Consider the following 112,934-nt stretch of genomic DNA (forward strand, 5'->3'; position numbering starts at 1 on the left):
CCTCACACCACCCGCAACACCACCGCCCCGATCGCCCCCACCCACAGCGCAATGGCTGCGATGCCCTGGATCAGGAAGCCCGGGCCGCGCTTTGCGGCGGCCTTCGAATAGCCGATGAAATAGACGATGCGGCCGGCGATCCAGAGCGCGCCGATCCCGGCTGCGACGGCGTCGCTGATGTAGATCGCGAACAGCCAGAGCGAGGGCAGGACAATCGGCATCCATTCCAGCGTGTTCATCTGGATACGGAAGGCGCGCTCGAAATCCGGATGGCCCGACATCGCCGGCACCTTGACGCCGGTCTTGGTGCGCGAGCGTGACACGTTGATGCAGGTGAAGAGGTAAAATGCAATCGCCAGCAGCGTGACGAGGGCGGTGAGGTGATACATCGCTCGCTTCCTTGAAGAGGTCGCGCTTCAATACCCGGTCAGCTCGAGATAGCCAACACCGTCATGCGTGCCGGCAAAGCTGATCGGCCCTTCCCAATAGGAGAAGCCGGTCCCCATCCAGGCCCCCGGATTGAGCGGCTTGCAGGAAATCGAGAACGAGCGCGAGGGGATCGCGATCTGCCATTCCACCGGCAGCTTGCGTCCCGCGACCTCGGCGGTTGCCTTCGGCGTCATCTGGATGTCGCTACCCGCGATCATCTGCGTGCTGCCGGTGGCGGTGATCCAGTTGCCGAACGGATAGTCCTTGCCGTCCTTCTGCCGCAGCCGGTACAGCATCAGCTTGTCGCCGGATGCAAGATGCAGCGACAGCCAGTCCCAGCCGGTCTGGTCGGCGTCGAGCGGCTGGCTGCTCCACTCGCGGTCCATCCAGGCCTGCCCCGACACATCGACCGGCTTGTCGTCGATGGCGAGCGTGCCGCGCGCGCGGTAGAACGGCTGGCTGTAATAGTAGGAGGCCTGGCCGCGCTCGGATTTGCGGCTGAAGCCGCCATCGCCCTGCAATGCGACCGCACGATCGGCTTCCAACGTGAGCGCATAGCTGAAGTCGGGGCCGGAGGCCTTCACCGTCAGCGGCGCCAGTGTGCGATCGTCGGTGCGATCAAGACCCTTCATCTCCCAATCGTCGATCCACGCAGCGAACGGCTGTGCCGTGACGCCGGCCTGCCCGATCCCGCCGCGCGAAAACAGCTCGCTGAAGCGATGGGTGTCGGCGCGCGTCACCGCGGCATGCGCCATCCAGATTTGCTGATTGGCCCAGCCTTCCCCTTGCGGTCCCGGCTGTGCCGCCTGGCGGAACAGCGTCCATTGCAGGCCGCAAGGTGCGCCTCGGCTGTCGACGAGGTTCGCCGTGAGATACCACCACTCGATGCGAAACTCCGGATGCGGCCCGTGATCGGCGGGAAACGTGAACGTCTTCCCCGGCGTGACCTTCGCAAAGCCGTCGGCGGTCTCGCCGAGCCCGGCATAGCCTTGCGCGCCGGCGTGGCGCGCAAGAGCGAGCGAGGCAATGCCGCCGGCAAACGCGCGCCGCGAGATCTTGTCAGCGCTCATTGGCAAACACCTTGACGAGGTCTGCCGGCTGCATCCGCGCCAGCCGCGCGACCGGCAGCGCTGCGGCAAGCAGAGAGGCGACCAGCGCGACCGCGACCAGCTCGACGAGTTGCAGCGGAAACACATGGAACGGCAGCCGCCAGCCGAACGCCTTCACATTGACGATCGCGATCAGGCACCACGCCACGAGCAGTCCGAGCGGCACGGCCAGCAGCGAGGTGAACAGCGCCACCGACAGCGTCTTGGTCAGCTCGATTGCGGCGAGGCGTGGCCGCGTGATGCCGACCGCCCACAGCGGCGCAAGCTGCGGCAGGCGGGAGTTGGCCAGCGTCAAAAGGCTGGTCAGCAGCGCGATGCCGGCCACACCGAGCGTGAAGGCATTCAGCGCCGACGTCACCGCAAAGGTGCGGTTGAAGATCCGGATCGACTCCGCCTTCACCGTCGCCTGGTCGGCAACGCTACGGTCGTCGAGCGCAAACTGCTTCTGCAAGGCCGCGATCAGGCCCGAAATCTTGTCTCGTGGGACAATGAGCCCGATCCGCGTCTGCGGCGTCTGCGGAAATTGCCGGATCAGCGCCGCGACGTTCACGGCGAGCTGTCCCTTGGGATTGCCGTAATCGGCATAGATGCCGACGATGTCGAGCTCCCAGGTCCCGCCCGGCGCCGGCACCTCGACGACGTCGCCGACCCGAACGTTCAGCCGCCGGCTCAACTGCTCGCTGATGAAGGCGGCATTGCCCGGCACGAGCCGGGTCCAGGCGCGCGTCGCAGTCTCCAGCAGCGGCCAGCGCTCGCGATAGAGTGCGTGATCGGGCAGGCCGAACAGCTCCACCGGCTGGCCCTGAACTTGCGTCTCGGCGCGGCCGCCCGAGAGAATGGCTTGAACCTCGCTGCGCTCCTTCAGCCAGTTCCGGATCGCGACAGCTTGCGCATTGTCGGAGGCGCTGATGTAGACGTCGGCCGCGAGCCGTCCGTTGAGCCAGCCGACAAAAGTGCGGCTGAACGTTTCCACCATGGTGGAGACGCCGACATTGACGGCGAGCGCGAGCAGCAGCGCCATCAGCGCCAGCGACAGCCCGGAGAGCTGCTGCCGGCTGTCGGCCCAGAACCACAGCGCGAGCGGTCCTCGCGCTGCGCGCTGGCCCACGCGCAGGATGATGTCGAGGAAAGCCGGCAGGATCAGTGCCGCGCCCAGCATCAGCGCCGCCAGCACGCCAAAGCCTGCGATCAGCGACTCGCCATAGCGAAGCAGCAGCAGCGCGACCGCGAACACCATGCATGCCGCAATGCTTTGCAGGATCAGCCAGCGGCGCTGCCTCTGCTGCCAGGCGTATGGCTGCGCCGTGGCCAGCACCGGCATCCGGATTGCCTTGATCAGGCTGGTCGCCGCCGCAACAAGCGCGCCGGCAACGCTGATGCCGATGCCCGCGAGCCACCATTCGGGCCGCAGCGTGAGTTGCCCCGGGATCTGCGCGCCATAGAGCCCGCGCAGCGACGCCGCGACGTCGGGCAACAGCGCAGCCGCGATGAAATAGCCGCAGACGAGCCCGATCAGTCCGGCGACCAGCGCCAGCGCCACCAGCTCGATCACCAGCACCGTGTTGACCAGCCGCGCCGAGGCGCCGCAGGCCCGCAACGTGCGCAGCATCGGCAGCCGCTGCTCGAAGGCGAGCCCGACGGCCGAGTTGACAATGAAGAGGCCGACGAAGAACGACAACAGGCCGAAGGCGGTGAGGTTGAGATGAAAACTGTCGGTGAGGCGCTCCAGCTCCGTCTCCGCATTCGGCTCGATCCGTTGCAGCCGGTCACCGACGACGCTCGCCAGCGGCGCGGGCTTGCCCTTCGGCTTGCCGATCAGGAGGCGAGACACCTGGTCCGGCTTGTTCAGCAGCTTCTGCGCCACGCCGATATCGACCACCAGCACGCCGGGCACGAGCTGTGGCTGCACGTGCAGTGGCGGCAGCTTTGCGCCGCTGCTGATCGGCGGCGCCGCGCCTTCCTGCTCCTGCAAATCGCTCAGCGTCTCCTTCGCCACCAGCGTCCGGCCGGGCGGCGCGACGAAGCTGCTCAAATCCGAAGCACCAAGGCGCGGCGCGTTGCCGACATCCACCGGCAGCGTGACCGGCTCGATGCCGAGCAGCCGCACCGAGCGCCCGTTGATCTGGACGCGGCCTTCCAGCACCGGCGAGACCGGCCAGCCCGCGCGGCGAAGCTTGACGAACAGGTCTTGCGAAAAGGTCGCCGCATCTGGCGCGACCAGCATCGCCGTGCGCGCGCCGCCGAACGTCGCCGCGGCGCGGTCATAGGCATTGCGGGCCTGCTGGTTGATCGCCTGCACGCCGCTCCACAGCGCGGTTGCGGCGATCAGCCCGATCAGAAGCGTCGCGAACTGCATCCTGTGCCGCCGCCAATGGCTCAGGAGCACCGCGAGGACCCACAGCGCGCGCTTCATGTGATCCGCCCCGCATGCAGGGTGAGGTGGCGGTCGAGCGTAGCGGCCAGATGCAGGCTGTGCGTCACCATCAGGAAGCCGCAGCCGGTGCGCGTGACGAGGTCGCGCGTCAGCGCCAGCACGTCCTCGGCGGTCGCTTCGTCCAGATTGCCGGTCGGCTCGTCCGCGAGCAGCAGCGAGGGTTTTGTCGCCAGCGCCCGGCCGATCGCGACGCGCTGCTGCTGGCCGCCGGACAATTGCTCGGGATAGCGCGTCAAGAGGGTGCCGAGCCCGAGCCGTTCGACCAGCTCCCTGGACCAGGCCGCGTCATGCCGGCCGGCGATCCGCGCCTGGAAAGCCAGATTGTCCGCGACCGACAGGCTCGGGATCAGGTTGTACTGCTGGAATACGAGGCCGATCCGGTCGCGCCGCAGGCTCGCGCGTCCCGCGTCCGACAGCTTGGTGACCTCGGTGTCCTCGAGCCGGATCGAGCCGCCGTCGGCGGCGTCGAGCCCTGCGATCAGGTGCAGCAGCGTGCTCTTGCCGCTACCGGATTCGCCGGTCAGCGCGACGCGTTCGCCGGCCTTGAGGTCAAGGTCGACGCCGCGCAGCACGTGGACCGGTTCGGCGGCCGCGGAGAACGTCTTGGAGAGATTTCGGATGCTCAGCACGATGAATGGCGCCGGACGGAATTAACGGAAATGCTGCGTAGCACACCTGCACCGGAAATGCCGGGGTTGCGTTGCCGTCGAAGCCGTTGTTAGCTCCAACAACGGCCAAATCAAAAAACTGCCAAAAAGACACGGGGAGAACGATGAGCGCTCAGGGAACGCCCATGGTGGCGGGCAAGACGACGACATCCGGGGAAACACCGAAGGGCGCCTGGACGGTCACCTTTCTGCTGTTTCTCTTCATGCTGGTGAACTTCGCCGACAAGATCGTGGTCGGCCTCGCCGGCGTGCCGATCATGACGGACCTCAAGCTCACTCCGGAGCAGTTCGGCCTGCTCGGCTCCTCGTTCTTCTTCCTGTTCTCGATCTCGGCCATCGTGGTCGGCTTCATCGTCAACAAGGTGCCGACGCGCTGGGTGCTGCTGTCGCTCGCGGTGGTCTGGGCGCTGGCACAGTTTCCGATGGTCGGCACCGTCTCCTTCACCACGCTGCTGATCTGCCGCATCGTGCTGGGCGCCGGCGAAGGCCCGGCCTTCTCGGTCGCCGCGCACGCCATCTACAAATGGTTCCCCGACGAGAAGCGCACGCTGCCGACTGCGATCCTGTCGCAGGGCTCGGCCTTCGGCGTCATCCTGGCGGTGCCGGCGCTGAACTGGGTCATCGTCAATCACTCCTGGCACTACGCATTCGGCGCGCTCGGCGTCGTCGGCCTGATCTGGGTCTGTGCCTGGCTCGCGCTCGGCAAGGAAGGTCCGCTGGAGGACACGCAGGCCCTTGCCGTCACCGAGACGAAGATTCCCTATCTTCAGCTTCTCACCTCGCGCACCTTCGTCGGCTGCGTCGCGGCGACCTTCGGGGCTTATTGGGCGCTGTCGCTCGGGCTGACCTGGTTCACGCCGTTCATCATCAAGGGCCTCGGCTTCTCGCAGAGCCAGGCCGGCTGGATTTCGACCCTGCCTTGGGTGTTCGGCGCCACCATCGTGATCCTGACGGGCTGGATCTCGCAATTGATGATGGCCCGCGGCTCGACCACGCGCGTCGCCCGCGGCGTGCTCGGCTCCGTGCCGCTGGTCATCGGCGGCCTGATCCTGGCCACGATGCCGCACGTCCAGGGCGCCGCCCTTCAGCTCACCTTGCTCGTGATCGGAACGGGCTTGTGCGGCGCGATCTACGTCGTCTGCCCGCCCATGCTCGGCGAATTCACGCCATCGTCGCAACGCGGCGCGATCCTGGCGATCTACGGCGCGCTCTACACGCTCTCGGGCATCATCGCGCCCGCCGTGATGGGCACCGTGATCCAGCGCGCCGGCAGCATGCTCGACGGCTACATGACCGGCTTCACCATCAACGCCGTGATCATGGTCGGCTCCGGCCTGCTCGGCCTGCTCCTGCTCTGGCCGAACAGTGAAAAGGCCAGGCTGACGCGCGGTGCCGCCCCGAAGGCAGCGGCGCTGAAGGGTGTGGTGTCGCCGACGTAAGGGGCTCCAAAAGCCCGCCACAAACACAATCGTCGTCCCGGCCTAGTGCGCAATTGCGCACGGGGGCCGGGACCCATACCCCCAGGGAGAAGTTTGGCGAAGACTCGGAGTGGGTAGCTCCGCGTATAGCTAACAGTTGTGGTTATGGGTCCCGGCCTTCGCCGGGACGACAGCGAGAGTGAAGCGCGGCTTTCGCGCCTCAGGCGCAGTCCTCGCTAGTTCACCACCCCCTGCGCGCCCCGAATCAGCTTCCCCGGCCGACGCCCTGACGCCTCGCCGTGCCGCCGCGTCACCACGCCCGACACGATGGTCGCCTCATAGCCGTCGACGTCCTGCAACAGCCGCCGTCCGCCGACCGGCAGATCGTAATGCACCTTCGGCGGATGCAGATGCAGGCGGTCATAGTCGATCACGTTGACGTCGGCCTTGTAGCCGGGCGCGATCAATCCGCGATCGGTGAGGCCGACCGAGAGCGCGGTCTTGCGTGACTGCGCCGCGACCACGAACGGGATGGTGAGCTTCTCGCCGCGCTTGCGGTCGCGCGTCCAGTGCGTCAGCAGATAGGTCGGGAAGCTCGCATCGCAGATGATGCCGCAATGCGCGCCGCCGTCGGACAGGCCCGGCACCGATTGCGGATCGATCAGCATCTCGCGCGTCGCATCGAGATTGCCGTCGGCATAGTTGAGGAACGGCACGTAGAGCATGCCGCGGCCTTCGTCCGACAGCATCGCGTCGTAGGCGAGCTCCTCGGGCCGCCGTCCCTGCTTGCGCGCCTGCGGGCCGAGCGCGTTCTCCGGCGGCTGCTCGTAATCGGGGGGATCGCCGAGCAGGAACATCTTGTCGTAGTTGGGCCGGAAGAACAGCGGATCGTCGGTCGCGGTCGCCGTCTCGCTCAGGATCGCCTGGCGGACCTCGCTCTGATGCAGCCACGCCAGTCGCTCTCTCAGCGGCAGATGCGCGATTCGCGCGTAGCTCGGATGGGTCTGGAACGGATTGCGCGACAGCTCGAGGCCGAGCAGCAGGCCGACCGGGCGCGCCGCGATCTGCGCGGTGATGGAGAGGCCGCGCCTGGCCGCGGCATTGATCTCGTCCAGCGTCTGGCGCCAGCGCTGCGGCGCCTTGTCGTTCTGCGTGATCGAGAACGAGATCGGGCACTTCGTGGCATCAGCCACCCGCAGCATCATCGGCAGGTCTTCGTGAATGGTGGAGAGATCGAGCACGAATTGCAGCACGCTGCGGCCTTCGCGGTGCATCGCGCCGGCAATCGCGGTGAGCTCGTCCTCGCCGGCCTTCAAGGTCGGCGTGAAGTCGCCGGTCGAGGTACGGTGATTGAGCGTGCGCGAGGTCGAGAAGCCGAGCGCGCCGGAGCGCACCGCCTCGCCCGCGAGCTTTGCCATCGCCGCATTGTCTTCCGCCGTGGACGGATCGCGGCGCGCGCCGCGCTCGCCCATCACATAGACCCGTAGCGCCGCATGCGGCAATTGCGCGCCGACATCGATGTCGAAATCGCGCCTGGACAGCCAGTTCATGTAGTCCGGAAAACTCTCCCAGGCCCAGGGAATGCCGGCGCTCAGCACCGGCTCGGGAATGTCCTCGACGCCTTCCATCAGCTGGATCAGGCGGGTGTGGTCGGCAGGCTTGCATGGCGCAAAGCCCACGCCGCAATTGCCCATGATCGCCGTGGTGACGCCGTTCTGCGACGACGGCGTCATGTCCTGGCTCCAGGTGACCTGCCCGTCATAATGGGTGTGGACGTCGACGAAGCCCGGCGTCACCAGCTTGCCGCGCGCGTCGATTTCCTCTTGTCCCTTCGCGGAGATCTTCCCGACCTCGGTGATCCTGCCGGCGGTGATGGCGACATCGGCCTCGAACAATTCGCCGCCGCTTCCATCCGCGACGGTGCCGCCGCGGATCACGAGATCAGGATTGGTCATGAGGTTTCTTCCCGTTTTGTTTTGTTTCTTTTCGTCGTCCCGGACAAGCGCGCGCCGATCCGGGACCCATAACCACAGGGAGATGTTTGGCGAAGACTCGGAGTGACTAGTCTCGCGCTACAACTTCTCCCTGTGGTTATGGGTCCCGGCCTTCGCCGGGACGACGATAAAATTCGTAGCTACGCCTTGGCAGGCTTCCGCTCCGTGAACGGCGACAGCACCACGGTCGCCACCATGAAGATCACGGAGGCGCCGAACACCCAGTGCGGCGCGCTTTGGTCCATGATCCAGCCGAACAGCAGCGGGCTGACGATGCCGCCGAGATTGAAGCCGGTGGAGACGATGCCGAAGGCGCGGCCGGCCGCGCCGGCAGGAGCCGCATTGCGCACCAGCATGTCCCGCGAGGGCGCGATCACGCCGGAGAGGAAGCCCGCCGCCGTCATCGTCGCGGTCAAAGCCCAGCCGGGCATCGTCACCAGTGCGATCAAGAGCACGATCGCCGCATTCGCGGCAAAGCAGGCGGCGGCGACATAGCCGTGACGCTCGGTGTGGTCGGCGAGGAAGCCGCCCGCGAGCACGCCCGCGGCGCTGGCGGCGAGGAACGCGGTCAGTGCGACGTTGGCGATCGAATAGGAAGCGCCGTAGCCGCTCATCAGCGCCACCACGCCGAAATTGTTGATGCCGGCCACCGACAGGCTGAGCAGCATGAACAGCGCGGTCAGGGTGATCAGCGCCGGCGTGATCACGGCCTGCTTCGGCGCGGTTTCGTTGCCCGGCTTTTTCTTGTGTGCGCCGGCCTCGGGGATGCCCATGGCCACCAGCAGCAGTGCCACCAGAATCGCGATCGCGCCCGATGCGATCAGCGCACCGACACCGCCGGATACGGTGACCAGCGCGGCGACGATCGCCGGCGTCACGGCACCGCCGAGATAGCCGGCAAAGGTGTGGATCGAGAAGGCGCGGCCCATCCGCGCCTCGTCCATGTGCTCGGCGAGGATCGCGTAATCGGCGGGGTGATAGACGCTATTGGCGAGTCCGAGCAGCACGGCGCAGGCGATCAGCGAGGCGTAGCTCAAATGCAGGCCGAGCAGGATCAGCGCGAGGCCACCGAGCGTGAGCCCGACCAGCAAGATCCTGCGCGCGCCAAAATGGTCGACGAGATAGCCGGTCGGCGCCTGCGTCAGGCCCGATACGACCGCAAGCGTGGTCAGCGCGAAGCCGAGCTCGACATAGCCGACGCCGAGCCGCTCCTTCAGGAACGGGAACAGCATCGGCAGGACCAGCAGATGGAAATGGCTGACCCAATGCGCGATCGAGATTCCCGTCAGCGTGCGCAGCGCGCTGTCCGCCTTGCCTTGCTGCGGTGCGGCGAGAACGTCGACCATTGCGGTAGTTTCACTCCCTGGGGGAGCGCAAACTATCGGGGACAGCGGTTATTTGTCCATGAACGCAGGCGCATGGCAGGTAGCGCGGGCGGGGCGCTATACGTCGTTCCGGCGGAGGATTGTGCGTGAGCGTGCAGCCAAACGCACACCGAACGCCCCTCACAACGGCTCGTCATCGGGACCGTACCGGTCACGCTTCGGTGTTGCGATGTCGCCGTCTTCGTAATCGTCGTCGTCGAGGTCGCGCGGCAGCGGCTTCTTCGCCTTGTTGTCCGCCAGCTTCTCGCTGGCAGTCTTGGGCGGCTCGCTCGGCTTGGCGGTCTTGTTGGCGATCTTGGCCATGGCTGTTCCCGGATGGTGATGCTGCATCCGATCCTAGTCGCAATATGTGGGCAGCGCCCGACTTATCTCAAGAATGGCGCGCCGGGCCGTCAGTGCACCACCGGCCCGCCCGCCTTCTTCCAGGCATCGATGCCGCCGGCGATATGGGCGGTATTGGCGAGGCCCGCTTCCTTCGCCGCCGCGACAGCCATCGCCGAGCGTTCGCCGAAGGCGCAGAAGAACACGACGCGGCGGCCGGTGGCGGCCGCGACCTCGCGCAGCATGCCGCCGGGCTTCAGGCTCTCCTCGACGGACGGATAGGGCGTGTGCAGCGCGCCTTCGAGCATGCCGTGCTTGGCGCGCTCGTTGGTCTCGCGCAGATCGACCAGCAGGATGTCAGGCCGGCCGAGGATGCGGATCGCCTCGCCAGCGCTCAGCGCGCGGCCCTCCTTCTCCAGCTCCTCCTGATGCAGGCCGACGCGCATGTTGGCGGGCACCGCCACGTCCATCATCTTCGGATTGGGCAGCTTCAGGTTCGCCATCAGCTCGATATATTCGTCGACCGAGCGCACCTGGAGCCGCGGATTGTAGCGCTTCTCCTCGCCGATGGTGGAGACGGTGTCGCCCTTGTAGTCATGCGCCGGGAACACCATCGTCTCGTCCGGCAGCTTGAGCAGGCGGTTGAAGATCGAATCGTACTGTGCGCGCGAGGAGCCGTTCTGGAAATCGGTGCGGCCGGTGCCGCGGATCAGCAGCGTGTCGCCGGTGAAGACGCGGTCGCCCATCAGGTAGGAATAGGAATCGTCGGTGTGGCCGGGCGTGTACATCACGTCGAGCGACAGCCCCTCGATCGTCACCTTGTCGCCGTCGGCGACCCGCATCGCCACCACGTCGGCCTTGGTCTGGTCGCCCATCACGGTCATGCAATGGGTGCGGTCGCGCAGCTCGCCGAGCCCGGTGACGTGGTCGGCATGAAGGTGGGTGTCGACCGCCTTGACCAGCTTGAGGTCGAGCTCGCGCAGCAATTGGCAATAGCGGTCGACCTTCTCCAGCACGGGATCGAGGATCAGCGCCTCGCCGCCAGGGCGGCTGGCAAGGACGTAGCTGTAGGTGCCCGAAACACTGTCGAAGAGCTGGCGGAAGATCATGGCAAGACCCCGGCGTGGAGCTGATTTCGAGATTCTACTACGCCGCGGGCCAAAAAGAGAAGTAATGCACTGCAAAAATAAGAAAAATTGGAAGATTTTCATTCCGCGTGATGAGGCTCGGGGTGGGGTTTGGGGGCTGGCACGTCACACTCGCTGTCATCGCCCGCTACCGGGTCTCGCCTTCGGCGAGCCCCGGTAGCGGGGAATGACAGCGGTGGGTGAGGCGGCGCCATAGCGCCCATGACGGCTCTCGAGCGTCGTCCCGCACGTCGCCCCCGGACGCGGCACTCCTACGGTCGCACCACCGTGTACCCGTTCTCCGCCAGGAACAGGATCTGCCCGACCCCGACCTGCACCGGGGTGGCGGCTGAGATGAACTCGGGCCGCTTGCCCGTCTCCCGCTCGATCGTGTCGACGGTGTTGAGGCAGATGTCGAAGCGCACGCCTTGCGCGATCAGGCTCTCGACCTGCTTGCGGCGCTCGCTGCCCGGCAGCAGCAGGTCGATGCCGGGGCCGAACGCCACCACCTCGATCGCGACCTTGTCGGGGTCGTAGGCCTTCAGCAGATTGTTGGCGACGCTCAGCACCAGCGCCTGCTTCCGGGCATCGCCGTCGGAGAGCTGGAGCACGATCCTGTGCTCGGCGAACGGCTTGTCCTGAGGCGGCACCTGCTGCGCAAGAGCCGGCGGCGTCGCGGCTAAGGCGAGCAGCGCCAGCATCAGCGCGCGAAACATTTGCAAGCGCCTCATCCCTGTCCTGCAATCCCGGGATTGTCCTCGACGCCCTTCAGCGTGACGCCGGAGCCGAGCCGCTCCTGAAGCATCCGGCCCGAGCGCAAATATCTGGCCACCACGTCCCACACCGGCGCGCCCTGCTGGCCGTTGACCGAGGCCCAGCCCGCGACCTTGTAGCGGTGGTTGGCGCTGATCGCCTTGCCGTCATTGAGCTTCAGCTCCGAGATGCGGCCGCCGATCGCGCCCGCCGGCGTGCAGGTGTAGCTGAGGCCGCCGGCGCGCACCATGTCGCCGCCCTGCTGGTAGTAGGGATCGGCGTTGAAGAGATTGTCGCAGATGTCCTCCAGCACGTCCTTGATCTGCGCGCCGGTCATCTCCTGCACATAGGTCTCGGGATAGCTGATCGCGGTTTCCGCGAGCACATCCTCCATGGTCAGCGCCTGGCCGGATAGTGCGGTAACGCCCCAGCGGAAGCCCGGCGACAATGCGATCTGGGCATCGAGCTCGGTGCGCAGCGCCGAGCAGATCAGCTCGTCGACCGGGCCGGTGAAATTGCCGCGGCGATAGAGCAGCCGGTCGGGCGTTGCGATCTTCTCCGACCAGTCGGCCACGTGCGGCGCACGAACCCGGCCGATCAGCTCGGCCATCGCAGGATCAGGCTTCAGCAGCTCGGAATAGACCGGCAGCAGATGATATTTGACGTCGCTGACCTTGCCCTTGTCGAGCGCGAGATCGAGCACGCCCAGGAATTTCCCGTTGGAGCCGGCATTGGTGACGAGCGTGGTCCCGCTGGCGTTCTTCACGGGAATCGGCTGCGGCACGGCGTCATGGGTGTGACCGCCGAGGATGACGTCGATGCCGGTGACGCGGCTTGCGAGCTTGAGGTCGACGTCCATGCCGTTGTGCGAAAGCAGGATGACGGCATCGACCTTCTCGGCGTTGCGCAAGTTATCGACATGCTTCTGAAGCTCTTCCTCGCGGATGCCGAAGGTCCAGTCCGGCGTGAACCGTTTTGGATGCGCGATCGGCACGTAAGGGAAGGCCTGGCCGACGATCGCGACGCGGTGACCGCCGAGCTCCTTGATGACGGAGGGCTTGAAGACGCGCCCCGTGGCCTTGTCGAAGGCGGCGGCGTCGTTGAACGCGGCTTCCTCGGTCAGGAATACGTTCTGCGCCAGGAACTCGCCCTTGAAGCGCTCGAGATTGTCGCGCAGCGCCTGCTCGCCATAGGTGAATTCCCAATGCCCGGTCATCGCTTCGATGCCGAGCAGATTGGCGACCTCGACCATGTCGCGGCCCTGCATGACGTTGGCGAGTCCCGTGCCCTGCCAGAGGTCGCCGCCATCGACGAGCAGCGAGTGGTTTTCGCCGACGTCGCCGCGCAAGCGGTCGATCAGCGTCTTCAGATGAGCAAAGCCGCCGAGCTTGCCGAAGCGGACCGCGGATTTCTCGAACTCGAAGCAGGTGAAGGCATAGGCATCGGCGCTGTCGGGCCGGATGTTGAAGCGCTCCAGGAAGGCGCGTCCGACCAGATGCGGTGGTCGCCCTGCCATGTCGCCGATGCCGATATTCACGCTCGGCTCGCGGAAATACACCGGATTGAGCTGCGCATGCGTATCGGTGATGTGCAGGATCCGCGCACGGCCGAAACGCTCGATGTCGTAGATGCTCGCCGCTTCAGTGCCGCGCGCGAGCCGCGGCAGGCTGAGCGATGCCGCGGCAACGCCTGCACTCTTCAGGAAATCACGGCGGCGGATCGCCATCCAGAATCCTCCGCGCCTCATCGGCAGTTCAGTTGAGGTCCAGTCTAGCGGATTTCCATCGCCTTCCAGGCGTCTTTTTCGGACGTGGCCTGGAAGATCGACGCCTTCGCCAGCGCCTCGGCCTCCTGGGCGGCGGCCACGGCGCGGTCGAAATCACCGCCGTCGGCCGCCTTCTTCGCCGCCGCCAGCGTCGAGACGGTCACGGTCCACTGATTGCGCATGCCGGCTGCCTCCTTGGAGGCGGCTTCGGCGGCGGCATAGGCCGCCTTGTAATCCGCCTCATTTGCCGCGCGCGCCGCTGGCGCGAGGCTGAGGGCGAGCAGCATGGCGAGAGGAAGTGACCGCTTCATGGCCGCGCTCCCGGCCCTGATATCGGCAGGCCATTGGCGACGTAGGAGAGGAAATATTCGACGTCGCGATATTCATCCGCCTGCGGCTCCAGCGGAACCGCCCGGGTCTGGCTGTTGCAGGTGACGAAGCGGCGGCTGGTCGTGCCCATGCCGCTCCATTCGGAGCGGTAGATCGGCATCGCGTTCAGAATGCCGAGCGCCGGCGCCAAAATCTCGGCGCGGATGCGCTCGCCCGGGCTCTGCACATGGCAGCTCGCGCAGGAGAAATTCATCTGGCCGCGCCTTGTGTAGAAATAGCGCTTGCCGTTCTCGAACGCGGCGAGCGCGCGGGGATCGTCGGGGATCTTGATGTCCATCGGCTTGCCGCGCGAGGTGAAGGCCATATAGGCGGTCAGCGAGGCCATCTCGTCCTTGACGTAGGAATAGGGCGCTTCGCCATTGGCCTCGCGGCAGCGGTTGAGCGCGAGCTCCAGCGTGACGACCTTGCCTTCCTTCGTGTCGAAGTAAGGATAGTTCTGGCGGATGCCGATGCCGCCATTCGGAAAGCAGTCGGCATAGGTCTTGCCGTTCTTGAACGGGGTGGCGAACATTTCCTTGCCGGCGTCGAGCGCGAATTCGTAAGGCGGGAATTCTTCCTTCTCCTGCCACTGCCGCTTCATGTCCTCGTTCATGGAATAAGGACCGTTGACGAAATCCTCGTGCTTCACATCGGGAAATTTCTGGAAGTAGAAATTCTGGAACGCCTTTGCGTCGGCAACGGGATCGACCTTGTCGGCAGCGATCACACGTGGAGAGGTGAGGGCGAACGCGACAAGCGTGGCGCTCAACGAGCCAAGCAGGAGGGCAGACCGGGCCTTCATCACGCGATCTTCGCGGTCGTCGTGTCCGACCCGCCCTTGTTGTCGGTCCAGGAGATCTTGAGGTCGTCGCCCTTCTTGGCGCCCTTGAAGCTGAACTTGACGTAGGGATCCTTGGAGACCGCGGTGCCCCAATCGGCGACGAAGACGTCCTTGCCGTTACATTCGAACTTCAGCTGCTGGATGAAATGCGCTGGGATCACCTCGCCCTTGGAATCCTTGACCAGGCCGGTGTCCATGGGGTGCTGGATCAGCGCCTGCACCTCGGTGATGTCGCCGTTGGATGTTGAGCGGACGCGAATGCTGGATGCCATGTCGATCTCCTTAGCCGCCGCAGCCGCCGACGGTGACTTTGACTTCCTTGGTCGCGCTGTAGAGCTTGCCGTCGGCTTCCACGATCGCGGTCACGTTGGTAGTCTTGGCCATCTTCAGCCGGTTGGCGACAGCAGGCAGCGTGCCATCGGGAATCCTGTAGGACGCCGCGAGCGCGTTCGGGTTCTCGGCCACGAAGAACGAGATCGAGGTCACCTTGTCGAGCGTCGTCGTCACCGAGATCGGCACCACGCCGCCATTCTCGGCGATCTCCGGCGCATCCAGCTTGACCTTGTCGGAGGGCTCGACGGTTTTGCCGTAGAGCGCCTTGATGGCGTCCGCCTCGTTCTTCAGCTTGAACGCCTCTTCCGGATATTTGTCGTTGGCCGCGGCGCGCGCGGGAGCCGCGCCGAACGGCAGATTGCCGAGGCCGAGCAGCGCGACGCCGGCCGCGCCCTGAAGGATCAGGCGCCGCGTCGGATGAGGGCCGGTGGTCGTGGTCATCTGAGCTCTCCTGGCGTGCCTGAAGTCACAGGGTTTGCAGGAAATCAACGATCGCGCTGATCTCCTGGTCGGTCAAAATCCGGTTCCGGCCGAACGGCGGCATCATGGTCTGCGGATTGCGCTTGGTCTCGTCGAAGATGATCGCGACCAGCTCGTTGCGATCGGGGTATTTTGCCTTGAGGTCCTTCAGCTCCGGGCCGATCGTTCCCGGCAGGTCGCCGCCCTTGATGACGTGGCAGGTCAGGCAATTGCCCTTGCCGCGGTCGAAGGCGAGCTTCCGGCCCTCGGCCACGGCGGATTGCGCCCGCGCCGGGCTGGCGAGGCCGGTGGCGAAGGCCAGCAGGAGGAGCAGGGCAGGCGTCCGGGAAAAGGCGGTCAAGGCGTCATTCCGAGGCGTTATGGCGATGGTCTCGATCGCGGAAATAGCAGCGTTCCAAAGCACAAAGGGCATCGCCTGACAATCAAGACTATGCACGCGGCAAAATGGAGTTAATATCTTCCGCATTGCAACTAAAGAGATTATTTGTTCGGCGGATTGGCTCGTGGGTGCGGGCCGGCTGTTTCGAGGGCGTTTGGGCGCCCATCCCGTTTTCATCGTGTTCTCGTTTTTTCAAGGGGACCTCATTTGGCTGAATATGTCGTCGAATTTGGCAAGGACGGCGGACGGGTTGAGTCCGATGGGCGGCTCGATGCGCCGGCATTCCATCGCAATCACGAGCCGCTCTGGGCGGCGCTGGAGAAGCATCTGGCAGGCAGCACCGGCAACGTGGTCGAGGTCGGCAGCGGAACCGGCCAGCACGTGGTCCATTTCGCCCGCCATACGCCCGATCTGGTCTGGTGGCCGAGCGACCTCAACCAGCGGCACGTGAAGAGCATCGAGGCCTGGCGCGTCCATTCGGGCCTGCCAAACATCCGCTCGCCGTTGCGGATCGATCTCTCCGATCCCGGCTGGTGTCCGGAGATGCGAAGCGGGCAGGGGCCGACCAACCTCGCCGCCGTGTTCTGCGCCAACGTCATCCATATCGCGCCGTGGACCGTGGCCGAGGGCCTGTTCGCCGGCGCCGGCCGCTATCTGCGCGCCGACGGCAAGCTGTTCCTCTACGGCCCGTTCAAGCGCGACGGCAAGCACACCGCGCTCAGCAACGCCGTGTTCGACACCTCCTTGCGCGAAGGCAATCCCGACTGGGGCGTGCGCGACATCGGCGATGTCGAGACGCTGGCGCGAGGCACAGGCCTTGGCCTGATCGATACGATCGAGATGCCTGCGAACAATCTGACGCTGGTGTTTTCGCGCTGAGTTGAGCGCGATGAGATCCGGACAATAGCCAGGAAAATGGTGCGCTCCCTCCCCCCCTTGCGGGGGAGGGCGGGGGAGAGGGGTGGCCCAGGAAGCGGTCTATCCTTCAGCAACTGTACTGGGCGCGCAAATCGAGAGAGTCCCCGTGGGAAACCCCTCTCCCTGCCCCTCCCCCGCAAGGGGGGAGGGAATGAGAGAGCGGGGCCCGCCTCACGTGGTGATGCTGAGTTCGAAGAGGCAGCGCAATCACGCCTCGCCGTCCCGCCACCCGATCTTCTCCTTCAAGAACCGGAAGCCCAGCACTTCGAAGCCGGCGCGCTCCTTGTTGTCCTTGCCGTAGCCGTGGCCGCCTGCCGCCGGCTCGTAGAACCAGGCCTCGTAGCCCATCGCCTGGAGTTTTGCCGCCATCTTGCGGGCGTGGCCGGGATGGACGCGGTCGTCGCGCCGCGTGGTGGCGATCAGGATCGGCGGATAGGGCTGGCCGGGCTTTGCGGTGTGATAGGCGGAGTAGGCCTTCAGCCACTCCCACTCCTCGGGCTTGTCGGGGTCGCCATATTCCGCGATCCAGCTCGCGCCCGCGAGCAGCTTGGTGTAGCGGCGCATGTCGATCAGCGGGATGGTGCAGAACAGCGCGCCGAAGCGCTCGGGGTATCGCACCAGCATGTTGGTGATGAGGATGCCGCCGTTCGAGCCGCCTTGCGCCGCGATGCGCTTCGCGCTCGTCACGCCGCGGCGGACGAGATCGGCGGCAACGGCGGCAAAATCGTCATGCGACAGCTTCTTGCCGGCGAGCCGGCCGGCATCGTGCCAGCGCGTGCCGAATTCGCCGCCGCCGCGCAAATTCGCCTGCACCGTCGTGCCGCCGCGCTCCAGCCACAGCTTGCCGAGCGAGGCGTTGTAATACGGCTTCACCGCGACGGCGAAGCCGCCATAGGCGCTCATATAGACCGGCGCATCGCCGGTCTCTTTGGCCGGACCGGTCTGCACATAGGGAATGCGCTCGCCGTCGATCGAGATCGCCTCGTGCTGGGTGACCACGAGGCCGTCGGCGGTGAACGTCTTCGGCGCCTGCTTCAGCACCGTCGGGCTTGCGACGCCGCGTTCGATGAGCAGCAGCGAGGGCGGGGTGAGCGGATCCTGCACGTTGGCGAGCAGGTCGCCATTGCTCTCGGACGGATGACGGTCGAGCGGCCAGATGTCGACGACGCCGATCTGCGGAAGGCCGCCGAGTGTGGCGGAGCTCCAGCCCGCGGCGGACGGCGTGCAGATCTCGAATTGCGGCTTGAGCTCGTCGAGGATCGACAGCACCAGCTTGCCGCCCGCCCAGAACAGGCCCTGCAATGCGCGCCGCGGGCCGGGCTCGAACAGGACCACGAAATCGCGGCTGCCGGCGATGAACGCCGAGAGCGAGATGCCGAGCACGGTGTCCGTGGCAAAGCTTCGGCCTCCGGCCGACCAGTCCTTGCGCAGCTTCATCGCGAACCAGTCGCCATGCGCCTGCATCCAGACGCCGGTCGGCAGGTCGAGCTTCGTCGTCGTGCCGGCCGCATCGCGCAGCCAGATCGCGCGATTGAAAAAGTCGATCTGGTCCACGATCCAGACCCGCGGCGCTGATCCGGTGTCGTCGGCCATGCCTGACATCGCCATGTGATCGGCGGTGGTCTCGATGATGATTTGCGCCTGATCGACGGGCTGGCCGCGCCGCCACAGGCGAACGGTCCGCGAATATCCGGAAGCAGTCGCCATGCCCTCGCCATGGGCGCTCGACAGCAGCAGCGTGTCCTGATCGAGCCAGTCAACGCCGCCCTTGGCTTCCGGCAGCGTAAAGCCGTCCGCCACGAAGCGCTTCGTCGCGACGTCGAATTCCCGCAAGGTGACGGCGTCGCTGCCGCCGCGCGACAGGCTCAGAATCGCCCGCGAGTGTCCCGGCATCGTGGCGATCCCGCTCAGCAGCCAGTCCTCGCTTTCGCTCGCCGCGAGCTGGTCGATATCAAGCATGGTTTCCCATGCCGGGCTCGCTTTTCGAAACTCCGCCAGATTGGTTCGCCGCCACAGGCCGCGCGGGTTGGTGGCGTCCTTCCAGAGATTGTGCAGGTCGTCGCCGCGCCGGCTGACATAGGGGATGTTGTCCTTCCGGTCGTAGATCGCCGCGAGGATATCGCGATCGCGCGCGAAGGCCGCTCCGCCGAACGCGGCGAGCGTCAGGCTGTTCTGCCGCTCCACGAAATCGAGCGCCTGCTTGCCTTCGATCTCCTCCAGCCACAGCCAGGGATCGTCGTCGGGAGCGCTGGGCGTGGGCCTGTCGTCGACGGTCATGAACGAAACTCCCGAAAATCGCGGCGGATAGGATTTGATCGAGCGCAAGCCGTCAAGAGCGCAGCCCGCTATCATCTGCCCGATTGCGTCAGAGGCATGGCCTGCGCCCGTTTGCGCCGGTTGCCCGCCCTCCCGCGCCCCTCCATAGTGCCGGGAATCAACAAGGCTCCTCGAAAGCCCCTTGGGGCGGAAATGCCGATGCTAGACGTGACTTCAGCCAATGAGATCGCTGCCGACGCTCGCGTGCGTGCCAATGTGGTGCGCCTTGCAGCCGCGCAGGCGCTGACCGGCGCCAACTCGGCGGTCATCTTCGCCACCGGTGCGATCGTCGGCGCCACGCTCGCGCCCGACATGTCGTTCGCGACCGTGCCGATCTCGATGTATGTGGTGGGCCTTGCCGCCGGCACGTTGCCGACCGGTGCGATCTCGCGCCGCTTCGGCCGCCGCGCCGCCTTCGTCATCGGCACCGGTCTGGGCGCGCTCACCGGCCTGCTCGGCTCGTTCGCCATCCTGCGCGGCTCGTTCGCGCTGTTTTGTGTTGCGACCTTCCTCGGCGGTCTCTACGGCGCGGTGGCGCAGTCCTATCGCTTCGCCGCCGCCGACGGTGCCAGCGCGGCCTACCGGCCGAAAGCGGTGTCCTGGGTGATGGCGGGCGGCGTGTTCGCCGGCGTGCTCGGTCCGCAGCTCGTGCAGTGGACCATGGATGTCTGGCAGCCTTATCTGTTCGCCTTCAGCTTCCTGGTGCAGGCGGCGGTGGCGCTGGTCGCCATGGGCATCGTCGCCGGCGTCGACATGCCGAAGCCGGCGCCGGCCGATCTGCATGGCGGCCGGCCGCTGATGACGATCGTGACCCAGCCGCGCTTCATCGCGGCGGCGCTGTGCGGCGTCATCGCCTATCCCATGATGAACCTGGTGATGACCTCGGCGCCGCTCGCCATGAAGCTCTGCGGCCTCAGCGTCAGCGATTCCAATTTCGGCATTCAATGGCACATCGTCGCCATGTATGGCCCGAGCTTCTTCACGGGCGCGCTGATCGCGCGTTTCGGCGCGCCGAAGATCGTCGCCGCCGGCCTGCTGCTCGAGGCCGGCGCGGCCACCATCGGTCTCTCCGGCATCACCGCGATGCACTTCTGGGCCACGCTGATCGTGCTCGGTGTCGGCTGGAATTTCTCCTTCATCGGCGCGTCCGCTCTGGTGCTGGAGACGCACCGGCCGCAGGAGCGCAACAAGGTGCAGGCCTTCAACGATTTCCTGGTGTTCGGCATGATGGCGATCGGCTCGTTCTCGTCAGGGCAATTGCTCGCCAATTACGGCTGGTCCGCGGTGAACATGGTGGTGTTTCCGCCGGTCGTGCTGGGGCTTGCCGTGCTCTCGCTGGTCTCCTGGGCGCGCCGCCGCAAGGCGCAGCTGGAAGCGGCCATGGGCGAGTTCCCGGACGCGGTCTGATGGCGGGAGGCTGTCAGCAGCGTTGATAGTTCGATCGCGGTCGAAGTGATTTTCGGGAGCCGCGTTGTTACATGATGCTCGTCATGAACAGGCGAGCGTGAAACCAGGCGCTTGCGGGGGATGCGAAGGAGAAGCGCGAATGCTCGACAACCCTCGACATCTCACCGTTGACGAATCCTCGCTTCGCTACGAAGGCTGGCGCATCGTCGCGGTGTGCTTTCTGCTCGCGACCTTCGGCTGGGGGTTAGGCTTCTACGGCCAGAGCGTCTATGTTGCCGAGCTCCAGCGTGCGCGGGGCTGGCCGGCCTCGCTGATCTCCTCAGGCACGACGTTCTTCTATCTGTTCGGCGCACTGCTCGTCGTCTTCGTCGGCGAGGCCGTCAGAAAATACGGCCCGCGCCTCTGCCTGATCGCGGGCACGCTGGCGATGGCCGCCGCGGCAGTCGCGATCGGCGCGGTGCGCGAGCCCTGGCAGCTTTATCTCGCCAACGCCGTGCTCGCCTTCGGCTGGGCCGGCACCAGTCTCGCCATGATCACCAACACGATCAGCCTGTGGTTCGACCACAGGCGCGGCATGGCGATCAGCCTCGCGCTGAACGGCGCCAGCTTCGGCGGCATCGTCGGCGTGCCGCTGCTGGTGACCATGATCAGCCATGTCGGATTCGCGACCGCGATGTACGCCACATCAGGCGCCATGCTGGTGCTGCTCGTGCCGGTGATCCTGCTTGTCGTCGGACGGCCGCCCGATCTTCACGGCTGGCATGCGGCGGCGAAGGCGAAGCCGCAATCGTCAACGCAGATCCGCGCACGGGCGCTGCGGGACGTCGGCTTCCTCACGGTGACCATTGCCTTTGCTTTGGTGCTGTTCGCGCAAGTCGGCTTCATCGTGCACCTGATCTCGTTCCTCGACCCCGTGATCGGCCGCGAGCGCGCGGCCGTGGCGGTTGCGGTGCTGACGGCGATGGCGGTGGTCGGCCGCGTGCTGTTCTCGATGGTGATCGACCGCCTCAACCAGCGTCTCGCCTCGGCGCTGTCGTTCCTGAGCCAGGCCGCGGCGCTCCTCGTCGTCATCAACCTGCACAACGACTATGTGCTGATCGCGGCCTGCGCGGTGTTCGGCTTCTCGGTCGGCAACCTCATCACGCTGCCGTCGTTGATCGTGCAGCAGGAGTTCGATTCCGCCTCGTTCGGCGTGCTGATCAGCCTCAACACCGCGATCAACCAGGTGACCTACGCGTTCGGCCCCGGCGTCGTCGGCTTCCTGCGCGATTTCTCCGGCGGGTACGCGATGCCGTTCTATCTCTGCATCGCGCTGGAGGTGGTGGCTGCTGCGCTGATCATGGTGCGGGGGCGCAGCGCGAAGACGTCATAGAGGCGCGACGGCGCTTCAGCATACTCCGTCATTGCGAGGAGCCCTTGCGACGAAGCAATCCAGACTGTTTCCGCGGAAAGACCCTGGATTGCTTCGCAACGCTCGCAATGACGAGAGGAGAGAGCGGAGCTCACGCCTCGCGCTGCCGTAACAACGCCTCGACATCCAGCCGCTTCGTAATCATTGCCAGCTTGCCGTCCGGCCCGAACGGCCATTGCTCCCTGGGCCGATCCCAGTACAGCTCGACGCCGTTCTGATCGGGATCGCGCAGGTAAAGCGCCTCGCTGACGCCGTGGTCGCTGGCGCCGTCGAGCGCGATGCCGGCGGAGAGCACCCGGTGCAGCGCATCCGCCAGCGCCGGCCGTGTCGGATAGAGGATCGCGGTGTGAAAGAGCCCGGTCGTGCCCGGCGGAGGCGGCGAGCCGCCCTTGCTCTCCCAGGTGTTGAGCCCGATGTGGTGATGATAGCCGCCGGCCGAGATGAAGGCCGCGCCCGAGCCCATGCGCTGCATCAGCTCGAAGCCGAGCACGCCGCAATAGAAGCCGAGCGCGCGATCGAGGTCGGCGACCTTGAGATGGACGTGGCCGATCCGGGTGCCGGCATGGACGGCTGGGTTCTGCGACATGGCAATGCTCCGTTGATCAACCCCAGATAGGTCGGGCCCCGGGACAGTGCTACGGGCCCATCCCGAAACCCATCGTTTCCGAATAGGAAACTAAGCCAGCTCCGGTACCTCGCCCTCGGGCAGCCCGAACTCGAACGTGTTCAGCGTCATCGACACCAGCGTGTAGTAGCCGCACAGCCCGATCACCTCGACCACACCGCGCTCGCCGAGCAGCTTCACTGCCTCGTCATAGAGGCCCTTCTCGACGCCGTGGCCTTCATGCAGCGACTTCGCGACGTCGTAGATCATCTTGGCCTTGGGATCGTCGAAGTCAGGCGTGCGACGGTCGCGGATCGCGTCGATGATTTTTGGATCCATGCCGCCCTGGAGCGCCAGGCGCTTGTGCGCGTACCATTCGTAACGCGCGGTCCAGTGCCGCGCCGTCACCAGGATCGCGATCTCCGAGAGCTTGGCGGGGAATATCGTGTCGAAGCGCAGGACCTCGCCGAGCCGCGTGGCGTGGCGGGCCATCTCCGGGCTGTTGAGCCAGGCCATCATCGGCGCCGGCGGCTTGCCGCGCTTGCCGGCAATCGACTCGTCATAGGTCTGCCGCTGGCTCTCGTTCATTTCGCCAGGCGAAAGAAGTGTCAGGCGCATTCTCTTTTCCTCTTTGTTTTCAAGCACCGCCGTGGCGGCGACTATAGCCGAACGCGCCTGCGGAAGTGGTTGAATTCCACGAGGCGATGGCCCAGAGTCCGTGACAACAAGTCGATTTTGATTGATGGAAACGACCCATGAGCGATTCTGAAACCGCCGATCTCGAAACATTCCGCGCTGAGACGCGTGCCTGGCTGGAAGCCAATTGTCCGCCGGAAATGCGCAAGCCCGCAACCTCGGACGCCGACGTGTTCTGGGGCGGGCGCAACGCAAAATTCTCGTCCGAGCCGCAGCGCATCTGGTTCGAGCGCATGCGCGACAAGGGCTGGACTGTGCCGGATTGGCCGAAGGAATATGGCGGCGGCGGATTGAGCGCCGCCGAGCACAAGGTGCTGCGCGCGGAGATGGGAAGAATCGGCGCGCGGCCGCCGCTGTCGAGCTTCGGCATCTGGATGCTTGGCCCGGCGCTGCTCAAATACGGCAACGAGGCGCAGAAGAAGGAGCATCTGCCAAATATCGCAGCTGGCTTGATCCGCTGGTGCCAGGGCTATTCCGAGCCGAACGCCGGCTCGGACCTTGCCTCGCTCCAGACCCGCGCGGAGAGCGACGGCGATGATTTCGTCATCACCGGCTCGAAGATCTGGACGTCCTACGCCAACTATGCCGACTGGATATTCTGCCTCGTCCGTACCGATCCCGCGGCGAAGAAGCACGACGGCATCAGCTTCATCCTGTTCGACATGACCTCGAAGGGCGTGACGACCAAGCCGATCCTTTTGATTTCCGGCTATTCGCCGTTCTGCGAGACCTTCTTCGACGGCGTCCGTGTGCCGAAATCGCATGTGGTCGGCACTGTCAACCGCGGCTGGGACGTCGCGAAATATCTGCTCCAGCACGAACGCGCGATGATCTCGGGCATGGGCGAGCGCGGCGTCGGCCGTCCGCTCGGTCAGATCGCAGCCGATTCCGTCGGCACCGATGCGCAAGGCAAGCTCGATGACTCCATGCTGCGCGGGAAGATCGCGAGCTTCGATGTCGATGAAGCCGCCCTCGCCGCCTGCGCCGAGCGCGCCGTCGATCTCGCCAAGGCGGGGCAGGCGCATCCGGCGTTCTCGTCCGCGATGAAATATTACGGCACCGAGCTCAACAAGCGCCGCTACGAGATCCTGATGTCGGCCGGCGGCGTCGATGCGCTGGAATGGGAGAGCGAGCGCTCGAAGCAGGGCGCCCGCCCGCGCGCCTGGCTGCGCACCAAGGCCAACTCGATCGAAGGCGGCACGACGGAGGTGATGCTGGGCATCGTCGCCAAGCGCATCCTCGATCTGCCGGGGGCCTAGCAAAAGTCCTCATCCTGAGGAGCGGCCGTAAGGCCGCGTCTCGAAGGATGGCCTCGTGGTTCGAGACGGCGCTACGCGCCTCCTCACCACGAGGGTCAACACCGAATCCAGTCGAACAGAACTTTGTTGGAACCCACCATGGCCCTCGTCCTCACCGAAGAACAATCGATGCTCCGCGACTCTGCGCGCGGGCTGATCAGCGACAAGGCGCCGGTGTCGCATCTGCGCCACTTGCGCGATAGCAAGGATCCCACCGGCTTCTCCAAGGAGTTCTGGCATTCCTTCGCCGAGATGGGTTTTGCCGGCCTGCTGGTGCCGGAAGAGTTCGGCGGCTCAGGTCTCGGCTTCGTCGAGGCCGGGATCGTGATGGAGGAGATCGGCCGCACCTTGATGCCCTCGCCCTTCCTCGCCACCAGCGTGGTCGCGGCCTCGGCGCTGAACCGCGGCGGCAATGCCGCGCAGAAGTCGGAGTTCCTGCCGAAGATCTCGAACGGCTCGCTGCTGGCGACGCTCGCGATCGACGAGGGCGCCAAGCATCGTCCGCTCCAGACCAGCCTCCAGGCCGTGCGCGCCGGCAACGGCTTCAAGCTCTCCGGTGCCAAGGCCCTGGTCGTCGACGGCCACGTCGCCGATCTCCTCATCGTTGCCGCGCGCACCGCGGGCTCGGCCGGCGAGCGTGACGGCTTGACGCTGTTCCTGGTCAACCCCAAAGCCAAGGGCGTCGCGGTCGAGCGCACCATCATGGTCGATGCGCACAACGCGGCGCGGATCGAGCTTGCCAATGTCGAGGTCAACGCCGACAGCGTGCTCGGCGAGGTCGATCAGGCCGCCGGCCTGCTCGACGGCGTGCTCGATATCGGCCGCGGCGCGGTCGCCGCCGAGATGGTCGGCCTGAGCGACGAGGTGTTCGGCCGCACCGTCGAGTATCTGAAGAGCCGCAAGCAGTTCGGCAAGCTGATCGGCGAATTCCAGGCGCTCCAGCACCGTGCCGCCGAGCTCTATGTCGACATCGAGATCACCCGCGCCGCGGTGATGAAGGCGCTGCAGGCGTTGGATGCGGACGTTGCCAAGGCCGCATCAAGCGTCGCCGTGGCCAAGGCCCGCGCCGGCACCACCGCCACACGCGCGGTGCAGGAGGGCGTGCAGATGCATGGCGGCATGGGCATGACCGACCAGTTCGACATCGGCTTCTTCATGAAGCGCGCGCGGGTGTGCGAGGAACTGTTCGGGGATGCGAACTACCACACCGAGCAGCTGGCGCGGGCGCGGGGGTATTGAGCCCTAACCCCTCATGGTGAGGAGCCGCGCGCTTGCGCGGCGTCTCGAACCATGAAGGCCCCCGCTGCTGCATCTCGGCCTTTCATCCTTCGAGACGCGCGCAGGGCGCGCTCCTCGGGATGAGGGGAGAGGGCGGTTTGTCAGCAACAAAGACGGTGTCGTCGCCCGGCTTGACCGGGCGACCCAGTACGCCGCGGCCTCGCGGTCGATCACAACCGTCTCGGAATACTGGATCGCCCGCTTTCGCGGGCGATGACAGTTGAGATTGTTGAGAGCGCCTGCCCCAATCTCCTCATTGCGAGCGCAGCGAAGCAATCCAGACCGTCACCGCGGAGGGACTCTGGATTGCTTCGTCGCTTTGCTCCTCGCAATGACGGCAGTGAGACCGCCGTTACCGCATCGGCGGCGCGTACTGCACGCCACCCGCGTTCCACAGCTGGTTCATGCCGCGCGGGATCTTCAGCTTCGACTTCTCGCCGATATTGCGCTCGTACATCTCGCCGTAATTGCCGACGTTGCGGATGATGCGGACGACCCAGTCCTTGGTGAGGCCGAGCTGCTCGCCGTAATTGCCTTCGGTGCCGACCAGCCGCATCACTTCCGGCTTCTTCGACTTCAGGGCCTCGTCGATGTTCTCCGAGGAGACGCCGAGCTCTTCGGCGTTGATCATCGCGTAGAGCGTCCACTTCACGATCATCATCCAGTCGTCGTCGCGCTGGCGCACGACGGGCGCGAGCGGCTCCTTGGAGATCATGTCCGGCAGGATCATGTGGTCGCCGGGCTTGCCGAGGTTCAGCCTGAGCGCATAGAGCTGGGAGACGTCGGCGGAGAGCGTGTCGCACTTGCCGGTGTCGTAGGCCTTCACCACGTCGTCCAGCTTGTCGAACTTCACCTCTTCATACTTCATGTTGTTGGCGCGGAAGTAATCGGCGACGTTGAGCGCCGTCGTGGTCCCGGACTGCACGCAGACCTTGCTGCCGGTCAGGTCCAGTGACGTCTCCTTGTTCCGCGCACGCGGCAGCATGAAGCCCGCGCCGTCGTAATAGGCGACGGCGGGGAAATAGAGGTCGTAGTCGAGCTCACGCGCCATGCTCCAGGTCGAGTTGCGCGAGAGGATGTCGACCTTCCGGCTCTGCAATTCCTTGAAGCGCTCGCTGGCGTCGAGCGCGACGAACTTCGCCTTGGCCGGATCGTTGAAGATCGCCGCCGCCACCGCGCGGCAGAAATCCACGTCGAAGCCGGTCCAGTTGCCCTTGTCGTCGGGGATCGAGAAGCCCGGCAGGCCCTTGTTGACGCCGCACAGCACCTCGCCGCGGCGAACCGTGCGCTTCAGGGTGCGGGTGTCGTAGAACTCGTAGATGACGGCGAGCACGCCGACCAGCACGGCGACCGCGAGCCCGATCAGCAGGCCGCCTCGAAATGTGCGCATGATGTCTCTCTCTCGAAATAATCGGGGAAAGGAATTTAGGCGAGGAAGGAGAGCATGATCCGGACCCGGAGGGCCGCGTTAGCGCAAAGTGCGAAGCGGTTTTCCGGAAAGATCATGCCCAAACGATAAGCTTAGAGTTCGGGCTTCTGCCGGATGACCACCTTGGTGCCGACGGGGACGCGATCGTAGAGATCGGCGACGTCGTTGTTGACGAGACGGAAGCAGCCCGAGGACACCTTGGTGCCGATCGTGTCGGGACGGTTGGTGCCATGGATGCGGTAGACGGTGGTGCCGAGATACATGGCGCGCGCCCCGAGCGGATTGCCGGGGCCGCCGGCCATGAAGCGCGGCAGATAGGGCTGGCGCTGGATCATCTCCGGCGGCGGCGTCCAGTCCGGCCACTCCTTCTTGTTGGTGATGTTCACCAGCCCCTGCCACTGGAAGCCGTCGCGGCCGACGCCAATGCCGTAGCGGATCGCGCGCCCGCCCGGCTGCACCAGGTAAAGGTGACGCTCGGCGGTCGAGATGATGATGGTGCCCGGCGATTCGGTGGTGCGGAAATAGACCACCTGCTTCTGCCATTCCTGATCGAGCTGGTAGCCGTCGTCGGCGATCAGGCCCGGCTCGTCGCCGCGGTCGGGCTGCTGGGCGAAGGCCTGGGGCATCGACAGGGCGAGGCCGATCGCAGCCGCAAATATCCCGGTCAGGCGACGAAAATCCGTCATTTCAAGCTCTCCCCGCTGCCACAGCGCAAATCATTCAAAGCCATCAAATCTCAGGGGCATGTTCATGGCAAGTTGATGGCGCACCCGGCTGGTATGTCACGAGAATGCTTTGCTTTTTTGACGGGCCCACGGCAATGCCACAAACAGGGGATGGCGCGAAAAGCCTAGATGACGGCCGCGAGGTCGGTCCGCTCCCTCTCCCGCTCAGGATGAGGCTAAGACGCATCGGTGCCGGTCAAATTGCTGCCGCGTGCCCTGTCCCTCATCCTGAGGGCCCGCCGCAGGCGGGCGTCTCGAAGGATGGCTGCAGGCGACTTGTCAGCCCCCTTTTCGTATGCGATCGCGCCGTCGCGCGCGGGGAGAGCTAAATCCGGTTGCTCTCCGGCGCGATCCCGAGCCGCCGCACGATCTCGGCTGCCACGGCGCGGGCCTCGAGCCGCGAGCCGATGCGGGGGCTGCGAAACCTCCGTCCGGAGTGCAGCCGGATCACCACGATGCAGTGCTCGTCCTCGGACCGGCCGCGGCGCTCGACGGTGATCGCCTTCACCTCGCGCCCCTCGATGTGGTCGGCGCGCAAGCTGCCGTCGCCCCACAGGCGCTCGACGCGGATATCCGCTTGCCGGACGACCCAGAAGGCGCCGGTCACGAGGTTGGCGTATCGGTAGACGGCGAACGCGGCGATCGCGCCGATCGGCAGCAGCAGGATATCGACGTGGCTGGGCGACAGCCCGCGCCAGAGCTTGTAGGCGTAGGGAACGGCAGACAGTGCAACGGCGATCAGTGCAACGATCCGGATGTCCCGTGCGGCAAACGGCTCGAGGGGCTCGCCGAGACGCATCTCGGGATTGCTGGCATCGAGCGGATTGCTTGGCGCCTCGACGTCGGGAACGTTGAATTGCGCGGCGATCCGGGCCACGGTGTCGCGAACATGCGTGACATCGGAGATCGGTGGGGACGTCAGGCGTTCCCCCGAGGCCAGCGCGAACGCGAGCTGGAAGCGGGCCTTGGCCGCCTTGTTGCCCAGAACCTGCAATCCCGTGATGTCGTCTTTCGCGACGATCCGCGTGCGGAGTTTGCCGAACGGGCGCTGTTGCCCGATCAGGATCTCGTCGGGCGTGATGATCCACACCACCGCCGGCGCCAGCATGACGCCGCCGATGAACGCCGCTCCCAGCAGCAGCGCGATCACGGAGATGATCACTTCCAGGGTGTCGTGCGTGAACAGGCCGGGCGTGAAGCAGAGCGCAACGGCCGCCGCAGAGCCGGCCACGACCAGCCGCTGCGCGATCGAGGAGCCTTCACGAAGGCGAATGTCGTTGCTGGTGGTCGCGTCGTCCATTGCGGGCGGCTGATTGCGTCGGTTGCGAACCTCCACGGACGGGTCCGTGGAGTCAAGCAACAAGGCCGTCAGGCGTAACCAGCCGCGCGATGTCCGTGCCGCATCAGCTGCTGGCGTTGAGCAATCGGCCGACGGTGCGGTCGATCTCGTCGTAGCGGCCTTCGCCTGCGTGCTGGAACACGATCTTGCCGGTCTGGTCGATGATGTATTGCGCCGGCCAATACTGGTTGCTGTAGGCATTCCAGGTCTTCGAATCGTTATCCTGCGCCACCGGATAGGTGATGCCGTGACGCTTCAGGGCGGCCTGCACATTGGAGGCCGAGCGCTCGAACGGGAATTCCGGCGTGTGCACGCCGACCACCACCAGGCCCTTGTCCTTGTATTTTGCGTAGAGGTCGGTGACGTGCGGCAGCGTGTTGACGCAGTTGACGCAGCCATAGGTCCAGAAGTCGACCAGCACGACCTTGCCGCGGAGATCGGCGATGCTGAGCGGCTTCGAGTTGAACCAAGTGCTGATCCCGGTGAAGTCGGGCGCGGTCTGCTGGCTGGCGGCGGCGGTGACGACAGGTGTGGCGCGCGCGGCCTCGTCGCAGATGCCGGGGATGACGGCGCCTGTCACGGCCATGCCGATCAGGGCGGCGGATACGGCGAGCAGTTTCAAGGTCATGGAAGCGTCCTCCGTTGCGATGCGAAGCGATCACAGGCCGATCTGGCCGGTGGGATAGAATCCGGTGAGCCACGCCACGATCAGCGTGTCGTATTGGAAATAAGCGGCGAGCGCGAAGCCGATCACGACGACGCCAAAACCCTGCTGCAGGCGCGGCGAGATGCGCGCGAGGCTGCGCACGCGCGTGGTCGCGGCCTGTCCGCCATAGGCGATCGCGAGCATCGGGATCGCCGCGCCGATGGCGTAGGCGACCAGCAGCGTGCTGGCCCAGGCAAGATTCTTCGACGTCGCCACCAGCGTCAGGATCGAGCCGAGCACAGGCCCCGCGCAGGGCGTCCAGACCAGGCCGAGCGTGGTGCCGAGGATGAGCCCGCCAAGCGCGCCCTCGCGTTGCACGGCGCTGGAAGCGCCGAGATCGAGCCAGCCATTGAGCCGGATCGACAGCCATTCGAACGGCGCCGGCCACAGCATCAAGAGGCCGAAGCCGAGCAGCAGGATCGATGCGGCCTCGCGCAGCACGTTCGGATCGAAGTCGAACAGCCGCGTGATCGCGCCGAGCAGCAGTGCGGTCGCGGAGAACGACATGACGAAGCCGAGCGCGATCATCGCAGGGCGCAAATGTCCCGCGCGCCCGATCGAGGCGCCGAGCAGGATAGGCAGCATCGGCAGCGTGCACGGCGCGGCGATGGTGAGGATGCCGGCAAGGACGGCGAAGATCAGGTCGAACATGGGGCACTCGTGAAGGCGGTCACGAGAGCAGTTCGGGATGGATGTATCAGTCGTTACGTGGCGTCACGCCTTCGTGACGGACAACGCTGCTCGCCCCGATGTCGGCGCGCTCCCTCCCCCCTTGCGGGGGAGGGAATGAGCGTGCCGCCCTCACTCAAGCCGAGAGGTGCACCGAGCCCATGTTTGGACCCGGCACCCCCAAACACAAAACGACCCGGAGGGGGGCATCCCGTCCGGGTCGCTAGAGGTCTTGGGAGGTTTAAGCAAAATCGTATGAGAGCTTTATAGGAGGGAAGTTTTTCCGCCTGATGTTGTGCTTTGTTTCAATTGTTTCGTCCGTGGTAACACTTCCGTGTCCGGGAATAGGGCCGATAAACCGGTCCTATCCCTTTGAAATCATGAGCTTTCAGGCGGCGAAGCGGTCCACGCCGCAGCCCTTAAGCAAATCGGCCAGCTGCTTGCGGGCGTAGAACATCCGCGTCTTCACCGTGCTCTGGGGGATGCCGATGATCTGGCCGACCTCCTCCACCGACTTCTCATGGTAGTAGACGAGGGTGATGATCTCGCGATGCGCGGGCGACAGTTTCTGCACGCAGGCGCGCAGGATGGCGCTGGTGTCGCTGCGGTCGAGCGAGGTCTCCGGCGTATCGCAATCGTCGGGAATCTGGCGCACGTCTTCCTGGTCGATGTCCTCGAAGCGGCGCTGGCGCATCGCGGTCAGCGCCTTGAAGCGGGCGATCGACAGCAGCCAGGTCGAGACCTGCGAGCGGCCTTGGAACTGGCCGGCGGTCCGCCACACGTCCAAAAACACCTGGCTGACCAGATCTTCCGCCGTGGTGGCATCGCGCACGATACGGAGGATGAAACGGTAAACCCGCACATTGTGCCGGCAATAGAGGATGTGCATCGACGTCCGGTTGCCGTCGGCAATGCTCTCCAGAAGCATATCGTCCGAAGTCGCCTGAGCGGCGATGATGCTCTGGCTGGCCTGGGCGTTGATGGCGATGACGTTCCGCATAGACTTGGCTCCCCGTAGCGCCGCAACCGAGCGGCGTTTCCTTGGATCAAACTGTTAATGAGCCAACGTTTCGGGACGTCTGCACGAAAAGCGGAAAATGGTTTCGTGCGCCGTCAAATTGTTTCGTCGGCCAGGGAGCGACGAAACATTCGGGGTAAAAAATCGTGTAATTTCAATGTACGGAAAATACGGGGGTGGGGATTTGGAGACGGACGGAGGCGCCGGGAACGTATTTCGGGCTTTTGCGTTCGGTCGAGCCCCAATCGATGTCGTCCCGGCCTAGTGCGCAATTGCGCACGGGGGGCCGGGACCCATCGCCCCAGGACGTGGCTTGGCGAAGACTGGCAGTGAGCAGTGAAGAGTCTTCCCGCGATGCTGGCACCTGCACTCGTGGATGGATCACGCGGTATGGGTCTCGGCCTTCGCCGGGACGACACCGTGGGTAAGGCGCCCCCTACGCCTTCTCGCCGGCCGGCGAGAACAGATAGCCGCCGCCGCGGATGGTGCGGATCACAGCGGGTTTTGTCGGGTCGGGCTCGATCTTGCGGCGGATGCGCATGATGCGCAGGTCGACGGCGCGGTCGAACGCCTCGGCGTCGCGCGCATTGGCCAGTTCGAGCAGGCGCTCGCGCGACAGCACGCGTTTCGGATTGGCCGCGAACACCTTGAGCAGCCCGAACTCGGATGCGGTCAGCGGATGCTCGTTGCCCTCGTCGTCGCGCAGCGCCTGGGCTTCGAGGTCGAGCCATTTGGTGCCGAAGCGGACGAGCTGGTCCTTGTCCGATTTTGCAGCCGCAGCTTCCGGCGCCGCGGCCTTGGCCGGCACGCTTCTGCGCAGCACCGAGCGGATGCGCGCCATCAGCTCGCGCAGCTCGCAGGGCTTGGCGACGTAATCGTCGGCGCCGAGCTCGAGGCCGACGACGCGGTCGATCGGGCTCGCGGTCGCCGTCAGCATGATCACCGGCACGTTGATGCGGCTCTTGAGGTCGCGGATGATCGACAGCCCGTCTTCCTCGGGCATGTTGAGGTCGAGCACGACGAGATCGGGCATGCCGCCGTCGATCGCGGCGCGCAACGACTTGCCGCCGTCGCACAGCGTCACGGTGAAGCCGTGCATCTTGAGGTAATCGCCGACCATCTCCCGGGCCGGGGCCTCGTCGTCCACGATCATGATGTGCTGGCTTTGTGTCATGGTCTCTAAGTCACGGCAGTTCGGTCGCAGGAAGGGTGATGGTGAAGGTCGAGCCCTTGCCGGGGCCGTCGCTTTCGGCGGTCACCTCGCCGCCATGCATGTCGATAATACGCTTGACGATGGAAAGCCCAAGCCCCGTCGAGCTCTCGCCGGCGGTCGGTTTTGCCGACAGCCGCTGGAACCGGCCGAACAGGCGGCCAAGATCCTCCGGCGACAGGCCGGCGCCCTCGTCGCTGACGCGGACCATGGTGTCGCTCCCCTCATGGGTGACGGCCACGCTGATCCTGCCGCCGATCGGTGAGTATTTGATGGCGTTGCTGATGAGGTTGTCGATCGCCTCGCGGATGCGGTCGGTGTCGCACATGGTGACGATGTTGGACGGCGCGGCGACGCTGATCGCCTGCTGCTTGTTCACGGCGAGCGGCTGGTTGGCGTCGGCGACCTCCTTGACCAGGGCGGCGACGTCGACCGGCTCGCGGCGGATGGTGATGTCGAAGGCATCCGCCATCGCGTCCGAGATCAGGTGGTCGACCATAGTGGTCAGGCGCTTGGTGGCGTCGCGGATGTGATCGACCTGGGCGACCACGCCGCTGGACGAGGCGCCGGTCGAGATCAGCTCCTTCAGCATCTCGGTGCGGCCGAGGATGACGCCGAGCGGATTCTTCAGATCGTGCGCGACGGTGCCCAGAATCTCGTTCTTGAAGCCGTTGGCGCGCTGCAGCCGCAGCCATTGCGCCGAGAGGCGGCGGTTGGCCTGCATCAGGGCGCGGGTGCGCTGGGCGACGCGGTCTTCCAGCTGCGTGTTGGCGTCCTGGAGCTGCTGATAGAGGATGACGTTGTCGAAGGCGATCGAGAGCCGGCTGGAGAAGATCTCGACTAGCGAGCGGTCGGTCTCGGACAGCTCGCGCTCGGCCTGGAGCAGCACCACGACCTCGCGGCCGCTTCCGGTGCGCAAGTAGATCACGCTGCGGTGGTCGGCGAATTCGTTCTTGCGGCGCTGGAAGGCGGCCTCAACCATCTCGCGCAGATCGGGGTCGAGCGCCTTCGACGTCGTGGTGCCGATGAAGCGGCTGTAGCAGCCGCTGCCGGCGAGCACCGAGAGCTCGGGGTCGAGGCCGCCATTGTCGCGCAGGACCAGTATGCCGGCGCAATCGACATTGAGCAGGGAGGCGAGCTGGGTCAGCACGCCCTCGGCGAGCCGCTGCATCGACTTGAAGTCGTACAGCGTCGAGGCCGCGTCGATGATGATCTCGAGGCCGCGGCGCGTCTGCACCATGCGCTCGAGCTGCTGATAGGAGCGCAGCGCCGCGGTCAGCGAGGTGAACAGCTTGTCGGCGGTAAGCTCGGTCTTGGCCTTGTAGTCGTTGATGTCGTACTGCACGATCACGCGCCGCTCCGGCGCCTGGCCGGGCTGGCCGGTGCGCAGGATGATGCGCACGGTCTCGTTCCTGATCTCGTTGCGGATGAACTCGACCAGCTCGAGGCCGGCGACGTCGGTCTCCATGATGACGTCGAGCAGCACCGCGGCGATGTCGCTGTGCGCGGCCATCAGCTTGCGACCTTCGGCCGCGGAATAGGCGGAGAGGATCTCCAGGCCCTGGCCGTTGAGGCTGTAATCGGACAGCGCGAAGCGGGTGCCGTCATGCACGGCCGGATCGTCGTCGATGACGGCGATCTTCCATTTCCGGGCGTCCGTGTCCTCCGACGCGGTACCGGTGTCGTCGATCAGGTGGAGGACATCGTCCTGTTCGGCCATTGAGAAGTCCCGTCAGTCTCTGTGCTTTGCGCGCCGCCCTTGGCGACCCGGGGCATGATAATGCGAAAAGTGGTGCCTTGTCCCAGCTTGGATTCCAGCATCATCCGTCCGCCGAGCTGCTGGGTGACGAGGTTATAGACGATATGGAGGCCAAGTCCCGTACCACCTTCATTGCGCCGGGTGGTAAAGAATGGGTCAAAGGCCTGGCGCTGCACGTCCGGGGTCATGCCGGCCCCGTCATCGGTGAAGATGATCTCGATATCGTCGGTCCCGCGCGGCCGCGCCGAGATCGTGATCGTACCGGCGCGCCCGTCGGCGAAGGCGTGGTTGGCTGCGTTAAGGAAGAGATTGGTCAGGATCTGGCCGTAGGAGCCGGGATAGCCGTCGAGCAGCAGCCCCTCGGGCACGTCGACCTGGAGCGTGATCGGCGAACGCTTCAGCACCGGGCGTAGGCTGGCGATGATCTGGTCGGTGGCCTCGCTCAAGCTGAACTGCCGCCGCTCGGCATGCGAGCGGTCCACCGCGACCTGCTTGAACGACTGGATCAGCTCGCCGGCGCGCTGGAGGTTGGCGACGAGCTGCTGCGAGGCATCGCGCGAGGCCTGCACGAACTCCTCGAGCTGCGAGCGGCGCAGGCCGCCCTCGCCCTTGAGCTGGGCCTCGAAGATATCGCTGCGCCTGGCAAAGCTGGACGCGACCGTGAGGCTGATACCGATCGGGTTGTTGACCTCGTGCGCGACGCCGGCGACGAGGCCGCCGAGCGCTGCGAGCCGCTCGGCGTCGATCAGATTCTGCTGCGCGGCGTTGAGCTCGAGCAGCGCGCTCTCGGCCTTTTCCTTGGAGGCACGCAGCTCGTCCTCGGTCTCGCGCTTCGCGATCGCGTTCTCGCGGAACACTTCGACCGCGCGTGCCATGGCTCCGACCTCGTCTCGCGCGCGCGTGCCCTGCACCTCGCGGCCGAGGTCCCCGAGCATGATCGCGCGCATCGCCGCCATGATCTGCTGCAGCGGCAGGCGGATCGACAATGCGATCAGCACGCCGGCGGTGAGGATGATGCCGAGGAAGATCACCGCGATCGACAGCACGCGCCGTGAAATATCCGCCAGCGTGCGGTCGAACGTCTCCTGCGCCTTCTGCTCGCGCTGGCGCATCTTGGTGGAGAGGTCGTCGATGGCGCCGATCGCCTCGGCCTGGCTGGCGTCGATGGTGTTGCGCAGCAGCTCGGTGCGGCTCGTCAGCTGCTCGGAGAGTTTTGCAAAACCCTCGCGCAGCGCCATGGTGCGGGCCGCAAGCTTTTGGAGCGCCATCCGCTGCAGGTCGTTGTCGGCGAGGTCGATCATCACGGGAATGGTCTTCTCGATCGTCTCGGTGTTGCGGCGCGCGTCGTCGGCCGCGCCTGACGACAGCGACAGATAGTAGGAATTGGCCGCGACCAGCATCGCGGTGAAGGCCTCGCGCGACTTGCCGAGCGAGGGCCAGATCAGCGCGTCGCGATGGCCGGTGGCGCCTTCGATGATGGAATACAGGCCCGCCATGTCCCTGGCCGGGCCCTGCACCTGCTCCTCGTAGGTCTTGGCGATGGTGGCCTGGACGCTGCGCAGCTCGCCAAAACCGTTGAGGAAGCGGTCGGTGGTGCGCTCCAGCTCCTCGACCGAGCCTGACAGCATCGGGTCCTTGGCGGCGCGGTTGGTCAGGGTGCCCAGCACCGCCTCGCGCAGCAGCAGGATCTCGGCGAACAGGTCCGGGCTCGGCTGGTTGATGTAGCGGTGGATCAGATTGTGCAGCCGCCCGGTCTCGCTTTCGAGCAGCGCCAGGATCCGGTCGGATTCGCGCACCTGGCGGACGTCGTCCCAGGCCGAGCCCAGCACCTGCGATCCGTTCCAGATCAGCGCCACCAGCACCACCACCACGGCGGAGTTCAGCGCCGCGATCGACAGGATGCGCCAGCGGATCGGCACTGCGCGGAGCGCGCCGACCAGGCGCGCGCGCAGCCGCCCGAGCGGGCCCGGCGGCCTGTCTGCGTGCTCGCTGTGTCCAGGCGCGGCCAAGAGGGCTCACTCCACCTTGCGAATGCGTTCGATCAGTGCGGCCGCGGCGGGATCGCGCCCGGCCTTGGCGTAGATCGCCGCCATCGCGTCCTCGAACGGCTTGCGGTCGATATCCCTGACGATACGGACGCCCGCTTCCTCGGCCTTGCGCTGCGACTGCTCCTCGAGGTCGCGCCATTTCTCGCGCATGAAGCGGCTGGAGCGCTGCGCGGCCTCCCTGAAGATGGTCTGGTCGTCCGCCGAGAGGCTGCGCCAGGCCTTGAGCGAGATCACCAGCACTTCGGGGCTCATCGTGTGCTCGGTGAGTGCGAGGTAGCCGGCATGTTTGTAATGGTCCGTCGTCACGAAAGATGGCCAGTTGTTTTCGGCGCCGTCGATCAGATGATTGGCAAGTCCGGCGAGCACCTGCCCATAGGGCATCTCGACCGGCTCGGCGCCGAGTGAGCGAATCATCTCGCTCATCAACTCCGACTGCTGCACCCGGATCCGCAGGCCCCGGAGGTCTGCGACGTTCGTCACCGGGCGGACGCCGTTGTAGATCGACCGCGCGCCGGAATCGTAGAAGGCGAGCCCGACGAAACCGTAGGGCTCGAAGCTGTTCAGGATCTCGCTGCCGATCGGCCCGTCCAGCACCTTCTGCATGTGCTCGATGGACCGGAATAGGAACGGCATGGCGAGCACGTTCATCGCCGGAACGAAATTGCCGATCAGGGCCACATTGGTCCGGTTGAGATCGATCGCGCCGGCCCGGGTCTGCTCGATGGTCTCCTTTTCCTCACCGAGCTGGCGGGAGTGGAACACCTTGATCTCGTGCCGGCCGCCGGTGCGCTCGGCGATCAGCGCGCCCATGTAGCGCAGCGCCTGGACGGTCGGGTAATTCTCGGTCTGGGTGTCGGCGGCGCGAAATTCGCGCGCAACGGCGCTCGTCGCGCAGATGGCGATCAAAAGCGCAACGAAACCCACCCCGGTCCGTGAGAGTTCGGCACGGTTCAACACTGGCACACTCAACCCCTCAGTGGTGGAGTCTATGGCAGGACCAAAAGGTTCAATGCAATCTAGCAGATGGTTGAGGGAAGGCCATCCCGCCCGGCCCCGCGGGGTGATTGTGCGGCGCGGCCGGCCCTCATTCCCGGTTGAAACTGGAAATGCCGCGCCGTAAGCAGGACAGGGTCGCCTTTTGCCGCGCGACATGGAAAGGGCCATCGTGATTTCAGCATTGCGCTGTTTGCAGGTCGTTGCCGCCGCCGCGGCCTTCACGTTCACCGCGCAGGCAAACGCCGCCACCGACATCGCGTGGTGGCACGCCATGTCGGGCGAGCTCGGCCGGCAATTGGAAAGGCTCGCCGCCGACTTCAACGCCTCGCAGTCCGATTACCGGATCGTGCCCGCTTACAAGGGCAACTACACCGAGACGGTGACGGCCGCGATCTTCGCCTTCCGCTCGCGCAGCCAGCCCGCGATCGTCCAGGTCAACGAGGTCGCCACCGCGACCATGACCGCGGCCAAGGGCGCGATCTATCCGGTGTTCAGCCTGATGCGGGACCAGGGCGAGCCGTTCTCGCTCAACGACTACCTTCCGGCCGTCTCCGGCTACTACACCGATGCGGCCGGCAATCTGCTGTCGTTCCCGTTCAATTCGTCGACGCCGATCCTCTACTACAACAAGACCATGTTCCGTGACGCCGGCCTCGATCCGGAGACGCCGCCGAAGACCTGGCCCGAGCTCGGCGCGATCGCAAAGCGCCTGCGCGACCGTGGCGCTCCTTGCGGCTTCACCACGTCCTGGCCGTCCTGGATCCACATCGAGAATCTCTCGGCCTTCCACAATCTGCCGCTCGCGACCCGCACCAACGGTTTTGCCGGGCTCGATGCCGAGCTGACCATCAACAATCCGGTCGTCGTCAAGCACGTCGCCCAGTTGGCCGAGTGGCAGAAGACCAAGCTGTTCGACTATGGCGGCCGCGGCCAGTCGGCCGAGCCGCGCTTCCAGAACGGCGAATGCGGCGTCTTCATCGGCTCCTCGGCGACGCGCGCCGACATCAGGGCGAATTCCAAATTCGAGATCGGCTACGGCATGATGCCGTACTGGCCCGAGGTGAAGGACGCGCCGCAGAACTCGATCATCGGCGGCGCCACGCTGTGGGTGCTGCGCGACCGGCCGCGCGCGGAATACAAGGGCGTGGCACGGTTCTTCGCCTATCTGTCGCAGCCCGGCGTGCAGGCTGCCTGGCACCAGAACACCGGCTATCTGCCGATCACCCGCGCCGCCTACGAGCTGACGCGCGCGCAAGGCTTCTACGAGCGCAATCCGGGCTCGGCGATCTCGTTCGAGGAGATCACGCTGCATCAGCCGACGGCGAATTCGAAGGGCATCCGGCTCGGCTCCTTCGTGCTGATCCGCGGCGCGATCGAGGACGAGCTGGAGCAGGCCTTTGCCGGCCAGAAGAGCGCGCAGGGAGCGCTGGATTCCGCGGTCGAGCGCGGCAACAAGCTGCTTCGCCAGTTCGAGCGCGCCAGCCCGGAGCGATAGAGCATGATCCGGAAAAGTGCGAAGCGGTTTTCCGGAAAGATCATGCTCAGGTAATAACCTGAAGCGCGATGACCATTCATCCCAATCTCATCGCGCTTTAGGCGCGGCGCTGGTCGCGCATTGGGCGTGACGTTCGCTGCACCCCCGAACGCAATCGACATCTTGCAACCGGATGGACCGTGCGAATCTGCGGCGCAACGGGCCGCAGGTCCACGCTCTCGAAACAGTGACGCCCGTGTGAGCCACATCACTTGTGCCGCGGGCGCGCAGCGATAATCTTGAGGTTGTTTTACCTATCATTTTTTCGGAAAAGTTGTGATGGAGATCGTCTATGCCTTGCTCATGTTGCATCATCCCGAATGACGTTCTGACCAAGCTCTCCCAGGACAAGAAACTGTCCGCTGTGCTTCGCAAGCAGCTGGTCGACACCGTCCAGGTCAGTCATGAACTGCGCGAATTGCGCACGCAGACGGCGAAATTGACCAACGTCGTGGCGGCGCGCGCCGCCGGTCTGGTCACGCTGGCGGCGGCGCCGTCGGTCACGGTCTACGACTGCAAGCACACGCAGACGCTGCCGGGGACGCCCGTGCCGAAGCCGAAGACGTCCTCGGACGGCTCCGTCAAGCGCACCTTCAACCAGACCACCAAGGTGGCCAAGTTCTACCAGCAGGTCTTCAACCGGAATTCGATCGACGATCACGGCATGACCATGATGTCGTCGGTTCACTTCGGCGCGAAGTACAACAACGCGATGTGGAACGGGTCGCAGATGATCTATGGCGACGGCGACGGCAGCATCTTCGTCGACTTCACCCGGGGCAACGACGTCATCGGCCACGAGCTGACCCATGGCGTGACCCAGCACAGCCTCCAGCTCGCCTATAGCGGCGATGCCGGCGGCCTGAACGAGAGCATCTCCGACTGTTTCGGCGCGATGTTCCGGCAGTGGGAGGCCAAGCAGGATGTCAAGAAGGCCGACTGGCTGATCGGGCGCGACATCATGGGGCCGGGGGCCAAGAAAAGGGGATTCACCTGCCTGCGCGACATGGCCGATCCCGCCGCCAAGCACTGCCTGGCGCCGCAGCCGACCAAATATTCGCAAGTGACGCCCGGCATGGACCCGCATTACGCGAGCGGGCCGCCGAACCTCGCCTTCTACACGGCCTGCGCGACGCTTGGCGGATACAGTTGGGCCAAGATCGGGCAGGTGTGGTACCATTCGCTCACCGGTTTCGGGCCGATGCCGAACATGACGATGAAGACCTTCGCGGCGCGGACCCGGCAGGGTGCCCACACGTTGTATCCTGGCGATGCCGCAGTCTTCGCCGCCGTCGATACCGGATGGAAGAAGGTCGGGCTATAAAGCGTTTTCGAGCGAAGTGGATACCGGTTCGCGTCAAGAAAACGCGTTAAAACAAGAAGCTGGAGCCCGCGTTCCGATCCCATCGGAACGGGGGCTCGAGGCCGGGTACAGCGCGTCACGAAAAGCGCGTTACGAAAGGAAGGAAGCGTGGATCGCCTAAAGATCGAGCGCGTCGGAGGGTTCGCCGGCTTCGGCGGCCCTCACCTCAAGAGCCGCGGTGAAGTGGCGTTGTCGGATCTGTCGCCCGCCGATCAGAAGACGGTGGAGCAGCTGTTTGCCGATCCGAAGAAAGTCGCGCCCGCGCATCCGGGCCAGGCCGACGCGTTCAGTTACCGGATCACGCGCGGTGCGCAGACCATCGAAGTCCCCGAGCATGCGGTCCCCTCGACCATCAGGAACAGCGTCAAGGATGTCCTGGAATAACACCGGGCGGAGCCGGGCGCTGTGATGGAGGAGACGCTGCCGCCGGATTCCGCCGGTGCTTGGGGCGTGTCCGCGTCGACCAGCCTCGAGGCCTACCGCGCCTTGCGCGCCGACCGGTCGCGATGGCTGCCGATCGCGCTCGACATCGCGCGCAGCCACGGTCTCGACGTCGGCGCGCCACAGGTGTTTGTAACAGGCACCAATCTCGTGGTCGGCCTCTGTGACGGCCTGATCCTGAAGATCTTCCCGCCGCTGCTCCACGCGCAATTCATCTCCGAGCGCGGTTCGCTGACGCAGCTCGCAGGCCGGCTTCAGGTGCCGATTCCCGAGATCGTCGCAGAGGGCGCGCGCGACGGCTGGCCCTATCTCGTCATCACGCGCCTTGCCGGCACGCTCGGCTCGGAGGTGTGGCCGTCTTTGCCGGAAGACCAGAAGGAGCGCCTGCTGCGCCGGATCGGTGAGACCATCGCGGCCGTGCAGCGCGCGCCGCTTGGTCCTCTCGCGGCAATCGAGCCGCGCTGGGACGAGTTCATGCGCGCCCAGATGCAGGGCTGCCGCGCCAGGCACCAGCGGCTCGGCCTTGCGCCCAAATTCCTTGGAGGCCTCGACGATCTCCTGCGCGATGCGGCCCGCCTCATCCCGATGGACGCGCCGCCGGTGATCCTGACCGGCGAATACATTCCGGAGAACTTTCTGCTCGCCTGCGATGACGGGCAATGGTCGCTCGCCGGCCTGTTCGACTTCGGCGACGTGCGGGCGGGATGGCGCGACTACGACCTGCTCGGCCCCGGCGCCTTCATGGCGGCGGGCCGGCCCGGCCGGGTGCGCAGCCTGCTCGAAGGCTTCGGCTATGCCAAGCCGGACTATGCGCTCAAGCGGCGCCTGATGGCCCTGATGCTGCTGCACCACGCCAGCGATCTCAACAGCCACATCTGCATCGAGGGCTGGCAGGACAAGGCGCACGATCTCGTCGAGCTGCAGGAGCTGATCTGGGCGGAGTGAGGGCTCTCGCTCCACCCTCCGTCGTCGTCCTGGACAAGTGTAGCGTCTGGCAACGCGAAGCGTTGTCCAGCAGCGTAGCGCCGATCCAGGACCCATTACCCCAGGGAGAAGTTTGGCGAAGACTCGTGGTTGCCAGCTTGGCGCCGCAACTGGGTCCTGGCTTTCGCCAGGACGACGGCGGTTGAATAGGCCGCCTACCAAATAAGCCGATGTTCCGCGCAGCTCATTTCACAAGCAAATGCGTCTCTTTGTATGCAATGTCCAAGGTCCGCGCGTCAGCGCCGCGCCCCTCTCTCGTTCAATTTCTAGCATAATATCAATAGATTAACCGCGGAGTAAGCATCCGTTAAGCTCTGGCACGAACCTTGCGAATCCAGTTCCAACCAGAAACTTTTGTGTTGGAGCGATTTCATGAAGCGCCGCGATTTCCTCAAGTCCGTTTCCGGATTGGCCGCAGGCGCGGCGCTTCCGGCCATGCCGTCGGTGATCTCCTCGGCCAAGGCCGATGCGCGTTCGGAGACTCTGCTGATCGTCTCGGAGGGCGGCCCCAACAATCTCGACATCCACGGCGTCGGCACCAACGTGCCCGGCTATGAGGTGTCCTGGAATTGCTACGACCGGCTGATCAGCCACGAGATGAAGAGCGGCCCCGGCGGAGTGCCCTATTACGACCGCGACAAGTTCAAGGGCGAGCTCGCCGAGGACATGAAGATCAACGACATGTCGGTCACCTTCAAGCTGAAGAAGAACGCCAAGTTCCACGACGGCGCGCCCGTCACCGCCAAGGACGTGAAGTGGTCGCTCGACCGCGCCGTCAGCGTCGGCGGCTTTCCGACCTTCCAGATGAGCGCGGGCTCGCTCACAAAACCCGAACAGTTCGTGGTGGTCGACGACGGCACCGTGCGCGTCGACTTCGCCAAGAAGGACAAGCTGACGATTCCCGATCTCGCGGTCATCGTGCCCTGCATCGTCAATTCCGAGCTGGTGAAGAAGAACGCCAGCGAGAAAGACCCGTGGGGTCTCGAGTACACGAAGCAGCAGACCGCGGGCTCCGGCGCCTACAAGGTGACGAAGTGGACCGCCGGCACCGAAGTCATCATGGAGCGCAACGAGGATTGGGTCGGCGGCCCGCTGCCGAAGATCAAGCGCGTGATCTGGCGCATGGTGCCGCAGGCCGGCAACCGCCGCGCGCTGCTGGAGCGCGGCGACGCCGACATCTCCTACGAGCTGCCGTTCAAGGATTTCCAGGAGATGAAGGCGAGCGGCAAGCTCAACGTGGTGTCGCTGCCGTTCTCCAACGGCATCCAGTATATCGGCATGAACGTGACCAAGCCGCCGTTCGACAACGTGAAGGTGCGGCAGGCCATCGCCTATGCGCTGCCCTACCAGAAGATCATGGACGCGGTGCTGTTCGGGCTCGGCAACCCGATGTTCGGCGCCGCCAAGGACAAGCCGACGGAAGTCGCCTGGCCGCAGCAGCACAAATACAACACCGACATGGAGAAGGCGAAGGCGCTGCTGGCTGAGGCCGGCTACGCCAACGGCTTCGAGACCACGATCTCGTTCGACCTCAACTTCGCCGGCGTCAACGAGCCGCTCTGCGTGCTGGTGCAGGAATCGCTCGCGCAGCTCGGCATCAAGACCACCATCAACAAGGTGCCCGGCGCCAACTGGCGCACCGAATTGAACAAGAAGGAGATGCCGCTCTTCACCAACGTGTTCTCGGGCTGGCTCGATTACCCCGAATACTTCTTCTACTGGTGCTATCACGGCAACAATTCCGTCTTCAACACCATGAGCTACAAGTCGGCGGAGATGGACAAGCTGATCGACGGCGCGCGCGTCGCGGCCGCGAGCGGCGATACCGCGACCTACGACACCGACGTGAAGGGCTTCGTCGATCTCGCCTACGCCGACGTCCCGCGCATCCCGCTGTACCAGCCCTTCGTCAACGTCGCGATGCAGAAGAACATCAGCGGTTACCAATACTGGTTCCACCGCCGCCTCGATTACCGCGCGATGGCGAAGGGGTGATGCGTCATGGTCGGCGCAAGCAACACGTCCGCGTCTCTGAGCTTTTCTCGCTCGAGTGAGGCGGCCACCGCTCTCTCACTCCCTCCCCCCTTGCGGGGTCCAAGGCGAGCGAAGCTCGCTCTCGAGGGCGGGGAGGGGGGTAGCCACGAACTCCGACCTCGCTTGGGGCGACCCCCCTCCCTAACCCTCCCCCGCAAGGGGGGAGGGAACGCAGCGGCGCAAGCCGCGCGAGTCTGCTCCCGATTGCAAGGCAGAAGGAGAGCGCTTCCATGCTGACCATGATCGGCAAGCGCCTGATGTTCGCGATCCCATCGCTCATCGGCGTCGTCATCGTCACCTTCCTGCTGACGCGCGCGCTGCCGGGCGATCCCGCCGCGTATTTCGCCGGTCCCGCGGCGACGAAGGAGGCCGTCGAGCAGATCCGCAAGAAGCTCGGTCTCGATAGGCCGCTGATCGAGCAGTTCTTCCGCTACACCAACGACCTCGCCCATGGCGATTTCGGCAACTCGCTCACCACAGGCCAGCCGGTCGCGGCCGAGATCCGCAATCGCCTGCCGGCGTCGGCCGAGCTGACGTTGCTCGGCCTCATCGTCTCGATCGTCATCGCCATTCCGCTCGGCGTGCTGGCGGCAACGCGGCCGGGATCATGGGTCGATCACCTCTGTCGGGTCACGACGACGGCCGGCGTCTCGCTGCCGGTGTTCTTTACCGGCCTCGTTCTCGTTTACGTCTTCTATTTCCGGCTCGGCTGGTCGCCGGCGCCGCTCGGCCGCCTCGACGTGTTCTACAGCGCGCCGCCGACGGTGACCGGCTTCTATCTGATCGACACGCTGATCGCGCGCGACTTCGAGGCGTTCCGCTCGGCGCTGAGCCAGCTCATCTTGCCGGCGACGACGCTTGCGATCTTCTCGCTGGCGCCGATCGCGCGCATGACCCGCGCCTCGATGCTCGCCGTGCTCGCCTCCGAATTCGTCCGCACCGCGCGCGCCAGCGGGCTGTCGCCGGCGACCGTCATCGTCACCTACGCCTTCCGCAACGCGATGCTGCCTGTGATCACCACGCTGAGCATGGTGTTCTCGTTCCTGCTGGGTGCGAACGTGCTGGTGGAAAAGGTGTTCGCCTGGCCCGGCATCGGCTCCTATGCGGTGGAAGCGCTGATCTCGTCGGACTTCGCGCCGGTGCAGGGTTTCGTGCTGACCATGGCGGTCATGTACGTGCTGCTCAATCTCGTGATCGACATTCTCTATGGCGTGATCGATCCGCGCGTCAGGTTGGAGGGTTAGCGCATGATCCGGAAAAGTGGAGGCCGGTTTTCCGATCAGATCATGCGCAAAAGGAGAGTCACATGAGCACCGTTGCGCCTGCTGTTGAGCCCGTCGGCCCTGCGCGAACCTCGGGACTCGTCGCAATCCTCGAACAGACCCGCTACGTTCTCGGCGAGAACAAGGTCACGGGCTTTGCCTTCGCGTTGCTGATCGTGATCCTCATCGCCGCGATCTTCGGTCCCTATGTGGTGCCGTATGATCCGCTCGCCTCCGACACCGCCGCGTCGTTGAAGCCGCCCTCGGCGGCACACTGGTTCGGCACCGACCAATTGGGCCGCGACATCTTCAGCCGCGTCGTGGTGGCGACACGGCTCGATACGTTCATCGCGGTCGCCTCCGTCGTGCTGGTGTTCCTGATGGGCGGGCTCGCCGGCATCGCGGCCGGTTATTTCGGCGGCTGGACCGATCGCATCGTCGGCCGCATCGCCGACACCATCATGGCTTTCCCGCTGTTCGTGCTGGCGATGGGCATCGTCGCAGCGCTCGGCAACACCGTGCAGAACATCATCCTGGCGACCGCCATCGTGAACTTCCCGCTTTATGCGCGCGTTGCACGTGCGGAAGCCAATGTCCGCCGCAATGCCGGCTTCGTGCAGGCCGCGCGCCTGTCTGGCAACGGCGAATTCCGCATCCTGCTGGTGCATATCCTGCCCAACATCATGCCGATCATGATCGTGCAGATGTCGCTGACCATGGGCTACGCCATCCTCAACGCCGCCGGCCTGTCCTTCATCGGCCTCGGTGTTCGACCGCCGACCGCCGAATGGGGCATCATGGTCGCGGAAGGCGCCGGCTTCATGGTCTCAGGCGAATGGTGGATCGCGCTGTTCCCGGGCCTTGCTCTGATGATCGCCGTGTTCTGCTTCAACCTCCTCGGCGACGGCCTGCGCGACATCGTCGACCCGCAGCGGAGGACGTGAGGGATGGTCGGGTTCGGGTGCGAGCAGCGAAGCTGTGAGGGGGGCACAACTCTCTCGCTCCCTCCCCCCTTGCGGGGGAGGGGCAGGGAGGGGGGTAGCCCCAAGCACGGTCTGAGTTCGTGGCTACCCCCTCCCTGCCCTCGAGAGCGAGCTTCGCTCGCCTCGGACCCCGCAAGGGGGGAGGGAATGAGAGAGCGGTGCCCGCCTCACACGAAAATCTTAGGCCAAAATTCTCAAACGATTCCAACCCCGTTCTACTGTGCATGGGGTTGTTTTCGCCATTTTTGATCGGGAGGCCCTCATGACCACCCAGCCCCTGCTCGACGTCCAGGACCTCACGGTCGAATTCACCACCCGCCGCGGCATCGTGAAAGCGGTGCAGCACGTCAACATCTCCGTCGCCAAGGGCGAGACTCTCGCCATCGTCGGCGAGTCCGGCTCCGGCAAGTCGGTGACGTCATACGCGGTGATGCGCATCCTCGACCGGGCGGGGCGGATCGCCGAAGGCTCGGTGATGTTCTCGGGTATCGACGTGAAGGCGGCATCGGAAGACCAGATGCGCGATCTGCGCGGCCGCGAAGTCTCGATGATCTTCCAGAACCCGCGCGCGGCACTGAACCCGATCCGCAAGGTCGGCGACCAGATCGAGGACGTGCTGCGCACTCATGTGCAGCAGGCTCAGGTCGCTGATCACGGCGAGAAGGCGATCGAGGCGCTGGAGCAGGTCAAGATCGCCCGTCCGCGCGAGCGCTACCACGCCTATCCGTTCGAACTGTCCGGCGGCATGTGCCAGCGCGTCGTCATCGCGCTCGCGCTGGCCTGCAATCCGCAACTGCTGATCGCGGACGAACCGACCACCGGCCTCGACGTCACCACCCAGAAGGCGGTGATGGACCTGATCGTCGAACTGACCAAGCGCCGCGCGATGTCGACCATCCTGATCACGCATGATCTCGGACTTGCGGCGGCCTATTGCGACCGCGTCGTGGTGATGGAGAAGGGCCGGGTGGTCGAGACCGCCAAAGCCGCCGACATCTTCGCCAATCCGCAGCATCCCTACACCAAGAAGCTGATGCGCGCGACGCCGCGGCTCGGCGTGTCACTCAGGGATTTGTTGCCGGAGGAGGAGGGTGCATCCCAATCCGCATCCGTCATGGCCGGGCCTGACCCGGCCATCCATCACGCTTCGCAAGATTCGTCCCAATCGATGGACCCCCGGGTCAAGCCGGGGGGTGACGAGACGTCAAAGCCCCTCCTGCTCATCGAAAAGCTGGTCAAGGAATATCCCCGTCAGGGCGCCACCGCCGTGCTCGGAAAACTGTTCGGCCGCAAGCCGGCGCCGGAGCCCGATGTGTTCCGCGCCGTCGACGGCATCAGCTTCTCGATCGGCCATGGCGAGAGCGTCGGCCTCGTCGGCGAATCCGGCTGCGGCAAATCGACCACCTCGATGATGGTGATGCGCCTCCTGGACCAGACCTCCGGCCTCATCCAGTTCGACGGCGAGGACATCGGCGGCATCGCTCCGGCCTCGTTTGCCCGGCTGCCCCAGCGCAGCCGCATCCAGATGGTGTTCCAGGACCCGACCGACAGTCTCAACCCGCGCTTCACCGCCGCGCGCGCCATCGCCGACCCGATCATGCAACTCGGCGACATCAGGGGCCGTGACGCGCTCCGCGCCCGCTGCGAGGAACTGGCGACCATGGTCGGCCTGCCGCATAATCTGCTGGATCGGTTTCCGCACCAATTGTCCGGGGGCCAGAAGGCCCGCGTCGGCATCGCCCGTGCCATTGCCCTGCATCCGAAACTCGTCATTCTCGACGAGCCGACCGCGGCGCTCGACGTCTCGGTCCAGGCCGTGGTCCTCAACCTGCTCCAGGACCTCAAGGCGCGGCTAGGTATGAGCTATCTGTTCGTCTCGCATGATTTGAACGTAGTGCGCTTGTTGTGCGATCGTGTCATTGTGATGCGGACGGGTCGAATCGTCGAGGAAGGCTCTTCCGAGAGGGTCTTGAGCGATCCGCAGGACGACTACACCAAGGAGCTGCTGACGGCGATCCCGCATCCGCCGTTGCCGGCACACTGAGATTGTTTGGGAGCGTGATGGCCGAGCCGCTGGACGATTATATCGACGCCGTATCGAAAGCGCTGGCATTGCAGATCGAGGAGGCCTGGAGGCCGGCGGTTCGCGCCAATCTCGAAGTGTCGCTGCGGCTCGGCCGCCTCGTCGACGAATTCGCGCTGCCGGACGAGACCGAGCCGGCGCCGATCTTCACCGTCTGACGCCGCCATGACCACCAAGCCAGAGATGAGTGCTGCCGACATCGCGAAAGCGGTGGCGGGCGGCAAGATGTCCGCCCTCGCTGCCACCGAAGCCGCGCTTGCGCGCATCAAGCAGCACGACACCATCCTCAATTCCTTCACCGACGTCACTGCCGATCGCGCTCGCGCCAAGGCGCGTGCGATCGATGCCGACATTGCCGCGGGCAAGGCGGTCGGTCCGCTCGCCGGTGTCCCCTTCGCGGTGAAGAACCTGTTCGACGTTGCCGGCCTCTCCACGCGCGCGGGCTCGAAGATCAACCGCGACCTCGCACCCGCCAAGCGCGACGCGACTTTGATCGAGCGCATGGAGGCCGCCGGTGCCGTGCTGGTCGGCGCGCTCAACATGGGCGAATACGCCTACGATTTCACCGGCGAGAACGTCCATGACGGTCCCTCGCGCAATCCGCACGACACGACGCGGATGAGCGGCGGCTCCTCCGGCGGTTCGGGGAGCGCCGTCGGCGGCGCGCTGGTGCCGATCGCGCTGGGCTCGGACACCAACGGCTCGATCCGCGTGCCGTCCTCGTTCTGCGGCATCTTTGGCTTGAAGCCGACCTATGGCCGGCTGTCGCGCGCGCGGTCGTTTCCGTTCGTCGCGAGCTTCGATCATCTCGGTCCGTTCGCACGCTCTGTCACCGATCTCGCGCTCGCCTACGACGCGATGCAGGGGCCGGATGCCGACGATGCCGCCTGCACCACACGCGGTCTGGAGCCGACGGTGCCGCTGCTCGCCAATCCGGTTTCGGACCTGCGCATCGCGATCGCCGGCGGCTACTTCCAGAAGAACGTGTTTCCCGAGGCGGTCGAAGCCGTGAGCCGCGTCGCCAAAGCGCTCGGCACGACGCAAATCGTCGATGTGCCCGAAGCCGCGCGTGCCCGCGCGGCGGCTTACGTCATCTCCACCACGGAGGGCGCCTCGCTGCATCTCGATCGCCTGCGCAGGCGCCCGAACGATTTCGATCCCGCCGTGCGCGACCGGCTGATCGCGGGCGCCATGGTGCCGGCGCCGCTGGTCGATCGCGCGCAGAAATTCCGCCGCTGGTATCGCGCGCAGTTTTCCGAGATCTTCAAATCGGTTGACGTGCTGCTCGCACCGGCAACGCCCTGCACCGCGCCGAAGCTGGGGCAGGTGAATTTCAATCTCGACGACGTCGAATTGCCGGTGCGCGCCAATATCGGCATCCACACCCAGCCGATCTCCTTCATCGGGCTGCCCGTCGTTGCCGTGCCGGTGCCGCTCGAGCCGCTGCCGATCGGCGTGCAGATCATCGCCGCGCCCTGGCGCGAGGACATCGCGCTGCGCGTCGCGCATGCATTGGAACGGATGGGCGTCGTATCCGCGCCATCGCCGAGAGGACTTTGAGATGGAGATCGACCTCCCCGACGTGATCGCGGAAGTGAAAGCCGCGTTCGATCGCTATGAGCAGGCCCTCGTCACCAACGATGTCGCCGTGCTCGGCGAGCTGTTCCGCAACGACCCCCGCACGCTGCGCTACGGCATCGGCGAGAACCTCTATGGCTATGAGGCGATCTCCGGCTTCCGCGCCGGCCGCTCGCCGGTTGGCCTCAACCGTCGCACCGCGAAAACCGTCATCAGCAGCTATGGCCGCGACACGGCCGTTACCTCCACCCTGTTCTATCGCGACACGGCGCCCGGCAAGGTCGGCCGGCAGATGCAGACCTGGATTCGCTTCCCGGAGGGCTGGCGCGTCGTCGCCGCCCATGTCAGCATCATCGACGAGTCGAAAGAGACCTGATCGAATGACGCTTGACGATCTTCCGCAGGGAACACTGCCGGCCGAGCCGGTGGTGCCGCGCGTCGACCGGGCCCTGCCGTCGCTGCAGAAGGTCACGCGTGCCGAGGAGCTGCGTCTTCAGCTTGCCGACGAGATCGTGCGCGGAGCCCTGGCCCCCGGCGCGCCGCTGGACGAGACCGACATCGCGCGGCGCTTCAACGTCTCGCGTACGCCGGTGCGCGAGGCGCTGCGCCAGCTGGTGGCGAGCGGCCTCGTCGAGGCACGGCCGCATCGCGGCGCGGTGGTGGCGCAGCCGTCGATCGAACGGCTGAAGAGCATGTTCGAGGCGATGGCGGAGCTGGAGGCGCTGTGCGCCGGCCTTGCGGCCGAGCGCATGTCCGCCGCCGAGCGCCACGGCCTGGAAGCCATCCACGAAGAGCTGCGTGTCCTCAGCTACACCGGCAATCCCGATCGTTTTCACGAGGTCAACGAGCGCTTCCACAACGCGATCTATGCGGGATCGCAGAACGGCTACATCGCCGAGATCACGCTGGCGACCCGCGTGCGCGTGCAGCCGTTCCGCCGCGCCCAGTTCCGCAACCTCGGCCGTCTCGCCAAATCGCAAGCCGAGCACGACCGCGTCGTCGTCGCCATCATGCGCGGCGACAAGCAGGGCGCCGCCGCCGCCATGCGCGCACATATCGAGCTGGTGCGCGGGGAATACGAGATCTACGCGGTGTCGGTGTAGTCTGTAGGGTGGGTTAGCCGAAGGCGTAACCCACCACTGTTCGTATCCGCAGAAACAAAAGAGGTGGGTTACGCTGCGCTAACCCACCCTACGGCACCTACGCCGTCGCAGCCTCCGCCATATACTTCCGCCAGCCGCCATAGGCGGTGATGTCTCGCGCTTCGCCCAGCACTGCCGGCTCGACGAGAAAGCCCTTCACGCTTCTGCCGTCGGCGAGCCTGATGGTGCCGATCGCCATCGGTGCCGGAATCGCGTTGACGAACTTGCCGAACGCGGATGACGACAGCGACCAGATCTCGAGTTCAATCGCAGAACCCTTGCCTGCTTCCACGCGCAGCATGCCCGGCTTCGGCGGCGTGGTCGGAAGCGAATAGAGCTTGTAGTCCGCCGCTGTCCTGGTCGCCTCGATCAGCTTTCCGTTCAGCGCCTTCAACTCGCCGTTCAGCGCCATGCCGGATAGATGCGCGCCGACGACGGCAATCGGAATCTCGTCGATACCGCCGGTAGCAGGCGGGGTGAGCGCAGGTTGCGCCACGCCCTTGGCACCAACGGTCAGCTTGGTATCGGCATGGAACACGCGGCCGATGCTCGCAAGCAGCGCATCGCGGCCGGCCGGCGCCAGCAGCGTGATGCCGAACGGGATGCCGTCGGCGCGCATCGATGCCGGCACGGCGAGGCCGCAGAGGTCGAGCAGGTTGACGAAATTGGTGTAGGTGCCGAGCCGGCTGTTGAGCTCGATCGGGTTGGCCAGCACCTGCGCGGTCGTATACGCCGTCGGCGCCGTCGGCAGCACCAGCGCGTCGATATTGGCAAAGGTGCGCTCGGCGATCTTGCGCAGGCCCTGCAGGCGATAGAGCGCGGAGAAGGTGTCTGCCGCCGTCAGCCGCGCGCCGGCGGCGGTGATCTCGCGCGTCACCGGATGGATCGAGTCGGGTGCGGAGGCGAGCAGGTTCTTGATCACGAGATAGCGTTCGGCGACCCAGGGACCCTCGTAGAGCAGCCGCGCCGTCTCGTAGAACGGCTCGAGGTCGAATTCGACCAGCGTTGCGCCGAGCGCGGTCCAGCGCTTCAGCGCCTCGCCGTAAGCTGCTTCCGCCTTCCTGTCGCCGAAGAAGATCAGCTGCCCGTTGCGCGGCACGCCGAGGCGCAAGGTTGCCGGGAACGGCGTGATCGCCCCGAGCGGCCGGTCGCGCGAGAACGGATCGGCCTGGTCCGGTCCTGCCATCACCGACAGCGCCAGCGCGGCATCGTCCACCGTCAAGGCGAACACCGAGATGCAGTCGAGCGTGCGGCAGGCCGGCACGAGTCCCGCGGTCGAGATCATGCCGAGGCTCGGCTTCAGCCCGACGATGTTGTTCAGCATCGCCGGCACGCGCCCGCTGCCGGCCGTGTCGGTGCCGAGCGTGAGCGGCACCAGGCCGGCGCCGACGGCGGTGGCCGATCCCGAGCTCGACCCGCCGGGAATCAGATCTTCGCGAATCGAATTTTTGGGAATGCCGTAGGGCGAGCGGACGCCGACGAGGCCGGTCGCGAACTGGTCGAGATTGGTCTTGCCGATGATGATGGCGCCGGCCGCGCGCAACCGCTCCACCGCGGTCGAGTCGTGCGTCGGGGTGTAGGAGAAGGCCGGGCAGGCCGCCGTGGTCGGAAATCCCAGCGCGTCGATATTGTCCTTCACTGCGACCGGGACGCCGTAGAGCGGCAGGCTGGCAGCATCCGCGCGCGCGGCAAGCTTTTCGGCCTCCGCGATCGCGTCCTTCTCGTCGCGCAGGCTGATGAAGACGGCGGGATCGTTGTGGTCGCGGATGCGCTGGTAGCTGCGCGCGAGCGTCTGTGCCGGCGTGAGCGTGCCCGCGCGATGCGCGGCCACAATCGCGGCGATCGTTTCAGGCTGCTCAGCCCCCATTTCAGCCCCCATGGCGACAAAACTCCGGCAACATGTCCTCACCCGGATCGAAGCAAGCGATGTGCCATTGTGTACAGAATCCGGGCAGGGCGGATGCTTCGGATACTATCGGGAGATCAGTAGGTTGGGGGATATTTCGGTGGCCGGGCGGGCCGTCGCGCCAACGCCTTGTTGCGGGCATTTGCGCAAATTTTGGGCAGGCTGGATCAGGTGAAGCCAGCAAGGATCTGGAGCAACTGCTCCCGGTTCTCCTTGCCGATCTTCGCCTCGACATGCCGCTCGTGCTCGGCGGCGAGCCGCTTGAACTTCGCCAGCGCGGTCTCGCCCTGGGCGGTGAGATGCAGGGCGTGCGAGCGCCGGTCCGCCTTCGACTTGATCCGTTTCACGTATTTGCGCTGTTCGAGGCTGTCGAGCAGATGCACCAGCCGGGCGCGCTCGATGCCGAGGCGCTTGGCCACCGCCATCTGTGACAGGCCCGGATTGGCGCCGATCACCGTCAGCACCGAATATTGCGTCGGCCGGATGTCGACATCGCCCAGCGTCTTGATGAAGTCCTGAAAGATCCAGATCTGGAAGCGCCGCACCGCGTAACCGGCGTGCCCGACCAATGCGTCGAGGCCGATCTCGTTCGCGTCGTTCGGCCGCGCCGCGCCGTTGCCGGCACGTTTGCGTGGGGAGGGGCGGGTGTCGGCTCGGGCTGCGTTGGCTGTCACGTGATCTCTCCTGCCGCGCAATCTTAGCGGCCCGAAGGCCCACGCGAAAGTTTGTTGTTGACGACAACAATTGTCGTGCCCAACAATATGACCAAAGCGGCCCGGAACGAGGCTGTAGCCGATCCGGACGTCCGGGCGAGGAGGAAACCATGACAACCGCCGCACGCGGCGACGCTTCGAGCCTGTTCGCAATGCCCAAGACAGTCGCCGAGCGTCGCGCCGACGGCAGCATCGTGCTGCGCTCGCCCGAACCGTTGCGCGACGGTGCGCGCTGCATCGGCGACTGGCTGGAGCAATGGGCGCGGCAGACGCCCGATGCGGTCTTCCTCGCCGAGCGTGGCAATGTCGAAGCGCCGTGGACCACCGTCACCTATGCGCAGGCATTGCGCCAGGTGCGTGGCGCGGCGTCGTGGATCCTGGCACAAGGACTCAGCGCCGAACGCCCGCTCGTGATCCTCTCCGACAACAGCATCGACCATGCGCTGCTCGCGCTTGCCGCGCAGCATGTCGGCGTGCCCTCCGCCGCGATCTCGCCGGCCTATTCGCTGATGTCCAGGGATTTCGACAAGCTCAAGAGCATGATCGCGCTGCTCGAGCCGGGCGCGATCTACGTCGCCGCGACGAAGCCGTTCGCGGCGGCGCTGGCCGCGATCAAGCCGCTGCACAAGGCGCAGGTCATCAGCGGCAACGGCGATGACGCCGACGCACTCGCCTTCAGCATCGTTGCGGCAACGTCCGAAATTGCCGACGTCGCCAAAGCCTTTGCCGCGGTGACGCCGGACACGATCGCAAAATTCCTGTTCACGTCAGGCTCGACCGGCACGCCGAAAGCCGTCATCAACACCCAGCGCATGCTGACCTCCAGCCAGCAGGCCAAGGCGCAGACCTGGACCTTCCTCGAACAGGCTGGCAGCGATCTCGTCATTCTCGACTGGCTGCCCTGGAGCCACACCTTCGGTGCCAACCACAATTTCAACCTCGTGCTGCGCAACGGCGGCTCGCTCTATATCGACGGCGGCAAGCCTGCGCCTGGTCTGTTTGCGATGTCACTCGCGAACTTGAAAAGCGTGATGCCGACGGTCTATTTCAACGTGCCGCGCGGCTTCGACATGCTGATCGCGGCATTGCGCGGTGATGAGGAACTGCGCCGCCGCTTCTTCAGCGAGGTGAAGTTCGCCTTCTATGCCGGCGCCGCGCTGCCGCAGAATCTCTGGGACGCGCTCGAACAACTGTCCATCCAGACGGTCGGCCGCCCGCTGCCGATGGTCTCGGCCTGGGGCTCGACGGAAACCTCGCCGCTGGCGACCGACTGCCATTTCCTCGCCGAACGATCCGGCAATATCGGCGTGCCGATCCCCGGCACCGAGCTGAAGCTCGTCACCTCCGGCGACAAGCTGGAGGTGCGCGTGCGCGGCCCCAACGTCACGCCGGGTTACTGGAAGGCGCCCGAGCTGACGAAGCAGGCGTTCGACGACGAGGGTTTCTATCTCATCGGGGATGCAGTGAAGCTTGCTGATAGCGCGCGGCCGGAGCGCGGCCTGTTCTTCGACGGCCGTGTCGCGGAGGACTTCAAGCTCAATTCCGGTACCTGGGTCAGCGTCGGCACGCTGCGCCTCGCCGGCATCGCCGCGCTGGCGCCGCTCGCGCAGGATATCGTCGTCGCCGGTCACGGCGGCGACGAGGTGCGCTTCCTGGTGTTCCCGAACATCGCGGCGTGCCGCACGCATGCCGGTTTGCCCGATACGGCTGATGTGAATGATGTGCTGGCCCATGGCAGGGTCAGGGCCGCGATCGCGGAGGGCCTTGCAAAGCTGAAGCAGCAGGGCGCCAATTCCTCCGGCCACGCCACGCGCGCCCTTCTGCTCGCCGAGCCGCCGTCGGTGGACGGCGGCGAGATCACCGACAAGGGCTACATCAACCAGCGCGCCGTCCTGACGCGGCGTGCGGAGGCGGTGGCGCGGCTCAACGACGATGCATCGACCGAATCGATCGGCATCGGCTGAACCGTCCGCACTCGATCGTCTCGTGCCCCGGACGCAGCGCGTCACGAAGTGATGCGCTGCAGAGCCGGGGCCCATTCCTTCTGCGCCATGGGTCCCGGCACTGCGTCGCGTCCGGGACACGGCTTGCCAACGAAAGAGAGCAAGTGTAATAGTTATAAAATATAATCAAATGAGGGAGGCCGCCGTGAGGTCTGGCTTGGTATCGGCAGTCACGCTGGCTGCGCTTCTGGGGTCGACGGCGCTGGTCCGCGCGGATGCCGAGGCCTGCTCACCGGTCACATCAGCATCGCTTGCCATTTCCGGCATCGAGATCACGGGCTCAAAGGCGCAGGACGCGGCCTCCGGCCTGCCCAAGCATTGCATCGTGACGGGGATCGCCAACCAGCGCACCGGTGCGGATGGAAAATCCTACGCCATCCAGTTTGAGCTCCGCCTGCCGGCGGAGTGGAACGGACGCTTCCTGCACCAGGTCAACGGCGGCAATGATGGCGTCGTGGTGCCTGCGCTCGGCGACAAGCCGGACGGCTTTGCCTCGGGCGGGACGGTGCCGTTGACGCGCGGCTTTGCCGTGCTGTCGTCCGACAGCGGGCATTCCGGCTCCGATCCCGCGAACAAATCGCTCGGTCTGACTGCGGGCGCTGCCTTCGGTCTCGATCCGCAGGCGCGGCGCGACTATGGCTACGCGGCCGATATGACGTTGTCGCCCGTGGGCAAGGCGATCATCGCCCTGCATTACGGCCGCAAGCCGGATCGCTCCTACATGGCCGGCTGCTCGAACGGCGGACGCCACGCGATGGTCGCGGCCTCGCGCATGCCCGAGAACTATGATGGCTTCCTCGTCGGCAATCCCGGCTTCGATCTGCCGCGCGCGGCGATCCAGCATGCTTGGGACGTGCAGGCCTTTCTCAAGGCCGATCCCGATTTGCGCAAATCGATCACCAGGGAGGACGCGCAAGTCATCGCCTCCCGCATCACGGAGGCCTGCGATGCGCTCGACGGCGTCAAGGACGGCTTGACCGCCAATCTCGCGGCTTGTCAGAAGGCGTTCGATCTCAAGAGCCTTGCTTGCGCGCCAGGTCAGACCAATGCGTGCCTGCCGCAAGCCAAGGTGGACGCGCTGAAGACGAGCCTGGCCGGGCCGAAGAATTCGAAAGGCGAGGCGCTCTATTCCGACTGGCCGCTCGATGGCGGCATCGGCACCGGCAACTGGCGCGCCTGGAAGGTCGAGAGTCCGGTCGCGCCCTGGAACAACTACCCGATCATCGCAACCATGGGCGCGGCGTCGCTGAATTACATCTTCTCGACACCGCCGGTCGCGGTGGAGGGCAGCAGCGACAAGCTCATCGATGCCCTGAAGGCGTATGATTTCGACAAGGACGCGCCAAAAATCTTCGCCAAGGACGGCACATTCACCGAATCGGCCATGGACTTCATGACCCCGCCCGACGTCGATGACCCCAAGCTCGCGGGGTTGCAGAAGTCCGGCGGAAAGATGCTGATCTATCACGGCCAGGCCGACCCGGTGTTCTCGGTGAATGACAGCATCCGCTGGTACGATCGGCTGGACAAGAACCTGCAGGGACGTGCGGACGGCATCGCGCGTCTGTTCACCATCCCCGGCGCAACCCATTGCGGCGGTGGCGTCGCGCTCGACAAGTTCGATGCACTCAGCGCGCTGACCGATTGGGTGGAGAAGGGCAAGGCGCCCGAGCGCATCATCGTCTCCGCCAATCCGGCGAACAAGGAAGTCCCGGCTTCGTGGAGCCCGAACCGCACGCGGCCGCTGTGTCCATACCCGTCTTATGCCGCCTATTCGGGGCAGGGCGATAGCGAGGACGCCGCGAATTTCGTTTGCAAGGCGCCGTAGTAACATCGCGGCCGCGAGTGCTACCGCACCCTCTCCCCTTGTGGGAGAGGGTGGATTTGCGAAGCAAAGCCGGGTGAGGGGTTTCTCTCCGCGCGTGAATCTCTCGCATTTGTACTCGCGGACAGAACCCTCATCCGGCGCCATAGCCGATGCGAAGCATCGGCGTTCTAAGTGAACGGCGGCCGGAGGCCGCCTATGCCACCTTCTCCCGCAAGGGAAGAAGGAAGAGTTGCGTCCGGCGGAGAGGGAGGGGAATTCACCCCTTCGCCACCACCGCCTTCGCGACGTCCGCAATCCCCCTTGCCATCGATACGAACTCGCTCGGCATCATCACCAGCGTCATGGTATTCTGCTCGGCGCCGACTTCGGTGATCATCTGCATGCGGCGCAGCTCGAGGCCGGCCGGATTCTGCATGATCACTTCGGCGGCCTGACGCAGCTGCTCGGCGGCATCGAGCTCGGCTTCGGCCTTGATCAGGCGGGCGCGCTTTTCGCGCAACGCTTCCGCTTCCTGCGCCAGCGCGCGCTGCATGCTCGGAGGTATCTCGACGCTTTTCATCTGCACCAGCTCGACCTTCACGCCCCACGGTTCGGTGGTGGCGTCGATCGACTTCTGCATGACATCGGCAATGGTGTCCTGCGCCTTCAGGATCTCATCCAGCGTATGCTGGCCGAGCACGGCGCGCAGCGTCGTCGGCGAGACCTGCACGACCGCGTTCGAGACCGCCTTGACCTCGATCACGGCGAGCTCGGGATCGACGATGCGATACCAGACCACGGCGTCGACCTTGATCGGCACGTTGTCGCGCGTGATGCCTTCCTGCTGCTCGACATTGGCGGTGATGGTGCGCAAATCGAGCTTGGTCTGCCATTCGATGATCGGCTAGACGAGATAGAGGCCGGGGCCGGCGGTGCGATTGAACTTGCCGAGCCGGAACACGACGCTGCGTTCATACTGATTGGTGACGCGGATGCTGCCGATAAAATACGCGATCGCCGCGACGGCAACGATGGTGAAATACGGATGCGCGGCGACAAACTCCATGACGAACATGGTTGCCTCCTGAAGCAAAAGTCAGTGCGCGGCGGATTAAGTGACGGAGTGTGCTGCTTTCAAGGACGCTGGCGGAGCGCCGTCAGGCATATTTTTTCGTGTTAACCACTTGACGCCCGTTGCTTAACGTTTGCGCGGACCCGTTGGCTCGCAATGACGATGGGGGAACATCGAAGGATTCGACTCGCGCTGTCGCCGCGGAGGCTCCCCCTCACCCCAGCCCTCTCCCCGCAAGCGGGGAGAGTGAGAAGCCGTCACCCCACCACCTTGCTCGATCCCTGCGTGATCAGCCGCGCTGCGCGCTGGTCGCGGGCGTAGATCCAGAGCCAGCTGAGGGCGACGCTGAGGCGGTGGCGGAGGCCGATCAGGAAGTAGATGTGGGCGATGCCCCAGATCCACCACGCGATCGTGCCGCGCAGCTTGATGCGGCCGAAGTCGATCACGGCGAGGCGCTTGCCGATCTGCGCGAGGCTGCCGGCGTGCTTGTAGCGGAATGGGCCCGTCGCAGCGCCGCGTAGCCGCGCCTTGATGGTTTCGGCGACATGCTTTCCCTGCTGTTTGGCGGCCGGGGCGATGCCGGGCACGGGCTTGCCCTCCCAGGCGTTGATGCTGACGGTATCGCCGATCGCAAAGATTTCGGGATGGCCTGGAATCGTCAGGTCGTCTTCGACCTGCACGCGTCCGGCGCGATCGGCCGGCGCGCCGAGCCATTCGGCGGCTGGCGAAGCGCGCACGCCGGCGGCCCAGATTCTTGTCTTTGCTTCGAGCAGCTTGCCGCCGAACACCACGCCTTCACGATTGATCTCGGTGACCGGCTGTCCCAGCACGACCTCGACGCCGATCTTTTCCAGCGAGGCCTGCGCGTAAGCCGAGAGGTCGTCGGCGAAGCCGGCGAGCACGCGCGGCCCGGCCTCGATCAGCACCACGCGCGCCTTGGTCGTGTCGATGTTGCGAAAGTCGCCCGGCAGGGTGTGGTGCGCCATCTCGGCAATTGTGCCGGCGAGCTCGACGCCGGTGGGGCCGGCGCCGACGATGACGAAGGTCAGCCGCGCTGCGCGCCGCGCCGGATCGGTCTCGCGTTCGGCGCGCTCGAACGCCACCAGGATATGCCGGCGCAGCGTGGTCCCGTCCTCCAGCGTCTTCAGGCCTGGCGCGAACTGCTCCCACTCGTCGTGGCCGAAATAGGCGTGCCGCGCGCCGGTTGCGAGCACCAGCGTATCGTAAGGCACCTCGCTGCCGTCGTCGATCAGTACGCAGCGCCTGGTCGCATCGACGCCGCTCACGGTCGCGAACAGTGTCGTCACCTCGCGCCGGTCGCGCATGAGATGGCGGACCGGCCAGGCGATCTCGCTGGTGGCAAGCGAGGCGGTGGCGACCTGGTAGAGCAGCGGCTGGAACAGATGATGGTTGCGGCGGTCGATCAGCGTGATGTCGACCGGGGCGCCCGCGAGCCGGTAGGTCGCCTCCAGCCCGCCGAAGCCGGCGCCGACGATGACGACGCGATGGGGTGTGGTGGTCATGATGCGCCCTCGACTCTCGCTGCTTCTCTGCTTCATTAAGTGCGGAAAGTGGCCCGCGGTCCAATAGCCGTCATCAATGGCAGAATAGGCCGGGCGTATCGTCATGCCGCGAAAAAGCGCCGCAGCCTCCGCCGAAGTGAGTAGAATTATATTTCTTGCCATCGCCGATCGGGGCGAAATATGGTGCAGCGGCGGGCGCTGAGCCATTGGCGGCGCGACAGATTTTGCGTTCAATAGCGACAGGCCCGGGGCGGCGATCACCCCGTTTCCGGGAGCAATAATAAGGAGGGGAGTGGTTATGAGGACGGCATTCTGGCTGGCGGGCGCAGCGGCGCTGGTGCTGGCGAGCCCGGCATTCGCCGGCGACACCATCAAGATCGGTTTCGTCTCGACCTTCAGCGGCCCGACCGCCGTGATCGGCAACGACATGCGCAACTCGTTCGAGCTGGCGCTGGATCATCTCGGGCGCAAGATGGATGGCAAGCCGGTCGAGGTGATCTACGAGGACGACGGGCAGAAGCCCGACGTCGGCAAGCAGAAGACCGAGAAGCTGGTGCAGTCCGACAAGGTCGATTTCATCGTCGGCTACATCTGGTCGAACGTGCTGCTGGCTTCCTTGAAGACCGCGGTGGACTCGCAGACCTTCCTGATCTCGGCCAATGCCGGCCCGTCGCAGCTCGCCGGCGAGCTCTGCTCGCCCTACGTGTTCTCGACCTCCTGGCAGAACGACCAGACGCCGCAGGCCATGGGCCTCTACATGAACCAGAAGGGCGTCAAGAGCGTCTTCCTGATCGGGCCGAACTACGCGGCCGGCAAGGACATGCTCGCCGGTCTCAAGAACACCTTCAAGGGTGAGGTCAAGGGCGAGGAATACACGGTCTGGCCGAGCCAGCTCGACTTCTCCGCCGAGCTCTCCAAGGCCCGCGCCTCGGGCGCCGAGTCGATCTTCGTGTTCTATCCCGGTGCTGCCGGCGTGCAGTTCCTCAATCAATATACCCAAGCGGGCCTGAAGAGCACGATGCCGCTCTACACCGCCTTCACCGTCGACGAGCTGTCGCTGCCGCTCCAGAAGGAGAACGCGCTTGGCGTTCCCGGCGCGCAGCAGTGGGTGAATGACCTGCCCAACGAGCAGAACAAGCGCTTCGTCGCCGACTACCGCAAGAAGTACACCGGCCTGCGTCCGACCTATTACGGCGCCCAGACCTACGACGCCGCCCAGCTCATCAACAGCGCGGTGGTCGCGGTGAAGGGCGACACCAGCAAGAAGGACGCGATGAAGGCCGAGATGGAGAAGGCCAACTTCAAGTCGCTGCGCGGTGCGTTCAAATACGGCAACAACCACATCCCGGTGCAGAGCTTCTATCTCCAGGACGTGGTCAAGGATGCCGACGGCCAGCTCGCGCTGAAGACGGTCGCCACCATCGTCGAGAACGACCAGGATCGCTTCCATCAGAAGTGCCAGATGAAGTGAGTTGATAATCTCCGCCGCCTCCTCTCCCTCTCCCCGCTTGCGGGGAGAGGGTCGGGGTGAGGGGGAGTCTCCGCGAGGACGGAGCGATCCGAATTCCTCGATGTCCCGCATCGTCATTGCGAGCGCAGCGAAGCAATCCAGAGTCTTTCCGGGGAGGGATTCTGGATTGCTTCGCTGCGCTCGCAATGACGTGTTGAGAGGTCGTTGCTCCTGATTGTCATGAGACTCGCGGAGACCCCCTCACCCGGAATTCAAGCTGCGCTCGAATTCCGGCCTCTCCCCGCAAGGGGCACGGCTATCGCGCTTACGGCCGTTGTTCTGCGGTCCATCCTTCGAGACGCCCGCCTTTGGCGGGCCCTCAGGATGAGGACGGGGTGCGCGGCAGCAATTTCGGCCGGCAAGAAGCCGCTCAGCCTCATCCTGAGGAGACCGCTGGAAGCGGTCGTCTCGAAGGACGAGGCGTGCGCTCAGGCCCCCGCCAAGAAGTCTCATGCGATAGCCCTGCCGCAAGCGGAGAGAGGCGAAGGCCTACACCCGCGGCATGCTCGAGGGCCGCACTTCGCGTGACTGCGCCGCAAGCCTGATCCCGGCATTGGCCGCGCCAAAGCCCTGATAATTCCTTCGCTCGACGATCTCGAAGAAGAAGCGCTCGTCGAAGATGTGGGTGTAGACTTGGAAGAACTCGCCGTCGCCCTCGCGGTCGTAGAGGATGTGGTTGGCGCGCAGCTGCGCCATCAGGTCGGGCGCGAGGTCGTATTTGGCTTCGATGTCGTCGTAGTAATTGTCGGGAATATCCAGAAAGCCCGCGCCGCGGGCGCGCATCGCGGCGACCGCTGCAAAGATGTCCCGGCACGCAAACGCGACGTGCTGCACGCCGGAGCCGAAGAACTCCGAGATGAAGCGGGCGGGCAGGGTGCGGTTGGCGGAGGAGCCGTTGAGCACGAAGCGCAGGCTCTGGTCGCCGTTGATAATGGCCTGGCTCTGTACGAGGCCCCTGGGATCGGCGATCTCCATCTGCGGCAGGCGCTTGAGGTCGAGGATGCCGGTGTAGAACAGCAGCCAGGACAGCATCTCGTCATAGGGCATCGACTGCGCGATGTGGTCGACGGCGAGCAGGGCGTCCGCGCTCGCCTCGCTCGCAACAGGTTCGAAATCGGTGTCCCAGTTCTTGCCGGCCTGATCGAGGAAATAAAGCAGGCTGCCGCCGACGCCGTGGATCGCGGGAATCTCCAGCTCGCCCGGCCCGACCGGCTGGTAGAAGGTGCGCGCCTTCAATGCCTCGGCGCGCTGCATGGCAAGGCCCGCATTGTCGACGTCGAGCGCGATGGCGCAGACGCCGGGGCCATGCGTGACGTAGTGCGAATGCGCGAAGCCGTCGGTCTCGCAATTGATGACGAGCTCGACCTTGCCTTGCGACCAGCGCTCCACCGCCTTGCTGCGATGCTTGCCGGTTTGGCGGAATCCGAGCTGCGACAACAGGCGGGCGAGTTCGCCGGCCTTGGTCTCGTTGACGGCGAACTCGATGAAGCCGGTGCCGCGGCCTTTGGCCTTCGGCGCCAGCGGTTCGCTGACGAGCTTCGGCCAATCGGGTGCAAGCTGGTCCTCCAGCAGGATCAGCGAGCGCAGGCCGTCGATGGCGGTCTGCGCGGCCGAGCCGGCGCGGAACTGGTCGTTGAAGATCTCCAGCGACAGCGGCCCGGCATAGCCGGTCGCCGCGACCGCCGCCATGAATTCGCCGACCGGCAGATCGCCCTGGCCGGGAAACGAGCGGAAGTGCCGGCTCCAGGAAAGGATGTCGAGTTCGAGCTTCGGCGCGTCGGCAAGCTGCACCAGAAAGATCTTGTCGGCGGGGATCGAGGCCATCGCGCGGACTGGAAAGCCCGGGGCGAGTGCATGAAAACTGTCGAGGATGACGCCGATCGCGGGATGATCGGCGCGCCGCACGATCTCCCATGCATCGCGGTAGTCGTTGACGTGCCGTCCCCACGCCAGCGCCTCGTAGCCGACGCGCAAGCCCCGCTTGGCCGCGCGATCGCCGAGCTCGCGAAAATCATCCGCGGCGCGGTCGATGCCGCCGAGCGAGCTGGGGGAGACGTTGGAGCAGATCAGCAGCAGGTCGGTGCCGAGCTCCTGCATCAAGTCGAACTTGCGTTCGGCGCGGGCAAAGTTGCGCGCGCGCTGCGGCTCCGGCATGCCCTCGAAATCGCGGAACGGCTGGAATGCGCAGATCTTGAGGTTGAGATCGTGGCAGAGCTTGGCGATGTCGCGCGGGCCTGCGCCGAACGACAGCAGGTCGTTCTCGAAGATCTCGACCTCGTCGAAGCCGGCGGCTGCGATGGCACGCAGCTTTTCATCCAGCGCCCCCGAGAGAGAGACGGTCGCAATCGAGCGCTTGTTCATGCTGCTGTCTCCTCCATGGCTCCCCCGAGGAAGAGCTGGCCGATGCGGGGATCGTTCAGGATGCGCTTCGCGCCGTCGACCATGCGGGTCTGGCCGAGCTCGAGCACGATGCCGATATCGGAGATCTCCAGCGCCGAGCGCGCGTTCTGCTCGATCATCAGGATGGTGACGCCGCGGTCGCGCAGGCTCTTGAGGATGTCGAAGGTCTGCTGCACCATCAGCGGCGACAGGCCGATCGAGGGCTCGTCGATCAGCACCAGCTTCGGCTCGAGCAGCAGCGAGCGGGCGATCTCGAGCTGCTTCTGCTCGCCACCTGAGAGCGTCGAGGCCTGCTGTGCCGACTTGCGGCGCAGCGCCGGAAACAGGTCGAGTGCCGCCTCGATCCGCTTGGGCAGGTCGAGACCCTTCCCGGCGGAGACGCCGCCGAGCTCGATGTTGTGGCGCACCGACAGCTCGGGGAAGATGTTGCGGCCCTGCGGCACGTAGCAGATGCCGGCGTTGAGCAGCGCGCGCTGGCTCAAGTTCGTGACGTCGCGATTGGCAAAACTGATTTTGCCCTCGCGCAGCTTGAGCAGGCCGAAGATCGCCTTGAACACGGTCGACTTGCCGGCGCCGTTGGGGCCGATGATGGTGGTGATGGTGGCCTGCGGAACAGAAAACGTCGTGCCGTTCAAGATCGTCATCTTGCCGTAGCCGCCGACGAGATTGTGAACCGAGAGGATCGGGTCGCTCATGGCTCGTGCCCTCAATGTCCCAGATAAGCTTCGATCACGGCCGGGTTCTTGCGGACCTCGTCCGGCCGGCCCATCGCCAGCACCTTGCCTTCCGCCATCACCATCACGCGCGAGCACAGCGACATCACGAACTCCATGTTGTGCTCGATCACGACGAAGGTGGCGTTCTTCTCGCGGTTGATCGCCACCAGACGGTCCTTCAGGTCCGCCAGCATCGACGGGTTGACGCCGCCGGCGGGCTCGTCGAGCAGCACCAGGCGCGGGCCGCCCATGAAGGCCATGGCGGCATCGAGCAGCTTCTGCTGGCCGTAGGACAGGCCGCCGGCAGGTTCAGCCGCGAGGTGATCGAGCTTGAAGAAGCCGATCATCTGGTTGGCGGCCTCCGTCAGCCCGGCATCGGAGCGGCCGACCAGGCGCGAGGCCATGTTGCCCTGGTGCTCCTGTCCCGCGAGGATCAGGTTCTCGCGCACCGACAGTTTTGGAAACACCTGCAACAGCTGGAAGGTGCGGCTGACCCCGAGCTTGTTGAGCTCGGAGGGACGCAGGCCCGTGACCACCTTGCCGTCGAGCTTCACTTCGCCGCCTGATGGCGTGAGCTGGCCGAGGATGCAGTTGAACAGGGTGGACTTGCCGCAGCCGTTCGGCCCGATCAGGCCGAGGATCTCGCCCTCGCGGACGTCGAAGCTGACGTCGGCGACGGCGCTGATGCCGCCAAAATTCTTCTTGATGTTGGTGACTTCGAGGACCGCACTCATTGCACCGTCTCCAGCCGGGATTTCGCGACGGCGCGCAGCGCGGAGGCTGCCTTGGTGCGGCGATCGGCGAGATAGCGGTCGAGGATTCCCAGAATGCCGGTCGGCGACCAGATCAGCAGCAGCATCACCGCGATCGCATAGAGCATCAGGTAATACCCTTCCGTGAAGCGCAGCCATTCCGGCAGCAGCACCGCGATCATCGCCCCCAGGAAGGGACCGAAATAGAACCCAGCGCCGCCGACGATTACCATCATCAGGAGATCGAGCGAGAGCGACAGGTTGAACGGCACGGGATCGATATATTGCGTCAGCGGCGCATAGAGCGCGCCGGCGACGCCGCCGAGCGCCGAGCCGATAGCGAACGCCATCAGCGTGTAGCGCCGCGTGTCGATGCCGAGCGATTGCGCGCGCAGCGGGTTTTCGCGCAGCGCCATGAAGGCGCGGCCCCAGGGCGAGCGGATCAGCCACCACACCGCGAGCGACACGATCGCGAGCGAGCCGAGGCAGACATAGTAGAAAGGCAGCGGCTTGTTGGTCGCGATGCCAAAGATGTGTGGGCGCGGGATGTTGGAGATGCCGTAGATGCCGCCGGTGAGCCAGCTCTCGTTGCGGAACACGAGGAAGGCGAGGGTGGAGAAGGCGAGCGTGACGAAGGCGAGGTAATGGTGCTGCACGCGCAGCGCGGGATAGCCGAGCACCCAGCCGACGCCGAAGCTCAAGAGAACCGCGACCACGATCGCGGCCGGCAGCGGCCAGCCATGCGTGGTCATGATCGCCGCCGCATAGGCGCCGATGCCGACGAAGGCGCCCTGGGCCAGCGACACCTGGCCGGCATAGCCGAGCGTGAGGTTGAGGCCCATCGCGGCGATGGTCATCACCGCCCACTGGCTCAGGATGAACAGGCCGTAGCGGTTGAAGTTCATGGGGACGATGATCAGGCCGGCGATGACGATGAGGCCGAGCGCGATCTTCAGGGGTTTGCCGAATCCGTTCATGCCGTGCGCTCCTCGGCGCGGCCCAGCAGTCCTTGCGGCCGGAACAGGATGACGACGATCAGGAAGATCAGCGGCACCGCCGCGCGATACTGCGTCGAGACGTAGCTTGCCGCGAGATTGTCGAGCACGCCGATCAGAAGGCCGCCGGCGATCGCGCCGCGCACCTGATTGAAGCCGCCGACGATCGCGGCGATGAAGGCGGCCTGGCCCAGCACCTCGCCGGAGGAGAATTTTGCGAGGTAGATCGGCGTGATCAGCAGCGAGGCGAGCGCCACCAGGAAGGCGTTGATCAGGAAGGTCAGCAGGATCATGCGCTCCACGGGCACGCCGATGATGCGCGCCACCGTCGGGTTCTGCGCCGCCGCCTGCATCTGGTGGCCGAGCGAGGTGCGGTTGAGGAGCGAGGTCAGGCCGAAGACCGCAAGAATGGCGACGACGAGGACGCCGATGCTCTGCAGCGAGACGGCGTGGCCGAGGATGGAGATATCGCCGGTCGGCACGATCGAGGGGAAGGGCGATGCCTCCGCGCTGAAGAACTGCTTCACGGATTCCTTGATGCCGATCGCCAGCGCCATGGTCGCGATCGCCAGCGGCAGCACGCCATGGCGCATCATCGGGTCGACCAGCAGCATCTTGAAGGCGAGGCCGAGCAGGAGCATCGAGAGCAAAATGCCGAGGATGATCGCGAGCCAGAACGGCGCGCCGGCATGCATCGCTGCCAGCATCAGGAACGCCGGCAGCATCACGAACTCGCCTTGCGCGAAATTGATGGTCTGCGACGTCTGCCACAGCAGCGTGAAGCCGACCGCGACCAGTGCATAGATGGCGCCGGTGGCAAGTCCCGCGACCAGAAGATCGAACAGATTGGACATTTTCCCCTCTCTCCTTTCCCTCGTCCCCCTCATTCTTCTCCCTCGCCCCGCTTGCGGGGAGAGGGTCGGGGTGAGGGGGAGCCTCCGCAAGGACGGTGACAGCTCGATGCGCGGAGAGCCTCATCCGCCGCGCTTCGCGCGTCGGCCTCTCCCCGCGTGCGGGGAGAGGCGAAGAAGGCTCACTTCACCTTCGGCAGCACCTGCTTCACCACCTGCTTGCCTTCGACCACTTCGACCAGAAAGCTCTGGCGGTCGATGTCGCCGGTCTCGCTGAAGGTGACGTCCATCAGGATGCCCGGCTCGTCCGCGGCCTTGATGGTCAGGCCGTGCAGCGTGTCGGCAAACTTCTTCGGGTCGACCTTGCCCATCTTTTCGGTGGTGGCCTTCACCATGTAGACGGCGAGGTAGCCCTTCAGGCCGTTGTGGTCGGGCACGTAATTGTACTTCTTGGAAAACTTCTCGCGGAACGCCTTGATCAAATCGACCGGCGCATCCGTGGTGAGGCCGACATGGCCGCGCGCGCCGTTGGCGGCGTCGCCGGCAAGCTCGATCACCTTCTGGCCGATCAGCGTGGTCTCGCCCATCAGCGGCGCGGTGACGCCCTGGCGCTTCAGCTCTTTCAGGATGCGCGCGCTCTCTTCCTCGTTGAGATAGACGAACACGGCATCGGGATTGGCGGACTTGATCTTGCCGACGTCGGCGGCAAAGTCGGCCTGGCCCGCTTCGGTCGAGAGGTCGGCGACGACCTTGGAGCCGAGCCGGTCGAGCTCCTTCACGACGACGTCGCGTCCGCCGCGGCCGAAGTCGTTGTTGACCCAGACCACCGCGACCGACTTCGCCTTCATCTCGTCGTGGATGTATTTCGCGACCTTCGGCATCGAGGATTGCTGGCCGAACGAGGTGCGGAACAGGAACTTGTTTCCGGCTTGCGTCAGCTCGGCGGCTTCGCCGCCCATGATCTGCGCGATGCCGGCTTCAGCTGCGAGCGGTGCGGTGACCTTCACCGAGCCGGAATAGCCGGGTCCGAGCAGCACATAGGGCTCGGCATCGAGCGCCTTCTGCACCTGCGCGCGGGCAACGCCCGGGTTGGACTGCGAGTCGGCATGGGTGACCTCGAGCTTGCGGCCGAGCACGCCGCCCTTGGCGTTGATCTCCTCGATGGCGAGGTCGATACCGTTCTTCCAGTTGGTGCCGACGGTGGCGCCGCCACCCGACAGCTCGGCGACGTCGGCGAGCTTGATCGCCTGTGCGTGGACGCTGGTTGCAGTAGCGAAGGCAAGCAGGGCGCCTGCCAGAATAGCCGATCTCATGGTCTCTCCTCCCGTTTCCTGTGATGTTGTTGTCCGCGGCCTTGTGTCCGGCCGCTTCGGTTACGCTGCGTGATAGGCTGAGCTTCGCGCCGCCATCACCTCGTCAAAAGCCTCTCCCATGACTTCGGTCGATGGGGCAAGGCCGGTGAACAGTTCGAAAGCGTCGGCGGCCTGGTAGATCGCTAGCTCCCGCCCGGTCATGATCCGCGCGCCCTTGGCCTGAGCCGCGGCCAGCAGCGGCGTGATCAGCGGCGAATAGACGGCGTCGGCGACCCACAGGTTTTCGCGCAGCAGCGAGGTGGGGACCGGGGTGTCCCGGTTCGGCAGCATTCCCACCGGCGTGCCGTTGACGAGGCCGGTTGCGCCACGGAGCGCGTCTTCCACGCTCGTGGCCACCCGCGCGCCACCATGCCTGGCCAGCAGCGCGGCGAGCTTTTCGGCGCGCGCCGGCTCGCTGTCGAAGATTCGGAGGTCAGTCACCTTCAGGCTCGCCAGCGCAAAGGCAATTGCCTTGCCGACGCCGCCGGTGCCGATCACGGCCACCGCATTTCCGGACGGCGCCAGCAGCGGTGCGACCGCGCGCGCAAAGCCCGTCGTGTCGGTGTTGTGGCCGATCAGCCGGCCGTCCCTGGCGACGACGGTGTTGACCGCCGCCATGGTCGCCGCAGCCGGCGCCAGCTCGTCGAGCAGCGGGACGACGGCCTCCTTGTAGGGAAAGGTGACGTTGACGCCGGCAAAGCCGAGCCGCCGCACGCCTTCCAGCATCATGGCGAGCCCGGCGGCGTCGGCGCCGGCGACCTCGATGAGCTGGTAGTGGCCGCGCAGGCCGAGCGCCTCGGCGGCGCGCTCATGCATGGCGGGGGAAGCGGAATGTGCGATCGGCGCGCCGATCAGGCCGGTGAGGAGTTTCTTGCTGGCGGCGTATCCGCGCTTCGACATGGTTCGCTATCGTCTCGTTGGGAGCGTTCGGTCCCGGCCATTAGCGGGGAAACCTGCGCAATTGCTAGGGGCTTCCAAGGTGGCTTCCGCATGCGACGATAGCCTTTCCCTCGCCTAACACAATTACCCTTTTGTCCCGCTAACCTAACATCATGTTATTTCTTCCGTCCGCGCGCAGGCGCAGCCCTGCCGTTGCCGCGGGTCGGCTCGACCGCGCGCATCTCGGCGCGCAGGGATTCGATGAAATACTCGACGTGAAGTGACAGCGGTGCGCCGCGCTTCACCGCGATGTAGGTCTCGAACCGCGTCGGCTCGGTGATCTTGAGCAGCTCGATCCCGGGATAGCCGCCATGGGCCACCGTGAACTGGTCGATGACGGCGATGCCGAGGCCCGCTTTCACCAGCGCGCAGACCGTGGTGCCGAAGCGCGCGCGAATGGTGATGTTGTACTCGAGCCGGTTGCGCGCAAAGATCCCGGCCATGATCCGGCCGTAGGGATCGTTCGGATCGATGCCGATCAGCGGGTAGCGGGTGATCTCGGCGGCCGAGACCTGCTTGCGGCCGGCGAGTTCATGGCCGGGCGGTACCATGCAATAGAGCTCGCCCGAGGCGAGCGGCAGGAAATCGAGCCCGGAATGCTCGAGCCGGTAGCTCATCGCGACGCACTCGCCGCGGCCGAGCATCAGATAGTCGATGGCTTCCTCGATCTTGAGGACATTGATGTCGATGCCGAGATCGGGATAGCGGCGCCGGACGCGCTCGATCGCGCGCGGCACCATCACCTGCGAGATGCTCGGCACCGAGCCGATGCGCAATTCCGACAGGCCGCCGCGGCCGATCTTGGAGATGATCTCGGAGAGGTCGTCGACCTTCTTGTAGACGCCGTTGATCTGCTCGAAGATGTTCTCGGCCTCCGGCGTCGGGAAATAGCGGCCGTTCTGGCGCTGGAAGAAGCGGATGCCGAGCGAGCGCTCGGTGTATTTGACGAGGCGGCTGATCCCCGGCGCCGAGACGTTGAGCAGCTTCGCCGCACCGCCAATGGTGCCCGTCACCATCACGGCACGGATCACTTCCACCTGGCGCAGTGTCATCATGTTCTTGGCACCCCGAAGAGATCGTGGCGCCGATCATCTCACGAGAGCCGTGATGTCATCCAGCGGCAAGTGTCTGTCAATGTCAGCGGAAAGAGCGGCGGGTTTCTTACCATCTCCCACACGGAGAGAAGGGAGAACTTCGCGGTGGGAGTGTTTCGACTAAAATCTGCGCGTTCAAATGGAAGGACGTCGCATCCGCGCGAGCAGCTCTCGCGTCTGCCGCAACTGCGCTTCTAGCTCGCCGGCCCTTCGGGCGACACGCGGTCCGCGAACTCGGCGCACTCGCTTTGCAGCACCTCGCGCGCGAATTCGATGATCTTCTGCTTGTTCGCCGTTTCCCGCACGGCGAAAAACACGCGGTTCAATTCCAGGCCGAGCACGCTGTTGAGGGCGATGTTCTCGTCGTCCATCGTGGGTTTCCCGCATTGTACGCCACAGCTTTGTACGCCACAGGTGTAACTTGACGTCACTTCTTCCACAAGTAGATTGAAGCTTCGGAGCGGGTGGATACCGGAGAACTACGGAAGCAGCGAATTGAGGCAGCCCCCGAATACGTGCTATAGCGGACGGCGAGGGTCAGGAAACGCACCGATGTCCGCCGTCGATTATGGCCGGGAAGCGCTCGACTTCATCGAAGGCCTGGATACCTATCGCAAGGTACCGGACGCCATGGACGCGCTTGAAACGGCCTTCGGCCGTTTCGGCTTCGAAACCATCATCGTGACGGGATTGCCGAATCCCGATCAGCGATTTGCGCAGATGGTGCTCGCCAAGCGCTGGCCGGCGGGATGGTTCAATCTCTACACCCAGAACAATTACGACCGCTTCGATCCCGTGGTGCGGCTGTGCCGGCAATCGGTCAATCCGTTCGAGTGGTCGGAGGCGCCGTATGATGCCGAGCTCGAGCCGAACGCGGCCGAGGTGATGAACCGCGCCGGCGATTTTCGCATGTCGCGCGGCTTCATCGTGCCGATCCACGGACTCACCGGCTATGAAGCCGCGGTGTCGCTCGGCGGCGTGCATCTGGACCTCAATCCCCGCAGCAAGCCGGCCCTGCACCTGATGGCGATGTATGGCTTCGACCACATTCGCCGTCTGCTCGAGCCGACGCCGTATCCGTCGACGCGTCTCACTCCGCGCGAGCGCGAGGTGATCGCCTGGGCCTCGCAGGGCAAGTCGGCTTGGGAAATCGGCGAGATCCTGCACATCACGCAGCGCACCGCCGAAGAGCATCTTGCAACCGCTGCGCGCAAGCTCGGTGCTGTCAACCGTACGCATGCGGTTGCGCTGGCGATTCGCCACAAGATCATCAATCCCTGAGCGACGTACTGGGAAATTTCCCAATATCGAACCTGCCTCTTTTCGCAGAGGGTGCCCCCCATTGAGGCTGAATGGGGGTTTTCATGATTCATGCAATTTCCGCGGTCAATCGCCACTTATACGAAGACGTAATCGAGCAGCACTTCCGGCTGCGCCATGAGATCTTTGTCGAGGAGCGCCATTGGGAGGCGCTGCGCAGGCCGGATGGCCGCGAGATCGATTCCTATGACGACGAGGACACCGTCTATCTGCTTGCGCTGGAGGGCCGGCGCATCGTCGGCGGTCACCGGCTCTACCCGACGACCAAGCCCTCGATGATGAGCGAGGTCTTCCCGCACCTGGCGGCGGTACGCGGCTGCCCCTCAGATCCGCTGATCTGGGAATGGTCGCGCTACTTCGTCGTCCGCGATCGCCGCGACGGCGCTCTCAACCTGCAACTGATGGCGGCGGTGCAGGAGTTCTGCCTCGGCCAGGGAATCGCGCAGGTCAGCGCGATCATGGAAACCTGGTGGTTGCCGCGCTTTCACGAGGCCGGCTTCGTCGTGACGCCGCTCGGCCTGCCGGCTCTGGTCGAGAGCGCCTGGACCATGGCGGCCACCATCGACATTCGTCGCCAGACGCTCGATGCCCTGCATGATCGCATCGGCATGGCTTCGATCGTGCAACAGGACGGCCCGCGTCTGGACGCCGTCGCCCGTGCCAACCTCTGCGGCCTCGCTGCCGCGCAACGAAAGAGCGCCTGAAATGTCGAACATGATGCGGGACAGCCAGATCATGGCGCTAATCAAGGACGAGAATCTCGGCTACATGTCCGACATGGCGCTCGAGCTGGCGCAGATGGCGGACGACTCTGGACTGACGACGCTCGCCTATCTGTTCCGGATGGCAGCACTGGAGGCCTCGACGGCAAACAACGTGGTCGCCGGCCCGGACGATCTTCCCCACCAGATGACGTCGCACTAGACGCAGCCTTCTTCACTTCCTTCATTCCGACGACGTCCTCACCCTCTCCCCGGCCTACCCGGGGGGAGGGTGATTACTTCTGAGCGTTTGCAAGAGGTCGTCATGCCCGGCCATGACGCCGTGGATGCGTTAGTGCTCAAGCTCTCAGTTCGGGTGCGGCAGGTTGCCCCATGCCGCGCGGCAGCCTTCTTGCATCGCGGGACAGGTTTCGGCCGTTTGCGCCGGGATGCAACAAAGTGCATGTTTGGTGTCAAATCGCTCTTGCCTCGGCACGATACTGCCATTACCCATTTTTCGGCCTTGAAGAGGCAGGGGGAGCTCTTTCACTGATGGCGACTGTGTTCGAACATCGGCGCGACGCTGCGTGCGCCTGAAAGAGTCTTGATGCTGCTCGTCGTCGAACAGTTCCTGAACGGATTGCAGTTTGGCCTGCTGCTGTTCCTGCTCGCCGCCGGCCTGACGCTGGTGTTCGGGATCATGGATCTCGTCAACCTCGCGCACGGCTCGCTCTACATGATGGGCGCCTATTTCGCCGCGACCTTCGCGGCCTGGACCGGCAGCTTCCTGCTCGGTGCGCTGATGGCGCTCGGTGCAACGCTCGTGCTCGGCATCGTGCTCGAGATGACGGCGCTGCGGCATCTCTACGGCCGCGACCATCTCGACCACGTGCTCGCGACGTTCGGCCTGATCCTGTTCTTCAATGAAGCGGTGCGGCTGATCTGGGGCCCGGCGGGCCTCGCGCTGCCGCTGCCGGCCTGGCTCACCGTGCCGGTGCCGATCCTGCCCGGCATTCACTATCCCGCCTATCGCCTCGCCATCATCGTGGTGGCGCTGCTGGTCGCGCTTCTGCTCTATCTCGGCGTGATGCGCACCCGCATCGGCATGCTGATCCGGGCCGGTGCCTCCAACCGCGAGATGATCGGCGCGCTCGGCATCAACATCAAGCTGCTCTACACGCTGGTGTTCGGGCTCGGTGCGGCGCTCGCCGGCCTTGCCGGCCTGATGCAGGCGCCGATCCTCACCGTGCAGATCGGGATGGGCGAGAACATCCTGATCCTCGCCTTCGTCATCATCGTGATCGGCGGCATCGGCTCGATCCGCGGCGCGTTCCTGGCCGCGATCTTCGTCGGCATGATCGACACGCTCGGCCGCGCCTTCCTGCCCAACCTGCTGCGGCAGGTGCTGAGCGGCGCCGCCGCCTCCACCGCCGCGCCCGCGCTGTCGTCCATGCTGATCTACCTGCTGATGGCGATCGTGCTGGTGGTGCGGCCGGAGGGGCTGTTTCCGGCCAATCGTCGATGAAGGCTTTCACTGTGAGCAAGGCCGCCACGGCCCTGATGCTGGCGGGCCTCGTGCTGCTGCCGCTCTATTCGCAGCTCTCCGGCAACGTCTTCATCCTGACGCTGTTCACCCGCATCGTCATCCTGGCGCTGGCCGCCGCGAGCCTCAACCTCATCATGGGGTTTGGCGGCATGATGAGCTTTGGCCACGCCGCCTATCTCGGCATCGGCGGCTACGCCGTCGGCATGCTCGCGCAGGAAGGCGTCGGCTCCGGCTGGATCCAGTTTCCGGTCGCGCTCGCGGCCTCCGCGACTTACGCGCTGGTGATCGGCGCGCTCAGCTTGCGCACCCGCGGCGTCTATTTCATCATGATCACGCTGGCCTTTGCGCAGATGGCCTATTACGTCGCCTCGGGGCTGGCGCGGTACGGCGGCGATGACGGCCTCACCGTCTACAAGCGCAGCGACTTCTCCGGCCTGGTCAATCTCGGCAACCGCACGCAGTTCTACTATCTCTGCCTCGCCTGCCTGTTCGCCGTACTCATCCTGATCTGGCGCATCGTCAATTCGCGCTTCGGCCTCGTGGTGCAGGGCCTGCGCTCCAACGAGCAGCGCATGCAGGCGATCGGCTTTCCTGCCAAGCGCTACCAGCTGGTCTGCTTCGTCATCTCGGGCATGATGTGCGGACTTGCCGGCGCGCTGCTCGCCAACAATACCGACTTCATCAGCCCGGCCGTGATGTACTGGACGCGGTCAGGCGACCTCATGGTGATGGTGATCCTCGGCGGTATGGGTACGCTGTTCGGCCCGGTCATGGGCGCCGTGGTGTTCCTGCTGCTGGAAGAATTCCTGTCGCAGATCACCGAGTACTGGGCGCTGATCATGGGACCGCTGCTGCTGTTGATCGTGCTGTTCGGGCGCGGCGGCATCATGGGCGCGCTCGGGAGGGCTGGCCGTGGCTGAACCCTTGCTCCGCGTCGAGAAGCTGGTGCGCCGCTTCGGCGGCATCATCGCGACGGACAACGTCTCGCTCGACGTAGCTAGCGGTGAGCTGCACGCCATCATCGGCCCGAACGGCGCCGGCAAGACCACGCTGATCAGCCAGCTCACCGGGCATCTCGAGCCGCATTCCGGCAGCGTTTCGCTCGGCGGTCGCGACATAACCCACCTGCCGGCCTATCGCCGCTGCGCGCTGGGGCTGGCGCGGTCGTTCCAGATCACCTCGCTGCTGCTCGACTTCACCGCCGCCGACAATGTCGCGCTGGCGGCGCAGGCCCATGCCGGCACCTCGTTTCGCTTCTTTGCCGATGCGCGCAAGGAAAAGGGCCTGCGCGATGCCGCCCATGCCGCGCTCGACCGCGTGGGCCTGTTGCATCGCGCCGACGTCGTGGTGTCGAGGCTCAGCCATGGCGAGCGCCGCGAGCTGGAGCTTGCGGTCGCGCTGGCCAGCAAGCCGAAATTGCTCCTGCTCGACGAGCCCATGGCCGGCCTCGGCGTCACCGAATCCCAGCGCATGGTCAAGCTGCTCCAGGAGTTGCGGAAAGAGGTCTCGATCGTGCTGGTCGAGCACGACATGCCGGCGGTGTTCGCGCTGGCCGACCGCATCTCGGTGCTTGTCTATGGCCGCGTCATCGCCTCGGGCGATCCGGCTGCGATCCGCGCCAACGATGACGTCAAGCGCGCCTATCTCGGCGACCAGCATGTGGTGACGCACCATGGCTGACACGCTGCTCGACGTCGACGGCATCGAGACCTGCTACGGCCTCAGCCAAGTGCTGTTCGGCCTGTCGCTGTCGATCAAGCCGGGCGAGATGGTCTCGCTGATGGGCCGCAACGGCATGGGCAAGACCACGACCATCCGCTCCATCATGGGCCTGACGCCGGCACGCGCCGGCGCGATCCGTTTCGCAGGTGCTGAAGTCAGGCAGCTGCCGTCGTACAGAATTGCAAAACTCGGCGTCGGCCTGGTGCCCGAGGGGCGCCAGATCTTCCCGAACCTGACCGTGCGCGAAAATCTCGTTGCGGCCGCCGCCGACCGCTTCAGCAGCAGCAATCCCTGGACGCTGGCTTCGATCTACGTGATGTTCCCGCGCCTTGCCGAACGCGCGTCCAACATGGGCAACCAGCTCTCCGGCGGCGAGCAGCAGATGCTGGCGATCGGCCGCGCGCTGATGACCAACCCGAAACTCCTCATTCTGGATGAAGCGACCGAGGGCCTCGCGCCATTGATCCGCGAAGAAATCTGGAATTGCCTGTCGCTGCTCAAGAGCCGGGGACAGTCGATCCTGGTCGTCGACAAGAACGTCGACCACCTCGCCCGCATCTGCGACCGCCACTTCATCATCGAGCGCGGCAAGACGGTGTGGAGCGGCACGTCGCACGAGCTGATGGCCGAGCCGGATCTGCAGCACAAATATCTGGGGATTTAGCGGAGGGTGAGGGGCGGGACGCAGGCCGTCTCACCAAGTGTCGTCCCGGCGAAGGCCGGGGAGAGAGTTGTGCGAGCCAATCACCAATAAATCCCATGCCGATGCAGCTCGCGGATCACGCGCGCCTCGGTCGGCGGCTGGCGGCGCTTTGGCTTTGCCGTTTCGGTCGTGGCGACCACCGCTGCGGCGGTGGGCCGAGTGGATGTTGTGGCAACCGGAGCGGTCGCGACTGGCGCGGCTGCCGCCGGGGCCGGCATCGTCTGTGGCGCGGCCGTTGCCGTCGCGGCCGGCTGCTCGGTCGCCTGCTGGCTGGAATTGGTCGTCGCCAGGCTCAGGCTCCGCGAACCGCCGGCATACGCCTCGGTTGCTAGCAGCGACATTGCCGTGATCAGGACCAGCCTGCGCATGGAAATCCCCGTTATCAGGTCAATCCATCTTACCCAATTCGCACGCGCCGGCGACTAACGCGCGAGGTGGTGCGTGCCGATTTCGATCAGGGTGGCCCGGCAGGACAAGCGATAGATCAGACTGAACAATTGAGCCAACATGACCGAACTCCATTGTTGATCATCGTCCAGAACTCTAGACCCCGTGTCTTTCCGGCGGTTTTCGAGGGGAGAGGAAAATGGCTTCGTCGGATGGGGATGAGATGTCGTCGGAACAGGCGGGACGAAGTCGCCTCACAGGGGCGTGAGGCGTGCGCTATGGCGCTCGCCAGGCCTGCCCGTCGAGGGGTGTCAGAACACCTCGAAATATTCCCGATGCTCCCAGTCGGTGACCTCGGCGAGGAAGCGATCGATCTCGGCGTTCTTGATGTGGGTGTAGTAGTCGACGAACTCGGCGCCGAGCTTCTCGCGGAAGAACGGATCGTCCTTCAGCGCGGCGACCGCGTCGCGCAGCGACTTCGGCAGCAGCGGCGCCTTGGTCTCGTAGGGCGTGTCGGCCGACGGGCCCGGATCGAGCTTGCGGTCGACGCCGTCGAGACCCGAAAGAATCTGCGAGGCCATGTAGAGATAGGGATTGGCGGCGGGCTCGCCGATGCGGTTCTCGAGGCGCGTGGCGGCATCGCCGGCAGCCCCGAGCACGCGGATCATCACGCCGCGATTGTCGCGGCCCCAGATCGCGCGGTCAGGGGCCAGCGAATAGGAGCGGTAGCGCTTGTAGCCGTTGATGGTCGGGGTGGTGAACACGGTGGACGCGCGGGCGTGGTCGAGCAGGCCGGCAAGGTAGGCGCGGCCGAACGCGCTGAGCGGCTCGCCGCCTGTCTTGACCGTTTCCTTGGCCATGAACTGGTTCTCGCCGCTGGTGCGCGAGACGATCGACTGGTGCAGATGCCAGCCGCTCGCGAACAGGTTCGGCAGTTTCGGCCGGCACATGAAGGTGGCGTGATAGCCGTGGCGGCGGGCGATCTGCTTCACCGCGGAGCGGAACAGCACCATGTTGTCGGCGGGCTCCAGCCCCTTCCTCGGCGCGAAGGTGAACTCGCACTGGCTTGGCCCGAACTCGACCTCGACCGAACGCAAGGGCAGCCCGAGTGCGACGACGTCGCGACGCAGGATCTCCAGCACCGGCTCCATCTGATCGAAGCGCTGCTCGGTGAGGTACTGGTAGCCGTGGCTGAGCAGGCTCACCGAGGGCGGGGTCCCGGGCTGGCCGGCGTCCTCCGCACGCATATGCGGATCGTCGAGCTTGAAGATGTGGAATTCGACCTCGAGCCCGGCGACGAAATCGTGGCCGCGGCCAGCGAGATCATCGAGCACCTGGCGATAAAGCCCGCGCGTTGCGAACGGCACGGGGCGGCCGTCATTGAAATAGAGGTCGCACAGCACCCAGCCGGTCGTCGGCGCCCATGGCAGCACGCGGAACGTGGTGGGATCGGCGACCATCAGCACGTCGGCCGCACCCTCCATCTCCTTCATGCCGAAGCCGCCGCCTGACGTGAACACCGGAAACACCGTGCGGTGCGAGGTGTCTTTCGCCAGCATGGTGGTGGTGATGGAGCAGCCGCTCTCCAGCGCGGCGATCGCCTCCGCAGCGATGATGGTCTTGCCGCGCAGGATACCGTGCTGGTCCGGGAAGGCGAGGCGGATGACTTCGAGGTTTTTCTCCTCGACGATGCGCCGCATGCGCGTCGCCGCGTCCCTCTGCTCATCCGACCACAGCGCATGACGCGCGACGAAGGTCACTGCTATCTCTCCTTGATACTCGGTACGAGCATAGTCCACGCTGTCATCGTCCGCGAAGGCGGACGATCCAGTATTCCAGAGACGGTAACGTACCCACGAGGGGCCGCGGCGTACTGGATGCCCCGCCTTCGCGGGGCATGACAGCGGAGAATGTCGGGCCGCCGCAGCGACCCGCCAGCGACGACCGTCATCATCACTCCGCCGCCGTCAGCCGATGCACATTATCCGCGATCTCTTTTGGCACCGGCGCGGTCCAGGGCGCGCCGCGGCGGCGCTTGACGTCGACTTCCATCCAGTAGGTCTCCCAGCCCCGCGTCGGTCCTATGCCGTCCATGGTCGCCGGTCCCTGGATGCTGCGCGCGTTGGCCTCGTCCAGGAACAGCATCGGCCTCTCGCCGCCGCCGACCTTCTCGATCTCCTGCCGCAGCAGGCGGCGGTATTGCACGATCGCCTTGTCGCTCTGGCCGAGATGCTCCTTGGTGCGGTCCTGGATCGCGCCCATCGACTCCACCGCCCACTGGTCGTGGACGTTGATGTCGTTGCCCATGCCGGTATAGGTCGCCGTCTGCTGCTCGTGCGGATCGAAACCGTAATCGTTGCTGCGGTTCTTGCGCGATTTGTAGTCGGGCAGCTCATAGAGCTCGAGCCGCTGGTCGCGCATCTTCTTCTTGTCGACAGGGTTGGTGTAGCTGGTGAAGATCGCGTACCAGTAGCAGTTCTCGTCGTCGACCGGGACGTGCCACTGCGTGATCGTCATCTCCGTGCTCATGGGGATGACGAAGCCGTGCGGGAACAGCTGGTTGGTGACGCGCACATGGGTGCGCTCCTCGTCGATCTCGCGCAGTGCGATCAGCCGCAGGCCGTATTCGGTGTGCTCGACATTGATGATCGGACGGTCGTATTCGCGCAGGATCTTCGTCATCGGCAGGTCGCTGCCCGCGGAGGCGCCGCGGAACTGCTTGCCGTAGGCGGTGGAGGTGTCCTCGTCCTCGAAGAAACGATGCAGGTAGGAGGCGTGCGCGGGATCGATGCCGACTTCGAGCGCCTGGAGCCAGTTGCAAGCCATGTGGCCCTTGAACGCAAACGTATGCGTGCCGGGTGCGACGAAGCAATCGATCTCCGGAAATGCCGGCGGCTCACCCTCGCCGAGATAGGCCCAGAGGATGCCGCTCTTCTCCACCACGGGATAGGAGCGCTGGCGGATGTTCTGGCAGAGCTTTGAATCCTTCGGCTCGGCCGGGGTCTCGATGCACTGGCCGGTGGCGTCGAACAGCCAGCCATGGAAGGCGCAGCGCAGGCCGCCATGTTCGAGCCGCCCGAAGGCGAGGTCGGCGCCGCGATGTGCGCATTGGCGATCGATCAGGCCGTAGCGCCCTCGCTCGTCGCGGAACAGCACGAGGTTCTCGCCGAGCAGTTTGACGGGGCGGATCGGCCGCGCACCTTCAAGCTCGTCGACCAGCGCCGCCGGTTGCCAGTAGCTCCGCATCAGCTTCCCGCAGGGATCCTTCGGCCCGGTGCGGGTGATCAGGTCGTTCTGCTCCTGGCTCATCATGGCGAGTGCATCCCTTATCTCGGAGTGGCGTTTGTTCGCCTATTGAACGAATGGGCGAATTATGACATGCCTTGGATCGGCAGCAAGCACTATTTTGCAGGAAAGTCCCGGCGCCATGCCCAAGCTGAAGCGAAGCGAGAGCGACGAGCGCGCGACGGATTTCGTCGAAAGCCTCGATCGCGGCCTGCGCCTGCTTCAGTGCTTCGGCACGACGGTCGGCCCGATGACCTTGAGCGATCTCGCCCGCGCCGCGGACCTGCCGCGCGCCACCGCCCGGCGGATGCTGTTCACGCTCCAGCGTGGCGGCTTCGTTTCTGGTGACGGCAAGCTGTTCTCGCTGACGCCGCACGTGCTGACGCTGGCGGCGTCTTATCTGCGTTCCAATCAGCTCGTCACGGTCCTGCAACCGGTGCTCGATCGCGTCGCGACGGCGGCAAACGAAATTTCCTCGCTCGCGGTGCTCGACGGCGACGACGTCGTGTTCGTCGCGCGCAGCAGTCCGGCGCGGATGTTTTCCGGCGGGCTCGAAATCGGCTACCGCCTGCCGGCCTTCTGCACCTCGGTCGGCCGTGCCATGCTCGGCCAGCTCGACGATGCCGAACTTGCCGCACGGTTGAAGGCGATGAAGCGTGAGGTGCTGACGCCGCAGACGGTGACCGATCCCAGCGCGCTGCTCACGCGTATCGCCGCCGACCGCGCGCAGGGCTACTCGCTGGTCGACCGCGAGGCCGAGCCGCATTTCCGCTCGATCTCCGTCCCCGTCCGCCGCTACGACGACGTGATCGTCGCCGCCATCAACATGGGCGCCCATGTCGACCGCGTGCCGGCGCAGGAGCTGATCGACCGCTTCCTGCCGCTGCTGCGCGAGGGCGCCGAAGCGGTGCGTTCGCAGTTGCTGTAGCGCGTAGCCGGGTGAGCGCAGCGGTACCCGGGAAAGTGTCGCAGACCCCGGATGTCGCTTCGCCCATCCGGGCTACGAGACTATAATGCGCTCCACCGAAGACGAGGGAGGATGCCATGCAACACACCATGGTTCCCAGTGATCGCGTGGAGCACGTCGCCGTCTACGGGCGCGACGGCACGAAGCTCGGCACGATCGAGCGACTGATGCTCGACAAGGTCAGCGGAATGGTCACTTATGCCGTGATCAAGACCGGCGGACTGCTCGGCACTCATCACCATTATCCGGTGCAGTGGAGCGCGCTGAAATACGATCGCGGCCGTCAGGCGTTCCAGGTCGAGATGACGATGGACGAGTTCAGCAGCGGTCCATGCGAGTTCGATGGCGACGAATTCGATTGGGGCGACCGCTCGCGGCCCTATCCGCATCCGAACTATTGGTCGGTCTGAAGAGCAGGACGGGTTCGCAACCGTATCGCGTTTGCGGGCTCGATCGAGCTTGCCGCGCCCGCCGAGCGGCATCCGAAGCAACCGTCCGGCCTATCCCGGCAGCGGCCCTTCGCCGACCTTGGGCCAATAGGTTCCAAAGCTCCAGAGGCCGCCCTCGGGATCGCGCGCCGCGAAATCGCGGCTGCCATAATCGGTGTTGTACGGCTCCATTTCGATCTTTGCGCCGGACGCCTTCACCTTCTCATAGAGTGCGTCGGGATCATCGACAGCCAGATAAATGGCATCCGTCCGGTGGCCGCCGATGTCGCCGACCCGTTTTGCGTACGCATCATCGCGATGCGCACCGAGCATGAGGATCGACGATCCGAATGCCAGTTCGGCGTGAACGACCGTGCCCTCTCTGCGATAGACCACGCGTTCGGCGAAGCCGAGAACGTTTTTCAGCCAGGCGATCATCGCCTCCGCGTCCTTGCAGCGCATGGTGTGGTACAGGCGCGGCGCTTCATAGCCATTCTGCTGGTTCATGAAATGCTCCAGGTCCATTGCGACGCCGACCCTAGTTCGGATCGCGCCAGCCGGGCTTGAACAAATGGGACCAGACGCTACCCGCCGCCGTCCCGCATCAGGCGTGGATCGGCAAGATCGAGCCGCGCGGCCCATCCGGTCGGCGTCTCGCCGCTCAATATCCGGAAGTCGCGGGCAAGATGCGCCTGGTCGGCATAGCCGGCGTCTGCCGCGACGGCTGCCCAGCCGCCGGACCCGTTCGTGCGGGCCAGTGAGCAGGCCCGATGAAAGCGCAGCATCTGGGCCATTGTCTTCGGTGGTACGCCGATCTCGTTGTGGAAGCGGCGCGTGAGATGCTTGCGGCTCCAGCCAATGTCGGAGGCGAGCTGGGTGATCCGGACCGCGCCGGCCCGTCGCCAGAGCGTATCGAGGGCGAAGGCGATCGCCGGCGAGGGCTCATGCACAGCGCGACGAAGCACGAAGTCTTCCACGATCTCAAATCGTCGCTGCCATCCGACCGCCTCGGCAACCCTGGCGCGGAGGTTCTCGCCATCCCGTCCCAGAATGTCGTCCAGGCCGACCATGCGCGCGGTCAGATCCGGTACCGCTCCTCCGAAGAAGCGATACGCTCCAAGCGGGGTGAAATCGACCTGAACGCATTCGGCGCGGCCATCGGATTCGATGAGGACCGGTCCGGGAAAGAGGCCTGCCGCGAAACTCGGCTGAGCGTCGGCAACATCCGGTTCGCGCCCAAGTGCAATGCGGAAGGGTGTCCCCAAATTCACGAGAAGAGGCAGCGCAAGCGGCGCCGCGTGCCGGAAGCCGGCCAACCCGACGCCGCGCTCGCGATAGAACGAGATGCTGGCGACCAGCCGCGCGAGGCGCGGCGAGGCGGGCCGACGGATGACATCGGGATGTGCGGCAGCGTCCATCGCGCGCAGCATAGCGCCGCAATGGTGCCCCTCCAAGTGCGTGGCGCGCCCCGCCTCGCCTGTGGGCGGCTAGCGGTTGCGCATCCAGTCGGCGAGACCGGACAGCGCCTTGTCGAGGTCCTGCCGCGCGGCAGCGTCCGCGACCGTCTCCTCCGGCGCGCCGCGCATGCAGGTGAGCCACGCATCGCGTTCGCCATCGCCGATGGCAAAGCCGATATGCCGCTGGCGCAACCGCGGATGGCCTTTCTCGACCGAATAAAGTCTTGGTCCGCCGGTCCATTCGGTGAGATAGCGCTTCAGCACATCCCTGATCAGGCCGAGATCGTCTGCATGCATGGCGCGGATGACCTTCGCCTCCGGCAGCGTATCCATCCGCTCGTAGAAACGCTCGACCAGCCGGTCGATCGTGGCACTGCCGCCGATCCGCTCGAACATGGAAATTGCGACGTCGCTATCGGTCATCATTTATCTCGAGGCTTGCTTGCTCGGTGTTGATATAGTGTTGCTGAAGGTCGCGCAAAATCCTAGCTGTCGTCCCGGATCGGCGCGCGCTTGTGGCGCGCTTGTCCGGGACGACAGCGGAGTGTGTAGCTTTAGCGAGGTCTACACGAGCTACAGCGCCACGCTGCGCAGACCAAAACTGCGCGCTTCGTTCTGCAGCACCGGGCGCACCGCGTCGATCAGGCGCGCGGCGGCGGCATCGACGGAGAGGCCCGCCGTGTCCACCACCGCCGTCGCACGCGAATACAGCGGCTCGCGGCTGCGCAAAATGTTGCGCAACTCCGTCATGGCGGAACGATCATCCGCCATCGGCCGCAGATCGCCCTGGCGGCGGACGCGGGTCATGTGCTCCTCGGGCTCGGCCTTCAGCCAGATCGTGTAGAACGACGACAGGATCTGGTCGAAGGTCAGGGGCTCCGAGACGATGCCGCCGCCGGTCGCCAGCACCATCAGCTCGTTGCGCGCGAGCAGCTGCTGCAGCGCCGCCTGCTCCATGCGGCGAAAGCCTTCCTGGCCGTACAGCGCGATGATCTCGGCGACCGAGAGGCCGTTCTGTTGCTCGACCTCCTTGTTGAGCTCTACAAAACTCCAGCCGACCTTCTTCGCCAGCATCCTGCCGAGCGTGGATTTGCCGGCGCCGCGCAGGCCGATCAGCGCGATGCCGCAGAATGGCGCGCGCCGCTGCGCCGATGCGCTGCCGCCGGCGAGCAGATCTTTGGCCTGCGCGATCTGCGCCGGCGTCGCCTTGCGCAGGAGATCGCGAAACATCTGCCAGTCCGGCGTCGGGTCGGCGCTGGGCAGCAGGTCTTCGAGATGCGCACCCATCGCGTCGGAGACACGGCGGAGCAGCACGATCGAGACATTGCCCTTGCCGCTTTCGAGCTGCGCGATGTAGCGCTCAGAGATTCCTGATACCTTGGCGAGCACTTTGCGCGACATGCCGCGCAGTGCGCGCATGGTGCGCACGCGCTGGCCGAGCTGTTCGAGAAATCGGGATTCGGCGTCGGGACTGTCGGTCATGAGCCTTCTTTAGCGGAGGTCCTGCGGCGCGTTTTAATGAAACATAATGCCTGCTAGCATTGACAGCAAGCCGCCGCGGTGTCTTTCTATGAATTATAATTCTAAATTCGGGGGAGAAGTCCGTGAGCGAGGGATCCTATAACGCGGTGACCTGGCTGCTCGACCGTAACGTCGAGGAAGGGCGTGGCAACAAGCTCGCCTTCGACGACACCGTCTCGCGGCTCACCTATGGCGAGCTTCAGCGCGAAAGCCGCCGCGCCGCCAACATGCTGCGCCGTCTCGGCGTCCGCCGCGAGGAGCGCGTGGCGATGATCATGCTCGATACGGTCGATTTCCCGCTTCTGTTCCTGGGCGCGATCCGCGCCGGCATCGTGCCGGTGCCGCTCAACACGCTGCTGACCGCGGATCAATACGCCTACATCCTCGCCGACTGCCGTGCCCGCGTGCTGTTCGTCTCCGAAGCGCTCTATCCCGTCATCAAGGACGTCGTCGGCCGCATGCCCGATCTCGAGCATGTCGTGGTCTCCGGCGCCAAGCAGAACGGCCACAAGCAACTCGCCGAGGAGCTCGCGGGCGAGAGCGATCAGTTCACCACCGCCGCGACGCATCCGGACGAGCCGGCATTCTGGCTCTATTCGTCCGGCTCGACCGGCATGCCCAAGGGCGTGCGCCATCTGCATTCGAACCTGCAGGCCACCGCCGACACCTACGCAAAGCAGGTGCTCGGCATTCGCGAGAGCGACGTCTGCCTCTCCGCGGCAAAGCTGTTCTTCGCCTATGGTCTCGGCAATGCGCTGACCTTCCCGATGTCGGTCGGCGCCACCGTGGTGCTGAACAGCGAGCGTCCGACGCCCGCACGCATGTTCGACCTGATGAACCGCTACAACCCGTCGATCTTCTACGGCGTGCCGACCCTGTTCGCGGCCATGCTCAACGACGAGACGATGAAGGGCGAGCGTGGCGGAAAGAGCTTGCGCATCTGCACCTCGGCCGGCGAGGCGTTGCCGGAATCCGTCGGCAACAGCTGGAAGGCGCGCTTCGGCGTCGACATTCTCGACGGCGTCGGCTCGACCGAGCTCTTGCACATCTTCCTGTCGAACGCGCCCGGCGACATCAAATACGGCTCCTCCGGCAAGCCGGTGCCGGGCTACGCGGTGCGGCTGGTCAACGAGGCCGGCCAGGACGTCGCCGACGGCGAGGTCGGCGAGCTCCTGGTCGATGCGCCTTCCGCAGGCGAGGGCTACTGGAACCAGCGCCACAAGAGCCGCCGCACCTTCGAGGGCCCTTGGACCCGCACCGGCGACAAATATGTCCGGGATGCCGAGGGCCGCTACACCTTCTGCGGCCGTGCCGACGACATGTTCAAGGTCTCCGGCATCTGGGTTTCGCCGTTCGAGGTCGAGAGCGCGCTGATCACGCATCCGGCGGTGCTGGAAGCGGCCGTCGTGCCCGAGGCCGATCCGGAAGGCCTCCTGAAACCGAAGGCCTTCGTCGTGCTGCGTCCGGGCGCAGCGACGGCGGACTTGCAGGAGATGCTGAAGGAGCACGTCAAGCAGAAGATCGGCCCGTGGAAATATCCGCGCTGGATCGACGTGGTGGACTCGCTGCCGAAGACGGCGACGGGCAAGATCCAGCGGTTCAAGCTGCGGGAAGGGGCGAATTGAGCGGGCGCGCATGTTGATGGTGATTGACACTGTCGCGGCAAACTCCACTGCGCTCCCTCCCCCCTTGCGGGGGAGGGCAGGGGAGGGGGGTAGCCCAGGAAAAGGTATTCGTTGCCGCGTGCCAGATGTTCTTCGTCACACTCGGAGTCCCCGCGTGGCACCCCTCTCCCTAGCCCTCCCCCGCAAGGGGGGAGGGAACGATGGAGTGAGCGGCGCGTGATTGCGTTCCTCGCTGAACAAGACGGAAGAGCAGAGTGACAGCATGACCAATCTCAGCCCCACAGGCTTCCTCAGCATCGGTGGCGCCAGCCTCGAATACAAATGGCTGGCGCCGCAATCGGCGGGCGCGCCGACCATCGTCATGCTGCACGAAGGCCTCGGCTCGGTCGGCCTCTGGGGCGACTTACCGGAAAAGCTTCGAGAGGCGACCGGTGCCGGCATCTTCGTCTATTCGCGTGCGGGCTACGGGCAGTCGAGCCCGGTCGCGCTGCCGCGGCCGCTCGATTACATGCAGCGCGAGGCGCTGGACGTGCTGCCGAAACTGCTCGATGCGATCGGCTTCAGACGTGGCCTCCTGCTCGGCCATTCCGACGGCGCCTCGATCGCGACGATCTATGCCGGCGCGCATCAGGATCATCGCCTGAACGGCCTCGTGCTGATCGCGCCGCATTTCATCGTCGAGGACATCTCGGTGAAATCCATCGCCGCGATCAAGACCGCCTTCGAGACCACCGATCTCAAGACCAAGCTCGCGCGCTGGCACAAGGACGTCGACAACGCCTTCTACGGCTGGAACGGCGCCTGGCTCGATCCGAAATTCCGCGACTGGGACATCTCGGAATATCTCGCCTATATCCGCGTACCTGTCATGGTCCTGCAAGGTGTGGACGACCAATATGGCACGCTGCGCCAGGTCGAGATCGCGCAGGAAGAGTGTTATTGTCCGGTAGATTTGAAAGTCATTTCAGGCGCGGGACATTCCCCGCATCGTGAAGCGCCGGGGGCGACGCTTGACGCGATCGAGCAATTTGCAAAGGCGGCCCTGCGCGACGACCAGGGACTTCAGGGACGCGCCGCATGACGTTGCGGAGGCGCACCTGTCATGAGTGCGCCGCCGAATGCGAGCGGCCAATTGCCGTGGCCGCTATGGGCCTATGTGCCGGGCGAGGCCGCCGGGCTTGATGCCGACTACGTGACGCTCGACATGGCCAAGGCGCTGGTGCCCTCGGCCTTTCGCGGCCATGTGCCGGCGCGCCATCCGGCACTGCGCTACGGGCTCGCGCTCAACGACCGCGGCTATTTCTGGGAAGCGCAGGAGGTGCTGGAGGCGGTGTGGGCCGCGGCGCCCCAGGGCGGCCGCGAGCGCATTCTGCTGCGGGCCTGTATCCACGTCGCCAATGCGAATTTGCGGCTGCGCATGCAGAGGTCGCATTCGGCGGCACGGCTGTTCGGCGAGGCGCTGGCGGAGCTGCGCGCGCTGAGCGCGCGCAAGACGGCCGCAGTCGGCGACGGCTTTGTCGAGAGCTTCCCCATTGCGGCGCTGACGGCCCTGCTCCAGGCCAAGATCGGCCGTCCCCAGCTCTCCAAGGCCGACTGGATCGCACTCGGCGCCATCGTGCGGTCCTAGGCGCCCTCATGAAACAAAGTGCATGTCTTGGCCGTTAGGGACTAGACGCACGCCAAAATGTGCATTATTGTGCATCTAACGGTTAAACCAAGACGAACTCAAGGGTGGCCCATGGCCGGGGAAGATCGGCGCCTCGCAGGCGGCGCGACATTCATCGATTTCCAGACCGAACCGTCCCGCTACAAGCACTGGAAGCTCGCGGTCGACGGCGACGTCGCGACCCTGACCATGGACGTCGACGAGAATGGCGGCCTGTTCGAGGGCTATCTGCTCAAGCTCAATTCCTACGACCTCGGCGTCGACATCGAGCTTGCCGATGCGATCCAGCGGCTGCGCTTCGAGCATCCCGAGGTGAAGGTCGTGGTGATGCGCTCGGCCAAGAACCGCGTGTTCTGTGCCGGCGCCAACATCCGCATGCTCGCGGGCTCCACCCATGCCCACAAGGTCAATTTCTGCAAGTTCACCAACGAGACCCGCAACGGCATCGAGGATTCGTCCGAGAATTCCGGCCAGCGCTTCATCACCGTGGTGAACGGCTCGGCCGCCGGCGGCGGCTATGAGCTCGCGCTCGCGACCGACCACATCATCCTCGCCGACGACGGTGCTTCCTCGGTGGCGCTGCCCGAAGTGCCGCTGCTCGCGGTGCTGCCGGGCACCGGCGGCCTCACCCGCGTCGTCGACAAGCGCAAGGTGCGCCGCGACCATGCCGACTTCTTCTGCACCATCGAGGAAGGCGTGAAAGGCAAGCGCGCCGTGCAGTGGCGTCTCGTCGACGAGATCGCGCCGAACTCCAAGCTGGAAGGCAGGATTGCCGAGCGCGTCAAGGAATTCGCAGCTTCCTCCAGGCGCAGCGGCAGCGGCAAGGGCATTGCGCTGACGCCGCTCAGGCGCATCGTCGACGAGACCAGCCTGCGCTACGGCTTCGTCACCGTCGACGTCGATCGTGCCGCCCGCATCGCCACCATCTCGATCAAGGCGCCGGAGACGGCGCCGCCCGCCGACATCGACGGCATGATGGCGCAGGGCGCTTCGTTCTGGCCGCTCCAGGTCGCGCGCGAGCTCGACGATGCGATCCTGCATCTGCGCATCAACGAGCTCGAGATCGCCATGCTGGTGTTCAAGAGCCATGGCGACCGCGCCCATGTGCTCGCAGCCGACGCCTTCCTCGACACCAACAAGGCGCACTGGCTGGTCAACGAGATCAGGCATTACTGGAAGCGCGTGCTGAAGCGTATCGACGTCACCTCGCGGACGCTGGTGACGCTGGTCGAGCCCGGCTCCTGCTTTGCCGGCACGCTCGCCGAGCTCGTCTTCGCCGCCGATCGCTCCTACATGCTGATCGGCACCCGCCAGGGCGACAACCGGCCGCCGCCGTCGATCGAGCTGTCGGCGATGAACTTTGGCCCGTATCCGATGAGCCATGGCCTGACGCGGCTGCAGTCGCGCTTCCAGGCCGACCCGTCCGACCTGGAGCGCGCGGAAGCCACCGTCGGCACCAGCCTCGACGCCGAGGAGGCCGAGGAGCTCGGCCTCGTCACCTTCGCGCTCGACGACATCGACTGGGATGACGAGGTCCGCGTGTTTCTGGAGGAGCGCGCCAGCTTCTCGCCCGACAGCCTCACCGGCATGGAAGCGAGCCTCCGCTTCGTCGGCCCGGAGACGATGGAATCAAAGATCTTCGCGCGCCTCACCGCCTGGCAGAACTGGATCTTCCAGCGCCCGAACGCGGTCGGCGAGGAAGGCGCGCTCCGCCGTTACGGCAGCGGGCAGAAGCCGAAATTCGATATGACGCGGGTTTGATGACTCTCGTGTCCCGGGCGCGCTGCGGCACGAAGTGACGCTGCGCAGAACCGGGACCCATAGTGGACCGAATCATGGGTCCCGGCTCTGCAGTGCACCGCTTCGCGCTGCGCAGTGTCCGGGACAAGAGACAGACCAAGGAGCACGGCCATGAACATGAACATCATGAACGTCGACTACTCGACCAAGATTCCCAACAACGTCAATCTCGCCGAAGACCGCCAGGTGCTGAAGGCGCTCGAAGGCTGGCATCCCGGCTACATGGACTGGTGGAGCGACATGGGGCCGGAAGGTTTTCAGGAGTCGCTGGTGTATCTGCGCACCGCCTACTCCGTCGATCCGCGCGGCTGGGCCAAGTTCGACTATGTCCGCATGCCCGACTATCGCTGGGGCATCCTGCTTGCGCCGCAGGAAGAGAACCGCGTCGTTCCCTTCGGCGAGCATTATGGCGAGCCGGCCTGGCAGGAAGTGCCAGGCGAGCATCGCGCCATGCTGCGCCGCCTGATCGTGATCCAGGGTGACACCGAGCCGGCCTCGGTCGAACAGCAGCGCCACCTCGGCAAGACCGCGCCCTCGCTCTACGACATGCGCAACCTGTTCCAGGTCAATGTCGAGGAAGGCCGCCACCTCTGGGCGATGGTCTACCTGCTCCAGAAGTATTTCGGCCGCGACGGCCGCGAGGAAGCCGACGATCTGCTGCGCCGCCGCTCCGGCGATGCGGACGCGCCGCGCATGCTCGGCGCCTTCAACGAGGCGACGCCGGACTGGCTGTCCTTCTTCATGTTCACCTACTTCACTGACCGTGACGGCAAGATGCAGCTGCACAGCCTCGCGCAGTCCGGCTTCGATCCCTTGTCGCGCACCTGCCGCTTCATGCTCACGGAAGAAGCGCACCACATGTTCGTCGGCGAGACCGGCATCACCCGTGTCGTGCAGCGCACCTGCGATGCGATGCGCGAAGCCGGCATCACCGATCCCACCGACATCGCCAAGGTCCGCGCGCTCGGTGTGATCGACCTGCCGACCATCCAGAAGAAGCTGAACCTGCACTACACGCTGTCGCTCGACCTGTTCGGCTCCGAGGTCTCGACCAACGCGGCCAACGCCTTCAACGCCGGCATCAAGGGCCGCTATCACGAGACCCAGATCGAGGACGATCACCAGCTCAAGAACGCCACCTATCCGGTGCTCAAGTTCATCAACGGCGAGATCAAGCTGGTGGACGAGCCGGCGCTGACCGCGCTCAACATGCGCCTGCGCGACGATTACAGCCAGGATTGCGTCAAGGGCATGCTGCGCTGGAACAAGGTGATCTCGACCGCGGGCTACGACTTCAAGCTGACCTTGCCCAACGTCGCCTTCCACCGCCACATCGGCGAGTTCAAGGACGTCCACGCCACACCCGACGGCATTTTGATCGACGATGCCACCTGGGCCAAGCGCAAGGACGAGTGGCTGCCTTCGACGGCCGACGGCGACTTCATCACCTCCTTGATGCAGCCCGTCACCGAAACCGGCAAGTTCGCCTCCTGGATCTCGCCGCCGAAAGTCGGCATCGACAACAAGCCCGGCGATTTCGAGTACGTGAAGATCGAGTCGTAACGGCTGCTTGCGAGACGCGACGACCGCGCCATACGAAGACTGTCATCACCCGCGAAAGCGGGTGATCCAGTATTCCAGAGACAGCAGAGATAAATCGAGGAGCCGCGGCGTACTGGATGCCCCGGTCAAGCCGGGGCATGACAGCGGAGTGTGGGCGCCGCCGCCTAACCCGCGATCTCCAGCCCGGCATTGGCGTAGACCACGCCGCCATCCACCGCGATGGTGTTGCCGACCACGTAATCGCCGGCACGCGAGGCGAGATAGATCGCGACCCCTGCCATGTCCTCGTCGGTTCCGATGCGCCGCGCCGGAATGCGCTTGGCGACCTCGTCCGAATGGTCGCGCGCGGCCCGGTTCATGTCGGACTTGAACGCGCCGGGCGCGATCGCGGTGACGTTGATGTTGTCCTTGATCAGCTTCGTCGCCATGCGCCGCGTCAGATGGATCACGGCGGCCTTGCTGGCGGCGTAGGAATAGGTCTCGCCCGGATTGACGAAGATGCCGTCGACCGAGGCGATGTTGATGACCTTGGCCGGACGTTCTGCGCTTGCCGCCGCGCGCAGCGGCTTCGCCAGCGCCTTGGTCAGGAAGAACAGCGACTTGACGTTGAGGTCCATCACCTTGTCCCAGCCGCTTTCGGGGAATTCGTCGAACTCCGCGCCCCAGGCCGCGCCGGCATTGTTGACGAGGATGTCGAGCTTCGGCTCCAGCTTGATGATTTCGCCCGCGAGCTTGTCGCAGCCCTCGACGGTCGAGATGTCGATCGGCAGCGCGATGCACTCGCCGTCATATTGGTCTGAGAGCTCTTTCGCCGTCGCCTCGCACGGCCCGGCCTTGCGCGCGGTGATGTAGACCTTCGCAGCGCCCTGCGCCAGGAAGCCCGCCGCGATCATCTTGCCGATGCCGCGCGAGCCGCCGGTCACGAGTGCGATGCGGCCTTTGAGCGAGAACAGATCGTTGAACATGGTACCTCCCTTTGGTTTGGCGACGTTTTGGGCGGGGAGGGGGAGGGAGTCAATCGCGTCGTCGTCCTGGCCTTCGCCAGGGCGACGGCAGAGTTGGTTATGGCCGCGGCTGCATCAGCCTCAACTTGTCGTCCCGGCCTAGTGCGCAATTGCGCACGGGGGCCGGGACCCATAACCACAGGGAGAAGTTTGGCGAAGACTCGTTGTCCGGTACTCATACCAACCGCAATCGATAGATTCCGCGGTATGAGTCCCGGCCTACGCCGGGACGACAGCGGGGGTGAGGCTACGCCGCCGCAATCCGGCGGAAGCCGTTCCACATCGCGGTCGCGGCGCCCGAGGTCAGCACCGGCAGGATCCGCGCGTCCTGGTAATTGCCGTTGAGCGAGACGCGCGGCAGCGCGGTCATGTGGCCGGCGTTCTCGGCGAACAGCATGCCGGGTCGTGTCGTCACCGCGGTCTTGAAGCCGGCCGATGCGGCCAGCGCAAATTCGCGCATCCCGGCTGCCTCGCGGTCGCCATAGGGATAGGCGAAGTGCAGCACGGGACGCTCCAGTGCCTGCTCGATCCGCGCGCGGCTCACCGCCATCTCCTGCGCGGCGATCTCCTCGCTCTGCCTGGCGAGATTGCAATGGCTGATGGTGTGCGCGCCGATCGTGACCAGCGGATCTGCGGCGAGCTGCTTCACCCCGTCCCAGGACAGGCAGAGGGTGCGGCACAGCGCTTCCATGTCGACGCCATGCCTGGCGCAGAGCGCCGCGATCTCGCGCGAGAGATCATGCTCGCCCGGCAGCGCGCGCAGCCAGTCGTGCAGGCGGTCGAACGCCGCCTGTTTCGCGGCAGGCGTCGTCGCGTCGAGCCGGAGCGCGGAATCGCCGATTGTTACGTCGATCTGCTCGGCCCCGGCGATCACGGCTTCCAGCGCCGTCCACCACAGCCGCCCGGTGCCCTCGGCGAAATCGCTCGCGACATAGACCGCCAAAGGCGCGTCAAATTCGCGCAGCACTGGCAGCGCATGGTCCAGATTATCGCGATAGCCGTCGTCGAGGGTGAAGGCGGCGAAGCGGCGGGTGAACCGGCCCTGCGCCAGCCGCTCATGCAGCTCGTCCATGCTGACGATGTCGATGTCGCGCGAGCGCAGATGGCGCAGCGTCGCGCGCAGGAAATCCGGGGTGACCTCCAGATGCCGGTTCGGCTGGAACGCGGCGTCGCGGGCCGGCCGCACGTGGTGCAGCATGAAAATGGCGCCGACGCCCGACAGGAGCGGGCGCAACAGGTGGTGCGCTCCGCTGAAATAGAGTGCTCCCAGCCCGGCGCGGATGACGTTGTTACGAAGTTGTTTCATGACCCGCTGGCGGACTCTGGCCTTCCGTTTTCAACTTACGGAAGAACCCTTGAAGAAAAAGTTATTCCAATTGTCCACGCAAAGGCCTTGCGAGGGCCGCCATTTCCGGTTTGACAGCCTGCCAAGGGTTTGTTTTGTCTCCGGTTCCAGAGTTCGGGTCGTCGAATGCAGAAGCTTTTCAGGTGGGCCAGCAAATGGTGGCCAGGGCTGATCCCCCTGGCCGTCATGTGGGGATTTGCGGCCTGGAATAACACCTTACCGGTCGAGGCGGACCTGTCTGCCCGCAGCTCGGCGGCGCTCAAGGATACCGTTCTGGACAAGACCCGGATCGCGGTGGACGGCCGCGACGTCAGCCTGGCCGCGGACGCCTTTTCCGAGGAAGGGCGCCGTGACGCCGTGATGGCGGTGGAGATCGTCCCGGGCGTGCGCCTGGTCGACGACCGGACCCGCCTCGTTGCCGAGGCGAAGCCCTTCGTCTGGAACGCCGAGCGTGACGTGGTGCGGGTGACGCTGTCGGGCTCCGCGCCCTTGCCGTCGATGAAGGCCCGCCTGACGGAGGTCGCACGCAAGGAGGTCGGCGGCGTCGAGGTGGCCGATCAGATGGGGCTGGCGCGTGGCGCGCCACCGCGTTTCGAGGCCGCCGCGATGCTTCTGCTCGACCAGATCGGCAAGCTCAAGGACGGCAAGATCACGATCTCCGACACAAAGGTCAATCTGTCGGGGATGGCGCGCGAGCTCGGCGGACGCGAGGCGATCGCGGCTGCGCTGAAGAATTTGCCGGAAGGGTTCTCGATCGCCGCCAACGACATCAAGGCGCCGCCCTACATCTTCCAGGCCTACAAGGACCCGGTTGCCGCGACCGTGACGCTGACCGGCTATGTTCCGGACAACAATGTCCATGCGGCGATCGCGACCAGCGCGTCGCGAAAATTCTTCAACGAGAAGGTCGTCGACAATCTCAAGGCCAGCCTCGGTGCGCCCGGCGCCTTCAATCCCGCCGTGGTCGCAGCGCTCGGAGCGCTGTCGCGGCTGTCGACCGGCACGCTCGTGGTGTCCGATCGCGAGGTGAAGCTGTCGGGCGATGCGCTCTATGAAGGCGCTGCCAACGACATTCGTGCCGGCCTCGGCAAGGACTTCCCGAAAAACTGGCAGTACAAGCCGGAAATCACGGTGAAGCCCGCGCCGGGCCCGGTCGACGGCACCGTCTGCCAGCAATTGTTCTCCGAGCTCCTGACCAAGGGCAAGATCCGCTTCGCAACGAAGCGCGCCGACATCGATCCGGACTCTGCGGGAATCCTCGACCATCTGATCGAGACGGCGCTGCGCTGTCCCACCACCAATATCGAGGTCGCCGGGCACACTGATGCCGACGGTGAGGACGCGTTCAACCAGGCTCTCTCGGAGAAGCGCGCGCAGGCGGTGATCGACTATCTGGTCAAGGCCGGCCTTCCCGCCAGCCGCTTCGCCGCGGTCGGCCACGGCAGCACGCAGCCCGTCGCCGGTAACGACACCGACGACGGCAAGGCGCAGAACCGCCGCATCGAATTTCTGGTGAGGTGACGATGCCCTATCTCCTCTCGTTCCATCTGGGCTGGCTGATCGGATCGCTGGTGCTGGGTTTCTGCATGGGCTGGATCTCGGTGGTCCAGCGCGGCAACGGCACCTCGAAGGTCACCGCGCGCTGGCTCGCCGCGCTCGCCGTCGCGCTGGTCGCGGCCTCGTTCGCGCATGTGGTCCCCGGCCGCTTCGGCTACTGGCTCGACCTCGGCCTCATCATGTTCGCCTGCTACCTGGTCGGCTGCACCATCGGCGCCTGGCTGCGCGACCGGGTGGTCTCGCGGAGCCAGCCAGCGGCTTGAGTCTCGGGGCCCGCCTTAAGGGGGCGCCTGCCTGACATCGCGATAACGGATTGATGGGTAGCCAAATTACCCAATGGAGAAAGCGCGCTTGACAATAATACGTACGTACGTATTATGCGCTCCATGCCAAAGCCCTCGCTCAAAGACGCCATCCTCGACGCCGGCCTCAAGGTCATGTTCCGGACCGGCTATCACGGCACCAGCGTGCGCGACGTCACCGCTGCGGCGGGTGCGCCGCAGGGGTCCTTCACCAACCATTTCCGCTCCAAGGAAGCGTTCGCTTCGGAGGTGCTCGACCGCTACTTCGACGTCACCAGGGCGCTGGTCGCAGAAGCGCTTGAGGACACCTCGCTGACGCCGCGCGCGCGCCTCAAGCGCTATCTCGACATCATCACCGGGCGGCTCGAGGCCGACGGTTATGGTCGTGGCTGTCTGATCGGCGATCTCAGCCTGGAGGCGACCGGCAGCAGCGAAATGCTGCGCACACGCCTGACCGAGATTTTTGCCGAATGGCGCGTGCCGTTCGCGGCCTGCATCGCCGACGCTCAGGCGCACGGCGAGATCGCATCCGATTTCGAGCCCGGGGAGCTCGCCGACTTCCTGCTCGCGTCCTGGCAGGGGGCGATCCTGCGGATGAAGGTCGATCGCAATCCGAAAGCGCTCGAACGTTTCAAGACCATCGCATTTCAAACCGTGTTCAGGGAGCCGACATGAGCAAGCCAATCGAGATCGAGATTCGCAACGCGCCCGTGCTGGGAAGCAGCATGGCTTATCGCGAGACGGGTGCGCAGGATGCGCCGGTCGTGCTGTTTCTGCACGGCAACCCAACCTCGTCGCACATCTGGCGCAACATCCTGCCGTTGGTGTCACCGGTCGCGCATTGCATTGCGCCCGATCTCATCGGCCTCGGCCAATCCGGCAAGCCCGACATCGCCTACCGCTTCTTCGACCATGTCCGCTATCTCGATGCGTTCATCGAACAGCGCGGCATCACATCGGCCTATCTCGTCGCGCAGGACTGGGGCACCGCGCTCGCATTTCATCTCGCCGCGCGCCGGCCGGATTTCGTGCGCGGATTAGCCTTCATGGAATTCATCCGCCCGATGCCGACCTGGCAGGATTTCCACCATACCGAGGTCGCGGAGGAGCAAGACCATGCCGAGGCGGCGAGAGCGGTCTTTCGCAAGTTCAGGACGCCTGGCGAGGGTGAGGCCATGATCCTCGAGGCGAATGCGTTCGTCGAGCGCGTTCTGCCCGGCGGAATCGTCCGCAAGCTCAGCGACGAAGAGATGGCGCCCTATCGTGCGCCGTTCCCGACGCCCGAGAGCCGTCGCCCCGTTCTTGCGTTTCCCCGCGAACTGCCGATCGCGGGAGAGCCTGCCGATGTCTATGAGGCGCTCCAATCCGCCCACGCGGCGCTGGCCGCATCTTCCTATCCGAAACTGCTATTCACGGGCGAACCGGGCGCGCTGGTCTCGCCGGAATTTGCCGGGCGGTTTGCGGCCTCGCTTAGGCATTGCGCGTTGATCCGGCTCGGCGCGGGATTGCATTATCTGCAGGAGGACCACGCTGACGCAATCGGCCGATCGGTGGCCGGCTGGATCGCCGGCATCGAGGCGGTGCGTCCGCAGCTCGCCGCGTGAGGAGGGATGCGATGTCGGATGTGACGATCATTTATTGCCGTCCCTGCGGCTACGAGAAGCGTGCGAAGGAAGTTGCCGCGGCGCTGCGCCGGCAACTGGCGCTGGAGGCGGATCTCGTGGCCGGCAAGGGCGGCATCTTTCAGGTCAAACTCTGCGACAAGATTGTCGCCAGCCGCAGCAAGGGCCATTTTCCCGGCACCGACGAGATCGTCGCGGCCGTTACCGCGGCGCGGCATTGATCCGGGGAGGTACGCAGATGTCGGTTGTCTGGAACGAAGGTCTGGCGGCAATCGACTGGAACGAGCTTTCCGCGCTCTACCGCATCGCTCCGCTCGGCAACAAGACACCAGCCGATCTCGCGCTCGTGTTCGGCAACAGCATGTTCAGTGCCTTCGCTTATGACCAGCGCCGGCTGGTGGGCGCCGGCCGGGCGCTGGCGGACGGCCGCGACTGCGCCTATCTCTGTGACGTCGCGGTGCACCCGGACTGTCAGGGGCAAGGCCTCGGCCGCGAGATCATCGAGCGGCTGCTGGCGCGATGCCGCGGACATCGCAAAATCATCCTCTACGCGGTGCCTGGCAAAGAGGGCTTTTATGAGCGTCTCGGCTTCCGCCGGATGACGACGGCCATGGCGATTTTCGACGACCAGGCCAGCGCCTATCAGCGCGGCTATCTGACCGCCCCTTAAGCTGCCGCTGCGCTGCACCCGTCCGGTGCATCGGGAAATCCGTCCAGAACGACCCCGTCGCCCCTCTTTCAACAGCCGGGCGTGGTCCATAGATTGACGTCAGCTTAAAACGTGACGGAACATTGTGCGGCCGAAATCATCAAAACTTCATGGCGCCTGCGCAGGATTGCCATGGAGATTCGCGTCAGCCTTGCCGCCGAAAGCGCCAAACCGTGCATCCGGAGCCTGCAACCCTGCCTAAAATATTGAAGGCACGTGATTTTGTTCGAATTGACGAATTCCACTCCGCCGCAAAACGCGCTAGTGGAGGGGCAGGGGGCACGCGCGATGCCGGAGCCGGCGGCGAGGGTTCGTTGAGTGCCTGTACGTCGTCCGTCTGTTCGCCGGCCGTCCTGGCCGTTGAAGCGTTGTTCGAGGTCTAGATGCTGGAAGCCATACGCAGGGCGACGACGTTGCTGCGGCAGAAGCAAATCCTGCATAAGCTTGGAGTTGTGATCAGCGTCGCGGTCATCGGCATCGCTTGCTATGTGCTGTACCACATGCTGCGCGGCATCGACTTCAACGAGGTGATCGAGGCGATCAAGAGCACCGAGCCGAGCCAGATTGCGATGGCGGCGCTGTTCGTGGCCGCGGGCTATTTCACCCTGACCTTCTACGACCTGTTCGCCGTGCGCGCGATCGGCCACGCCCACGTGCCTTACCGCATCAATGCGCTCGCCGCCTTCACCAGCTATTCGATCGGCCACAATGTCGGCGCCAGCGTCTTCACCGGCGGCGCGGTGCGCTACCGCATCTATTCGGCCTATGGGCTGAACGCGATCGACGTCGCAAAGATCTGCTTCCTCGCCGGCCTGACCTTCTGGCTCGGCAATGCCGCTGTGCTGGGGCTCGGCATCTCCTACCATCCGGAGGCGGCGGCCTCGATCGACCAGCTTCCGCCCTGGCTGAACCGGACGCTGGCGCTGATGATCATCGTGGGACTGGTCGGCTATGTGGTCTGGGTCTGGACCCAGCCGCGCGTGGTCGGCCGCGGGCCCTGGACCGTGGTGCTGCCGGGCGGGCCGCTGACGCTGCTCCAGATTGCGATCGGCATCATCGATCTCGGCTTCTGCGCGCTCGCGATGTACGTGCTGGTCCCGGACGAGCCCAATCTCGGCTTCGTCGTGGTCGCGGTGATCTTCGTCTCGGCGACCCTGCTCGGCTTTGCCAGCCACTCGCCCGGGGGCCTCGGGGTGTTCGACGCCGCCATGCTGGTCGGCCTCTGGCAGATGGACCGGGAGGAACTCCTCGGCGGCATGCTGCTGTTCCGCGTCCTCTATTATCTGTCCCCCTTCGTCATATCTGTAATCTTGCTGACGTTTCGCGAAGTTATAATCGGCGCCCGATCGAAGCGTTTGCAGCAGGCGGCGCTCAAGCTCGACCCCGGCCCGGCGCGTGAAGCCGCCTATGTGAGAGAGCGCAGCGACAGCGGCGCCTGATCGGCCAAGCCTTCAGGACAGGGCCGTCAGGACAAGCCCTTAGGAGAAGCCCGCCCGATGGCGATCGACGCCCCCTCGTCTCCCACCGCGCAGCCCTGGTCCGACCGGCTGCGGCACTCGACGATCATCCTGATCGCCGCGGCGCTGGCGCTGTCGGTCGTGGTCTCGCTCGGCGAATTGTCGGCGTTGCACGCCATTGCCGTGTTCCTCTGCATCGCCGCTGCGGCGCTGATCCCCTGGCGGCTGCACGACACCGCCGCCTCGCGCGACGATGTCAGGCGCATCAATCCGGTCGAGAGCGCCGCGGTGGCCGCGGTCGTCGCCGGCATGCCGGACCCGGCGGTGCTGCTCGACCGCGCCGGCCGCGTCATCCATCTCAACGCGGCCGCGGCCCAGCTCGCGCCGGCGCTGCGCCGGAACGAGCTCGCCCAGTTCGCGCTGCGCTCGCCGGAGATCATCACGGCGTTGCGCGAGTCGATCGCGACCACCGAGCCGCGGCGCGCGACCTATCTCGACCATGTCCCGGTCGATCGCTGGATGGAGCTGATCATCACGCCGGTGCCGGTGCCGACCACCTTCGGCGGCGCCGACAAATGCATGCTGATGACCTTCCACGACCAGACGCCGCTGCGCCGGGTCGAGGAGATGCGCGCCGACTTCGTCGCCAATGCCAGCCACGAGCTGCGCACGCCGCTCGCCGCGCTGTCCGGCTTCATCGACACGCTCCAGGGCCAGGCCAAGGACGACCCCAAGGCGCGCGAGCGCTTCCTCGGCATCATGCACAACCAGGCCACCCGCATGGCGCGCCTGATCGACGATCTGCTTTCGCTGTCGCGGGTCGAGCTGTCGGCCCATGTGCGGCCCGACACCCTGGTCGACCTGCTGCCGATCATCCGCCAGGTCGCCGACGGGCTCGAGCCGCTGGCGCGCGAGCGCCAGGTCGAGGTCGAGATCCATCTGCCGGAGCCGCCGGTGATGATCGCGGGCGACCGCGAGGAACTGCTCCGCCTGTTCGAGAACCTGATCGAGAACGCGCTCAAATACGGTGCCTCGGGCGGACGCGTCATCGTGTCACTGACCTCGGGCGCCGCCACTGATGGAACTCAGGAAATCCGGGTCATGGTCCGGGATTTCGGCCCCGGCATCGCGCCCGAGCACCTGCCGCGGCTGACCGAGCGGTTCTACCGGGTCGACGTCGGCGACAGCCGCTTGCAGGGCGGGACCGGGCTCGGATTATCGCTGGTGAAACATATTCTTAACCGGCATCGCGGCCGGCTTGTGATCGAAAGCGTGCCGAAACAGGGCGCCACTTTCACCGCCTGCTTTCCCCAGGTCAGGGCTCCGGCGACAGCCTGAAACTCAAGCGATTTCAATTGCTTGAGGCTGTCATCCGACTGTCACTAAACCTTCGTAAAAGCACAGCCGACCGCTCCTAAAGGGGCGGCACGGGGAGCGCGATCGGGCGCGGATGGCGCTTCGCTCCCCTGTATGGAGACCAGCATGAATTTCCTCAAAACATTCGTCGCTGCCGGCTTGGTCGCCGCATCGACGACAGCAGCCTTTGCTGCCGACATCACCGGCGCCGGCGCGACGTTCCCGTTCCCGATCTATTCCAAGTGGGCTGACGCCTACAAGAAGGAGACCGGCAACGGTCTGAACTACCAGTCGATCGGTTCCGGCGGCGGCATCAAGCAGATCCAGGCCAAGACCGTGACCTTCGGCGCCAGCGACGCGCCGCTCAAGGCCGAGCAGCTCGAGAAGGACGGCCTCGTCCAGTGGCCGATGGTGATGGGTGCCATCGTTCCCGTCGTCAACATCGAGGGCGTGAAGCCGGGCGAAATGGTGTTCGACGGCGAGACGCTCGCCAGCATCTATCTCGGCAAGATCACCAAGTGGGACGATGCCGCGATCAAGAAGCTCAATCCGAACCTGAAGCTGCCCTCGGACGCGATCACCGTGGTCCGCCGCTCGGACGGTTCGGGCACCACCTTCAACTTCACCAACTATCTCTCCAAGGCCAGCGCGGACTGGAAGAGCAAGGTCGGCGAGGGCACGGCCGTCGAGTGGCCGGTCGGCGTCGGCGCCAAGGGCAACGAGGGCGTGTCCGGCAACATCGGCCAGACCAAGAACTCGATCGGCTACGTCGAGTACGCCTATGCCAAGCAGAACAAGCTGACCTACGCCGGTCTCGTCAACAAGGCCGGCAAGCCGGTGCAGCCGACCGTCGAGGCCTTCCAGGCGGCCGCCTCGAACGCCGACTGGGCCAAGGCACCCGGCTACTACGTCATCCTGACCGACCAGCCCGGCGAGAAGTCCTGGCCGATCACGGCGGCGACCTTCATCCTCATGCACAAGGATGCCACCGACAAGGCGGCCTCGCAGGAAGCCATCAAGTTCTTCCGCTGGGCCTTCAAGAACGGCGGCAAGGCGGCTGAAGAGCTCGACTACATCCCGATGCCCGAGGGTGTCGTGACCCTGATCGAGAAGACCTGGGCTGCCGAGATCAAGAGCTAAGCACTCCTGTCCCGGACAGCGCGCCGGGATCTCAAAAGACCTCCGCTCCGGATCGGCCCAGCGCCGCATCCGGAGCGCAAGACCAACAACAAGACCGACAGCAAGCGTATATAACGGGTACAGGGGATCGGCGTGGCAGAGATGGCCGTTCAGAGCGATATAATCGACGACGCCGGACCGTATGATCGTGCCAAGGCCTTGAGCGCGTTCAAGCTCGGCGACGTTACCTTCTACTGGATCACGCGGCTCTCCGCGATCTCGGTGCTGCTGATCCTCGGCGGCATCATCGTTTCGCTGATCGTCGGCGCTTTCCCCGCGATCAAGGAATACGGCCTGTCGTTCCTGTGGACGCAGCGCTGGGCGCCGTCGGCGGATCCGCCCGTGCTCGGCGCACTCGGGCCAATGTACGGCACGCTCGTCACCTCCTTCATCGCGATGCTGATTGCCATTCCCGTTGGCCTCGGCATTGCGATCTTCCTCACCGAGCTCTGTCCGCAATGGCTGCGCCGCCCGATCGGGATGGCGATCGAGCTGCTCGCCGGCATTCCCTCGATCATCTACGGCATGTGGGGCTTCTTCGTGCTGGGCCCGTTCCTGGCCAACACCTTCCAGCCCTTCATGATCAAGATCTTCGACGGCGTCCCCGTCTTGGGCGCGATCTTCGCGGGGCCCCCGTCTTATCTCAGCCTGTTCAACTCCGCGCTGATCCTCGCCATCATGGTGCTGCCCTTCATCACCTCGATCTCGGTCGACGTGTTCAAGACGGTGCCGCCGGTGCTGAAGGAGGCCGCCTACGGCGTCGGCTGCACCACCTGGGAAGTCGTGCGCAGCGTGGTGATCCCCTACACCCGCGTCGGCGTCATTGGCGGCGTCATGCTGGCGCTGGGGCGCGCGCTCGGCGAGACCATGGCGGTGACGTTCATCATCGGCAACTCGTTCCGCATCTCGGGGTCGATCTTCGCGCCGGGCACCACGATCTCGGCGGCGATCGCATCCGAGTTCGCCGAGAGCGACGGCCTGCACCAGTCCGGCCTGATCCTGCTCGGCCTCCTGCTGTTCGTGCTGACGTTCTTCGTGCTCGCAGCGGCACGGCTGATGCTGATGCGGCTGGAAAAGAAGGCGGGGAACTGACGCCATGAACCCGATCTATTCACGCCGCCGCCGCAAGGACTTCGTCATCCGAGGCCTCTGCATGGCCGCCGCCGCCTTCGGCGTTACCTGGCTTGCGCTGATCCTGATCACGCTGCTCTACAACGGCATCGCCGGTCTGAACCTTGAGATTTTCGTGGCAGACACGCCGCCTCCGGGCTCGACCGAAGGCGGCCTGCGCAATGCCATCGTCGGTTCGATCATCATGACCGTGCTCGGCGTCGGCATCGGCGCGCCGCTCGGCCTGTTCGCCGGCACCTATCTCGCCGAGTACGGCCGCAACGACAAGCTGACCTCGGTGATCCGCTTCATCAACGACATCCTGCTCTCGGCGCCCTCGATCATCATCGGCCTGTTCATCTACGGCGCGGTGGTGGTGCCGATGCGCGGCTTCTCGGCGATCGCAGGCTCCCTCGCGCTCGCCGTCATCGTCATCCCGGTGGTGCTGCGCACGACCGAGGACATGCTGCTGCTGGTGCCGAACGCGCTGCGCGAGGCGGCGTCCGCCCTCGGCCTGCCGCGCTCGCTGGTGATCAAGCGCATCGCCTATCGCGCCGCCCGCTCCGGCCTCATCACCGGCGTGCTGCTCGCAACCGCCCGCGTCGCCGGCGAGACCGCGCCGCTGCTCTTCACCGCGCTGTCGAACCAGTTCTTCAGCCTCGGCCTGAACAAGACGATGGCCAACCTGCCGGTCACCATCAACAACTTCGTCCAGAGCCCCTACGCCTATTGGAAGCAGCTGGCCTGGAGCGGCGCGCTGCTGATCACGATTACCGTTCTTGCCCTGAATATTGGCGCGCGCATCCTTGGCGCCGAGAGGACCGCAAAATGAGTGAGCTTTCCGTATCGATGAGCGCGGCCGGTGGTTTGCCCCAGGCGCCGGTGTTGCCCGAGGCCCCGGCCAAGGTGACGGTGCGCAACCTCAACTTCTATTACGGCGAGCACCACGCGCTGAAGAACATCAACCTGACGCTCGGCGCCAACCGCGTCACCGCGTTCATCGGCCCGTCGGGGTGCGGCAAGTCGACCCTGCTGCGCATCTTCAACCGGATGTACGACCTCTATCCGGGTCAGCGCGCCACCGGCCAGCTCATGCTCGACCAGACCAACATCCTCGACGGCAAGCTCGACCTCAATCTGCTGCGCGCCCGGGTCGGCATGGTGTTCCAGAAGCCGACGCCGTTCCCGATGACGATCTACGAGAACATCGCCTTCGGCATCCGCCTCTACGAGAAGATCTCGAAGTCCGAGATGGACGACCGCGTCGAGAAGGCGCTGCGCGGCGGCGCGCTGTGGAACGAGGTCAAGGACAAGCTCAACGCCTCCGGCCTGTCGCTCTCCGGCGGCCAGCAGCAGCGCCTCTGCATCGCCCGCACCGTCGCGGTGCGGCCCGAGGTGATCCTGTTCGACGAGCCCTGCTCGGCGCTCGACCCGATCTCGACCGCCAAGGTCGAGGAGCTGATCCAGGAACTGTCCGAGAACTACACGATCGCGATCGTCACCCACAACATGCAGCAGGCGGCGCGCGTCTCCGACAAGACCGCCTTCATGTATCTCGGCGAGCTGATCGAGTTCGACGACACCAGCAAGATCTTCACGTCGCCGAGCGACCGGCGCACGCAGGATTACATCACCGGCCGGTTCGGCTGAGGAGACGGGACATGGGTTCTGAACATACCGCAAAGGCCTTCGACACCGACCTCCAGGAGCTCACCCGACTCGTCGCCGAGATGGGCGGGATCGCCGAGCGCATGATCGTCGATTCCGTCGACGCGCTGATCCGCCGCGACGTCGCGCTCGGCCAGCGCGTGGTCGCCACCGACACCGAGCTCGACGCGCTGCAGAAGCGCATCGAGGAGCGCGCCGTGCTCACCATCGCCCGCCGCCAGCCGATGGCGGTCGATCTGCGCGAGATCGTCGGCGCCATGCGCGTTGCGACCGATCTCGAGCGCATCGGCGACCTCGCCAAGAACATGGGCAAGCGCGTCGCCGCGCTGGAGACGGATTTCCATCCGCTCAAGCTGTTCCGCGGCCTGGAACACATGACCGACCTCGTGCAGCAGCAGGTCAAGTCGGTGCTGGACGCCTATGCCGCGCACGATCTGCCGGCCGCGATGGCGGTGTGGAAGGGCGACGAGGAAGTGGACGCCATCTGCACCTCGCTGTTCCGCGAGCTCCTCACCTACATGATGGAGGATCCGCGCAACATCTCGTTCTGCATCCATCTGATGTTCTGCGCCAAGAACATCGAGCGGATCGGCGACCACGCCACCAACATCGCCGAGACCGTGTTCTACATGATCGAGGGCCAGGCGATCACCGACAAGCGGCCGAAGGGCGACATGACGACCTTCGCCACGACGGTCCCGAATACCTGAAGACGCAAGGAGCGACGACACCATGGGCGCACGCATTATGGTGGTTGAGGACGAGGAAGCTCTCACCGAGCTTCTCCGCTACAACCTCGAAGGCGACGGCTATGACGTCGAGACGGTGATGCGCGGCGACGACGCCGACACCCGCCTCAAGGAACATATCCCCGATCTGATCGTGCTCGACTGGATGCTGCCGGGACTGTCGGGCATCGAGCTGTGCCGGCGGCTGCGGACCCGGCCCGAGACCAAGCAGCTGCCGATCATCATGCTCACCGCGCGCGGTGAGGAGAGCGAGCGGGTGCGGGGTCTTGCGACCGGCGCGGACGATTACATCGTCAAGCCGTTCTCGGTGCCGGAGCTGCTGGCGCGCGTGAAGGGCCTGCTGCGGCGCGCCAGCCCCGAGCGGCTCGCCACCGTGCTCGCCTATGGCGACATCGAGCTCGATCGCGACAAGCGCCGCGTGGCGCGCTCGGGCCGGCCGATCGACCTCGGCCCGACCGAATATCGCCTGCTGGAGTTCTTCCTGGAGCATCCCGGCCGCGTGTTCTCGCGCGAGCAGCTGCTCGACAGCGTCTGGGGCCGCGACATCTACATCGACGAGCGCACCGTCGACGTCCATATCGGCCGCCTGCGCAAGCTGCTCAATCTCGGCCGCGAGCAGGATCCCATCCGCACCGTCCGCGGCGCCGGCTACGCGCTGGATGATCGCTTTGCGAAGGCGGAGCAGACGTAAGGTTGGTGAGGGTTGGGTTAGCGGGCTGCAGCCACACTCTCAGTGTCGTCCCGGACAAGCGTAAGCGCAGATCCGGGACCCATAATCACAGGACGTGGTTGTTGCGCGAAAAAGGTAACTCCGAGTCCCCGTAACCACATTTTGCGGTGGCTATGGATCCCGGATCTGCGCGCGCTTTTGGCGCGCTTGTCCGGGACGACATCGGAGTGTGTCGAGCCGTCGTCGCGTAACGGCGTCGCGTAACGGCGTCGTCTTTGCAGTCAGCTAGATCCGCGAACTCACCGCGAGGGCTTGGCCGGTGCGCGCCGGCGATCCGCGGCCGGCTGATAGGCCACGCGCGAGTGCTGGGCGCAGTAGGGCAGGCCCGACAGCGCCTTGCCGCCACAGAAGAAGAAATCCGGGCTCGAGGGATCGCCGACCGGCCAGTGGCAGGTCGCCTCGTTCAGTTCCAGCAGCGACAGCCGCTGGCTCATCGGCACCACGTTGTCGTAGGTGACCGGTTCGGCCTCCACCTCGACCTCGAAGGCCTGCGCCAGCGCGGTGTTGCCGCGCGCAATGGGGCGGCTCACCCGCATCATGTGCTGCGCGGGACGCGCCTTGCGCGGCCGCGGAGCCGCCGATGAGGGGCTCTTGGCGCGGCCGGACAGGCCGAGCCTGTGCACCTTGCCGATCACGGCATTACGGGTCACGTTACCGAGCTCGGCTGCGATCTGGCTGGCCGATAATCCGGCCTCCCAGAGCTTTTTCAACTGCTCGACGCGATCGTCGGACCATGTCAAAACCGTCATTGCACCCTTTCCCTCGCCGTGCGGCTGCCATCCTGGCGCCTCGCGGCGAATGCCTTAGCCTCGAAAAACCCGTGCCGTCAGAATCCCTTAAGGCTCGCCGGGCGCACCAGATGCGCCCGAACGTTTACGCCGGTACATGAGGACTTAGAGGATCAGAACTGCTGCACGAGATGTCGTATCTGACAAGCCAAACGCTACAATATGGCGTGACTCACGCGCAAGAGTCAGCCGACTCGCTTCCACATGTTCCGTGGCCAAAACCCGGCAAATTTGGCACCGCAAGACTACGGATTCAGCGTTTCGCGAGGCTTTCGGGCGGCATTGACACCGGTTTCACCAAGCATAAGATAGTGTCACGTGCCGCCCTTAAAAGGCGGCACGTTTCGTTTTCCGGGCCGGTCAATGGTGCGTTGCGCAATGCACGCTCACACCGTCCGCAACATCAAGTGACCGTCATGACTAGCAGCGCAGCGCCGCATTTGCTTCCCGTTTTCGCCAGGTCCGACCTCGGTTTCGAGCGCGGCGAAGGCTGCTGGCTGATTGCGACCAATGGCGATCGCTATCTCGATTTTACGTCCGGCGTCGCGGTGAACGCGCTCGGCCACGCCCATCCCGCGCTGGTCAAGGCGCTGCAGGAGCAGGCGACAAAACTCTGGCACATGTCGAACCTGTTTCAGAGCCCGGATGGCGAGAAGCTCGCGACGCGCCTGTGCAATGAGAGCTTCGCGGACTTCGTGTTCTTCTGCAATTCCGGCGCCGAGGCGCTGGAGGGTGTGATCAAGCTGGTCCGCCATCACCACTTCTCCAAGGGGCATCCGGAGCGCTACCGCATCATCACCTTCGAAGGCGCCTTCCACGGCCGCACGCTGGCGACGCTGGCTGCAACGGGATCTGCAAAATATCTCGAAGGTTTTGGTCCGCCGATGGATGGCTTCGATCAGGTGCCGCATGGCGACATCGAGGCCGTCAAGAAGGCGATCGGTCCGCAGACCGCCGGCATCCTGATCGAGCCGATCCAGGGCGAGGGCGGTGTGCGATCGGCGACGCCGGGTTTTCTCAAGGCGCTGCGCCAGCTCTGCGATGAGAAGGGCCTGCTGCTCGCCTTCGACGAGGTGCAGACCGGCATGGGCCGCACCGGCGATCTGTTCGCGCATCGGCGCACCGGCGTCACGCCTGACGTGATGTCGCTGGCCAAGGCGCTCGGCGGCGGCTTTCCGATCGGCGCGATCCTGGCGACCGCGGATGCGGCGGCCGGCATGGGTCCCGGCTCGCACGGCTCGACCTTCGGCGGCAATCCGCTCGCGGTCGCGGCGGCGAACGCCGTGCTCGACGTCATGCTCAAGCCCGGCTTCTTCGACCACGTGCAGAAGATGTCGCTGCTGCTCAAGCAGAAGCTCGCCTCCGTGATCGATCGTTATCCCGACATCGTCAGCGAAGTGCGCGGCGAAGGCCTTCTGATCGGCATCAAGGCCGTGGTGCCATCAGGCGATCTCGGCGCGGCGCTGCGCAACGAGAAGCTGCTCACGGTCGGCGCCGGCGACAATGTCGTGCGTTTCCTGCCGCCCCTGATCGTCACCGAAGCCGAGATCGAGGACAGCGTCGGGCGGCTCGAACGCGCCTGCGCCGCGATCTCGTCCAGTCAGACCAAGCGGGCGGCAAGCTGATGAGCAAGTCGCCGAAGCACTTCCTCGATATCAACGAGCTCCCGCTGTCGGAGCTCAAGAGCATGCTCGACGCCTCCTCCGCCATGAAGGCGAAGCAGAAGGCGCATCAGCCGGTGAGGCCGCTCGAAGGCAAGACGCTGGCGATGATCTTCGAGCGCCCCTCGACCCGTACGCGGGTGTCGTTCGACGTCGCCATGCGCCAGCTCGGCGGCGAGCCCATCATGCTCACCGGCGCCGAGATGCAGCTCGGCCGCGGCGAGACCATCGCCGACACCGCGCGCGTGCTGTCGCGCTATGTCGACGCCATCATGATCCGCATCCTCAACCACGACGCGCTGCTGGAGCTCGCGGCCAACGCGACCGTGCCTGTCATCAACGGCCTGACCCGGCGCTCGCATCCCTGCCAGGTGATGGCCGACCTCCTGACCTATCAGGAGCACCGTGGCCCGATCGAGGGCCGGACGGTGGCCTGGACCGGCGATGACAACAACGTGCTGGCGTCCTGGGCGCATGCCGCCGAGCGCTTCAAGTTTCAGCTCAACGTCGCAACGCCTCCGGAGCTGGCGCCGAAGAAGGCGATGCGCGACTGGATCAAGACGTCAGGCGCGCCGATCATGCTCGGCACCGATCCGGAAGCCGCCGTGCGCGGCGCCGATTGCGTCGTCACCGACACCTGGGTGTCGATGGGCGACAAGGAGGGCGAGCACCGCCACAACGTGCTCAAGCCCTACCAGGTCAATGCCAAGCTGATGTCGCTGGCCAAGCCCGACGCGCTGTTCATGCACTGCCTGCCCGCCCATCGCGGCGAGGAGGTCACCGACGAGGTGATCGACGGCCCGCAATCGGTCGTGTTCGACGAGGCCGAAAACCGCCTGCACGCGCAGAAGGGCATTCTGGCCTGGTGCTTCGACGCGGTGAAGTAACGGGACGAACTATCCGTCGTCCCGGCGAAGGCCGGGACCCATACCGCGTGATTTCTCGGTTGCGGAAAGTAGGCGTACCGAACGGCGAATCTTCGCATAACCACGCCCTGTGGTTATGGGTCCCGGCCTTCGCCGGGACGACACCGAATTTGCAATATCGTGTGCAATCATAACTGCATCCGGAGCACGCTGCCTCACGCCCCCCTTCCATTTCCCACCCACCGACCCCAGATAGACGGCCATGGTTTCCCAATCCCCTGACATGAAAACCGGGCCTGAAGGCCCGGTTCGCGCACCATCAGCAGTTCCGATCGACGATGCCGTGCTCCCCTACGAGGTCGACGCGCTCGACGTGCGCGGCCGGCTGGTGCGGCTCGGTCCGGCGCTCGACGACATCCTGACCAAGCACGATTATCCTGCTGCCGTGGGCAAGCTGCTCGGCGAGGCCATCGTGCTGACGACGCTGCTCGGAACGGCGCTGAAATTCGAGGGCCGCTTCATCCTCCAGGCCCAGACCGATGGTCCGGTGTCGTTCCTGGTGGTGGATTACAAGGCGCCTGATCAACTTCGTGCCTATGCCCGCTTCGACGCCGCGCGCCTCGGTGAGATCAGGGATTCCGGCACGCTGCTCGGCCGCGGCCATCTCGCCATGACCATCGACCAGGGCCCCGACATGAGCCGCTACCAGGGTCTGGTCGCGCTCGACGGCGGCAGCCTCGAAGACGCCGCCCACGAATATTTCCTGCGTTCCGAGCAGATCCCGACGCGCGTGCGTCTTGCGGTCGGCGAGGAGTGGCGCTCGAACGACGGCGGCAAGCATCGCTGGCGTGCCGGCGGCATGCTGATGCAGTTTTTGCCGAAGGCGCCGGAGCGCGCGCGGCAGGCGGACTTGCATCCCGGCGATGCGCCCGAAGGCGTCGAAGTGCATGCTGTCGCGGAAGACGACGCCTGGGTCGAGGCGCGTTCGCTGATCGAGACCGTCGAGGACGTCGAGCTGATCGATCCGGAGCTGTCCGGCGAGCGGCTGCTCTACCGCCTCTTCCACGAGCGTGGCGTGCGCGTGTTCAAGCCGCTGGTCCTGAAGGCGCAATGCTCCTGCTCGCGCGACGCGGTCGCGTCGATGCTGAAGAGCTTTTCGCCGGACGATCGCGCCGCGATGGTCAAGGACGACAAGGTCGTCGTCACCTGCGAGTTCTGCTCGTCGGTCTACGATTTCACGCCGGACGAGGCGGGCGTGGAGGACGCGTAAAGCATCGTGCCCACCCTACGGCATCGCGTGACCCGACGGGCAAAACACCCGCGAAGCTGTCAATCGGCCGGTGCAAAAATATTCCGCTTTACCGAAATTCGGTTTTGTCGTATGTGTCGGCCATCCCGGCTCATCCTCGAGGGGCGATCATGTGGTCGTCATTTTCGCGAGCCGGGCTTGCGGTGGACGCGGCAGCGTCGGGCGCGAGAGGCGTGGGGCAGGGCGGATTGCTCTCCGTGAGCCCCAAGGCTTCGTGCGGACGAACGGCGCTGCCAGGGTTCGTCTCGCCAGCAGGTTTCCGGCTCCGTCGACAGGGCCGGGAAAACCGCGGCGAAATGGCGGGCCGTGCGTACGGCAAAACCGTGTGGTCCTGGCCGTCGTTGCTACGGTCAAGCTCTTGCGAATGCGGCAGTCGCGTCAACCGGCGCGGTGTCGGTGAATTCCGCTGGGGTGAGGGAGGCCAGAAGGAACTCGGCTCCCGGGAGAGCACGGCATAAGCCGTCCAACCACTGCGCAGGGAAGGCCGAGTGATTGGCACCACCTGTATGCTGCTGTGCGGTTCTTTTGCGCTACCTTTCGCGCAGCAGACCGCGGGTGCGAGGTCAGCACCCGGCCTTCCCTGCGCCCTCTTGGCTTGGAGGGTGGAGCGACGAAGCAAAGCTCGGGCGAAATCCGCCGCGAGGACGGGAAGGCATGTCTGCGACCACACACTCGCTGTCATCGCCCGCCTTGACCGGGCGATCCAGTATTCCGAGACAGTTGTGGTTCGGCCGAGGAGCCGCGGCGTACTGGATTCCCCGCCCCAGTGCGCAAGTGCGCACAAGTCGGGGAATGACAGTGTTATCTGGAGAACCAGCCCATACCTCATACTCCGTCATTGCGAGCGCAGCGAAGCAATCCAGAATCCCTCCGCGGAAAGACTCTGGATTGCTTCCGCCTTCGCTAAAGCTTCGGCGGACAAGTCGCTGCGCTCGCAATGACGGGATTGGGGAAGCTGCGCGCCAGGAACTCGGACATCGTAGGGTGGGTTAGCCCTGCAGATGCGCGAAGCGCATCTGCCCGGCGTAACCCACCTCTTTGGTTCCGTGTGCAGAGAGAAGTGGTGGGTTACGCCTTCGGCTAACCCACCCTACGGCACGCCCCTAATTCAACACCCGCTTGTTGTCCGGGCTATCCAGCGAAAACGTCGGCACGTCGATCTCGAAGCGTTCGCCGCTTTCGCTGACCATCTGGTAGCGGCCGGTCATGAAGCCGGAGGCGGTCGAGAGCGGCACGCCGGAGGTATATTCGAAGCGCTCGCCGGGGGCCAGGGTCGGCTGCTCGCCGACCACGCCCTCGCCCTTCACCTCCTGCTGCCGGCCGGTGGCGTCGGTGATGATCCAGTGCCGCGTCTTGAGCTGCACGGTCTCCTCGCCCGAATTGGTGATGACGATGGTGTAGGACCAGAAATAGCGGGAGCGGTCGGCCGACGATTGTTCCGGAACAAAGTTCGGCTCGACGGTCACTTCGATCTGGCGGGTCACGGCGCGGTACATGGCTGCCATCATAACGAAAACCCGGCCGGGAACCAAACGCCGCGGGCGGCTTTCGCGACATCGTCCCGCCAGAATTCGCGGAGAAAGACACCCCCAAAGAAAGACACCCTTATGTGATCCGGCCGCTTTGCGAGACGACGGCCGGACCGGTACAATCCTTATAACGTCGCGATTTGAGTGAGGGTTTTCAGGCCCCGATGACCATTGCGGACCAAGTGACGGGATCGACGATCGCGGGAGCCAAGCCTGTGGACGCAAAGCCGCGTGCGGCCGCGCCGGCCATCTCGCTGCCCGCCATCGGCGAGCGCGAGCTCCGGCTCGACCTGTTCCGCGGCCTCGCGCTGTGGCTGATCTTCATCGACCATCTGCCGACGAGTCTGCTGACCTGGTTCACGATCCGCAATTACGGCTTCAGCGACGCCACCGAGATCTTCATCTTCATCTCCGGCTACACCGCCGCCTTCGTCTACGGCCGCGCGATGCTGGAGAGCGGCGTCGTCATCGCCACCGCGCGCGTCCTGCGCCGGGTCTGGCAGATCTATGTCGCCCACGTCTTCCTGTTCACGATCTTTCTCGCCGAGATCTCCTACGTCGCGACCAGCTTCGAGAACCCGCTCTACACCGAAGAGATGGGCATCATGGACTTCCTCAAGCAGCCCGACGTCA

At 65.3% G+C, this 112,934-nt stretch carries 106 protein-coding genes (1 of these 106 running past the window's edge); 53 read left to right on the forward strand and 53 right to left on the reverse strand.

Annotated features, from left to right (window positions below; translation table 11 throughout):
* Positions 1-2: 2 nt before the first annotated feature.
* Genes E4K65_RS23000 through E4K65_RS23015 form a run of 4 tightly spaced genes read right to left on the reverse strand, consistent with a single transcriptional unit; the run spans position 3 to position 4,601 of the window.
* The gene (locus tag E4K65_RS23000; RefSeq protein WP_135176110.1) at positions 3-389 is read right to left on the reverse strand and encodes an MAPEG family protein; all 387 of its coding nucleotides are present in this window, start codon (positions 387-389) and stop codon (positions 3-5) included.
* Positions 390-416: 27 nt separating this feature from the next.
* Positions 417-1,499 carry a lipocalin-like domain-containing protein gene (locus tag E4K65_RS23005; RefSeq protein WP_135176111.1) on the reverse strand — a complete coding sequence of 361 codons (1,083 nt, stop codon included), beginning with the start codon at positions 1,497-1,499 and terminating at the stop codon, positions 417-419.
* Complete coding sequence (locus tag E4K65_RS23010; protein WP_135176112.1) at positions 1,489-3,951, reverse strand: ABC transporter permease; 2,463 nt, start codon at positions 3,949-3,951, stop codon at positions 1,489-1,491. Before E4K65_RS23010 ends, E4K65_RS23005 begins: the two co-directional genes overlap by 11 nt.
* The gene (locus E4K65_RS23015; RefSeq protein ID WP_027542228.1) at positions 3,948-4,601 is read right to left on the reverse strand and encodes an ABC transporter ATP-binding protein; all 654 of its coding nucleotides are present in this window, start codon (positions 4,599-4,601) and stop codon (positions 3,948-3,950) included. The genes E4K65_RS23010 and E4K65_RS23015 overlap by 4 nt, the downstream gene beginning before the upstream one ends.
* 143 nt (positions 4,602-4,744) lie before the next feature.
* Between E4K65_RS23015 and E4K65_RS23020 the strand changes: the two genes are divergently transcribed.
* Positions 4,745-6,079, forward strand: a complete 1,335-nt coding sequence (locus E4K65_RS23020) for an MFS transporter (protein WP_135176113.1) — start codon at positions 4,745-4,747, stop codon at positions 6,077-6,079.
* A 215-nt stretch (positions 6,080-6,294) separates the two neighbouring features.
* Here E4K65_RS23020 and E4K65_RS23025 read toward each other — a convergent pair whose 3' ends face one another.
* From E4K65_RS23025 to soxX, 11 genes are all read right to left on the reverse strand, one after another.
* Positions 6,295-8,013 (reverse strand): N-acyl-D-amino-acid deacylase family protein, encoded by a 1,719-nt coding sequence (locus E4K65_RS23025; RefSeq protein ID WP_135176114.1) that lies wholly within the window; start codon positions 8,011-8,013, stop codon positions 6,295-6,297.
* Between the two features lie 179 nt (positions 8,014-8,192).
* On the reverse strand, positions 8,193-9,398 hold the full coding sequence (locus E4K65_RS23030) for an MFS transporter (protein ID WP_135176115.1): 1,206 nt from the start codon (positions 9,396-9,398) through the stop codon (positions 8,193-8,195).
* A gap of 159 nt (positions 9,399-9,557) precedes the next feature.
* On the reverse strand, positions 9,558-9,740 hold the full coding sequence (locus tag E4K65_RS23035; protein WP_027542232.1) for a hypothetical protein: 183 nt from the start codon (positions 9,738-9,740) through the stop codon (positions 9,558-9,560).
* 89 nt (positions 9,741-9,829) lie between these two features.
* Positions 9,830-10,867, reverse strand: a complete 1,038-nt coding sequence (locus E4K65_RS23040) for an MBL fold metallo-hydrolase (protein WP_027542233.1) — start codon at positions 10,865-10,867, stop codon at positions 9,830-9,832.
* 290 nt (positions 10,868-11,157) lie between these two features.
* Positions 11,158-11,616 carry a DsrE family protein gene (locus E4K65_RS23045; protein WP_135176117.1) on the reverse strand — a complete coding sequence of 153 codons (459 nt, stop codon included), beginning with the start codon at positions 11,614-11,616 and terminating at the stop codon, positions 11,158-11,160.
* Positions 11,613-13,364, reverse strand: a complete 1,752-nt coding sequence (gene soxB, locus E4K65_RS23050; protein WP_167771057.1) for a thiosulfohydrolase SoxB — start codon at positions 13,362-13,364, stop codon at positions 11,613-11,615. The genes E4K65_RS23045 and soxB overlap by 4 nt, the downstream gene beginning before the upstream one ends.
* A 44-nt stretch (positions 13,365-13,408) precedes the next feature.
* On the reverse strand, positions 13,409-13,714 hold the full coding sequence (locus E4K65_RS23055; protein ID WP_135176119.1) for a hypothetical protein: 306 nt from the start codon (positions 13,712-13,714) through the stop codon (positions 13,409-13,411).
* Entirely contained in the window at positions 13,711-14,574 is an 864-nt protein-coding gene (soxA, locus tag E4K65_RS23060) for a sulfur oxidation c-type cytochrome SoxA (protein ID WP_167771058.1), read from the reverse strand. The genes E4K65_RS23055 and soxA overlap by 4 nt, the downstream gene beginning before the upstream one ends.
* On the reverse strand, positions 14,574-14,885 hold the full coding sequence (soxZ, locus tag E4K65_RS23065; RefSeq protein WP_135176121.1) for a thiosulfate oxidation carrier complex protein SoxZ: 312 nt from the start codon (positions 14,883-14,885) through the stop codon (positions 14,574-14,576). The genes soxA and soxZ overlap by 1 nt, the downstream gene beginning before the upstream one ends.
* Positions 14,886-14,895: 10 nt before the next feature.
* Positions 14,896-15,387 (reverse strand): thiosulfate oxidation carrier protein SoxY, encoded by a 492-nt coding sequence (gene soxY / locus E4K65_RS23070; protein ID WP_135176122.1) that lies wholly within the window; start codon positions 15,385-15,387, stop codon positions 14,896-14,898.
* 25 nt (positions 15,388-15,412) lie between these two features.
* The gene (gene soxX, locus E4K65_RS47420) at positions 15,413-15,766 is read right to left on the reverse strand and encodes a sulfur oxidation c-type cytochrome SoxX (RefSeq protein WP_167771059.1); all 354 of its coding nucleotides are present in this window, start codon (positions 15,764-15,766) and stop codon (positions 15,413-15,415) included.
* Positions 15,767-16,012: 246 nt separating this feature from the next.
* Between soxX and E4K65_RS23080 the strand changes: the two genes are divergently transcribed.
* Positions 16,013-16,684, forward strand: a complete 672-nt coding sequence (locus E4K65_RS23080) for a DUF938 domain-containing protein (RefSeq protein WP_135176124.1) — start codon at positions 16,013-16,015, stop codon at positions 16,682-16,684.
* A 246-nt stretch (positions 16,685-16,930) separates the two neighbouring features.
* Here the strand turns inward: E4K65_RS23080 and E4K65_RS23085 are convergent, their stop codons facing one another.
* Positions 16,931-19,000 carry a prolyl oligopeptidase family serine peptidase gene (locus tag E4K65_RS23085; protein ID WP_167771060.1) on the reverse strand — a complete coding sequence of 690 codons (2,070 nt, stop codon included), beginning with the start codon at positions 18,998-19,000 and terminating at the stop codon, positions 16,931-16,933.
* A 198-nt stretch (positions 19,001-19,198) separates the two neighbouring features.
* On the opposite strand from E4K65_RS23085, the gene E4K65_RS23090 reads away from it, so the two are divergent.
* Positions 19,199-20,446: an MFS transporter gene (locus E4K65_RS23090; RefSeq protein WP_167771061.1), complete on the forward strand. Its 1,248-nt coding sequence runs from the start codon at positions 19,199-19,201 to the stop codon at positions 20,444-20,446.
* A gap of 139 nt (positions 20,447-20,585) precedes the next feature.
* Positions 20,586-21,818 carry an MFS transporter gene (locus E4K65_RS23095; protein ID WP_135176127.1) on the forward strand — a complete coding sequence of 411 codons (1,233 nt, stop codon included), beginning with the start codon at positions 20,586-20,588 and terminating at the stop codon, positions 21,816-21,818.
* A 130-nt stretch (positions 21,819-21,948) separates the two neighbouring features.
* Here the strand turns inward: E4K65_RS23095 and E4K65_RS23100 are convergent, their stop codons facing one another.
* Together E4K65_RS23100 and E4K65_RS23105 are read right to left on the reverse strand one after the other, a co-directional pair.
* The gene (locus E4K65_RS23100) at positions 21,949-22,443 is read right to left on the reverse strand and encodes a VOC family protein (RefSeq protein WP_011083839.1); all 495 of its coding nucleotides are present in this window, start codon (positions 22,441-22,443) and stop codon (positions 21,949-21,951) included.
* 90 nt (positions 22,444-22,533) lie between these two features.
* Complete coding sequence (locus E4K65_RS23105; protein ID WP_135176128.1) at positions 22,534-23,079, reverse strand: carboxymuconolactone decarboxylase family protein; 546 nt, start codon at positions 23,077-23,079, stop codon at positions 22,534-22,536.
* Between the two features lie 137 nt (positions 23,080-23,216).
* On the opposite strand from E4K65_RS23105, the gene E4K65_RS23110 reads away from it, so the two are divergent.
* Together E4K65_RS23110 and E4K65_RS23115 are read left to right on the forward strand one after the other, a co-directional pair.
* Entirely contained in the window at positions 23,217-24,416 is a 1,200-nt protein-coding gene (locus E4K65_RS23110) for an acyl-CoA dehydrogenase family protein (RefSeq protein ID WP_135176129.1), read from the forward strand.
* 138 nt (positions 24,417-24,554) lie between these two features.
* Entirely contained in the window at positions 24,555-25,694 is a 1,140-nt protein-coding gene (locus tag E4K65_RS23115; RefSeq protein ID WP_135176130.1) for an acyl-CoA dehydrogenase family protein, read from the forward strand.
* Between the two features lie 391 nt (positions 25,695-26,085).
* On the opposite strand, the gene E4K65_RS23125 is transcribed toward E4K65_RS23115, so the two are convergent.
* The 10 genes from E4K65_RS23125 to E4K65_RS23170 all read right to left on the reverse strand — a co-directional run bounded on the left by E4K65_RS23125 (position 26,086) and on the right by E4K65_RS23170 (position 37,599).
* Positions 26,086-27,123, reverse strand: coding sequence for an amino acid ABC transporter substrate-binding protein (locus E4K65_RS23125; protein ID WP_027542249.1), 1,038 nt, complete (start codon positions 27,121-27,123; stop codon positions 26,086-26,088).
* Positions 27,124-27,254: 131 nt separating this feature from the next.
* Entirely contained in the window at positions 27,255-27,848 is a 594-nt protein-coding gene (locus tag E4K65_RS23130) for a L,D-transpeptidase (RefSeq protein WP_135176131.1), read from the reverse strand.
* Between the two features lie 364 nt (positions 27,849-28,212).
* The gene (locus E4K65_RS23135; protein ID WP_167771062.1) at positions 28,213-29,187 is read right to left on the reverse strand and encodes a hypothetical protein; all 975 of its coding nucleotides are present in this window, start codon (positions 29,185-29,187) and stop codon (positions 28,213-28,215) included.
* A 103-nt stretch (positions 29,188-29,290) separates the two neighbouring features.
* Positions 29,291-29,854, reverse strand: coding sequence for a thioredoxin family protein (locus tag E4K65_RS23140; RefSeq protein ID WP_135176133.1), 564 nt, complete (start codon positions 29,852-29,854; stop codon positions 29,291-29,293).
* Between the two features lie 30 nt (positions 29,855-29,884).
* Positions 29,885-30,583 (reverse strand): cytochrome c biogenesis CcdA family protein, encoded by a 699-nt coding sequence (locus tag E4K65_RS23145; protein WP_135176134.1) that lies wholly within the window; start codon positions 30,581-30,583, stop codon positions 29,885-29,887.
* 406 nt (positions 30,584-30,989) lie between these two features.
* The gene (locus E4K65_RS23150) at positions 30,990-31,601 is read right to left on the reverse strand and encodes a sigma-70 family RNA polymerase sigma factor (RefSeq protein ID WP_027542255.1); all 612 of its coding nucleotides are present in this window, start codon (positions 31,599-31,601) and stop codon (positions 30,990-30,992) included.
* 454 nt (positions 31,602-32,055) lie between these two features.
* Positions 32,056-32,793 (reverse strand): response regulator, encoded by a 738-nt coding sequence (locus tag E4K65_RS23155; protein WP_027542256.1) that lies wholly within the window; start codon positions 32,791-32,793, stop codon positions 32,056-32,058.
* A gap of 10 nt (positions 32,794-32,803) precedes the next feature.
* Positions 32,804-34,549 carry an ATP-binding response regulator gene (locus E4K65_RS23160; RefSeq protein ID WP_135176135.1) on the reverse strand — a complete coding sequence of 582 codons (1,746 nt, stop codon included), beginning with the start codon at positions 34,547-34,549 and terminating at the stop codon, positions 32,804-32,806.
* Positions 34,519-36,597, reverse strand: a complete 2,079-nt coding sequence (locus E4K65_RS23165; RefSeq protein WP_025576602.1) for a sensor histidine kinase — start codon at positions 36,595-36,597, stop codon at positions 34,519-34,521. The genes E4K65_RS23160 and E4K65_RS23165 overlap by 31 nt, the downstream gene beginning before the upstream one ends.
* A 6-nt stretch (positions 36,598-36,603) precedes the next feature.
* Positions 36,604-37,599 carry a TRAP transporter substrate-binding protein gene (locus E4K65_RS23170; RefSeq protein WP_025576603.1) on the reverse strand — a complete coding sequence of 332 codons (996 nt, stop codon included), beginning with the start codon at positions 37,597-37,599 and terminating at the stop codon, positions 36,604-36,606.
* A 187-nt stretch (positions 37,600-37,786) separates the two neighbouring features.
* On the opposite strand from E4K65_RS23170, the gene ugpB reads away from it, so the two are divergent.
* The 12 genes from ugpB (at position 37,787) to E4K65_RS23230 (ending at position 50,997) form a co-directional block, all read left to right on the forward strand.
* A complete protein-coding gene (ugpB, locus tag E4K65_RS23175; RefSeq protein ID WP_135176136.1) occupies positions 37,787-39,127 on the forward strand; it encodes a sn-glycerol-3-phosphate ABC transporter substrate-binding protein UgpB in 1,341 nt (446 codons plus the stop codon).
* A gap of 331 nt (positions 39,128-39,458) precedes the next feature.
* Positions 39,459-40,490: a M4 family metallopeptidase gene (locus E4K65_RS23180; RefSeq protein WP_135176137.1), complete on the forward strand. Its 1,032-nt coding sequence runs from the start codon at positions 39,459-39,461 to the stop codon at positions 40,488-40,490.
* Between the two features lie 147 nt (positions 40,491-40,637).
* The gene (locus E4K65_RS23185) at positions 40,638-40,913 is read left to right on the forward strand and encodes a protealysin inhibitor emfourin (RefSeq protein ID WP_025576679.1); all 276 of its coding nucleotides are present in this window, start codon (positions 40,638-40,640) and stop codon (positions 40,911-40,913) included.
* Between the two features lie 24 nt (positions 40,914-40,937).
* The gene (locus tag E4K65_RS23190) at positions 40,938-41,915 is read left to right on the forward strand and encodes an aminoglycoside phosphotransferase family protein (protein ID WP_167771085.1); all 978 of its coding nucleotides are present in this window, start codon (positions 40,938-40,940) and stop codon (positions 41,913-41,915) included.
* Between the two features lie 411 nt (positions 41,916-42,326).
* Positions 42,327-43,949 carry an ABC transporter substrate-binding protein gene (locus tag E4K65_RS23195; RefSeq protein ID WP_135176139.1) on the forward strand — a complete coding sequence of 541 codons (1,623 nt, stop codon included), beginning with the start codon at positions 42,327-42,329 and terminating at the stop codon, positions 43,947-43,949.
* Between the two features lie 269 nt (positions 43,950-44,218).
* Entirely contained in the window at positions 44,219-45,232 is a 1,014-nt protein-coding gene (locus tag E4K65_RS23200) for an ABC transporter permease (protein ID WP_027542264.1), read from the forward strand.
* Positions 45,233-45,294: 62 nt separating this feature from the next.
* Positions 45,295-46,194 (forward strand): ABC transporter permease, encoded by a 900-nt coding sequence (locus E4K65_RS23205; protein ID WP_135176140.1) that lies wholly within the window; start codon positions 45,295-45,297, stop codon positions 46,192-46,194.
* Positions 46,195-46,495: 301 nt separating this feature from the next.
* The gene (locus tag E4K65_RS23210; RefSeq protein ID WP_135176141.1) at positions 46,496-48,277 is read left to right on the forward strand and encodes a dipeptide ABC transporter ATP-binding protein; all 1,782 of its coding nucleotides are present in this window, start codon (positions 46,496-46,498) and stop codon (positions 48,275-48,277) included.
* A gap of 17 nt (positions 48,278-48,294) precedes the next feature.
* On the forward strand, positions 48,295-48,474 hold the full coding sequence (locus E4K65_RS23215; protein ID WP_167771063.1) for a DUF4089 domain-containing protein: 180 nt from the start codon (positions 48,295-48,297) through the stop codon (positions 48,472-48,474).
* A 7-nt stretch (positions 48,475-48,481) separates the two neighbouring features.
* A complete protein-coding gene (locus tag E4K65_RS23220; protein ID WP_167771064.1) occupies positions 48,482-49,876 on the forward strand; it encodes an AtzE family amidohydrolase in 1,395 nt (464 codons plus the stop codon).
* A gap of 1 nt (position 49,877) precedes the next feature.
* Positions 49,878-50,270, forward strand: coding sequence for an oxalurate catabolism protein HpxZ (gene hpxZ, locus E4K65_RS23225; protein ID WP_135176142.1), 393 nt, complete (start codon positions 49,878-49,880; stop codon positions 50,268-50,270).
* Between the two features lie 4 nt (positions 50,271-50,274).
* Entirely contained in the window at positions 50,275-50,997 is a 723-nt protein-coding gene (locus tag E4K65_RS23230) for a GntR family transcriptional regulator (RefSeq protein ID WP_025576621.1), read from the forward strand.
* A 97-nt stretch (positions 50,998-51,094) separates the two neighbouring features.
* Here E4K65_RS23230 and atzF read toward each other — a convergent pair whose 3' ends face one another.
* Both atzF and E4K65_RS23240 read right to left on the reverse strand, forming a co-directional pair.
* Positions 51,095-52,903: an allophanate hydrolase gene (gene atzF, locus E4K65_RS23235; RefSeq protein ID WP_135176265.1), complete on the reverse strand. Its 1,809-nt coding sequence runs from the start codon at positions 52,901-52,903 to the stop codon at positions 51,095-51,097.
* A 206-nt stretch (positions 52,904-53,109) separates the two neighbouring features.
* Positions 53,110-53,616: a MarR family winged helix-turn-helix transcriptional regulator gene (locus E4K65_RS23240; RefSeq protein WP_167771066.1), complete on the reverse strand. Its 507-nt coding sequence runs from the start codon at positions 53,614-53,616 to the stop codon at positions 53,110-53,112.
* A gap of 149 nt (positions 53,617-53,765) precedes the next feature.
* Here E4K65_RS23240 and E4K65_RS23245 point away from each other — a divergent pair, with 149 nt between their 5' ends.
* Both E4K65_RS23245 and E4K65_RS23250 read left to right on the forward strand, forming a co-directional pair.
* On the forward strand, positions 53,766-55,619 hold the full coding sequence (locus tag E4K65_RS23245; protein WP_135176144.1) for a feruloyl-CoA synthase: 1,854 nt from the start codon (positions 53,766-53,768) through the stop codon (positions 55,617-55,619).
* A 184-nt stretch (positions 55,620-55,803) separates the two neighbouring features.
* Positions 55,804-57,486 carry a tannase/feruloyl esterase family alpha/beta hydrolase gene (locus tag E4K65_RS23250; protein ID WP_235885707.1) on the forward strand — a complete coding sequence of 561 codons (1,683 nt, stop codon included), beginning with the start codon at positions 55,804-55,806 and terminating at the stop codon, positions 57,484-57,486.
* 256 nt (positions 57,487-57,742) lie between these two features.
* On the opposite strand, the gene E4K65_RS23255 is transcribed toward E4K65_RS23250, so the two are convergent.
* The 3 genes from E4K65_RS23255 to E4K65_RS23260 form a co-directional block, all read right to left on the reverse strand.
* Positions 57,743-58,339, reverse strand: coding sequence for an SPFH domain-containing protein (locus E4K65_RS23255; protein WP_235885708.1), 597 nt, complete (start codon positions 58,337-58,339; stop codon positions 57,743-57,745).
* Positions 58,340-58,369: 30 nt separating this feature from the next.
* Entirely contained in the window at positions 58,370-58,540 is a 171-nt protein-coding gene (locus tag E4K65_RS48770; RefSeq protein WP_235885709.1) for a hypothetical protein, read from the reverse strand.
* 254 nt (positions 58,541-58,794) lie between these two features.
* On the reverse strand, positions 58,795-60,060 hold the full coding sequence (locus E4K65_RS23260; protein WP_167771067.1) for an NAD(P)/FAD-dependent oxidoreductase: 1,266 nt from the start codon (positions 60,058-60,060) through the stop codon (positions 58,795-58,797).
* Between the two features lie 298 nt (positions 60,061-60,358).
* Here E4K65_RS23260 and E4K65_RS23265 point away from each other — a divergent pair, with 298 nt between their 5' ends.
* Positions 60,359-61,531 (forward strand): ABC transporter substrate-binding protein, encoded by a 1,173-nt coding sequence (locus E4K65_RS23265; RefSeq protein ID WP_135176146.1) that lies wholly within the window; start codon positions 60,359-60,361, stop codon positions 61,529-61,531.
* A gap of 528 nt (positions 61,532-62,059) precedes the next feature.
* On the opposite strand, the gene E4K65_RS23270 is transcribed toward E4K65_RS23265, so the two are convergent.
* From E4K65_RS23270 to E4K65_RS23310, 9 genes are all read right to left on the reverse strand, one after another.
* Entirely contained in the window at positions 62,060-63,931 is a 1,872-nt protein-coding gene (locus E4K65_RS23270; RefSeq protein ID WP_135176147.1) for a bifunctional sugar phosphate isomerase/epimerase/4-hydroxyphenylpyruvate dioxygenase family protein, read from the reverse strand.
* Positions 63,928-64,665, reverse strand: coding sequence for an ABC transporter ATP-binding protein (locus E4K65_RS23275; protein WP_135176148.1), 738 nt, complete (start codon positions 64,663-64,665; stop codon positions 63,928-63,930). The genes E4K65_RS23270 and E4K65_RS23275 overlap by 4 nt, the downstream gene beginning before the upstream one ends.
* Before the next feature lie 11 nt (positions 64,666-64,676).
* Positions 64,677-65,420 (reverse strand): ABC transporter ATP-binding protein, encoded by a 744-nt coding sequence (locus tag E4K65_RS23280; protein WP_025576614.1) that lies wholly within the window; start codon positions 65,418-65,420, stop codon positions 64,677-64,679.
* A complete protein-coding gene (locus E4K65_RS23285) occupies positions 65,417-66,415 on the reverse strand; it encodes a branched-chain amino acid ABC transporter permease (protein WP_135176149.1) in 999 nt (332 codons plus the stop codon). The genes E4K65_RS23280 and E4K65_RS23285 overlap by 4 nt, the downstream gene beginning before the upstream one ends.
* A complete protein-coding gene (locus E4K65_RS23290) occupies positions 66,412-67,287 on the reverse strand; it encodes a branched-chain amino acid ABC transporter permease (RefSeq protein WP_135176150.1) in 876 nt (291 codons plus the stop codon). Before E4K65_RS23290 ends, E4K65_RS23285 begins: the two co-directional genes overlap by 4 nt.
* A 179-nt stretch (positions 67,288-67,466) precedes the next feature.
* Positions 67,467-68,597 carry an ABC transporter substrate-binding protein gene (locus tag E4K65_RS23295; RefSeq protein ID WP_027542278.1) on the reverse strand — a complete coding sequence of 377 codons (1,131 nt, stop codon included), beginning with the start codon at positions 68,595-68,597 and terminating at the stop codon, positions 67,467-67,469.
* A gap of 60 nt (positions 68,598-68,657) precedes the next feature.
* Positions 68,658-69,536, reverse strand: coding sequence for a shikimate dehydrogenase (locus tag E4K65_RS23300; protein ID WP_135176151.1), 879 nt, complete (start codon positions 69,534-69,536; stop codon positions 68,658-68,660).
* A 155-nt stretch (positions 69,537-69,691) separates the two neighbouring features.
* A complete protein-coding gene (locus E4K65_RS23305; protein ID WP_135176152.1) occupies positions 69,692-70,630 on the reverse strand; it encodes a LysR family transcriptional regulator in 939 nt (312 codons plus the stop codon).
* A 233-nt stretch (positions 70,631-70,863) separates the two neighbouring features.
* Positions 70,864-71,040, reverse strand: coding sequence for a hypothetical protein (locus E4K65_RS23310; RefSeq protein WP_167771068.1), 177 nt, complete (start codon positions 71,038-71,040; stop codon positions 70,864-70,866).
* Between the two features lie 181 nt (positions 71,041-71,221).
* On the opposite strand from E4K65_RS23310, the gene E4K65_RS23315 reads away from it, so the two are divergent.
* From E4K65_RS23315 to E4K65_RS23345, 7 genes are all read left to right on the forward strand, one after another.
* Positions 71,222-71,950, forward strand: a complete 729-nt coding sequence (locus E4K65_RS23315; RefSeq protein ID WP_025575590.1) for a helix-turn-helix transcriptional regulator — start codon at positions 71,222-71,224, stop codon at positions 71,948-71,950.
* An 83-nt stretch (positions 71,951-72,033) separates the two neighbouring features.
* Positions 72,034-72,693, forward strand: a complete 660-nt coding sequence (locus E4K65_RS23320; RefSeq protein WP_025575589.1) for an acyl-homoserine-lactone synthase — start codon at positions 72,034-72,036, stop codon at positions 72,691-72,693.
* Between the two features lies 1 nt (position 72,694).
* Positions 72,695-72,913 (forward strand): hypothetical protein, encoded by a 219-nt coding sequence (locus tag E4K65_RS23325; RefSeq protein WP_025575587.1) that lies wholly within the window; start codon positions 72,695-72,697, stop codon positions 72,911-72,913.
* A 384-nt stretch (positions 72,914-73,297) separates the two neighbouring features.
* Positions 73,298-74,215 carry a branched-chain amino acid ABC transporter permease gene (locus E4K65_RS23330; RefSeq protein ID WP_028148057.1) on the forward strand — a complete coding sequence of 306 codons (918 nt, stop codon included), beginning with the start codon at positions 73,298-73,300 and terminating at the stop codon, positions 74,213-74,215.
* On the forward strand, positions 74,212-75,156 hold the full coding sequence (locus E4K65_RS23335; protein WP_025575582.1) for a branched-chain amino acid ABC transporter permease: 945 nt from the start codon (positions 74,212-74,214) through the stop codon (positions 75,154-75,156). Before E4K65_RS23330 ends, E4K65_RS23335 begins: the two co-directional genes overlap by 4 nt.
* A complete protein-coding gene (locus E4K65_RS23340) occupies positions 75,149-75,916 on the forward strand; it encodes an ABC transporter ATP-binding protein (RefSeq protein WP_135176155.1) in 768 nt (255 codons plus the stop codon). The genes E4K65_RS23335 and E4K65_RS23340 overlap by 8 nt, the downstream gene beginning before the upstream one ends.
* Positions 75,909-76,622, forward strand: a complete 714-nt coding sequence (locus E4K65_RS23345) for an ABC transporter ATP-binding protein (RefSeq protein ID WP_025575580.1) — start codon at positions 75,909-75,911, stop codon at positions 76,620-76,622. The genes E4K65_RS23340 and E4K65_RS23345 overlap by 8 nt, the downstream gene beginning before the upstream one ends.
* Positions 76,623-76,702: 80 nt before the next feature.
* Here the strand turns inward: E4K65_RS23345 and E4K65_RS23350 are convergent, their stop codons facing one another.
* The 3 genes from E4K65_RS23350 to E4K65_RS23360 form a co-directional block, all read right to left on the reverse strand.
* Positions 76,703-77,029: a hypothetical protein gene (locus E4K65_RS23350; protein WP_135176156.1), complete on the reverse strand. Its 327-nt coding sequence runs from the start codon at positions 77,027-77,029 to the stop codon at positions 76,703-76,705.
* A gap of 330 nt (positions 77,030-77,359) precedes the next feature.
* Complete coding sequence (locus tag E4K65_RS23355) at positions 77,360-78,808, reverse strand: glutamine synthetase family protein (protein ID WP_135176157.1); 1,449 nt, start codon at positions 78,806-78,808, stop codon at positions 77,360-77,362.
* Positions 78,809-79,001: 193 nt separating this feature from the next.
* Entirely contained in the window at positions 79,002-80,360 is a 1,359-nt protein-coding gene (locus tag E4K65_RS23360; RefSeq protein ID WP_135176158.1) for an aromatic ring-hydroxylating dioxygenase subunit alpha, read from the reverse strand.
* Between the two features lie 115 nt (positions 80,361-80,475).
* Here E4K65_RS23360 and E4K65_RS23365 point away from each other — a divergent pair, with 115 nt between their 5' ends.
* Complete coding sequence (locus tag E4K65_RS23365; RefSeq protein ID WP_135176159.1) at positions 80,476-81,261, forward strand: IclR family transcriptional regulator domain-containing protein; 786 nt, start codon at positions 80,476-80,478, stop codon at positions 81,259-81,261.
* Between the two features lie 116 nt (positions 81,262-81,377).
* Positions 81,378-81,710 (forward strand): PRC-barrel domain-containing protein, encoded by a 333-nt coding sequence (locus tag E4K65_RS23370; protein WP_025575573.1) that lies wholly within the window; start codon positions 81,378-81,380, stop codon positions 81,708-81,710.
* A gap of 90 nt (positions 81,711-81,800) precedes the next feature.
* Here E4K65_RS23370 and E4K65_RS23375 read toward each other — a convergent pair whose 3' ends face one another.
* The 4 genes from E4K65_RS23375 to E4K65_RS23390 all read right to left on the reverse strand — a co-directional run bounded on the left by E4K65_RS23375 (position 81,801) and on the right by E4K65_RS23390 (position 84,667).
* Positions 81,801-82,235 (reverse strand): VOC family protein, encoded by a 435-nt coding sequence (locus tag E4K65_RS23375; RefSeq protein ID WP_025575572.1) that lies wholly within the window; start codon positions 82,233-82,235, stop codon positions 81,801-81,803.
* A 77-nt stretch (positions 82,236-82,312) separates the two neighbouring features.
* On the reverse strand, positions 82,313-83,044 hold the full coding sequence (locus E4K65_RS23380; RefSeq protein WP_235885710.1) for a helix-turn-helix domain-containing protein: 732 nt from the start codon (positions 83,042-83,044) through the stop codon (positions 82,313-82,315).
* 171 nt (positions 83,045-83,215) lie between these two features.
* Positions 83,216-83,608: a group II truncated hemoglobin gene (locus tag E4K65_RS23385; RefSeq protein ID WP_167771070.1), complete on the reverse strand. Its 393-nt coding sequence runs from the start codon at positions 83,606-83,608 to the stop codon at positions 83,216-83,218.
* Positions 83,609-83,758: 150 nt separating this feature from the next.
* Positions 83,759-84,667: a helix-turn-helix transcriptional regulator gene (locus tag E4K65_RS23390; protein ID WP_135176163.1), complete on the reverse strand. Its 909-nt coding sequence runs from the start codon at positions 84,665-84,667 to the stop codon at positions 83,759-83,761.
* 122 nt (positions 84,668-84,789) lie between these two features.
* On the opposite strand from E4K65_RS23390, the gene E4K65_RS23395 reads away from it, so the two are divergent.
* From E4K65_RS23395 to boxB, 5 genes are all read left to right on the forward strand, one after another.
* Entirely contained in the window at positions 84,790-86,331 is a 1,542-nt protein-coding gene (locus E4K65_RS23395) for a benzoate-CoA ligase family protein (protein ID WP_025575567.1), read from the forward strand.
* A gap of 262 nt (positions 86,332-86,593) precedes the next feature.
* Positions 86,594-87,412 carry an alpha/beta fold hydrolase gene (locus E4K65_RS23400; RefSeq protein ID WP_135176164.1) on the forward strand — a complete coding sequence of 273 codons (819 nt, stop codon included), beginning with the start codon at positions 86,594-86,596 and terminating at the stop codon, positions 87,410-87,412.
* Between the two features lie 21 nt (positions 87,413-87,433).
* Positions 87,434-87,958: a DUF309 domain-containing protein gene (locus tag E4K65_RS23405; protein ID WP_135176165.1), complete on the forward strand. Its 525-nt coding sequence runs from the start codon at positions 87,434-87,436 to the stop codon at positions 87,956-87,958.
* 111 nt (positions 87,959-88,069) lie between these two features.
* The gene (boxC, locus tag E4K65_RS23410) at positions 88,070-89,758 is read left to right on the forward strand and encodes a 2,3-epoxybenzoyl-CoA dihydrolase (RefSeq protein ID WP_135176166.1); all 1,689 of its coding nucleotides are present in this window, start codon (positions 88,070-88,072) and stop codon (positions 89,756-89,758) included.
* Positions 89,759-89,908: 150 nt separating this feature from the next.
* Positions 89,909-91,360, forward strand: a complete 1,452-nt coding sequence (gene boxB, locus E4K65_RS23415) for a benzoyl-CoA 2,3-epoxidase subunit BoxB (RefSeq protein WP_025575561.1) — start codon at positions 89,909-89,911, stop codon at positions 91,358-91,360.
* A 164-nt stretch (positions 91,361-91,524) separates the two neighbouring features.
* Here boxB and E4K65_RS23420 read toward each other — a convergent pair whose 3' ends face one another.
* Both E4K65_RS23420 and E4K65_RS23425 read right to left on the reverse strand, forming a co-directional pair.
* Entirely contained in the window at positions 91,525-92,325 is an 801-nt protein-coding gene (locus tag E4K65_RS23420; RefSeq protein ID WP_135176167.1) for an SDR family oxidoreductase, read from the reverse strand.
* 286 nt (positions 92,326-92,611) lie between these two features.
* Positions 92,612-93,670: a polysaccharide deacetylase family protein gene (locus E4K65_RS23425; RefSeq protein ID WP_135176168.1), complete on the reverse strand. Its 1,059-nt coding sequence runs from the start codon at positions 93,668-93,670 to the stop codon at positions 92,612-92,614.
* Between the two features lie 165 nt (positions 93,671-93,835).
* Between E4K65_RS23425 and E4K65_RS23430 the strand changes: the two genes are divergently transcribed.
* The 14 genes from E4K65_RS23430 to phoB all read left to right on the forward strand — a co-directional run bounded on the left by E4K65_RS23430 (position 93,836) and on the right by phoB (position 106,109).
* Positions 93,836-95,230 carry an OmpA family protein gene (locus E4K65_RS23430; protein ID WP_025575556.1) on the forward strand — a complete coding sequence of 465 codons (1,395 nt, stop codon included), beginning with the start codon at positions 93,836-93,838 and terminating at the stop codon, positions 95,228-95,230.
* 2 nt (positions 95,231-95,232) lie between these two features.
* Positions 95,233-95,529 carry a hypothetical protein gene (locus tag E4K65_RS23435; RefSeq protein WP_025575554.1) on the forward strand — a complete coding sequence of 99 codons (297 nt, stop codon included), beginning with the start codon at positions 95,233-95,235 and terminating at the stop codon, positions 95,527-95,529.
* 123 nt (positions 95,530-95,652) lie between these two features.
* Positions 95,653-96,243, forward strand: coding sequence for a TetR/AcrR family transcriptional regulator (locus E4K65_RS23440; protein WP_167771086.1), 591 nt, complete (start codon positions 95,653-95,655; stop codon positions 96,241-96,243).
* Positions 96,240-97,172: a haloalkane dehalogenase gene (locus E4K65_RS23445; protein ID WP_135176171.1), complete on the forward strand. Its 933-nt coding sequence runs from the start codon at positions 96,240-96,242 to the stop codon at positions 97,170-97,172. The genes E4K65_RS23440 and E4K65_RS23445 overlap by 4 nt, the downstream gene beginning before the upstream one ends.
* 11 nt (positions 97,173-97,183) lie before the next feature.
* Positions 97,184-97,411: an Rdx family protein gene (locus E4K65_RS23450; RefSeq protein WP_135176172.1), complete on the forward strand. Its 228-nt coding sequence runs from the start codon at positions 97,184-97,186 to the stop codon at positions 97,409-97,411.
* Between the two features lie 17 nt (positions 97,412-97,428).
* Positions 97,429-97,860 carry a GNAT family N-acetyltransferase gene (locus tag E4K65_RS23455; protein ID WP_135176173.1) on the forward strand — a complete coding sequence of 144 codons (432 nt, stop codon included), beginning with the start codon at positions 97,429-97,431 and terminating at the stop codon, positions 97,858-97,860.
* A 422-nt stretch (positions 97,861-98,282) separates the two neighbouring features.
* The gene (locus E4K65_RS23465) at positions 98,283-99,338 is read left to right on the forward strand and encodes a lysylphosphatidylglycerol synthase domain-containing protein (protein WP_027542306.1); all 1,056 of its coding nucleotides are present in this window, start codon (positions 98,283-98,285) and stop codon (positions 99,336-99,338) included.
* Between the two features lie 57 nt (positions 99,339-99,395).
* Positions 99,396-100,694 carry an ATP-binding protein gene (locus tag E4K65_RS23470; protein ID WP_135176175.1) on the forward strand — a complete coding sequence of 433 codons (1,299 nt, stop codon included), beginning with the start codon at positions 99,396-99,398 and terminating at the stop codon, positions 100,692-100,694.
* A 144-nt stretch (positions 100,695-100,838) separates the two neighbouring features.
* A complete protein-coding gene (gene pstS / locus E4K65_RS23475) occupies positions 100,839-101,852 on the forward strand; it encodes a phosphate ABC transporter substrate-binding protein PstS (RefSeq protein WP_135176176.1) in 1,014 nt (337 codons plus the stop codon).
* A gap of 141 nt (positions 101,853-101,993) precedes the next feature.
* A complete protein-coding gene (pstC, locus tag E4K65_RS23480; protein WP_167771087.1) occupies positions 101,994-102,983 on the forward strand; it encodes a phosphate ABC transporter permease subunit PstC in 990 nt (329 codons plus the stop codon).
* A 4-nt stretch (positions 102,984-102,987) separates the two neighbouring features.
* Positions 102,988-103,833, forward strand: a complete 846-nt coding sequence (gene pstA / locus E4K65_RS23485; RefSeq protein WP_135176178.1) for a phosphate ABC transporter permease PstA — start codon at positions 102,988-102,990, stop codon at positions 103,831-103,833.
* Positions 103,830-104,651: a phosphate ABC transporter ATP-binding protein PstB gene (gene pstB / locus E4K65_RS23490; protein ID WP_135176179.1), complete on the forward strand. Its 822-nt coding sequence runs from the start codon at positions 103,830-103,832 to the stop codon at positions 104,649-104,651. The genes pstA and pstB overlap by 4 nt, the downstream gene beginning before the upstream one ends.
* A gap of 11 nt (positions 104,652-104,662) precedes the next feature.
* Positions 104,663-105,379 (forward strand): phosphate signaling complex protein PhoU, encoded by a 717-nt coding sequence (phoU, locus tag E4K65_RS23495; protein WP_011083915.1) that lies wholly within the window; start codon positions 104,663-104,665, stop codon positions 105,377-105,379.
* A 22-nt stretch (positions 105,380-105,401) separates the two neighbouring features.
* Entirely contained in the window at positions 105,402-106,109 is a 708-nt protein-coding gene (gene phoB, locus E4K65_RS23500) for a phosphate regulon transcriptional regulator PhoB (protein ID WP_008143479.1), read from the forward strand.
* 278 nt (positions 106,110-106,387) lie between these two features.
* Here the strand turns inward: phoB and E4K65_RS23510 are convergent, their stop codons facing one another.
* Entirely contained in the window at positions 106,388-106,897 is a 510-nt protein-coding gene (locus tag E4K65_RS23510) for a GcrA family cell cycle regulator (protein WP_008143480.1), read from the reverse strand.
* 455 nt (positions 106,898-107,352) lie between these two features.
* On the opposite strand from E4K65_RS23510, the gene E4K65_RS23515 reads away from it, so the two are divergent.
* From E4K65_RS23515 to E4K65_RS23525, 3 genes are all read left to right on the forward strand, one after another.
* Positions 107,353-108,561, forward strand: a complete 1,209-nt coding sequence (locus E4K65_RS23515) for an aspartate aminotransferase family protein (RefSeq protein WP_167771071.1) — start codon at positions 107,353-107,355, stop codon at positions 108,559-108,561.
* Positions 108,561-109,484, forward strand: coding sequence for an ornithine carbamoyltransferase (gene argF / locus E4K65_RS23520; RefSeq protein ID WP_027542314.1), 924 nt, complete (start codon positions 108,561-108,563; stop codon positions 109,482-109,484). Before E4K65_RS23515 ends, argF begins: the two co-directional genes overlap by 1 nt.
* A gap of 241 nt (positions 109,485-109,725) precedes the next feature.
* A complete protein-coding gene (locus E4K65_RS23525; protein WP_135176181.1) occupies positions 109,726-110,733 on the forward strand; it encodes an Hsp33 family molecular chaperone in 1,008 nt (335 codons plus the stop codon).
* A 1,142-nt stretch (positions 110,734-111,875) separates the two neighbouring features.
* Here the strand turns inward: E4K65_RS23525 and apaG are convergent.
* Positions 111,876-112,268, reverse strand: a complete 393-nt coding sequence (gene apaG / locus E4K65_RS23545) for a Co2+/Mg2+ efflux protein ApaG (protein ID WP_028172741.1) — start codon at positions 112,266-112,268, stop codon at positions 111,876-111,878.
* Positions 112,269-112,465: 197 nt separating this feature from the next.
* On the opposite strand from apaG, the gene E4K65_RS23550 reads away from it, so the two are divergent.
* Positions 112,466-112,934: the beginning of an OpgC domain-containing protein gene (locus E4K65_RS23550; RefSeq protein ID WP_135176183.1), read on the forward strand. The gene runs 779 nt beyond the window's last position; only the first 469 of its 1,248 coding nucleotides appear in the window; it begins with the start codon at positions 112,466-112,468; the stop codon falls past the right edge of the window.

It is taken from the genome of Bradyrhizobium niftali (genome assembly GCF_004571025.1).
GTDB lineage: Bacteria > Pseudomonadota > Alphaproteobacteria > Rhizobiales > Xanthobacteraceae > Bradyrhizobium > Bradyrhizobium niftali.

Excerpts from the sequence above, each read along its gene's own strand:
- E4K65_RS23000 (WP_135176110.1), bottom strand. The coding sequence starts at position 389 with ATGTATCACCTCACCGCCCTCGTCACGCTGCTGGCGATTGCATTTTAC.
- E4K65_RS23005 (WP_135176111.1), bottom strand. The coding sequence starts at position 1,499 with ATGAGCGCTGACAAGATCTCGCGGCGCGCGTTTGCCGGCGGCATTGCC.
- E4K65_RS23010 (WP_135176112.1), bottom strand. The coding sequence starts at position 3,951 with ATGAAGCGCGCGCTGTGGGTCCTCGCGGTGCTCCTGAGCCATTGGCGG.
- E4K65_RS23020 (WP_135176113.1), top strand. The coding sequence starts at position 4,745 with ATGAGCGCTCAGGGAACGCCCATGGTGGCGGGCAAGACGACGACATCC.
- E4K65_RS23025 (WP_135176114.1), bottom strand. The coding sequence starts at position 8,013 with ATGACCAATCCTGATCTCGTGATCCGCGGCGGCACCGTCGCGGATGGA.
- E4K65_RS23030 (WP_135176115.1), bottom strand. The coding sequence starts at position 9,398 with ATGGTCGACGTTCTCGCCGCACCGCAGCAAGGCAAGGCGGACAGCGCG.
- E4K65_RS23035 (WP_027542232.1), bottom strand. The coding sequence starts at position 9,740 with ATGGCCAAGATCGCCAACAAGACCGCCAAGCCGAGCGAGCCGCCCAAG.
- E4K65_RS23040 (WP_027542233.1), bottom strand. The coding sequence starts at position 10,867 with ATGATCTTCCGCCAGCTCTTCGACAGTGTTTCGGGCACCTACAGCTAC.
- E4K65_RS23045 (WP_135176117.1), bottom strand. The coding sequence starts at position 11,616 with ATGAGGCGCTTGCAAATGTTTCGCGCGCTGATGCTGGCGCTGCTCGCC.
- soxB (WP_167771057.1), bottom strand. The coding sequence starts at position 13,364 with ATGGCGATCCGCCGCCGTGATTTCCTGAAGAGTGCAGGCGTTGCCGCG.
- E4K65_RS23055 (WP_135176119.1), bottom strand. The coding sequence starts at position 13,714 with ATGAAGCGGTCACTTCCTCTCGCCATGCTGCTCGCCCTCAGCCTCGCG.
- soxA (WP_167771058.1), bottom strand. The coding sequence starts at position 14,574 with ATGAAGGCCCGGTCTGCCCTCCTGCTTGGCTCGTTGAGCGCCACGCTT.
- soxZ (WP_135176121.1), bottom strand. The coding sequence starts at position 14,885 with ATGGCATCCAGCATTCGCGTCCGCTCAACATCCAACGGCGACATCACC.
- soxY (WP_135176122.1), bottom strand. The coding sequence starts at position 15,387 with ATGACCACGACCACCGGCCCTCATCCGACGCGGCGCCTGATCCTTCAG.
- E4K65_RS23085 (WP_167771060.1), bottom strand. The coding sequence starts at position 19,000 with ATGACCGTCGACGACAGGCCCACGCCCAGCGCTCCCGACGACGATCCC.
- E4K65_RS23090 (WP_167771061.1), top strand. The coding sequence starts at position 19,199 with ATGCTAGACGTGACTTCAGCCAATGAGATCGCTGCCGACGCTCGCGTG.
- E4K65_RS23095 (WP_135176127.1), top strand. The coding sequence starts at position 20,586 with ATGCTCGACAACCCTCGACATCTCACCGTTGACGAATCCTCGCTTCGC.
- E4K65_RS23100 (WP_011083839.1), bottom strand. The coding sequence starts at position 22,443 with ATGTCGCAGAACCCAGCCGTCCATGCCGGCACCCGGATCGGCCACGTC.
- E4K65_RS23105 (WP_135176128.1), bottom strand. The coding sequence starts at position 23,079 with ATGCGCCTGACACTTCTTTCGCCTGGCGAAATGAACGAGAGCCAGCGG.
- E4K65_RS23110 (WP_135176129.1), top strand. The coding sequence starts at position 23,217 with ATGAGCGATTCTGAAACCGCCGATCTCGAAACATTCCGCGCTGAGACG.
- E4K65_RS23115 (WP_135176130.1), top strand. The coding sequence starts at position 24,555 with ATGGCCCTCGTCCTCACCGAAGAACAATCGATGCTCCGCGACTCTGCG.
- E4K65_RS23125 (WP_027542249.1), bottom strand. The coding sequence starts at position 27,123 with ATGCGCACATTTCGAGGCGGCCTGCTGATCGGGCTCGCGGTCGCCGTG.
- E4K65_RS23130 (WP_135176131.1), bottom strand. The coding sequence starts at position 27,848 with ATGACGGATTTTCGTCGCCTGACCGGGATATTTGCGGCTGCGATCGGC.
- E4K65_RS23135 (WP_167771062.1), bottom strand. The coding sequence starts at position 29,187 with ATGGACGACGCGACCACCAGCAACGACATTCGCCTTCGTGAAGGCTCC.
- E4K65_RS23140 (WP_135176133.1), bottom strand. The coding sequence starts at position 29,854 with ATGACCTTGAAACTGCTCGCCGTATCCGCCGCCCTGATCGGCATGGCC.
- E4K65_RS23145 (WP_135176134.1), bottom strand. The coding sequence starts at position 30,583 with ATGTTCGACCTGATCTTCGCCGTCCTTGCCGGCATCCTCACCATCGCC.
- E4K65_RS23150 (WP_027542255.1), bottom strand. The coding sequence starts at position 31,601 with ATGCGGAACGTCATCGCCATCAACGCCCAGGCCAGCCAGAGCATCATC.
- E4K65_RS23155 (WP_027542256.1), bottom strand. The coding sequence starts at position 32,793 with ATGACACAAAGCCAGCACATCATGATCGTGGACGACGAGGCCCCGGCC.
- E4K65_RS23160 (WP_135176135.1), bottom strand. The coding sequence starts at position 34,549 with ATGGCCGAACAGGACGATGTCCTCCACCTGATCGACGACACCGGTACC.
- ugpB (WP_135176136.1), top strand. The coding sequence starts at position 37,787 with ATGGAAAGGGCCATCGTGATTTCAGCATTGCGCTGTTTGCAGGTCGTT.
- E4K65_RS23180 (WP_135176137.1), top strand. The coding sequence starts at position 39,459 with ATGCCTTGCTCATGTTGCATCATCCCGAATGACGTTCTGACCAAGCTC.
- E4K65_RS23190 (WP_167771085.1), top strand. The coding sequence starts at position 40,938 with ATGGAGGAGACGCTGCCGCCGGATTCCGCCGGTGCTTGGGGCGTGTCC.
- E4K65_RS23195 (WP_135176139.1), top strand. The coding sequence starts at position 42,327 with ATGAAGCGCCGCGATTTCCTCAAGTCCGTTTCCGGATTGGCCGCAGGC.
- E4K65_RS23200 (WP_027542264.1), top strand. The coding sequence starts at position 44,219 with ATGCTGACCATGATCGGCAAGCGCCTGATGTTCGCGATCCCATCGCTC.
- E4K65_RS23205 (WP_135176140.1), top strand. The coding sequence starts at position 45,295 with ATGAGCACCGTTGCGCCTGCTGTTGAGCCCGTCGGCCCTGCGCGAACC.
- E4K65_RS23210 (WP_135176141.1), top strand. The coding sequence starts at position 46,496 with ATGACCACCCAGCCCCTGCTCGACGTCCAGGACCTCACGGTCGAATTC.
- E4K65_RS23215 (WP_167771063.1), top strand. The coding sequence starts at position 48,295 with ATGGCCGAGCCGCTGGACGATTATATCGACGCCGTATCGAAAGCGCTG.
- E4K65_RS23220 (WP_167771064.1), top strand. The coding sequence starts at position 48,482 with ATGACCACCAAGCCAGAGATGAGTGCTGCCGACATCGCGAAAGCGGTG.
- hpxZ (WP_135176142.1), top strand. The coding sequence starts at position 49,878 with ATGGAGATCGACCTCCCCGACGTGATCGCGGAAGTGAAAGCCGCGTTC.
- E4K65_RS23230 (WP_025576621.1), top strand. The coding sequence starts at position 50,275 with ATGACGCTTGACGATCTTCCGCAGGGAACACTGCCGGCCGAGCCGGTG.
- atzF (WP_135176265.1), bottom strand. The coding sequence starts at position 52,903 with ATGGGGGCTGAGCAGCCTGAAACGATCGCCGCGATTGTGGCCGCGCAT.
- E4K65_RS23245 (WP_135176144.1), top strand. The coding sequence starts at position 53,766 with ATGACAACCGCCGCACGCGGCGACGCTTCGAGCCTGTTCGCAATGCCC.
- E4K65_RS48770 (WP_235885709.1), bottom strand. The coding sequence starts at position 58,540 with ATGTTCGTCATGGAGTTTGTCGCCGCGCATCCGTATTTCACCATCGTT.
- E4K65_RS23260 (WP_167771067.1), bottom strand. The coding sequence starts at position 60,060 with ATGACCACCACACCCCATCGCGTCGTCATCGTCGGCGCCGGCTTCGGC.
- E4K65_RS23265 (WP_135176146.1), top strand. The coding sequence starts at position 60,359 with ATGAGGACGGCATTCTGGCTGGCGGGCGCAGCGGCGCTGGTGCTGGCG.
- E4K65_RS23270 (WP_135176147.1), bottom strand. The coding sequence starts at position 63,931 with ATGAACAAGCGCTCGATTGCGACCGTCTCTCTCTCGGGGGCGCTGGAT.
- E4K65_RS23275 (WP_135176148.1), bottom strand. The coding sequence starts at position 64,665 with ATGAGCGACCCGATCCTCTCGGTTCACAATCTCGTCGGCGGCTACGGC.
- E4K65_RS23280 (WP_025576614.1), bottom strand. The coding sequence starts at position 65,420 with ATGAGTGCGGTCCTCGAAGTCACCAACATCAAGAAGAATTTTGGCGGC.
- E4K65_RS23285 (WP_135176149.1), bottom strand. The coding sequence starts at position 66,415 with ATGAACGGATTCGGCAAACCCCTGAAGATCGCGCTCGGCCTCATCGTC.
- E4K65_RS23290 (WP_135176150.1), bottom strand. The coding sequence starts at position 67,287 with ATGTCCAATCTGTTCGATCTTCTGGTCGCGGGACTTGCCACCGGCGCC.
- E4K65_RS23295 (WP_027542278.1), bottom strand. The coding sequence starts at position 68,597 with ATGAGATCGGCTATTCTGGCAGGCGCCCTGCTTGCCTTCGCTACTGCA.
- E4K65_RS23300 (WP_135176151.1), bottom strand. The coding sequence starts at position 69,536 with ATGTCGAAGCGCGGATACGCCGCCAGCAAGAAACTCCTCACCGGCCTG.
- E4K65_RS23305 (WP_135176152.1), bottom strand. The coding sequence starts at position 70,630 with ATGATGACACTGCGCCAGGTGGAAGTGATCCGTGCCGTGATGGTGACG.
- E4K65_RS23310 (WP_167771068.1), bottom strand. The coding sequence starts at position 71,040 with ATGGACGACGAGAACATCGCCCTCAACAGCGTGCTCGGCCTGGAATTG.
- E4K65_RS23315 (WP_025575590.1), top strand. The coding sequence starts at position 71,222 with ATGTCCGCCGTCGATTATGGCCGGGAAGCGCTCGACTTCATCGAAGGC.
- E4K65_RS23320 (WP_025575589.1), top strand. The coding sequence starts at position 72,034 with ATGATTCATGCAATTTCCGCGGTCAATCGCCACTTATACGAAGACGTA.
- E4K65_RS23325 (WP_025575587.1), top strand. The coding sequence starts at position 72,695 with ATGTCGAACATGATGCGGGACAGCCAGATCATGGCGCTAATCAAGGAC.
- E4K65_RS23330 (WP_028148057.1), top strand. The coding sequence starts at position 73,298 with ATGCTGCTCGTCGTCGAACAGTTCCTGAACGGATTGCAGTTTGGCCTG.
- E4K65_RS23335 (WP_025575582.1), top strand. The coding sequence starts at position 74,212 with ATGAAGGCTTTCACTGTGAGCAAGGCCGCCACGGCCCTGATGCTGGCG.
- E4K65_RS23345 (WP_025575580.1), top strand. The coding sequence starts at position 75,909 with ATGGCTGACACGCTGCTCGACGTCGACGGCATCGAGACCTGCTACGGC.
- E4K65_RS23350 (WP_135176156.1), bottom strand. The coding sequence starts at position 77,029 with ATGCGCAGGCTGGTCCTGATCACGGCAATGTCGCTGCTAGCAACCGAG.
- E4K65_RS23360 (WP_135176158.1), bottom strand. The coding sequence starts at position 80,360 with ATGATGAGCCAGGAGCAGAACGACCTGATCACCCGCACCGGGCCGAAG.
- E4K65_RS23365 (WP_135176159.1), top strand. The coding sequence starts at position 80,476 with ATGCCCAAGCTGAAGCGAAGCGAGAGCGACGAGCGCGCGACGGATTTC.
- E4K65_RS23370 (WP_025575573.1), top strand. The coding sequence starts at position 81,378 with ATGCAACACACCATGGTTCCCAGTGATCGCGTGGAGCACGTCGCCGTC.
- E4K65_RS23375 (WP_025575572.1), bottom strand. The coding sequence starts at position 82,235 with ATGAACCAGCAGAATGGCTATGAAGCGCCGCGCCTGTACCACACCATG.
- E4K65_RS23385 (WP_167771070.1), bottom strand. The coding sequence starts at position 83,608 with ATGACCGATAGCGACGTCGCAATTTCCATGTTCGAGCGGATCGGCGGC.
- E4K65_RS23390 (WP_135176163.1), bottom strand. The coding sequence starts at position 84,667 with ATGACCGACAGTCCCGACGCCGAATCCCGATTTCTCGAACAGCTCGGC.
- E4K65_RS23400 (WP_135176164.1), top strand. The coding sequence starts at position 86,594 with ATGACCAATCTCAGCCCCACAGGCTTCCTCAGCATCGGTGGCGCCAGC.
- E4K65_RS23405 (WP_135176165.1), top strand. The coding sequence starts at position 87,434 with ATGAGTGCGCCGCCGAATGCGAGCGGCCAATTGCCGTGGCCGCTATGG.
- boxC (WP_135176166.1), top strand. The coding sequence starts at position 88,070 with ATGGCCGGGGAAGATCGGCGCCTCGCAGGCGGCGCGACATTCATCGAT.
- boxB (WP_025575561.1), top strand. The coding sequence starts at position 89,909 with ATGAACATGAACATCATGAACGTCGACTACTCGACCAAGATTCCCAAC.
- E4K65_RS23420 (WP_135176167.1), bottom strand. The coding sequence starts at position 92,325 with ATGTTCAACGATCTGTTCTCGCTCAAAGGCCGCATCGCACTCGTGACC.
- E4K65_RS23425 (WP_135176168.1), bottom strand. The coding sequence starts at position 93,670 with ATGAAACAACTTCGTAACAACGTCATCCGCGCCGGGCTGGGAGCACTC.
- E4K65_RS23430 (WP_025575556.1), top strand. The coding sequence starts at position 93,836 with ATGCAGAAGCTTTTCAGGTGGGCCAGCAAATGGTGGCCAGGGCTGATC.
- E4K65_RS23435 (WP_025575554.1), top strand. The coding sequence starts at position 95,233 with ATGCCCTATCTCCTCTCGTTCCATCTGGGCTGGCTGATCGGATCGCTG.
- E4K65_RS23440 (WP_167771086.1), top strand. The coding sequence starts at position 95,653 with ATGCCAAAGCCCTCGCTCAAAGACGCCATCCTCGACGCCGGCCTCAAG.
- E4K65_RS23445 (WP_135176171.1), top strand. The coding sequence starts at position 96,240 with ATGAGCAAGCCAATCGAGATCGAGATTCGCAACGCGCCCGTGCTGGGA.
- E4K65_RS23450 (WP_135176172.1), top strand. The coding sequence starts at position 97,184 with ATGTCGGATGTGACGATCATTTATTGCCGTCCCTGCGGCTACGAGAAG.
- E4K65_RS23455 (WP_135176173.1), top strand. The coding sequence starts at position 97,429 with ATGTCGGTTGTCTGGAACGAAGGTCTGGCGGCAATCGACTGGAACGAG.
- E4K65_RS23465 (WP_027542306.1), top strand. The coding sequence starts at position 98,283 with ATGCTGGAAGCCATACGCAGGGCGACGACGTTGCTGCGGCAGAAGCAA.
- E4K65_RS23470 (WP_135176175.1), top strand. The coding sequence starts at position 99,396 with ATGGCGATCGACGCCCCCTCGTCTCCCACCGCGCAGCCCTGGTCCGAC.
- pstS (WP_135176176.1), top strand. The coding sequence starts at position 100,839 with ATGAATTTCCTCAAAACATTCGTCGCTGCCGGCTTGGTCGCCGCATCG.
- pstC (WP_167771087.1), top strand. The coding sequence starts at position 101,994 with ATGGCCGTTCAGAGCGATATAATCGACGACGCCGGACCGTATGATCGT.
- pstA (WP_135176178.1), top strand. The coding sequence starts at position 102,988 with ATGAACCCGATCTATTCACGCCGCCGCCGCAAGGACTTCGTCATCCGA.
- pstB (WP_135176179.1), top strand. The coding sequence starts at position 103,830 with ATGAGTGAGCTTTCCGTATCGATGAGCGCGGCCGGTGGTTTGCCCCAG.
- phoU (WP_011083915.1), top strand. The coding sequence starts at position 104,663 with ATGGGTTCTGAACATACCGCAAAGGCCTTCGACACCGACCTCCAGGAG.
- phoB (WP_008143479.1), top strand. The coding sequence starts at position 105,402 with ATGGGCGCACGCATTATGGTGGTTGAGGACGAGGAAGCTCTCACCGAG.
- E4K65_RS23510 (WP_008143480.1), bottom strand. The coding sequence starts at position 106,897 with ATGACGGTTTTGACATGGTCCGACGATCGCGTCGAGCAGTTGAAAAAG.
- E4K65_RS23515 (WP_167771071.1), top strand. The coding sequence starts at position 107,353 with ATGACTAGCAGCGCAGCGCCGCATTTGCTTCCCGTTTTCGCCAGGTCC.
- argF (WP_027542314.1), top strand. The coding sequence starts at position 108,561 with ATGAGCAAGTCGCCGAAGCACTTCCTCGATATCAACGAGCTCCCGCTG.
- E4K65_RS23525 (WP_135176181.1), top strand. The coding sequence starts at position 109,726 with ATGGTTTCCCAATCCCCTGACATGAAAACCGGGCCTGAAGGCCCGGTT.
- apaG (WP_028172741.1), bottom strand. The coding sequence starts at position 112,268 with ATGTACCGCGCCGTGACCCGCCAGATCGAAGTGACCGTCGAGCCGAAC.